Source organism: Novosphingobium sp. 9U (assembly GCF_902506425.1).
Lineage (GTDB): Bacteria > Pseudomonadota > Alphaproteobacteria > Sphingomonadales > Sphingomonadaceae > Novosphingobium.
In genome coordinates, this window is sequence record NZ_LR732537.1 from 1 (window position 1) to 85,982 (window position 85,982).

Annotated in this window: 75 protein-coding genes and 1 pseudogene; 36 read left to right on the top strand and 40 right to left on the bottom strand. The window is 66.4% G+C overall.

Annotation, left to right across the window (positions count from 1 at the left end; all coding sequences use genetic code 11):
* Positions 1 to 66: 66 nt before the first annotated feature.
* A complete protein-coding gene (gene ahpC, locus GV044_RS20790) occupies positions 67 to 633 on the bottom strand; it encodes an alkyl hydroperoxide reductase subunit C (RefSeq protein WP_159874376.1) in 567 nt (188 codons plus the stop codon).
* 369 nt (positions 634 to 1,002) lie between these two features.
* Between ahpC and GV044_RS20795 the strand changes: the two genes are divergently transcribed.
* Positions 1,003 to 3,528 carry a TonB-dependent receptor gene (locus tag GV044_RS20795; protein WP_159874377.1) on the top strand — a complete coding sequence of 842 codons (2,526 nt, stop codon included), beginning with the start codon at positions 1,003 to 1,005 and terminating at the stop codon, positions 3,526 to 3,528.
* Positions 3,529 to 4,071: 543 nt separating this feature from the next.
* Here the strand turns inward: GV044_RS20795 and recQ are convergent.
* From recQ to GV044_RS20830, 7 genes are all read right to left on the bottom strand, one after another.
* Positions 4,072 to 5,850 (bottom strand): DNA helicase RecQ, encoded by a 1,779-nt coding sequence (gene recQ / locus GV044_RS20800; RefSeq protein WP_159874378.1) that lies wholly within the window; start codon positions 5,848 to 5,850, stop codon positions 4,072 to 4,074.
* A gap of 113 nt (positions 5,851 to 5,963) precedes the next feature.
* Positions 5,964 to 6,542, bottom strand: a complete 579-nt coding sequence (locus GV044_RS20805) for an NUDIX hydrolase (protein WP_201299188.1) — start codon at positions 6,540 to 6,542, stop codon at positions 5,964 to 5,966.
* Complete coding sequence (metH, locus tag GV044_RS20810; RefSeq protein WP_159874379.1) at positions 6,542 to 9,157, bottom strand: methionine synthase; 2,616 nt, start codon at positions 9,155 to 9,157, stop codon at positions 6,542 to 6,544. The genes GV044_RS20805 and metH overlap by 1 nt, the downstream gene beginning before the upstream one ends.
* 27 nt (positions 9,158 to 9,184) lie before the next feature.
* Positions 9,185 to 9,703 (bottom strand): GNAT family N-acetyltransferase, encoded by a 519-nt coding sequence (locus tag GV044_RS20815; RefSeq protein WP_159874380.1) that lies wholly within the window; start codon positions 9,701 to 9,703, stop codon positions 9,185 to 9,187.
* Between the two features lies 1 nt (position 9,704).
* Positions 9,705 to 10,751, bottom strand: coding sequence for a homocysteine S-methyltransferase family protein (locus GV044_RS20820; RefSeq protein ID WP_159874381.1), 1,047 nt, complete (start codon positions 10,749 to 10,751; stop codon positions 9,705 to 9,707).
* Position 10,752: 1 nt separating this feature from the next.
* A complete protein-coding gene (metF, locus tag GV044_RS20825; protein ID WP_159874382.1) occupies positions 10,753 to 11,682 on the bottom strand; it encodes a methylenetetrahydrofolate reductase [NAD(P)H] in 930 nt (309 codons plus the stop codon).
* The gene (locus GV044_RS20830) at positions 11,682 to 12,677 is read right to left on the bottom strand and encodes a metalloregulator ArsR/SmtB family transcription factor (protein ID WP_159874383.1); all 996 of its coding nucleotides are present in this window, start codon (positions 12,675 to 12,677) and stop codon (positions 11,682 to 11,684) included. The genes metF and GV044_RS20830 overlap by 1 nt, the downstream gene beginning before the upstream one ends.
* A gap of 190 nt (positions 12,678 to 12,867) precedes the next feature.
* Between GV044_RS20830 and GV044_RS20835 the strand changes: the two genes are divergently transcribed.
* The 3 genes from GV044_RS20835 to gltX all read left to right on the top strand — a co-directional run bounded on the left by GV044_RS20835 (position 12,868) and on the right by gltX (position 17,182).
* A complete protein-coding gene (locus GV044_RS20835; protein ID WP_159874384.1) occupies positions 12,868 to 13,080 on the top strand; it encodes a hypothetical protein in 213 nt (70 codons plus the stop codon).
* 422 nt (positions 13,081 to 13,502) lie between these two features.
* On the top strand, positions 13,503 to 15,668 hold the full coding sequence (locus tag GV044_RS20840) for a catalase (protein WP_159874385.1): 2,166 nt from the start codon (positions 13,503 to 13,505) through the stop codon (positions 15,666 to 15,668).
* Between the two features lie 182 nt (positions 15,669 to 15,850).
* Positions 15,851 to 17,182 carry a glutamate--tRNA ligase gene (gltX, locus tag GV044_RS20845; RefSeq protein ID WP_159874386.1) on the top strand — a complete coding sequence of 444 codons (1,332 nt, stop codon included), beginning with the start codon at positions 15,851 to 15,853 and terminating at the stop codon, positions 17,180 to 17,182.
* A 17-nt stretch (positions 17,183 to 17,199) separates the two neighbouring features.
* Here the strand turns inward: gltX and GV044_RS20850 are convergent, their stop codons facing one another.
* The 4 genes from GV044_RS20850 to GV044_RS20865 form a co-directional block, all read right to left on the bottom strand.
* A complete protein-coding gene (locus GV044_RS20850; RefSeq protein ID WP_159874387.1) occupies positions 17,200 to 17,748 on the bottom strand; it encodes a pseudouridine synthase in 549 nt (182 codons plus the stop codon).
* Between the two features lie 111 nt (positions 17,749 to 17,859).
* Entirely contained in the window at positions 17,860 to 18,642 is a 783-nt protein-coding gene (locus tag GV044_RS20855; RefSeq protein WP_159874388.1) for a 3-hydroxybutyrate dehydrogenase, read from the bottom strand.
* Complete coding sequence (locus tag GV044_RS20860) at positions 18,639 to 19,802, bottom strand: patatin-like phospholipase family protein (protein ID WP_159874389.1); 1,164 nt, start codon at positions 19,800 to 19,802, stop codon at positions 18,639 to 18,641. Before GV044_RS20860 ends, GV044_RS20855 begins: the two co-directional genes overlap by 4 nt.
* A gap of 103 nt (positions 19,803 to 19,905) precedes the next feature.
* Entirely contained in the window at positions 19,906 to 22,656 is a 2,751-nt protein-coding gene (locus GV044_RS20865) for a [protein-PII] uridylyltransferase (protein WP_159874390.1), read from the bottom strand.
* A 112-nt stretch (positions 22,657 to 22,768) separates the two neighbouring features.
* Here GV044_RS20865 and lgt point away from each other — a divergent pair, with 112 nt between their 5' ends.
* Genes lgt through GV044_RS20880 form a run of 3 tightly spaced genes read left to right on the top strand, consistent with a single transcriptional unit; the run spans position 22,769 to position 25,286 of the window.
* Positions 22,769 to 23,713 carry a prolipoprotein diacylglyceryl transferase gene (gene lgt, locus GV044_RS20870; protein ID WP_159874391.1) on the top strand — a complete coding sequence of 315 codons (945 nt, stop codon included), beginning with the start codon at positions 22,769 to 22,771 and terminating at the stop codon, positions 23,711 to 23,713.
* Entirely contained in the window at positions 23,710 to 24,774 is a 1,065-nt protein-coding gene (locus GV044_RS20875) for a class I SAM-dependent methyltransferase (protein WP_159874392.1), read from the top strand. Before lgt ends, GV044_RS20875 begins: the two co-directional genes overlap by 4 nt.
* Complete coding sequence (locus GV044_RS20880; protein WP_159874393.1) at positions 24,774 to 25,286, top strand: hypothetical protein; 513 nt, start codon at positions 24,774 to 24,776, stop codon at positions 25,284 to 25,286. Before GV044_RS20875 ends, GV044_RS20880 begins: the two co-directional genes overlap by 1 nt.
* A gap of 41 nt (positions 25,287 to 25,327) precedes the next feature.
* Here the strand turns inward: GV044_RS20880 and GV044_RS20885 are convergent, their stop codons facing one another.
* The 3 genes from GV044_RS20885 to gyrB form a co-directional block, all read right to left on the bottom strand.
* Positions 25,328 to 27,091 carry a bifunctional UDP-sugar hydrolase/5'-nucleotidase gene (locus GV044_RS20885; RefSeq protein ID WP_159874394.1) on the bottom strand — a complete coding sequence of 588 codons (1,764 nt, stop codon included), beginning with the start codon at positions 27,089 to 27,091 and terminating at the stop codon, positions 25,328 to 25,330.
* A gap of 99 nt (positions 27,092 to 27,190) precedes the next feature.
* On the bottom strand, positions 27,191 to 27,577 hold the full coding sequence (locus GV044_RS20890; protein ID WP_159874395.1) for a metallopeptidase family protein: 387 nt from the start codon (positions 27,575 to 27,577) through the stop codon (positions 27,191 to 27,193).
* Complete coding sequence (gene gyrB / locus GV044_RS20895; RefSeq protein ID WP_159874396.1) at positions 27,577 to 30,102, bottom strand: DNA topoisomerase (ATP-hydrolyzing) subunit B; 2,526 nt, start codon at positions 30,100 to 30,102, stop codon at positions 27,577 to 27,579. Before gyrB ends, GV044_RS20890 begins: the two co-directional genes overlap by 1 nt.
* 141 nt (positions 30,103 to 30,243) lie before the next feature.
* Between gyrB and GV044_RS20900 the strand changes: the two genes are divergently transcribed.
* Both GV044_RS20900 and guaA read left to right on the top strand, forming a co-directional pair.
* Entirely contained in the window at positions 30,244 to 31,662 is a 1,419-nt protein-coding gene (locus GV044_RS20900; protein ID WP_236555158.1) for a M20/M25/M40 family metallo-hydrolase, read from the top strand.
* Between the two features lie 341 nt (positions 31,663 to 32,003).
* On the top strand, positions 32,004 to 33,563 hold the full coding sequence (guaA, locus tag GV044_RS20905) for a glutamine-hydrolyzing GMP synthase (RefSeq protein WP_159874397.1): 1,560 nt from the start codon (positions 32,004 to 32,006) through the stop codon (positions 33,561 to 33,563).
* 16 nt (positions 33,564 to 33,579) lie between these two features.
* On the opposite strand, the gene aroC is transcribed toward guaA, so the two are convergent.
* Positions 33,580 to 34,647, bottom strand: a complete 1,068-nt coding sequence (gene aroC / locus GV044_RS20910) for a chorismate synthase (protein WP_159874398.1) — start codon at positions 34,645 to 34,647, stop codon at positions 33,580 to 33,582.
* 59 nt (positions 34,648 to 34,706) lie between these two features.
* On the opposite strand from aroC, the gene GV044_RS20915 reads away from it, so the two are divergent.
* Both GV044_RS20915 and GV044_RS20920 read left to right on the top strand, forming a co-directional pair.
* Positions 34,707 to 35,015 carry an antibiotic biosynthesis monooxygenase gene (locus tag GV044_RS20915; RefSeq protein WP_159874399.1) on the top strand — a complete coding sequence of 103 codons (309 nt, stop codon included), beginning with the start codon at positions 34,707 to 34,709 and terminating at the stop codon, positions 35,013 to 35,015.
* Positions 35,016 to 35,117: 102 nt separating this feature from the next.
* On the top strand, positions 35,118 to 35,465 hold the full coding sequence (locus GV044_RS20920; RefSeq protein ID WP_159874400.1) for an ArsC family reductase: 348 nt from the start codon (positions 35,118 to 35,120) through the stop codon (positions 35,463 to 35,465).
* 4 nt (positions 35,466 to 35,469) lie between these two features.
* Here GV044_RS20920 and GV044_RS20925 read toward each other — a convergent pair whose 3' ends face one another.
* Together GV044_RS20925 and ubiG are read right to left on the bottom strand one after the other, a co-directional pair.
* Positions 35,470 to 36,498, bottom strand: coding sequence for a sensor histidine kinase (locus GV044_RS20925; protein WP_159874401.1), 1,029 nt, complete (start codon positions 36,496 to 36,498; stop codon positions 35,470 to 35,472).
* Between the two features lie 137 nt (positions 36,499 to 36,635).
* The gene (gene ubiG / locus GV044_RS20930) at positions 36,636 to 37,376 is read right to left on the bottom strand and encodes a bifunctional 2-polyprenyl-6-hydroxyphenol methylase/3-demethylubiquinol 3-O-methyltransferase UbiG (RefSeq protein WP_159874402.1); all 741 of its coding nucleotides are present in this window, start codon (positions 37,374 to 37,376) and stop codon (positions 36,636 to 36,638) included.
* 72 nt (positions 37,377 to 37,448) lie between these two features.
* On the opposite strand from ubiG, the gene GV044_RS20935 reads away from it, so the two are divergent.
* The 3 genes from GV044_RS20935 to purU all read left to right on the top strand — a co-directional run bounded on the left by GV044_RS20935 (position 37,449) and on the right by purU (position 40,760).
* A complete protein-coding gene (locus tag GV044_RS20935; protein ID WP_201299193.1) occupies positions 37,449 to 38,693 on the top strand; it encodes an aspartate kinase in 1,245 nt (414 codons plus the stop codon).
* A gap of 192 nt (positions 38,694 to 38,885) precedes the next feature.
* Complete coding sequence (locus GV044_RS20940) at positions 38,886 to 39,905, top strand: nitronate monooxygenase family protein (RefSeq protein ID WP_159874404.1); 1,020 nt, start codon at positions 38,886 to 38,888, stop codon at positions 39,903 to 39,905.
* Positions 39,906 to 40,760, top strand: a complete 855-nt coding sequence (gene purU, locus GV044_RS20945; RefSeq protein ID WP_159874405.1) for a formyltetrahydrofolate deformylase — start codon at positions 39,906 to 39,908, stop codon at positions 40,758 to 40,760.
* 151 nt (positions 40,761 to 40,911) lie between these two features.
* On the opposite strand, the gene GV044_RS20950 is transcribed toward purU, so the two are convergent.
* Both GV044_RS20950 and GV044_RS20955 read right to left on the bottom strand, forming a co-directional pair.
* Entirely contained in the window at positions 40,912 to 41,892 is a 981-nt protein-coding gene (locus tag GV044_RS20950) for a Gfo/Idh/MocA family protein (protein WP_159874406.1), read from the bottom strand.
* A complete protein-coding gene (locus tag GV044_RS20955; RefSeq protein ID WP_201299190.1) occupies positions 41,892 to 42,878 on the bottom strand; it encodes a zinc-binding dehydrogenase in 987 nt (328 codons plus the stop codon). The genes GV044_RS20950 and GV044_RS20955 overlap by 1 nt, the downstream gene beginning before the upstream one ends.
* A gap of 17 nt (positions 42,879 to 42,895) precedes the next feature.
* Between GV044_RS20955 and GV044_RS20960 the strand changes: the two genes are divergently transcribed.
* The gene (locus GV044_RS20960; protein ID WP_159874407.1) at positions 42,896 to 43,432 is read left to right on the top strand and encodes a DUF1003 domain-containing protein; all 537 of its coding nucleotides are present in this window, start codon (positions 42,896 to 42,898) and stop codon (positions 43,430 to 43,432) included.
* 214 nt (positions 43,433 to 43,646) lie between these two features.
* Here GV044_RS20960 and GV044_RS20965 read toward each other — a convergent pair whose 3' ends face one another.
* Genes GV044_RS20965 through GV044_RS20980 form a run of 4 tightly spaced genes read right to left on the bottom strand, consistent with a single transcriptional unit; the run spans position 43,647 to position 47,119 of the window.
* On the bottom strand, positions 43,647 to 44,750 hold the full coding sequence (locus GV044_RS20965) for an inositol-3-phosphate synthase (RefSeq protein WP_159874408.1): 1,104 nt from the start codon (positions 44,748 to 44,750) through the stop codon (positions 43,647 to 43,649).
* A gap of 10 nt (positions 44,751 to 44,760) precedes the next feature.
* Entirely contained in the window at positions 44,761 to 45,699 is a 939-nt protein-coding gene (locus GV044_RS20970) for a beta-xylosidase (protein ID WP_159874409.1), read from the bottom strand.
* On the bottom strand, positions 45,696 to 46,526 hold the full coding sequence (locus GV044_RS20975) for a TIGR04290 family methyltransferase (protein WP_159874410.1): 831 nt from the start codon (positions 46,524 to 46,526) through the stop codon (positions 45,696 to 45,698). The genes GV044_RS20970 and GV044_RS20975 overlap by 4 nt, the downstream gene beginning before the upstream one ends.
* Positions 46,523 to 47,119 (bottom strand): histidine phosphatase family protein, encoded by a 597-nt coding sequence (locus GV044_RS20980; protein ID WP_159874411.1) that lies wholly within the window; start codon positions 47,117 to 47,119, stop codon positions 46,523 to 46,525. The genes GV044_RS20975 and GV044_RS20980 overlap by 4 nt, the downstream gene beginning before the upstream one ends.
* 230 nt (positions 47,120 to 47,349) lie before the next feature.
* Between GV044_RS20980 and GV044_RS20985 the strand changes: the two genes are divergently transcribed.
* From GV044_RS20985 to GV044_RS21020, 8 genes are all read left to right on the top strand, one after another.
* Complete coding sequence (locus tag GV044_RS20985) at positions 47,350 to 48,474, top strand: NAD(P)-dependent oxidoreductase (RefSeq protein ID WP_159874412.1); 1,125 nt, start codon at positions 47,350 to 47,352, stop codon at positions 48,472 to 48,474.
* Entirely contained in the window at positions 48,471 to 49,541 is a 1,071-nt protein-coding gene (locus tag GV044_RS20990) for an SDR family NAD(P)-dependent oxidoreductase (protein WP_201299191.1), read from the top strand. Before GV044_RS20985 ends, GV044_RS20990 begins: the two co-directional genes overlap by 4 nt.
* Positions 49,541 to 50,638 (top strand): glycosyltransferase family 4 protein, encoded by a 1,098-nt coding sequence (locus GV044_RS20995; RefSeq protein ID WP_159874414.1) that lies wholly within the window; start codon positions 49,541 to 49,543, stop codon positions 50,636 to 50,638. The genes GV044_RS20990 and GV044_RS20995 overlap by 1 nt, the downstream gene beginning before the upstream one ends.
* On the top strand, positions 50,635 to 51,744 hold the full coding sequence (locus GV044_RS21000; RefSeq protein WP_159874415.1) for a glycosyltransferase: 1,110 nt from the start codon (positions 50,635 to 50,637) through the stop codon (positions 51,742 to 51,744). Before GV044_RS20995 ends, GV044_RS21000 begins: the two co-directional genes overlap by 4 nt.
* Complete coding sequence (locus tag GV044_RS21005; RefSeq protein ID WP_159874416.1) at positions 51,741 to 52,829, top strand: glycosyltransferase; 1,089 nt, start codon at positions 51,741 to 51,743, stop codon at positions 52,827 to 52,829. Before GV044_RS21000 ends, GV044_RS21005 begins: the two co-directional genes overlap by 4 nt.
* A complete protein-coding gene (locus tag GV044_RS21010; protein WP_159874417.1) occupies positions 52,826 to 53,920 on the top strand; it encodes a glycosyltransferase in 1,095 nt (364 codons plus the stop codon). The genes GV044_RS21005 and GV044_RS21010 overlap by 4 nt, the downstream gene beginning before the upstream one ends.
* On the top strand, positions 53,907 to 54,971 hold the full coding sequence (locus GV044_RS21015; protein ID WP_159874418.1) for a UDP-glucuronic acid decarboxylase family protein: 1,065 nt from the start codon (positions 53,907 to 53,909) through the stop codon (positions 54,969 to 54,971). Before GV044_RS21010 ends, GV044_RS21015 begins: the two co-directional genes overlap by 14 nt.
* A gap of 420 nt (positions 54,972 to 55,391) precedes the next feature.
* Positions 55,392 to 55,691: a VOC family protein gene (locus GV044_RS21020; RefSeq protein ID WP_371741663.1), complete on the top strand. Its 300-nt coding sequence runs from the start codon at positions 55,392 to 55,394 to the stop codon at positions 55,689 to 55,691.
* A gap of 46 nt (positions 55,692 to 55,737) precedes the next feature.
* Here GV044_RS21020 and GV044_RS21025 read toward each other — a convergent pair whose 3' ends face one another.
* From GV044_RS21025 to GV044_RS21035, 3 genes are read right to left on the bottom strand one after another with little or no spacing between them, the layout of a single operon-like run.
* Positions 55,738 to 56,172, bottom strand: coding sequence for a DUF6165 family protein (locus GV044_RS21025; RefSeq protein WP_159874419.1), 435 nt, complete (start codon positions 56,170 to 56,172; stop codon positions 55,738 to 55,740).
* Positions 56,169 to 57,062 (bottom strand): glycosyltransferase family 9 protein, encoded by an 894-nt coding sequence (locus GV044_RS21030; RefSeq protein ID WP_236555159.1) that lies wholly within the window; start codon positions 57,060 to 57,062, stop codon positions 56,169 to 56,171. Before GV044_RS21030 ends, GV044_RS21025 begins: the two co-directional genes overlap by 4 nt.
* Complete coding sequence (locus GV044_RS21035) at positions 57,062 to 57,250, bottom strand: DUF3008 family protein (protein WP_159874420.1); 189 nt, start codon at positions 57,248 to 57,250, stop codon at positions 57,062 to 57,064. The genes GV044_RS21030 and GV044_RS21035 overlap by 1 nt, the downstream gene beginning before the upstream one ends.
* Positions 57,251 to 57,394: 144 nt before the next feature.
* Between GV044_RS21035 and GV044_RS21040 the strand changes: the two genes are divergently transcribed.
* From GV044_RS21040 to GV044_RS21050, 3 genes are all read left to right on the top strand, one after another.
* On the top strand, positions 57,395 to 58,993 hold the full coding sequence (locus GV044_RS21040; RefSeq protein WP_159874421.1) for an alpha-amylase family glycosyl hydrolase: 1,599 nt from the start codon (positions 57,395 to 57,397) through the stop codon (positions 58,991 to 58,993).
* Positions 58,993 to 60,039 carry a glycosyltransferase family 4 protein gene (locus tag GV044_RS21045; RefSeq protein ID WP_159874422.1) on the top strand — a complete coding sequence of 349 codons (1,047 nt, stop codon included), beginning with the start codon at positions 58,993 to 58,995 and terminating at the stop codon, positions 60,037 to 60,039. The genes GV044_RS21040 and GV044_RS21045 overlap by 1 nt, the downstream gene beginning before the upstream one ends.
* An 84-nt stretch (positions 60,040 to 60,123) precedes the next feature.
* Positions 60,124 to 60,399, top strand: a complete 276-nt coding sequence (locus tag GV044_RS21050; protein ID WP_159874423.1) for a hypothetical protein — start codon at positions 60,124 to 60,126, stop codon at positions 60,397 to 60,399.
* Positions 60,400 to 60,541: 142 nt separating this feature from the next.
* Here GV044_RS21050 and GV044_RS21055 read toward each other — a convergent pair whose 3' ends face one another.
* From GV044_RS21055 to GV044_RS21065, 3 genes are read right to left on the bottom strand one after another with little or no spacing between them, the layout of a single operon-like run.
* Positions 60,542 to 61,363, bottom strand: coding sequence for an SDR family oxidoreductase (locus tag GV044_RS21055; protein WP_159874424.1), 822 nt, complete (start codon positions 61,361 to 61,363; stop codon positions 60,542 to 60,544).
* A 1-nt stretch (position 61,364) separates the two neighbouring features.
* Positions 61,365 to 62,546 (bottom strand): zinc-dependent alcohol dehydrogenase, encoded by a 1,182-nt coding sequence (locus GV044_RS21060; RefSeq protein WP_159874425.1) that lies wholly within the window; start codon positions 62,544 to 62,546, stop codon positions 61,365 to 61,367.
* Positions 62,546 to 63,223 carry an SRPBCC family protein gene (locus tag GV044_RS21065; protein WP_159874426.1) on the bottom strand — a complete coding sequence of 226 codons (678 nt, stop codon included), beginning with the start codon at positions 63,221 to 63,223 and terminating at the stop codon, positions 62,546 to 62,548. Before GV044_RS21065 ends, GV044_RS21060 begins: the two co-directional genes overlap by 1 nt.
* Before the next feature lie 316 nt (positions 63,224 to 63,539).
* On the opposite strand from GV044_RS21065, the gene GV044_RS21070 reads away from it, so the two are divergent.
* Positions 63,540 to 63,794 (top strand): hypothetical protein, encoded by a 255-nt coding sequence (locus tag GV044_RS21070; protein WP_159874427.1) that lies wholly within the window; start codon positions 63,540 to 63,542, stop codon positions 63,792 to 63,794.
* A gap of 182 nt (positions 63,795 to 63,976) precedes the next feature.
* On the opposite strand, the gene GV044_RS21075 is transcribed toward GV044_RS21070, so the two are convergent.
* The 3 genes from GV044_RS21075 to GV044_RS21085 form a co-directional block, all read right to left on the bottom strand.
* Positions 63,977 to 64,486: a CinA family protein gene (locus GV044_RS21075; protein ID WP_236555160.1), complete on the bottom strand. Its 510-nt coding sequence runs from the start codon at positions 64,484 to 64,486 to the stop codon at positions 63,977 to 63,979.
* Between the two features lie 67 nt (positions 64,487 to 64,553).
* Positions 64,554 to 65,243: a molybdate ABC transporter permease subunit gene (gene modB, locus GV044_RS21080; RefSeq protein WP_159874429.1), complete on the bottom strand. Its 690-nt coding sequence runs from the start codon at positions 65,241 to 65,243 to the stop codon at positions 64,554 to 64,556.
* A gap of 61 nt (positions 65,244 to 65,304) precedes the next feature.
* Complete coding sequence (locus GV044_RS21085) at positions 65,305 to 65,763, bottom strand: Lrp/AsnC family transcriptional regulator (RefSeq protein ID WP_159874430.1); 459 nt, start codon at positions 65,761 to 65,763, stop codon at positions 65,305 to 65,307.
* 107 nt (positions 65,764 to 65,870) lie between these two features.
* Between GV044_RS21085 and putA the strand changes: the two genes are divergently transcribed.
* Positions 65,871 to 69,470 (top strand): trifunctional transcriptional regulator/proline dehydrogenase/L-glutamate gamma-semialdehyde dehydrogenase, encoded by a 3,600-nt coding sequence (gene putA / locus GV044_RS21090; protein ID WP_159874431.1) that lies wholly within the window; start codon positions 65,871 to 65,873, stop codon positions 69,468 to 69,470.
* A gap of 127 nt (positions 69,471 to 69,597) precedes the next feature.
* Here putA and GV044_RS21095 read toward each other — a convergent pair whose 3' ends face one another.
* The 3 genes from GV044_RS21095 to GV044_RS21105 form a co-directional block, all read right to left on the bottom strand.
* Entirely contained in the window at positions 69,598 to 70,068 is a 471-nt protein-coding gene (locus GV044_RS21095) for a VOC family protein (protein WP_159874432.1), read from the bottom strand.
* Positions 70,069 to 70,181: 113 nt separating this feature from the next.
* Positions 70,182 to 71,345 carry a sulfotransferase gene (locus tag GV044_RS21100; protein WP_159874433.1) on the bottom strand — a complete coding sequence of 388 codons (1,164 nt, stop codon included), beginning with the start codon at positions 71,343 to 71,345 and terminating at the stop codon, positions 70,182 to 70,184.
* Between the two features lie 162 nt (positions 71,346 to 71,507).
* Positions 71,508 to 72,428: an AraC family transcriptional regulator gene (locus GV044_RS21105; RefSeq protein ID WP_236555161.1), complete on the bottom strand. Its 921-nt coding sequence runs from the start codon at positions 72,426 to 72,428 to the stop codon at positions 71,508 to 71,510.
* Between the two features lie 117 nt (positions 72,429 to 72,545).
* On the opposite strand from GV044_RS21105, the gene GV044_RS21110 reads away from it, so the two are divergent.
* The 4 genes from GV044_RS21110 (at position 72,546) to GV044_RS21125 (ending at position 77,295) form a co-directional block, all read left to right on the top strand.
* A complete protein-coding gene (locus GV044_RS21110) occupies positions 72,546 to 73,337 on the top strand; it encodes an SDR family NAD(P)-dependent oxidoreductase (RefSeq protein WP_159874434.1) in 792 nt (263 codons plus the stop codon).
* Between the two features lie 52 nt (positions 73,338 to 73,389).
* Positions 73,390 to 74,397 (top strand): zinc-binding dehydrogenase, encoded by a 1,008-nt coding sequence (locus GV044_RS21115; protein WP_159874435.1) that lies wholly within the window; start codon positions 73,390 to 73,392, stop codon positions 74,395 to 74,397.
* A 2-nt stretch (positions 74,398 to 74,399) separates the two neighbouring features.
* Positions 74,400 to 75,656: an MBL fold metallo-hydrolase gene (locus GV044_RS21120; RefSeq protein ID WP_159874436.1), complete on the top strand. Its 1,257-nt coding sequence runs from the start codon at positions 74,400 to 74,402 to the stop codon at positions 75,654 to 75,656.
* Between the two features lie 187 nt (positions 75,657 to 75,843).
* Positions 75,844 to 77,295, top strand: a complete 1,452-nt coding sequence (locus tag GV044_RS21125) for a M48 family metalloprotease (protein ID WP_159874437.1) — start codon at positions 75,844 to 75,846, stop codon at positions 77,293 to 77,295.
* Between the two features lie 78 nt (positions 77,296 to 77,373).
* Here GV044_RS21125 and GV044_RS21130 read toward each other — a convergent pair whose 3' ends face one another.
* Positions 77,374 to 77,676, bottom strand: a complete 303-nt coding sequence (locus GV044_RS21130; RefSeq protein WP_159874438.1) for a hypothetical protein — start codon at positions 77,674 to 77,676, stop codon at positions 77,374 to 77,376.
* Positions 77,677 to 77,795: 119 nt separating this feature from the next.
* Between GV044_RS21130 and GV044_RS21135 the strand changes: the two genes are divergently transcribed.
* Both GV044_RS21135 and GV044_RS21140 read left to right on the top strand, forming a co-directional pair.
* Positions 77,796 to 79,289 carry a YdiU family protein gene (locus tag GV044_RS21135; protein ID WP_201299192.1) on the top strand — a complete coding sequence of 498 codons (1,494 nt, stop codon included), beginning with the start codon at positions 77,796 to 77,798 and terminating at the stop codon, positions 79,287 to 79,289.
* Entirely contained in the window at positions 79,290 to 79,940 is a 651-nt protein-coding gene (locus tag GV044_RS21140; protein ID WP_159874439.1) for an alpha/beta hydrolase, read from the top strand.
* Between the two features lie 9 nt (positions 79,941 to 79,949).
* On the opposite strand, the gene GV044_RS21145 is transcribed toward GV044_RS21140, so the two are convergent.
* Both GV044_RS21145 and GV044_RS21150 read right to left on the bottom strand, forming a co-directional pair.
* Entirely contained in the window at positions 79,950 to 80,555 is a 606-nt protein-coding gene (locus tag GV044_RS21145) for a TetR/AcrR family transcriptional regulator (RefSeq protein WP_159874440.1), read from the bottom strand.
* 1 nt (position 80,556) lies between these two features.
* Complete coding sequence (locus GV044_RS21150; RefSeq protein ID WP_159874441.1) at positions 80,557 to 81,696, bottom strand: sterol desaturase family protein; 1,140 nt, start codon at positions 81,694 to 81,696, stop codon at positions 80,557 to 80,559.
* A 120-nt stretch (positions 81,697 to 81,816) separates the two neighbouring features.
* Here GV044_RS21150 and GV044_RS21155 point away from each other — a divergent pair, with 120 nt between their 5' ends.
* Positions 81,817 to 84,687, top strand: a complete 2,871-nt coding sequence (locus GV044_RS21155) for a DUF2339 domain-containing protein (RefSeq protein WP_236555162.1) — start codon at positions 81,817 to 81,819, stop codon at positions 84,685 to 84,687.
* Between the two features lie 21 nt (positions 84,688 to 84,708).
* Here the strand turns inward: GV044_RS21155 and GV044_RS21160 are convergent, their stop codons facing one another.
* Positions 84,709 to 85,803 carry a helix-turn-helix transcriptional regulator gene (locus GV044_RS21160; RefSeq protein ID WP_159874442.1) on the bottom strand — a complete coding sequence of 365 codons (1,095 nt, stop codon included), beginning with the start codon at positions 85,801 to 85,803 and terminating at the stop codon, positions 84,709 to 84,711.
* Positions 85,804 to 85,878: 75 nt separating this feature from the next.
* Here GV044_RS21160 and GV044_RS21165 point away from each other — a divergent pair.
* Positions 85,879 to 85,982, top strand: a pseudogene (locus GV044_RS21165) (sulfate adenylyltransferase small subunit); the annotation flags it as partial.

Sequence of the window (85,982 nt, forward strand, 5' to 3'; positions counted from 1 at the left end):
CCCCTCCACCATCCGCTGCGCGGACGGTCCCCCTCCCCCAGTGGGGGAGGAGCCTATCCGGCAGCGTTAGATCTTGCCGACGAGGTCGAGCGAAGGGGCGAGGGTTTCGCTGCCTTCTTCCCACTTGGCCGGGCAGACCTGGCCGGGGTGCTCGCGCCAGTACTTGGCGGCCTTGATCTTGCGGACGAGTTCGGTGGCATTGCGGCCCACGCCCTCGGGGGTGATTTCTACCAGCTGGATCACACCGTCCGGATCGACCACGAAGGTCGCACGGTCGGCCAGGCCAGCGCCTTCGCGCAGCACGCCGAAGTTGTTGGTCAGCGCGTGGTTCTGGTCGCCCAGGAACGCGTACTTGAGCTTGCCGATCGTCTCGGACGTGTCGTGCCAGGCCTTGTGGCTGAAGTGCGTGTCGGTCGAGACGCCGTACACTTCCACGCCGAGGCCCTGCAGGGTCTCATACTGCTCGCCGAGGTCTTCGAGCTCGGTAGGGCAGACGAAGGTGAAGTCAGCGGGGTAGAAGAAGAACACGGCCCACTTGCCTTCGATGTCCTTCTCGGTGACGTCGAAGAAGTCCTTGCCGGCCTGGAACGCGGTGTTCTTGAACGGCTTGATGGTGCTGCCGACGATACCCATGGAACATATTCTCCTGCTTGGTTGGACTGTCCGAGGCAGGAGATAGGATGCCGATGTGATGGTTGGTAGCCGGAAGGTTCGATTGGCTTGATCGGTCTGGGCGATCACCGGGCGGTGGGGTGAGTGGCTGGGGCGATCAGTTGAGAAGGCGCGGGATCTCCGGCCAGCAGCTGAGCGTATCCGGTGCTGGTACGCTGCCCGACCCCAGCGCACAGCCGATATCAACAGGCCTGTTCATTACCGATTGGACACTTGTTGATCTCGGCACACCTGTCCCGTAAAGAGACAGGTCAGGGGCAAGTGCATGAATGGCCGCAGAATGCCGTGCCTTCCCCGCAAGCCCGCACGGGCACGATGGTGGAGGAAGGCATGAGGATCCAAGGCAAATTGCTGTGCGCGTGCGCGCCGTTCGCGCTGCTGGCAGGCGCCGCGCCCGCGATGGCCCAGGACGCTCCGGGCGCTGCGCCCGCGCCGGCTCGCCCCCAGGCGCAAAACGAAAGTGCGATCGACGAAGGCGCGATCATCGTCACTGCCCGGCGCCGGGCCGAGACCGCGCAGGAAGCGCCGGTGGCGATCTCGGTGCTGTCGAGCGCCATGCTCGATCGCTATGCGGTCAAGAGCATCAACAACATCGCCTCGCTCACTCCCGGCCTGATCACCGGCGAAAGCTCGGGCTCGATCGGCGGCTCGATCTCCTTGCGCGGCGTCGGCTCGGGCGAGAGCCAGCCGTTCATCGACCAGGTCGTCTCGATCAACGTCGACGGTGTCCAGATCAGCACCGCGCAACTGCTGCGCGCGGCGCAGCTCGACCTGCGGCAGATTGAGGTGCTGCGCGGGCCGCAGGCGCTGTTCTTCGGCAAGAATTCACCGGGCGGCGTCATCTCGCTGACCAGTGAGGACCCGGGCGACCGGCTCGAGGTGATCGCCCGCGCCGGCTACGAATTCAAGGCCAACGAGAAATATGGCGAGCTGATCGTCTCCACCCCGCTGACCGACACGCTGGGCCTGCGCCTCGCGGGCCGCTACTCGGACATGGATGGCTACATCAAAATCGCGCAGCTGCCCGCCAGCGCCTATCCTGCCGGCGTCGATCCCTATGACCTGAAGGCGTTCCCCAAGCAGAAGGAGACGTTCCTCCGCGGTACCCTGGCGTTCGATCCGTCGGATCGCTTCTCCTTCAAGCTCAAGGGCACGTACACCCGCACGCACATCGTCGGCGGCGCGTCCTATTTCACCGACGTCACCTATTGCCCCTACGGCGTGCCGCAGGAGACGTTCCAGAGCCCCGACAACTGCCGTAATGATGGCACCATCGTCACCTCGCTGCTGCCCGCCGCCTACCCCGGCATCAGCCAGTTTAACCTCAAGGACCGCCACGGGGCGCGCTACAACAAGCAGGCGCTGATCGCCGGCACGGCCGAGTACAAGCTGACCGACGACCTGACGCTGACTTCGGTGACCGGATATTACTGGATCCGCGAGAGTCTGATGTCGAACGGCTCTTACCAGATCACCCCGAACTACGGTTTTTCGGTGAAGTTCAACTCCAAGCAGTTCACCGAGGAGCTGCGTTTGGCCTCCAGCTTCGACAGCCCACTGAACTTCCTGGTCGGCGGCTTCTACGAGAACCGCAAGCTGTTCACCGGCACCCAGCTGGGCGTGCCCAACCTGTTGCTGAATCTCTACGACATCGAGACCACGCACCAGAAGCAGATCAGCTACTCGGGCTTCGGTCAGGCGCTGTTCGACGTGACCCCGCAGCTTCAGGTCACCGCGGGCGGGCGCTACACGCACGAGATCAAGAAGCTGCTCGACTACAGCGCATACAACCCGGCGAGCGGCTACCCGAACAACCCCGTCGACGTGACGCAGCTGCCCACTTACCCCGGCGGGCCCGATCCCAAGCTGACGTTCAACAACTTCTCGCCCGAGGTCACGGTCAAGTACAAGTCAACGCCGGACCTGATGCTGTTCGCCTCGTTCAAGAAGGGCTTCAAGTCGGGTGGCTTCGATGCCGGCTACACTGCGGGCGCGATCCTCAGTCCGGCCCGCCAGACGCAAGGGCAGACGTTCCGGCCCGAGAAGGTCGACGGGTTCGAGGCGGGCTTGAAGTCCGAACTGCTGGACCGCCAGCTGATCTTCAACCTGACCGGGTATTGGTATGATTACAGCGACTTGCAGGTCGCGGTGTTCGACACTCAGATCCACGCCTTCAAGACCGAGAACGCCGCCAAGGCGCGGGTAAAGGGCATCGAACTGCAGACTGCCTACAACCCGCGCTCGCTGCCCGGGTTCAACCTGCACGCTTCCGCGGCGCTGAACGATGCCAAGTTCCGCGACTACATCGGCGATTGCTATGCCGGGCAGACGCGTGATCTTGGCTGCAATCTGATCCCCAACGATGTCGGCAGCGCCTCCTCGCTGGCGTTCAACCCGGCGACCGGCCGACTTGAGCCGCGCTTCACCTCTCAGGACCTATCGGGCGTCCGGCTGCGCAAGGCGCCCAAGTGGACGGTGAACGCCGGCGGCTACTACGAGTTCGGGATGACCGATGCGCTGATGTTCAGCCTTTCGGCCGACATGTCCTATTCGGACGGCTACATCGCCAGCACCAACTACAACCCCGACACGTACCAGAAGGCCTTCGCCAAGCTGGACGCGACCGCGCGCATCTTCTCGAGCGACAAGCGCTGGGAGCTGGCGCTGATCGGGCGCAACCTCACCAACAAGCGCAACCTGATCAACGCCAACGACCGCAACGGCACCGGCGGTGGCAAGGGCGGGTTCGTGCAGTGCTCCACGCTGAGCCAGACGCAATGCGATCGCCTGCCCGACATCACCGGCACACCGACGCAGCCGCGCACGGTGACGCTGCAGGCGACGTTCCACTATTGACAAGCTGAACCATATGGGTTAAATGCCGCAGCAGGTCGGATGCAGACGAGCGGCTTCAGGCCTGTCGCTCTTGCCCGCACCCACCGCGGCGGGCGCTAAGACGGGCGTCTGCAACCATGCGAAGCCTTGCTCTCGTTCACGCGAGAGGCCGGCGACTGCTCGCGAGCCCGTCTCGCCGGTGCTTCGTATATCAGGGCCGAGCCGGCGGCGCTTACGCCTTCCCACGCCGGACGTTCGCAACATTGGAAGTGCGAGCCAACCCTGTCGTGCCAGGGACAGCGCCGGCCGCAATCGTCCGGGTTTCATTAAGGCGTAATCCCGCGCTCGCCAGCGGGCGATGAGCCACGCCTTGATCCTCCCCTTTAAGGGGAGGTGGCAGACGCGGAGCGGCTGACGGAGGGTGTCACCCTCTCAGTCGTGCACTCCACTGGCGGTGACACCCCTCCGTCACGCACTCCGTGCGCGCCACCTCCCCTTAGAGGGGAGGATCTCAGCAAGAAGGAACGGCGCCTCCCGGAGAGATCACGTCGCCATGATCAGCCCCTAGTGCCGCCGGATCACATCCAGAAACGCGTCACCATAAGCATCCAGCTTGCGCCCGCCCACGCCGGAGATGCGGCCCAGCTCGCCGAGCGAGGAGGGTCGGTCCGACGCCATCTCGCGCAAGGTGGCGTCGTGGAAGATGACATAGGGCGGCACCCCTTGCGACTGCGCCAGTTCGCGGCGCAGGTCGCGCAAGGCGTCGAACAGCGGATCGCCAATCGGATTGGGGGCGCTACCCTCGCGCCCCTTGCGGCGGCGCTCGCGTTTCGGCGGGACGACGATCTCGACCGCGGCCTCGCCCTTCAGGATCTCGCGCGCGTTGCCGCCCAGCGCCAGGCCGCCATGCTCGGTTGCAACCAGCGAGCCACGGGCCTGGAGCGCGCGGGCGATGGGTTTCAGCAGCGGCGCTTCCTCCACGCCGACGATGCCGAAGACGGAGAGCTGGTCGTGGCCGCGCTGCGCGACGCGGTCGTCGCTCTGGCCGGTGAGGACCTTTTCCAGGTGGCCCAAGCCAAAGCTCTGGCCGGTGCGGAACACGGCGGAGAGCAGCTTGCGCGCCAGCGTGGTCAGGTCGGTGACCCCGGCGGGCTCCAGGCAGTTGTCGCAGTTGCCGCAAGTCTCGGGCGGGTGCTCGCCGAAGTGGCGCAGCAGGATCGCGCGGCGGCACTGCGCAGTCTCGACTAGGGCGGCGAGCGCATCGAGCCGCTGGCGCTCGGAGGCGCGGCGGTGCTCCTCCACTTCGGCGAGGCGCTGGCGGGCGCGGGCGAAATCGTCGGCGCCCCACAGCATGATCGCCACCGACGGGTCGCCATCGCGCCCCGCACGGCCCGTCTCCTGGTAGTAGGCCTCAATCGATTTGGGGATCCCGGCATGGGCGACGAAGCGCACATCGGGCTTGTCGATGCCCATGCCGAAGGCGACGGTGGCGACCATCACCATGTCCTCGGATGCGACGAACGCCGCTTGGTTGCGCTGGCGAACGGACGCGTCGAGCCCGGCATGGTACGGCAGCACCCGGCGGCCGCCGGCGCTCAACTGCTCGGCCAGCCGCTCCACGCTGGCGCGCGTCGGCGCGTAGATCACGCCGGGGCCGGGGTTCTCGTCGAGGATGGTCTTCAGCTGCCGCTGCAGGTTCTCGCGCGGGCGGATCGCATAGCGGATGTTGGGCCGGTCGAACCCCGCGACGATCAGACCGTCGTCCGGGATTCCGAGCTGCGCCAGGATGTCGGCGCGGGTATGCGCGTCCGCCGTGGCGGTCAGCGCCAGACGGGGTACGTGCGGGAAGCTGTCGAGCAGCGGGCGCAGCAAGCGGTAGTCGGGGCGGAAATCGTGTCCCCACTCCGACACGCAATGCGCCTCGTCGATGGCGAACAGCGAGACGCGTGCACGGCTGAGCAGCTCGCGAAAGTGCGGCTGGCTGGCGCGCTCCGGCGCGACGTAGAGCAAGTCGAGCTCGCCATTGCGGAAGCGCTCGATGGTGACTTCGCGATCGGTGTCGGCGCTGGTGAGCGTGGCGGCGCGAATGCCGTTGGCGGTGGCGCTGCGCAGCTGATCGTGCATCAGCGCGATCAGCGGAGAGACGACCACACAAGTGCCCTCCAGCATCACTGCCGGCAGCTGGTATGTGAGCGACTTGCCGGCGCCGGTGGGCATGACGGCCAGCGTCGAATCCGCATTCAGCACTCGCGCGACGACCCGCTCCTGCACGCCGCGGAAGGCGGGAAAGCCGAAGGTGTCTTGAAGTGCGGTGAAGGCTTGCGGCGGAGCGGTATCGAGCATTGCCGCGGCTTATGGCAGATCGGTGCCGGGCGGGGGAAGGGGCCTTGCCGGATTAGGTGGAGGTGGGGCCGATCGGGCTGAGCCTGTCGACGCCCGCAGCTAACGAGGCGGCCTTAAGCCGACCACAACTCGGGATGCCGCAGCAGCAGCGCTTGCGCCAGGATCAGCGTCTTGGCATCGGTCAGCTCGCCCGAGAAAACCAAGTCGCGCAAGTGGTCGAGGCCGATCTCGTGCACGGCGATGTTCTCGTGCTCGTGCGCGTTGCCGCCGCCTTGGCCGACGCGATCCTCGGCGCGATACTCGGCGAGGTAGAGCTGCACCCGCTCGGTCGAGACGGGGATCATCGACCACATGTTCGTGATGGGCTCCACCTGCGATAGTCGCAGCCCGCCTTCTTCCATCGCCTCTTCGATCACCCGCGCAGCGGCGTCCAGGCCGTCGAGGCTGCCGGCGATGACTTCGTATGGGCTGGGCACGCCGTGGAACAGCGCGCCGGGGCGTGGCTGGGTGATCAGCATGGCGACCCGGCGTACGGGATCGTAGGGCAGCACTGCGCATGCCATACCGCGGTGGAGCAGCTCGCGGTCGGCGACCTCGCCATCGGGCATTTCGACCAGCAGCCGGAAGAAGGTGTACCAGCCCTGGAACACCACCTCGCGGCTGACGATCCTGGCGCTTTGGTTCTCCGACATCAGTCGAGGTTCGGCCGCAGCCAGCGCTCGGCGGTGCGCAGGTCCACCCCCCGGCGCTGCGCATAGTCTTCAACCTGATCGCGGCCGATCCTCGCAACACCGAAATACTGGCTCTCCGGGTGCGCGAAGTAGAAGCCCGAGACCGCGGCCGTGGGCAGCATCGCCTGGCTCTCGGTCAGGACGATGCCGGCGTTGTCCTGCGCCTTCAGCATGTCGAACAGGATGGGTTTGAGCGAATGGTCCGGGCACGCCGGATAGCCTGGAGCCGGGCGGATGCCGCGGTACTCCTCGCGGATGAGCGCGTGGTTGGTCAGCTGCTCGCCCGGCGCATAGCCCCACAGCGTGGTGCGCACATGCTGGTGCAGGCGCTCGGCAAAGGCTTCGGCGAAGCGGTCGGCCAAGGCCTTGAGCAGGATGTCGGAGTAGTCGTCGTGCGCGGCCTGGAAGCGCTTGAGGTGCGGCTCGATGCCGTGAATGCCGACCGCGAAACCGCCCAGCCAGTCGCCCGCCGGGTCGATGAAGTCGGCCAGGCAGAAGTTGGCCCGTCCTCGCGATTTCTTGAATTGCTGGCGCAGGAAGGGGAGGCGTTCCCCGTCAGCGAGGATCACATCGTCGCCCTCGCGTCGGCATTCCCAGGAGCCACACACGCCCTTAGCCGTAAGCCACTTCTCGGCGACGATTGTCTCCAGCATCGCCTGGGCATCGGCAAAGAGGCTGGTGGCGCTTTCGCCGACCACGTCGTCAGTCAGGATCGCGGGATACGTGCCGGCGAGTTCCCAGGCGCGAAAGAACGGCGTCCAATCGAACGTCTCGATGAGATCGGAGAGGTCCCAATCCTCGAACACGTGTAGCCCGGGCTGGGCGGGAGCGGCCGGTTTGTCGGCGAAGTCGGGCTGGAAGGCATTGGCCCGTGCATCCGCCAGCGAGAGCAGATCGCTCTGCCCCTTGCCCTCGCGCGCCTCACGCACTTTGGCGTAGTCGATCGAGACCGAGGAGACGTAAGAATCGCGCTGCGTGTCCGACAACAGCTGCGACGCCACGCCCACCGCCCGGCTGGCGTCGAGGACATGGATCACCGGACCCTTGTAGGCCGGGTCGATCCGCAGCGCGGTATGCACCTTGCTGGTGGTCGCGCCGCCGATCAGCAGCGGGATCGTCATCTCGGAGCGCTGCATCTCCTCGGCCACCGTCACCATCTCGTCGAGCGAGGGGGTGATCAGACCGGACAGGCCGATGATGTCAGCGTCGTTCTCGTTCGCGGCCTGCAGGATCGTCGACCAGGGGACCATGACGCCCAGGTCGATCACCTCGTAGCCGTTGCACTGCAGGACCACGCCGACGATGTTCTTGCCGATGTCGTGGACGTCGCCCTTGACCGTCGCCATGATGATCCGGCCCTTTGCCTTGGCGCCGGGCTGCTTTTCCGCCTCGATGAAGGGGATCAGGTGAGCGACCGCCTTCTTCATCACGCGGGCGGACTTGACCACCTGCGGCAGGAACATCTTGCCGGATCCGAACAAGTCGCCGACCACATTCATGCCACCCATCAACGGGCCTTCGATGACCTCGATCGGACGACCCCCGGCGGCCGAGATCGCAGCGCGCGCTTCCTCGGTATCCTCGACCACATAGGCGTCGATGCCGCGCACCAGCGCATGTTCGATGCGCTTGGTAACGTCCCAACCGCGCCATTCCTCGGCCTGCTTTTCGGCGACAGCATCGGTGCCGCGGAACTTCTCGGCCAGGGTAACGAGACGCTCGGTCGGGGTCTCGTCGGGTGATCGCGCCGGGCGGTTGAGGATCACGTCCTCGCAGGCCTCACGCAGCTCGGGGTCGATCTGGTCATAGACGTCGAGCTGGCCGGCGTTGACGATCGCCATGTCGAGCCCGGCGGGGATCGCGTGGTAGAGGAAGATCGAGTGCATCGCCCGGCGCACCGGCTCGTTGCCGCGGAACGAGAACGAGAGGTTGGACAGGCCGCCCGAGAAGTGGACGTGCGGGCAGCGCTCGCGGATCACCTTCACCGCCTCGATGAAGTCGACGCCGTAGTTGTTGTGCTCTTCGATCCCGGTGGCGACCGCGAAGACGTTCGGGTCGAAGATGATGTCCTCAGGGGGAAAGCCGATGCCGGTGAGCAACTTGTAGGCGCGCTCGCAGATCTCGATCTTGCGCTCCTTGGTATCGGCCTGACCGACCTCGTCGAAGGCCATCACGACCACCGCCGCGCCGTAGTCCATGCACAGCCTCGCCGCTTTCAGGAACGGCGCCTCGCCTTCCTTCATGCTGATGGAGTTGACGATCGGCTTGCCCGAGACGCACTTGAGGCCCGCCTCGATCACCTCCCACTTGGAACTGTCGACCATCACTGGCACCCGCGCGATGTCGGGCTCGGCGGCGATCAGCTTAAGGAACGTAGTCATCGCGTGGACGGCGTCGAGCAGGCCCTCGTCCATGTTGACGTCAATCACCTGCGCGCCGTTCTCGACCTGCTGGCGCGCGATCTCGACTGCGGCGGGATAGTCGCCTGCCATGATCAGCTTCTTGAACTTCGCCGAGCCGGTGACGTTGGTGCGCTCGCCGATGTTGACGAAACGGGCGGATGTGGGCGTAGTCATGGGAGTTCCGGTCTGGTCAGATGCTGGTCAGGCGAGGGGGCGGGCAAGCACGAGGTCGTCGAAGAGCTTGCCGCCGACGTTGAACTGGCGGGTGGCGATGGGATCGAATCCCTGCTTGCGATAGAACGCGATGGCGCGATGGTTGTCGGCCTTGACGCCGAGCAGCAGGCGATCTTGGCCAGCCGCACCCGCGACTGCAGCATCCATCAGCGCGCTGCCGAGGCCGCTGCCGTGAAAGCGCGAGAGCGAATAGATGCGCTTGAGTTCGATGTCGCCTGGCCGCGCCGCCTCCAGCTCCGGCCTGGCAATCAGCGCATAGCCGATAGGGGCGCCGCCGTCTGCTTCGCCAATCCAAGCCTGTGCACTCTTGGCGAACAGGGAGTGGTAAGCCTCAGCCGAGTGGTTGGCGGCGCAGTGGCCGAGGATGGCTGTACCCTCGATCGCTCCGGCAAAAGTCTCCAGGAACGTCGCTGCGCCCACGAGCGCGAGCGCGCTCGCGTCGTCGGGTCCGGCGGGCCGGACGGTCCAGGCAGGCGCTTGGCTCAAGTCAGGCGGCCATGATGAACGGTTCGAGCCCGGCAAGGCGCGTCACCGGCTCCAGCTGTGGCAGCGGTCGGGCAGGGAGCCCGGCCACGGCCTTGGCCATCGCCGCGATGTGAGCAGGGGTCGAGCCGCAGCAGCCGCCCAGCACGTTGACCTGACCAGCGATCGCCCACTCGGCAACGAAGCCCGCGGTGGTGTCGGGCATCTCGTCGTAGGCGCCCAGTTCGTTGGGCAGGCCGGCGTTGGGGTAGATCATGATCAGCGTGTCGGCGGTCTCGGCCAAGGTCTTCACGTGCGGGCGCAGCTGCGTCGCGCCGAACGAACAATTGAGACCGATGGTCAGCGGCTTGGCATGGCGCACTGCGTGCCAGAAAGCCTCGACGGTATGGCCCGACAGGTTGCGGCCGGACAAGTCGGTCAGCGTCATCGAGAGCATGATCGGAACTTCGCGGCCGAGTTCCTGCTCCAGCTTGCGCACGGCCATGATCCCGGCCTTGGCGTTGAGCGTGTCGAACACCGTCTCGATGAGGATGAAGTCGGCGCCGCCTTCGACCAGGGCGCGGGCCTGCTCCAGGTAGACGTCGACCAGCGTGTCCCAGTCGATCTCGCGATAGCCGGGATCGTTGACGTCGGGGCTGAGCGAGAGCGTCTTGTTCGTCGGCCCGATCGCGCCCGCGACGAACCGAGGCCTGCCATCCTTGGCGGCATACTCGTCGGCCAGGCGGCGGGCGAGCTTGGCGCTCTCGACGTTGATCTCTCGAACCAGGTGCTCGGCGCCGTAGTCGGCCTGGCTGATGCGGTTGGCGGAAAAGGTGTTGGTCTCGGCGATGTCGGCGCCGGCTTCGAAGTAGGCGCGGTGGATCGATTCCGGCACCTCGGGCTTGGTCAGCGCCAGAATGTCGTTGTTGCCCTTCTGGTCGTGGCTGAGGCCCAGCGTGCCGGCATAGTCCTCTTCGGCGAGCTTCCAGTTCTGGATCTCGGTGCCGAACGCGCCGTCGGTGATGAGGATGCGCTTGGCTGCCTCGGCCAGGAATTGTTCGCGGGGCGTCATGTCAGGCTTCCTTGGGCCGCACGCCGAGCAATTGGCAGACCGCATAAGCCTGCTCCGCCCGGTTGAGCGTGTAGAAATGAAAGTCGCGCACGCCGCCTTCGTAGAGGCGCCGGCAGATGTCGGCTGCGGCCACCGCCGCCACCAGCGCGCGCGGGCCGGGGCGATCGTCGAGGCCTTCGAACATCGTCTCGAGCCACTCGGGGATTTCGGTGTTGCCCGACATGCGGCGGATCGCGGCGAAGTTGGTCACCGGCATGATGCCGGGCAGGATTGGCGCCTCGATCCCGGCGGCCAGCACCTTGTCGAGGAATCGGAAATACGCGTCGGTCGAATAGAAGAACTGCGTGATCGCCCGCGTGGCCCCGGCATCGAGCTTGCGCTTGAGGTTATCCAGATCGTGCTGGTCGCTCAGCGCTTCGGGGTGGACTTCGGGGTAGGCGGCGACCGAAACCTCGAAGTCATGCTGCGCCTTCAGTCCCGCAACCAACTCGGCGGCGCTGGCATAGCCCTCTGGATGGGCGACGAACTTGCCGCCGTCCGCCGGCGGCGGATCGCCGCGCAAGGCGACGATGTGGCGCACGCCGGCCTGCCAATATTGCTCCGCAATCTCGGCGATCTCGGCCTTGCTGGCGGCGACGCAGGTGAGGTGGGCAGCGGGCTTCAGACTGGTTTCGCGCACGATCCGCGCCACCGTGGCATGGGTACGCTCGCGCGTGGAGCCGCCCGCGCCGTAGGTCACGGAAACGAAGCTGGGCGAGAGCGGCGCCAGTTCGCTGATCGCATCCCAAAGCTGCGCGTCCATCTTCTCGGTCTTGGGCGGGAAGAACTCGAACGACACGGCGATGTCGCCCGGCAACCGCGCGAAGGGCGAGACGCCGGCTGCAGGGCTGGAGGCAGGCGCGCTGCGCTGCACTTCGATCACGTCGCTCATCATCCCTCTTCCCGTTCCAGCAGGCGTGCGTCCGCGCCGTGCGCCGCCGCGGTCTTGCGCGCCGTCCAGATCTTCACCGTCAGCGACTGTCCCGGAAGCGCGCGGACAGCCTCCCCGGCAAAGCCGGCGTCGGCGAAGAAGCCCATCATCTGCTCATCGGTGAAACCCAGGCGCGCGTGGGCGTGTCGTTCGCGCAAATCCTCGCGATCGTGCGCGGCGAAGTCGACCACGGCCAGCTGACCTCCCGGCCGCGCGACCCGCGCCGCTTCGGCCAGGACCTGCTCGGGCTCCTGCGCATAGTGCAGGACCTGGTGGAACAGCACAGTGTCGAACTGGCCGGCAGCGAAGGGCAGGGCGGTGAAGTCGCCCTGCACGAGGTCGACCGTGCCTGACGGCAGCTTGTCGAGCCGCGCACGGGCGGCACGCAGCATCTCGGGGCTCTTGTCCAGCGCGGCGACCCGCTCGGCGCGCGGTGCAAACAGTTCGGCCATGCGCCCGGTGCCGGTGCCGACATCGAGCAGCGCGCCGAGCGAGGCCTCCCCCAGCATCGCCGCCAGCGCCTGCTCGACGGGCAGGTCGGGGCTGTGCAGCAAGCGCAGCGTGTCCCAGTCACCGGCGTGGCGTGCGAAGTAGGCTTCGGCGCTGGCTTGGCGGCTCGCACGGATAGCCGCGAGGTGGCGACGATCCTCAGCGCAGCGCGCGGCGAACGCCGCATCGTCGCTCTCGGACACCGCGAGCAGGCGTGCGGTTGCAGCTCCCAGGGGCGGGGCGCTGCCTTCGCCGATTGCGGCGCGCAGGAACACCCAGCTGCCTTCTTTGCGCCGCTCAGCGAGAGATGCATCGCACAGGATGCGCACATGGCGCGAGACACGCGGCTGGCTCTGGCCCAGCACTTGCGCCAGTTCCCCGACCGCCAGCTCCATATGCGCGAGCAGGCGCATGATGCGCAGACGCGTCGGATCGGCCAGGGCCTTGAGGAGCGGTTCCAGTCGCATTGCGAACGCATATAAAGATATCTTTATATGCCGGCAAGGGCGCTGCTGAGGCATGGTGTGGCGCGGGAGCAACTCGCCCTAAGGTGCGGATACTTCCCGTTTGCGTTGCACCATGCAGTCGTCTACACAGTGCGCCGCAGGCTTGCCTGCAAGCGTTGGCGCCTGCGCCAAACAATGCAAGGGGATTCGCATGAAGAAGATCGCTTACGCCGCATTCGCGTCGGCTGCTGCTCTGGCTCTCGCCGCTTGCGGCAGCTCGGAAACGCCGACTGAAGCCACCGCCACCGACAGCGTCGAGACCATGCCCGAGGAAACTCTGGCTGCCGACCCGATGGCGACCGACGAAGCTGCCACCGCCGAAGAAGGCGCGGCGACCAGCGCTGCTTCCGACGCGGCGATGTAATCCGGCCGGGGGCCGTTGCGCGCTCGTCGCGCGGCCGGCCCCCGATCGTTTCTCCGGCCTCGTAGAGGTGCGGACTGCTGCATGATGCAGCGTGAGGCCCTTCCGGTGTTCCGGTGGGGTTTTTTGTTGTGCTTTGTTCGGATGTTCGCTGCGGGCTTCGGCAAGCGCAGCGTGGGCGCGCGAGAGTGAGGGTGCTAGCGGACAGGTCTTGCTTGGCGTGCATATCGCATCACCGCCTACGCTGAGCTTGTCATAGCCCGCCCGCAACGATGCATCGGGCCACTCCGCTTAACTTAGATCAGCATCCAAGTGCCTGTATTTTAACCGTCATCCGGGAACATCGCGTGCCTTGGATCAGTTGCTTGCGAGAATGCGCCCCCAACCGCCGTTGGCGGCGGCGCTTCTCAGCGAGGACCGCGACCATGACCAAGATCGGCGAAGACACCGGCGCCAAGAGCGCTGCTGCGACATACGAGACCCAAGTCGGCAACGGTGGCGAGACCCACCAGATCGCCGGACCGGACGACACCGTCCTGACCACCCAGCAGGGCGTGCCGGTCGCCGATGACCAGAACACGCTCAAGGTGGGTGAGCGCGGGGCCGCGCTGCTCGAGGATTTTCACTTCCGCGAGAAGATCTTCCACTTCGATCACGAGCGCATCCCCGAGCGCGTCGTTCACGCCCGCGGCTTCGGTGTCCACGGCAAGTTTACGCTGACCGAGAGCCTGGAGGACGTGACTGTCGCCAAGGTACTGACCGAAGTGGGCGAGACGACGCCGATGTTCGTCCGCTTCTCGACCGTCGCGGGCAACAAGGGCTCGTTCGACCTGGCGCGCGACGTGCGCGGATTTGCGGTGAAATTCTACACCAAGGAAGGCAACTGGGACATCGTTGCCAACAACATCCCGGTGTTCTTCATCCAGGACGCGATCAAGTTCCCCGACATGGTGCACGCCGCCAAGCAGGAGCCAGACCGCGGCTTCCCGCAGGCGCAGACCGCGCATGACAACTTCTGGGACTTCATCAGCTTGACCCCGGAATCCATGCACATGGTCATGTGGATCATGTCCGACCGCACGATCCCGCGCTCGTTCCGCTTCATGGAAGGCTTTGGCGTCCACTCGTTCCGGCTGATCAACGCCGAGGGCAAGAGCACTTACGTCAAGTTCCACTTCAAGCCCAAGCAGGGCATGCAGTCGGTGCTGTGGAACGAGGCGGTCAAAATCAACGGCGCTGATCCGGACTTCCACCGCCGCGATTTGTGGGACGCGATCGACCTCGACAACCCGCCCGAGTGGGACCTGGGTGTCCAGCTGTTCGACGACGAGTTCGCTGACCAGTTCGAGTTCGACGTGCTCGATGCGACCAAGATCATCCCCGAGGAGCAGGTCCCCGTCCGCAAGATCGGCACGTTCGTGCTCGACCAGCGGGTCGACAACTTCTTCGCCGAGACCGAGCAGGTCGCGTTCTGCACGCAGAACGTGGTGCCCGGCATCGGCTTCACCAACGATCCGCTGCTGCAGGGCCGCAACTTCTCGTACCTCGATACGCAGCTGAAGCGCCTCGGCTCGCCCAACTTCACGCACATCCCGATCAATCAGCCGCGCGGTTGCCCCGTCCACAACTTCCAGCAGGACGGGCACATGAACATGCGCAACCCCAAGGGGCGCGTGAACTACGAACCGAACAGCTGGGAGCGGGGCGAGAACAACCCTCGCGAGTCCCCCACCACCGGCTACAAGCACTTCGCTGCCGAGGAGAACGGCCGCAAGGCGCAGGTTCGTTCCTCGACATTCGCGGATCACTACAGCCAGGCGCGTCAGTTCTTCATCAGCCAGACCCCGATCGAGCAGAAGCACATCGGTGACGCGCTAGTGTTCGAGCTGTCCAAGTGCGAGCGCATCGACATCCGCCAGAAGATGGTCGGCCACTTGCGCAATATCGACGAGACGCTGGCCAAGGTCGTCGCGGACGGGCTCGGCCTTCTTGAGCTGCCGCCCAAGGAGAAGGCGAAGGTCGAGCCGCGCACCGATCTGCCGCCGAGCCCCGCGCTCAGCATCGTCGCGCGCGGGCCCGACAGCTTCTCCGGCCGCAAGCTCGGCATCCTCGTGACGGACGGCGCTTCGGCGACGCTCGTCAAGGCGCTGACCGACACGGTGAAGTCGCTGGGAGCGGTCTACGAGATCATCGCACCCAAGATCGCCGGCGCCACGCTGGACGATGGCACCATCGCCGAGGGCAAGCAGAAGATCGATGGTGGCCCATCGGTACTCTACGATGCTGTGGCGCTGGTGGTCTCGGCCGACGGCGCGGCGCTGCTGGCCGAGGACAAGACGGCCAAGGACTTCGTCTCGGATGCCTTCGCGCACTGCAAGTACATCGGCTACACCGAGGAGGCACTGCCCTTCATCCAGCGCGCGGGCGTGCAGGACAAGGACATGGACGAGGGCTTCATCGGGCTGAGCGACAAGGGCTCTGCCAAGAGCTTCCTGGACGAAGCCGCCAAGCTGCGCGTCTGGGAGCGCGAGTTCAAGGTCGACCTCGACGCGGCCGGCTTCCTCGCGGCGCAGGCTGAGAAGCGGGGTTAAGAGTGATATGAGATCCTCCCCTGTAAGGGGAGGGGGGCCGCCGTCGAAGGCGGTGGTGGAGGGATGTCACCGCCAGCGTGGACACCCCTCTGTCAGTCCTGTGGACTGCCACCTCCCCTTGCAGGGGAGGATCTCGGCACGGCCAAATTGACCTGACTTGTGAGCACGCCTAATCCGCGCGCATGACCGTCGTCACCCGCTTCGCCCCATCGCCCACCGGCCACCTCCACGTCGGCAACGTGCGCGCGGCGCTGCACAACTTCCTGCTCGCCAAGCACCACGGCGGCCGCTTCTTGCTGCGCATCGACGACACCGACGCCGAGCGCAGCCGCGAGGAATACGTCGAGGCGATCCGGGCCGATCTCGCCTGGCTCGGCATCGTGCCGGAAGCCGAGGAACGCCAGTCCCAGCGGTTCGAGATCTACGAGGAGGCTTTCGCCCGCCTCGCCGATGCCGGTCGTGTCTACCCCTGCTGGGAGACGCCGCAGGAGCTGGACCTCAAGCGCAAGGTCCTGCTTGGGCGCGGGCTGCCGCCGGTCTACGATCGCGCCGCGCTGCAGATCCCGGAGATCGAGCGCATGCGCCGCATCGCCGACGGTGACATGCCGCACTGGCGCTTCCTGCTGGACCGCGATGCAGCGATCACCTGGGATGACGGGATCCGCGGACCCCAGAAGTTCGATCCTGCGCAGATGTCGGACCCCGTCGTGCGCCGCGCGGATCGCTCGTGGCTCTACATGCTGCCATCGGTGATCGATGACGTCGCCATGGGCGTGACCGACGTGCTGCGCGGCGAGGACCACGTCTCCAACACCGCGTCACAGGTGCAGATGTTCGAAGCGCTCGGTGCCCCGCTCCCCCGCTTCGCGCACGAGGCGCTGCTGACCGGAGCCGAAGGCAAGCTGTCGAAGCGGCTGGGATCGCTGGGCATCGCGCACTTCCGCGAGATCGGCATCGAGCCGGCGGCGCTTGTGGCGCTGCTTGCGCGGCTGGGCACGAGCGATTCGATCGACCCGGCGCTCGATGTCGAGGCGCTCGCGGCATCGTTCGACCTATCGCGCTTCGGCCGCGCACCCGCGCGGTTCGACGAGGCGGAGCTGGAGCGGGTGAACGCCGCGGTAGTCCACGCGCTGCCGTTCGAAGCCGTTGCCGCCCGCCTGCCCGAGGGCATGGATGCGAGCGCCTGGGAGGTGGTGCGGCCCAACCTTTCGCACGTGCACGAGGCGGCGGATTGGTGGCAGGTGGTGACCGGGCCGATTGCGTCACCGGAGGTCTCGGACGAGGACCGCGCCTATCTTTCGCAAGCGGCGCAGGCGTTGGAAGAGAACTGGGGCGAGGATCCCTGGCATGCGCTCACCGGCGCGCTGAAGGCGAGTACGGGGCGCAAGGGCAAGGCGCTTTTCCTGCCGTTGCGGCAGGCCTTGACGGGCATGGACCACGGGCCGGACATGGGGGCGCTGCTGCCGCTGATCGGGCGCGATCGGGCTTTGGAGCGGTTGCGTTCGGGCGCTTGAGCCAACCTATCCCCCGCTCAGACCGAAACCTCCTGCCACTCTCCCGGCATCAGTCCGTCGAGCGCCCAGTTCCCAATGCGCACCCGCACCAAGCGCAGCGTGGGATGGCCCACCGCAGCGGTCATGCGCCTCACCTGACGATTGCGTCCCTCGCGAATGGTCAGCGCGAGCCAGCAGTCCGGCACCGACTTGCGGAACCGCACCGGCGGATCGCGCGGCCAGAGTTCGGGGCTGGCGATCCGCTCCGCTTCGGCCGGGCGAGTCAGGCCATCGTTCAGTGTGACACCGCGGCGTAGCGCGGATAGCGCGGTATCATCAGGCTCGCCTTCGACTTGCACCCAGTAGGTCTTGGCCAGCTTGTACTTCGGGTCTGCGATGCGGGCCTGCAGTCGCCCGTCGTCCGTCAGCAGCAGCAGCCCCTCGCTGTCCCGGTCGAGGCGCCCGGCGGGGTAGACGCCGGGCAGGTCGATGTAGTCCGACAGCGTCGCGCGGCCACCATCGGTGCCGCGGTCGGTGAATTGGCTGAGCACGCCGTATGGCTTGTTGAACAGGATCAGGCGGGACATTGCCCTTTTCCTAAGCCCCACCCGCCGTTCGTGTCGAGCGAAGTCGAGACACGCTGGTACTGTGCTTCCGTGTTTCGACTTCGCTCAAAACGAACGGAGGGGGAGGGGGCGTTACTCCATGAACCACCCGTGGCTCGCCACCAGCGACTGGCCGTTCAGCGCATTGGTCTCGAACCCTGCGAAGAACAGCGCGACTTCGGCGATGTCCTCGACAGTGGTGAATTCGCCGTCCACGGTCTGGCCCAGCATGACCTTCTTGACCACCTCGTCCTCCGAGATGCCCAGTTCCTTGGCCTGCTCCGGGATCTGCTTGTCCACCAACGGCGTGCGCACGAAGCCGGGGCAGATCACGTTGGTGCGCACGCCCTTCTTGCCGCCTTCCTTGGCGATCACGCGCGCGAGGCCCAGCAGCCCGTGCTTGGCGGTGACGTAGGCGCTCTTGAGCGGGCTGGCCTCCTTGGAGTGGACCGAGCCCATGAACAGGATCGAGCCCGATCCCTTGGCATACATGTGCGGCAGCACCGCCTTGGAGGTGAGGAACGCGCCGTCCAAGTGGATCGCCAGCATCTTCTTCCAATCCGAGAACGCATAGTTCTCGACCGGGTTGACGATCTGGATGCCAGCGTTGCTGACCAGCACATCGACGCCGCCCCATGTCGAGGCCACCTGCGCAACGCCGGCATTCACCTGCTCCTCGCTGGTGACGTCCATGGCGATCGCCAGCGCATCGGTGCCGTACTTTGCCTTGATGTCGTCCGCGGCCTTCTGTGAGGCCTCCAGGTTCAAGTCGGCAATGGCGACCTTGCCGCCCTCGGACGCGAAGCGATGCGCGATAGCGTTGCCGATGCCGCTCGCCGCGCCGGTGACGATGCAGGCTTTATCGTGAAGCTTCATGCGCATTCTCCTAGGTTAGCGCCGGCCGTACCGGTCTGGCGCGGGCGGTCGCCGGCAAGGTCGAAGGTGGTGATGGTGTCGTCGGCATGGCCGCGGTTTACCCAGTCGGGATGGGCGAGCGAGTAGGCTGCGTCCTCGTGCCCGTCGGCCCAGTGCTCCTCCACCGTCATGCGCGAGAACTCGTAGTCCTTGGACGCGCTCTCATAAGAAGCGCAGCGGTTAATGAGGTGCATGATTGCGACCGAGCCTTCGGGATCGTGGTTCAGCAGCAGCCGCAGGTCGGCATCGTCCCGCAGCTCTTGCGGCAAGCGCTTGGCGAGGCGCCGCGCTGCGGCGTGGAGCTTCTGCAGCTTCTTGGATTGGTCGGTGTTGAGGCGCGTGCGGCTGGAAAAGCGGATGTCCTTTTCGCGCTGGGCGATGTCGGCCATTGTCCGCGGCACCACCCCGCGCGAGCTGAACAGGTCGACCTGGAACACGGTCAGCTCGCAGGGCGGGCGGGCGTCGAGCACGTATTGCAGCGGGGTGTTGGAGACGAGGCCACCATCCCAGAACCACTCGTCGCCGATCTTTACCGGCGGGAACCCCGGCGGTAGTGCGCCAGACGCCATGACGTGCTCTGGCCCGATCGTCTGCTCCCGATTGTCGAAGTAGGCGAAGTTGCCGTCGAGCACGTTCACCGCGCCAACGCTGAAGCGGATCGGACCGCGGTTCAGCAGGTCGAAGTCGACAAGCTCCAGCAGGGTCGTCCGCAAGGGCGCGGTGTCGTAGTAGCTCAGCTGGCCCAGCTCGGCCGGCCACTCGGGCGGCAGCGGCACGAAGCGAGGCGTGAAGAAGCCGGGCGCGCCGAAGCTGGCAGCGTACATCGCCGAGGCCTCGTTGAAGGCGCGGCGGGCGAAGCCGTGCGGGCTGTCGAGACGAAACTGCAGCTCGCCGGAGATCCGGCGCCAGAAGGTGCGGAGGCGCTCGACGCGTCGCTCGGGGGGATTGCCGGCAATGATCGCGGCATTGATGGCGCCAATCGAGATGCCGGCGATCCAATCGGGCTGGAGTTCGGTGCCGGCGAGCGCTTCGTAGACTCCGGCCTGGTAGGCGCCCAACGCGCCGCCCCCTTGCAGCACGAGCGCGGTCTGGGGCGGGTGCTGGTCATGGGCGTGAGGCATGCGGAGGGGAGTGCTCCGGAAATGGTGCGGCGCAGCATAGATGGCGTACTGGGGGTGGAGTGCAAGGGGCTAAACCTAGAAGCCCGTTAGTCGCCCGCGCGAACTAAGCCGCCACGGCCACGCCGGCGGCCTCGCTCGCCGCCTCCAGCAATCGCGTTTCCAGCGTTTTGATGCGCGCTGCCGACTCCAGCTTTTCGCCAAGGAGGTCGGTCACGTAAAAGGTATCCGCCGCGCGCTCACCATACGTCGCAATGTGCGCCGAATGCACCATCAGCCGCGCATCGAACAAGGTATAGGCCAGGCGGTTGAGCAGCGCGGGCCGGTCGCGCGCGTTGACTTCGACTACGGTGAACCGGTTCGAGGCCTTGTTGTCCACCAGCACGCGCGGGCGCACCTCGAAGGCGTCGGCACGGGGCCGCGCATCGGGTCGCGCGTGCAGCTGGGGGAGCAATTGAACGCGATTGGCCAAGGCATTCTCGATAGAGGTTCGCAGCCGCTCCAGCTGCCCCTCCTCGCGGAACGGTCGCCCAATCGGATCCTGCACCAGGAAGTTGTCGACCGCGCGTCCGGTGCGCGTGGTGTGGATGCGCGCGTCGATGATGTTGCCGCCGGCCAGGTGGATGCCGCCGGCAATGCGATAGAACAGGCCGGGGTGGTCGGCGGCGATCACGGTCACCAAGGTAGCGCCGCGCGCCGGATAGAACTCGGTCTGGATCGAGAGCGGTTCCTCGCCGGAGGCCTGGTACTGCGCGAGGTTCTTGGCGATCACATCGTCGGCCTCGGCGATCCAGTAGGCATCGCCGAAGTGCTTGCCGATCGCCTCGATCAGCTCGCTCTCGGCGCCTAGCCTCGCGTCGACCGCGGCGCGCTTGGCGGCGATGCGCTTCTCGCGGCCGTATTCGGCATGGCCCAGGCGCAGGCGTTCCTCGGCAGCCCCGTAGAGGTCGCCGATCAGCTGGCGCTTCCAGCTGTTCCAGGTGCCAGGCCCAACCGCGCGAATGTCGACGACGGTCAGCAGCATGAGCTGGCGCAGGCGATCGAGCGACTGCACCAGCGCCACGAAGTCGGCGATGGTCTTGCCGTCGGACAAGTCGCGCTTGAACGCGGTGGCGCTCATGATCAGGTGCTGGCGCACCAACCAGGCGACCAGCTCGGTTTCCTCCTCGTCGAGGCCGAAGCGCGGGCACAGCCGACAAGCGATCTCGGCGCCGAGTACGGAGTGGTCGCCGCCGCGCCCCTTGGCGATGTCATGCAGCAGCACCGCGACATAGAGCGCGCGCCGGCTGCGGACCTTGCCGATGATCTCATGCGCAAGCGGATGATCGTCCTTCAGCTCGCCGCGCTCGAAGCGGGCGAGCAGGCCGATGGCGCGGATGGTGTGCTCGTCCACCGTGTAGTGGTGGTACATGTCGAACTGCATCTGCGCATTGACGCGGCCGAACTCGGTAACGAAGCGGCCGAACACGCCGGCCTCGTTGAACGCACGAAGCGCCTTCTCCGGATCGCGGCGGCTGGTCAGCAGCTCCAGGAACAGCGCGTTGGCGCGCGGGTCGCGGCGCAGATCGTCGCGGATGAAGACGATGTCGTGTCCGATCTGGCGCAGCGTTTCCGGATGGATTTCCAGGCCCTCCCGGTCGGCTATGACGAAGATCTCGAGGAGCCGCAGCGGGTCCTCGGCAAACCAGCTGTCGGACGGCGCGCGCAGGCGGCCGCCGAAGACTTTGTAGCCCTTCACCGTGCGGGTCCGCGCGCGGAAGTTGGCGAGCAGGCCGCGAGCCGGCCGCTGCGCGAACTGCTCGTCCAGCTGCGCCAGGAACACGCCGGTCAAGTTGCCGACCACTTTGGCCTGCAGGAAGAAGTACTGCATGAACCGCTCGACGGCGCTCTTGCCGGGGCGGTCGGCGTAGTTCATCCGCGCCGCCACCTCGCGCTGGAGGTCGAAGGTCAGGCGATCTTCGGCGCGCTTGGTGATGGCGTGCAAGTGGCAGCGCACCGCCCAGAAGAAGTTCTCGGCGCGTCGGAAGGCACGGTATTCCTTCTGGCTCAGCAGCCCGACGTCGACCAGCTCGGCAGTGGAACGCACCTTGTGGATGTACTTGCCGATCCAGTAGAGCGTGTGGAGGTCGCGCAAGGAGCCCTTGCCCTCCTTAACATTGGGCTCGACCACATAGCGGCTGTCGCCCATGCGCTTGTGCCGCGCCTCGCGCTCGGCCAGCTTCTCGGTCACGAACTGGCGCTCGGTGCCGCCGACCACGTCCTTCCAGAAGCGTTGGCGTGCCTCCTCGAACAAGTCCTGGTCGCCCCAGACGTAGCGGGCTTCCAACATGGCGGTGCGGATCGTCAGGTCCGATTTGCACATGCGCACCATCTCGTCGATCGAGCGGCTGGACTGGCCGATCTTGAGGCCGAGATCCCACAGGAAATAGAGCATCGCCTCGATCACCTGCTCGCACCAGGCTGTCGAGCGGATCGGGGTGAGGAAGGCGATATCGACGTCCGAGTGCGGCGCCATCTCGCCGCGGCCATAGCCGCCGACGGCTGCGATCGTGAGCCGCTCACCCTTGGAGCGGTTGCCGGCCGGGTAGACGTGGGTGGTGACGTGATCGTGAATCACACGCAGGATCTGGTCGACCAGGAAGGCCTGCGCCTCGGCGACTTCGTGGCCGGCGCTCGGCTTCTCGACTAGGCGGCGCGCGATCTCCTCGCGGCCTTGAGCCAGAGCATCGCGCAGGATCGGCACGATCTCCTTGCGGGCCTTGGCCGCCCCGAGCTCCTCCACCAGCGTGGCTATGCGGGTGGTGAGACCGCGGCGGTCGATCACCGCGCGTGGCGAGGGGATGCGGATCACGTGCATGGGATGTATCTAGGCGGTGCTGCGACCAAGTGGAAGGCGCAAGGCAGATCCTCCGCTTCCAGCGGAGGATCTTGGTGGCAGCCAAAACCCGCCTTTCTTCCGGCACCGCGCTATGCCAGAAGGCGCGCCGGTGCCGCCAAGGGTGCCGCGCCTATCGAAAGTGACCGCCCGCTTGCTGATCCTGTCCGCCGCCGCCGCTACGGCCCATGAGCCGATCTACTGGGTCAACTTGGGGCTTAAGAACGGCATCGACCTGGGTTTTTTCACGCTTCGGTTCTACTCGCTGGCGTACCTGGCGGGCATCGTGCTGGGCTACTGGCACCTGGGCCGCATGATCAAGGCGCCAGGCGCACCGATGGCGCAGCGCCATGCCGACGACCTGTTCTTCTACTGCACGCTGGGCATCATCCTGGGCGGGCGCCTGGGCTATGCGACGTTCTACACCGGCGGCGACACCGGCATCCCCAGCTTGTGGCTGCATCCGGGCGAACTGCTGTCGCTGTGGCACGGCGGCATGAGCTTCCACGGCGGGCTGATCGGCGTCATTCTGGCGATCGCCTGGGTCTCGTGGCGCGGGCAGCTGAACTTCATCCGCGTGGCCGACTACATCGCCGTCTGCGTACCTTTCGGCATGATGTTCGGGCGCCTCGCCAACTTCGTCAATGGCGAGCTGTGGGGCCGCGTTGCCGGACCCGATGTGCCTTGGGCCATGGTCTTCCCCGATGCCGGTCCGCTGCCGCGGCACCCCAGCCAGCTCTACGAGGCGGCGCTGGAAGGCGCGCTGCTGATCGTGGTCATGCTGCTGCTGTTCTGGAAGACGCGCGCGCGCTACCGTCCAGGCCTGATGGTCGGCGTGTTTGCGACCGGCATCGCGCTGGCCCGCTTCAGCGTCGAGTTCTTCCGTGAGCCCGATGCCCAGCTGCAGAGCTTCGCCATGCGCACCGGCCTGTCGATGGGCCAGTGGCTGACGATCCCGCTGATGATCCTGGGCCTGGCGATGGTGGCGCGCGCCCTGGTCAAGCCGGCGCTCGGCAGAGGACGCCCGGTCATCACATGAGCCGCCTCGCCGATGATGCGGGCGAGCCGCTGACGGCGATCTTCCAGCGCCTGATCGCCAACACCGGCCCGATCAGCGTCCAGTACTTCATGGGCGAGTCCAACGCCCGCTACTACGCCTCGCGCGATCCGCTGGGTGATGCGGGCGACTTCATCACCGCGCCAGAGATCAGCCAGATGTTCGGAGAGCTGGTCGGCCTGTGGCTGGCCGACATCTGGCTGCGTGCCGGCAGTCCCGAGCCCGTGCACTACGTCGAGTTGGGCCCGGGCCGCGGCACCCTGGCGCGCGACGCCCTGCGATCGGCGGCCAAGTTCGGGCTGGTACCGCAAGTTCAGTTCGTCGAAGGTTCTGCAGCGCTCAAGGCGCTGCAGGTGGAGGCGGTGCCGCAGGCGGTATGGCACGCCGACCTCTCGACCCTGCCCACCAGCGGGCCCATCCTGCTGGTCGCCAACGAGTTCTTGGACGCGCTGCCGATCCGCCAGCTGGTCAAGGCGACCGGAGGCTGGCGCGAGCGAATGGTGGCGGTGCACGAAGGCGCATTCGTCGGCCTCGCTGGAGAGCGCCCGATGGATGTCGCGGTTCCGGAAACTCTGCGTGAGGCCGAGTCGGGCACCTTGATCGAGACATGTCCTGGCGCCGCCGCCGCCGTCTACGAAGTGGCCGGCCGACTGGTCGAGCAGGGCGGCGCCGCGCTGTTCATCGACTATGGCCATGACGCGGTGCGCACCGGATCGACGCTGCAGGCCTTGCGCGCGCACCGGAAGGTCGACGCCTTTGCGCACCCAGGCGAGGCGGACCTCACCGCCCACGTCGACTTCGCCACGCTCGCCAACGTGGCTCTATCCCGCGGCTGCCGCTGGCTCGGCACGGTGCAGCAGGGCGATTGGCTGCGCGCGCTGGGGATCGAGGCACGCGCCCAGAGCCTCGCGCAGTTCGCGCCCGAGCACGCCGATGCTATAGCGGCCGCTAGGGACCGGTTGATTGGGGAAGACGAGATGGGGGCGCTGTTCAAGGTGATGGGGCTGGCTTCGCCCGCCTGGCCCGATGGAGCGGGCTTCTGATGGCCACGCTTGCCTCTGCCGTCCCAGTGCGGCGCGAGCCGGTGACGATCGCGCCCGACCGTGTGGAGCGGGTGCTGGGCGTGCTTACGATCTTGCTGCTCGGCTTCGTACTGGCGGCGCTGCTGCGCGGCTCTGCACACTGGAGCCGGTTGCCCCTCATCCTGTGGGTACACCTCGCGACCATGATCACGACGCTGGCGCTGACGCCGGCGATCCTGTGGATGCGGCGGGGTACCCGGCTGCATCGGCGGCTGGGCTATGCCTGGGTCTCGGCGCTGGCCTTGACGGCGATCGACAGCTTCGCGATCCGCACCAGCGGGCACCTGAGCCTGATCCACATCCTCTCCGTGGTGACCCTCTGCGCCTTGCCGATGCTGGTGATCTCGGCGCGCCGGCACGACCACAAGCGCCACCGCCGTGTCGTGCGCGGGCTGGTCATCGGCGCTCTGCTGACGGCAGGGTTCTTCACCTTCCCGTTCCACCGCATGCTGGGCAGCTGGCTGTTCGGTTAGCCTTAAGGGCAAGCCCGCCAGCCGACGTTGCGCCGTTCGCGCTACTTGATCTCCGTCACCCGACCATCATTGGGAACCTGGCGCATAGGCACCGCAGTCAGCCAGGCCTCCATTGCATCCACGTCGATCCCAGCGCGCACCTTGTCGGTGGCCTGCGTGAACTGCACGAAGAAGTCACCGCCCTCCGAGAGGAAGCTGTTGCTGGCCACGCGATACTTGGCAGCTGGCACCAGCGGCTTGCCGTCCAGTGTCAACGATACCACGCGGTGTCCGGAGGGGCGGCGCATATCGTAGCTGTAGCGCATGTTGGCAGAGGGCGCGATCACCTGCTGAGTGTTCTGGTCGTCCAGGCCGTTCTCGATCAGAGCCAGGATCTGCGCGCCGGTCATCGTTTGCACCACCAGCTCGTTGTTGAACGGCTGCACCGCGTAGAGCTGGCCGAAGGTCACCGTGCCATCGGCCGCGGGCGTCAGCGAAGTGCGCACGCCGAACGGGTTGGTGAACGCCACTTGCGCACCCAGCTTGCGCGTGGCGCCCAGCTGGCTGTCGGCGATCAGGTAGCCGAGCGGACCGCCGCGCCAGCTGCCGTCGCCCTCGGTCTTGATCGCCGGGCCCGACAAGTGGCCGGCGAGGCGCGAAGTTTCCTTCACCACGTCATCGACGTAGCGCTTCACGTAAGTGGCGACCTCCGGCTTGGGTGCGAAGCGGGGCACGCGGTCGGTGTTGGGGATTGCCCCGCGCGAGCCGGTGTAAGGCTGCGACTGCACGATCACGTTGCGCGCTTTCTTGGCGATCAGCGCGTGGGTCTTGGGATCGAAATTCAGCGTGATGTCGGTGACGAGCTCGCCGTAGACGCCGGCGCTGGTCAGCAGGATCGGGTGCGAGGGATCAGGCCCTGCCCGCTCGCAGACATAGGGCCAATGCGTGTGGCCGGAGACGACCACGTCCACGCCAGGCTTCAGCCGATCGAGGATCGGGTTGATGTCACCGGTGAACTGGTTGCAGCCGCTGACGTCGTTGAAGTCCGGCGTCTTGCCGCCCTGATGGATCAGCACCACGACCGCATCGGCGCCCTGGGCCTTCAGCTTGGGCACCAGCGCATTGATGGTGTCCGCCTCGTCCTCGAAGCGCAGGCCCTTCAACGCGTCCGGCGAAACCAGCGCCGGTACCGTGCGCAGCGACAGGCCGATGAAGCCCAGCGTGATCTTGCCGGCCGGCGTGTCGAAGGTCTTCAGCCCTGTGCCGGGGAACAGCGTCTGCCCGTCGTCCTTAATGGTGCTGGCCGAGAGGTACTTGTAGCTGGCGCCCTTGAATTGCTCGAGGCGGCAGGGCTCGTGCCGGGTGTTCTTCGCGCAGCCGCCGTTCTGCAGGCGCAGCAGTTCGGCCGAGCCACGGTCGAACTCGTGATTGCCGACGGCGTTGAACTCCAGCCCGATGCGGTTCATCACGCCGACCGCCGGCTCGTCAAGGTAGAGCGAGGAGGCGAGCTGCGAGGCGCTGGTGAGATCGCCCGCGGCGACGACGACATGATTGGGATGCTCGGCCTTGATCGCGTCCACGGCCGAAGCCAGCCAGGCTGCGCCACCCGCCGGCACGCCGGTCACGGTGCCGTCGGGATCGATCAGGTTTACCGACTGCTTGGGCGGCTCCAGCGCGCCGTGGAAGTCGTTGATCGCGACGACGCCGATCTCGATCGGAGCTTGCGCCGTAGCGGCCGGTGTTTGGCGAGGTGCCTGCGGGGTCGCACAGGCGGCGAGCATCGAGGCGAGAAGCAGCGGTGCGCTGCGCTTGCTAAGGGAATTCATGGGGTGCTTCTATCGGACGGTGGTGTGACAAGCCAATGGCGTTTGTTGCGAGCCGTTGATCATTCGCATCTGCAGCAACGATGGCCATAAGGCCGACCCCTAAGCTCCTGCCTCCAGCGCATGCATCTGCTCGTCGGTGAGGCCGAAGTGGTGCCCGACCTCATGCACCACCACATGCGTGACCAGATCGCCCAGCGCCACGCCCGTCTCGCACCACTCGGCCAGCAGGGGCTGACGGAACAACCGGATCACCGGCGGCATGTGCCCCGACGACCAGACCGACTCTTTGTCCATCGCATAGCCCTGGTAGACGCCCGATAGCTCCCACGGATCGTTGAGCCCGACGGCAGCCAGCGTCTCGTCATCGGCAAACTCCTCGACCAGCACGCGGATGCCCTCGAGGTGCCGGGCGAACGGCTCGGGAATGCGCGCGAAGGCCTCGTGCGCCAGGGCCTCCAGCGCGGCCGCGTCGGGCGCCTTGGCCATCACACGTCCAGGTTGGCGACGTTGAGCGCGTTCTCCTGGATGAAGTCGCGGCGCGGCTCGACGATGTCGCCCATCAGGCGGGTGAAGATCTCGTCGGTGACGTCCGCATCCTCGACCTTGACCTGCAGCAGAATGCGGTTGTCCGGATCGAGCGTGGTCTCCCACAGCTGCTCCGCGTTCATTTCGCCCAGTCCCTTGTAACGCGAGATCGACAGGCCCTTGCGTCCGCCGGCGAGAACGGCGTCGAGCAGCTGCGTGGGACGGGTGATGATACCGTCGCTTGATGTCGGGCGAGTGGCGGCCGCTTCGGGTGCGTCGTCTTCGCTCGACTCCGGCGCGGGCTCGGCGGTTTCCGCCGCTGCGCTCGCGCGCGTGAGGCGCGCGGGCATGGCGTAGACGGACGCCTGCTCGGCCGCGATCTTGGCCAGCTTGCGCGCTTCGGCGCTGGCCAGGAAGCTTGCCTCGATGATGTGGTGGTCGGTTACCCCGCGCCACAGCCGTTGCACGATGTAGGTGCCTTCCTCGCCGCGCAGCGCCGTCCAGCGCCCTTCCGGATCACCGCGCTCCAGCCACTCGGCCGAGGCGGTGAGCGCCGCGACCTTCTGCGCGTCGCTGAGATCGGGCGCGAGCGCGCCGGCAAGCGCCAGCGCTTCGATGATGCCGGCATCGTACTTGCGCGGCACGTAGCCCATGATGTTGCGCATCGCCATCGCGTGGTCGATCAGCTCGCGCAGTTCGGCCCCGCCCCGTGCGCCGCCGGTGGTTTCGAGAATACGGCCCTGCAAGCCCGCATCGACCAGGTAGCGGTCCAGCTGGCGGTCGTCCTTGAGGTAGACCTCGGAGCGGCCCTTGCTCACCTTGTAGAGCGGCGGTTGGGCGATGAAGAGGTGCCCGGCCTTGATGATCTCGGGCATCTGGCGGTGGAAGAACGTAAGCAGCAGCGTGCGGATGTGCGCGCCGTCGACGTCGGCGTCGGTCATGATGACGATCTTGTGGTAGCGCAGCTTCTCAAGGTTGAAGTCGTCGCGGATGCCCGTGCCCATCGCCTGGATCAGCGTGCCGACTTCCTTGGACGAGATGATCCGGTCGAACCGCGCGCGCTCGACGTTGAGGATCTTGCCCTTGAGCGGCAGGATCGCCTGGATCTTGCGATCTCGCCCGGACTTGGCGGAGCCGCCGGCCGAGTCACCCTCGACCAGGAAGAGCTCGCACTTGCTGGGATCGCGCTCCTGGCAGTCGGCGAGCTTGCCGGGCAGGCTGGCGATGTCCATCGCGCCCTTGCGGCGTGTGAGCTCGCGCGCACGCTTGGCGGCCTCGCGCGCGGCGGCAGCGTCGATCACCTTCTGGATGATGGCCTTGGCGGTGGCGGGGTTCTCCTCCAGCCATTCGCTCATCTTGTCGCCCATGAGCGACTCCAGCGGCTGGCGCACTTCGGAGCTGACCAGCTTGTCCTTGGTCTGGGACGAGAACTTGGGATCGGGCAGCTTCACCGAGACGATCGCGGTCAGGCCTTCGCGCATGTCGTCGCCCGAGAGCGTGACCTTCTCCTTCTTGAGCAGGCCCGAACGCTCGGCATAGTTGTTGAGCGTGCGCGTCAGCGCGGCGCGGAAGGCGGCGAGGTGCGTGCCACCGTCGCGCTGCGGGATGTTGTTGGTGAAGGTGAGGACGTTCTCGTAATACGAATCGTTCCACTCCAGCGCGACCTCGATGCCGATGCCGTCCTTGTCCGCCGAGATGGCGATCGGATCTGGCATCAGCGCCTGTTTGTTGCGGTCGAGGTACTTCACGAACGCAGCGATTCCGCCTTCGTAGTACAAGTCGTGCTCCAGCACTTCCTCGTGTCGCTTGTCGCGCAGCAGGATGTGCACGCCCGAGTTCAGGAACGCGAGCTCGCGATAGCGGTGCTCGAGCTTGTCGAAATCGTATTCGGTGACGTTCTTGAACGTCTCGGTCGAGGCCTGGAAGGTGACTTTGGTGCCCTTCTGCCCTTCGGCTGCCTTGCCGACGACGCGCAGCGGCGCGGCGGTGTCGCCGTTCTCGAAGCGCATCCAGTGCTCTTCGCCATCGCGCCAGATGGTCAGCTCCAGCCACTCGGAAAGCGCATTCACCACCGAGACGCCGACGCCATGCAAGCCGCCCGAGACCTTGTACGCGTTGTCGTCACTGGTGTTCTCGAATTTGCCGCCCGCGTGCAGCTGGGTCATGATGACTTCGGCGGCCGAGACGCCTTCCTCGGCATGGATGCCCGTCGGGATGCCGCGGCCATTGTCCGTGACCGAAACCGAGTTGTCCGGGTTCAGCTCGATGGTGACCAGGTCGCAATGACCCGCCAGCGCCTCGTCGATGGCGTTGTCCGAAACCTCGAACACCATGTGGTGCAGGCCGGAGCCGTCGTCGGTATCGCCGATGTACATGCCCGGCCGCTTGCGGACCGCGTCGAGACCCTTGAGGACCTTGATCGAGTCCGCGCCATAGGTGTTGGTGTTCTTGACGGTTTCGGGGCGGGTTTCAGGGGTGCTTGCCATGCCGATTATATAGGGACGGCAGGGGCGAAACTAAAGCGAAATGGGCGCGGGTATCCACAGGGGGCGGGCGTTCCGGAAATGAGGCTTGGCGCTTGGCGCTCGCTGCGCCAGTGTAGTGGCACAAGAACAAGGGGCCCGCTTATGACGACGATGCCGATGAAGACGATCCTGACCGCACTCCTCGCAACCGCGCTGGTGGCGCCATCGCTCGCAGCTGCGCAGACCACGTTGCGTCCCGATCAGCAGGAGTTCTTCGGCCTCTACAAGGAGCTGATCGAAACCAACACCACCGTCACGCAAGGGAGCTGCACGGACGCTGCGGCAAAGATGGCCGCGCGGCTGAAGGCGGCTGGGTTCAAGGACGACCAGCTGATCCCGTTCAGCACGCCAGAGCATCCCAAAGACGGTGGCCTGGTGGCGATCTATCCGGGCACGACCAAGCAGAAGCCGATGCTCCTGCTCGCCCACATCGACGTGGTCGAGGCCAAGCGCGAGGATTGGGAGCGCGATCCGTTCAAGCTGGTCGAGGAGAACGGCTATTACTACGCCCGCGGCGCGGTGGACGACAAGGCGCAGGCGGCGATCTGGACCGACACGCTGGTCCGCTTCGCCAAGGCCGGAGTGAAGCCCAAGCGCACGATCAAGCTGGCGCTGACCTGTGGCGAAGAGACTAGCGGGGCCTTCAACGGCGCCGAGTGGCTGGCGAAGAACAAGCGCGACCTGATCGACGCGGAGTTCGCGCTGAACGAAGGCGGCGGTGGGCGGACGGATGGAAACGGCAAGGTGCTGGTCCAGACGTTGCAGGTGGGCGAAAAGGCCTACCAGGACTTCACGCTGACCACCACGAACCCCGGCGGCCACAGCTCGCAGCCAGTCCCGGACAACGCGATCTACAAGCTCTCGGCCGCCTTGCTGAAGGTCGGCGCATACGAGTTCCCCGCCGAGCTCAACGATGTGACTCGCGCCTACTTCACGCGCTCGGCAAAGCTGCGCGGAGGCGAGGTGGGGCAAGCGATGACCGCCATCGCCGCCAATGTGAACGACAAGGCGGCGCTGGCCGTGCTGGACAAGGACAAGCAGTTCCATTCGATGCTGCGCACCACGTGCGTCGCGACGATGGTCGATGCTGGCCATGCGCAGAATGCGTTGCCGCAGCGCGCGACCGCGAACGTCAATTGCCGCATGTTCCCTGGCCGCACTTCGGACGAAACTCAGGCCGCACTGGCTGCCGCGATCGGTGATCCGGGCGTGAAGATCGAGCAGAAGGTCAAAGGCAAGCCGATCGCGAAGTCGCCCCCGCTCGATCCGGCGATCGTCAAGCCGGTCGAGACGCTGGCGGCCAAGTACTTCCCAGGGGTGCCGGTGGTGCCATCGATGTCGACCGGCGCGACCGATGGCGTGTACATGGGCTCAGTGGGTATCCCGACTTACGGTGTGCCGAGCGTCTGGACCGATCCGGACGGCAACGGCACGCACGGGCTGAACGAGCGGGTGGAAGCCAAGTCGCTCTATACGGCGCGCGACTACCTCTACGATCTGGTGAAGACGCTGGCCGGCTAAGCGCACACATGAAAAAGGCGGCCCCTTGCAGGGCCGCCTCTTCGGTCTCAGCTACTCAATTCCTCAGGCGAGGGTGAGAGCGAACGCAAGGGCGCTAGCGCCCAGGGCCGCGGCGAGACCGAACGTGCGTTGCACGATGGTCATGGCACTTTCCTCCTGTTGGGTCCGGGTCAGCGCTTGTAGCCGCCAATCCCTTCGCAAATGCAACATAGGAGGGTTAGTAATTTTCGCAATGCCGAAGGTAACAATCGCACTTGCACAATCTGCAAGTGAGCAGACGCATGCTCCGGGTTGACTGTGCCTCTCTGGACACGCCGGGCACTCGCGACTAACCCGCCGCCATGACCATCCAGCCTTCTGAGACCGTCCTGATCGTCGACTTCGGTAGCCAGGTGACGCAGCTGATCGCGCGCCGCGTGCGCGAAGCAGGCGTCTATTCCGAGATCGCGCCGTTCTCCGCCGCGGAGGAGGCCTATGCCCGACTCGACCCGGTGGGCGTGATCCTTTCCGGTTCACCCGCGTCCGTGCTGGACGAGAATGGCCCGCGTATTCCCAACACGATCCTCGAGAGCGGGCGCCCAATGCTCGGCATCTGCTACGGCCAGCAGGCGCTGACGCATCAGCTCGGTGGCGAAGTGCTCCTGGGAGACAGCGGCGAGTTCGGCCGCGCCTTCATCGAGATCGACGACACCTGCGCGTTGTTCGATGGCCTCTGGCAGGTCGGCGAGCGCCACCAGGTGTGGATGAGCCATGGCGACAAGGTGACCAGCCTCGCTCCCGGCTTCCGCCCCGTCGCTGCTAGCCCGGGGGCGCCGTTCGCGGTCATCGCCGATGACGCGAAGCGCATCTACGCCATGCAGTTCCACCCCGAGGTGGTGCACACGCCCGACGGCGGCAAGCTGCTCAAGAACTTCGTGCGCCATGTTTGCGGCATGTCCGGCGACTGGACGATGGCCGAGTTCCGCAAGACCAAGATCGAGGAGATCCGTCAGCAAGTCGGCTCCGGCCGGGTGATCTGCGGGCTTTCGGGTGGTGTCGACAGCGCAGTCGCCGCACTGCTGATCCACGAGGCGATCGGCGACCAGCTGACCTGCGTGTTCGTCGATGGCGGCATCCTGCGCCAGGGCGAGGCCGAGCAGGTCGTCTCGCTGTTCCGCGGGCACTACAACATCCCACTGGTTCACGTGGATGCCTCGACGCTGTTCCTCAACGGCCTCAAGGGCGTCACCGACCCTGAGGCCAAGCGCAAGTTCATCGGCAAGACCTTCATCGACGTGTTCGAGGACGAGGCGAAGAAGATCGGCGGCGCCGAGTTCCTGGCGCAAGGCACGCTCTATCCCGATGTGATCGAGAGCGTCAGCTTCACCGGTGGTCCCTCGGTGACGATCAAGAGCCATCACAACGTCGGCGGCCTGCCCGAGCGCATGAACATGAAGCTCGTCGAGCCCTTGCGCGAGCTGTTCAAGGACGAAGTGCGCGAGCTCGGCCGCGAGCTCGGTCTTCCTGAGATCTTCGTTGGCCGCCATCCGTTCCCAGGGCCGGGCCTCGCCATCCGCATCCCCGGCGAAGTGACGCGTGAGCGCTGCGACATCCTGCGCAAGGCCGACGCGATCTACCTGGAAGAGATCCGCAACGCCGGGCTCTACGACGCGATCTGGCAGGCCTTTGCGGTGCTACTGCCGGTGAAGACCGTCGGCGTCATGGGTGACGGGCGCACTTACGATAACGTCTGCGCGCTGCGCGCCGTCACCTCCACCGACGGCATGACCGCCGACATCTATCCGTTCGACGCGCAGTTCCTCAGCCGCGTGTCGACACGCATCATCAACGAGGTGCGCGGCATTAACCGCGTCGTCTACGACTACACCAGCAAGCCGCCCGGCACGATCGAGTGGGAGTGAGCGGCGCGCCTACTCGCTAGCCGCATTGCCCGCGGTGCAGCAGCTTGTGGTCTGCCAGCACCAGCGCCATCATCGCCTCAACCACTGGTGCGCCGCGGATGCCGACGCACGGATCGTGGCGGCCCTTGGTGAACAGTTCCGTCGCCTCGCCTTCGCGAGTCACGGTAGGCTGAGGGGTCAGGATCGAGCTTGTCGGCTTGAAGGCCACGCGCACGACCACCGGCTGTCCGGTGGAGATGCCGCCAGCGATGCCGCCTGCGTGGTTGGCCTCGAAGCGCGGGCCTGAGTTACCGGGCCGCATCGGATCGGCGTTCTGCTCGCCGGTGAGCCGCGCGGCGGCGAAGCCGTCGCCGATCTCGACGCCCTTGACGGCGTTGATGCCCATCATCGCCGCAGCGAGATCCGCGTCGAGCTTGGCGTAAAGCGGCGCTCCCCAGCCGGCCGGGACGCCCGTTGCCACGCATTCGACTACGGCGCCCACCGAGGAGCCGGACTTGCGCACCGCTTCCATCTGCGTGGCCCACCGCGCGGCGGCCTGCGCGTCGGGGCAGAAGAAGGGATTGCGCGCGATCTCGGACGGGTCGAAGTTCGCCACGTCGATCGCGTCGCCGCCGATCTCGGTAACGTAGGCGAGGATCGCGACCTCAGGGATGACCAGCCGCGCAACACCGCCCGCCGCCACACGCGCCGCCGTCTCGCGCGCGGAGCTGCGCCCGCCGCCACGATAGTCGCGAAAGCCGTACTTGGCGTCGTAGGCGTAGTCGGCGTGGCCGGGGCGATAGGCCTTGGCGACTTCGGAGTAGTCCTTCGAACGCTGGTCGACGTTCTCGATCATCAGCGAGATTGGGGTGCCGGTCGTGCGCCCTTCGAACACGCCCGAAAGGATACGAACCTGATCCGGCTCCTGGCGCTGGGTGGTGTACTTCGACTGGCCGGGGCGGCGTGCGTCGAGAAACGGCTGAAGCGCCGCCTCGTCGATGGCGAGCCCCGGCGGGCACCCGTCCACCACTGCGCCAAGCGCCGGCCCATGGCTCTCGCCCCATGTGGTGAAACGCAATAGGCGGCCGAAAGTGTTGACGCTCATACCCTGCGCGCTTTGTCGCGACGCTGGCGATTTGTCCAGCAGACGCTAGGGTGCGGCTTATGTTCCTGGTGGTCTTCCGCAACCGCAAGCGTGCCGAAATGGACGCAGCCGCCTACGCCGCGGACGCGGCGCACATGGCCGCGCTGGCGGCGGTCCAGCCCGGCTACAGCGCCTTCAAGAGCTACACCGCCGAGGATGGCGAGGTGGTGGCGATCTCCGAGTGGGAAGACGAGGCGAGCGCACGGGCCTGGGGGCGGCACGCCGAGCACGCGGTCGTGCAGGGCAGGGGCAGAGCGGACTACTACGAGAGCTACACGGTGTTCGCCTGCCCGGAACCGCGAGTGCATGGGTTCTCGCACGAGGGGTGAGGGGGCGCGTCGTGAGCGCGGTGACCGCGGAGCAAGATGATCGTCGCGGGCGACATGGATGCAGCCTTGCAACGGTCCCGATCACCACCCTATCACGCGCGCATGCAACCGATCCTCTACGGCATCCCCAACTGCGACACCGTCAAGAAGGCCCGCGTGTGGCTCGATCAGCACGCGATCGCCTACACCTTCCACGACTACAAGAAGCAGGGCGCCGATCCCGAGCATCTCGCCCGCTGGGTGGAGGAAGCCGGGTGGGAGCAAGTGCTCAACCGCAGGGGAACGACGTTTCGCGCGCTTCCCGCTGCGGACAAGCAGGATATCGACGCGGCCAAGGCCGTGGCGCTGATGGCGGCGCATCCCAGTTGTATCAAGCGGCCGGTGGTCGAGCATGCCGGCGGGTTGCTCGTTGGCTTCGATGCAGAGCGCTGGAGCCAGGCGCTGGCCTGACGCGCTAGGCTTCGTGGCGCTCGCAGGTCAGCGAAACTTCGCATCCCTCTGCGCTGAAGCGCGTCGACTGGACGGCGCGGGCTTGGTGGGCGAAGGCTTCGAGCAACTGGGTTCCGATGCCGCCGCTACCGCCAGTGGTAGGCGCTGCGTGGCCGACTCCATCGTCGCGCACGGAGAGCTGCCAGCCCGCGCCGACGATGACGAAGTCGATCTCGATGGTGCCGCCGCGACCTTGCGGGAAGGCGTACTTGGCGCAGTTGGTCAGTGCCTCGTTGGCGAACAAGCCGATCGCAACGGCGACTTCACGCGGCAGGCTGACGTCGGCGACATGCGCCTTGATCAGGACCTGCGGCGGTAGCATGGCGCTGCTCGCGCGGGCGACCAGGCGTTCGAGGTACGGGCGCATCTCCACCACCACGCCTTCGCCCTGTTCGCCCACCAAATGGGTATAGGCTTCGGCGAAAGTGCGCACGCGGCCAATGGCGTCGTTAAAGGCGCGCGCGACTTGCTCTGAGTCCTCGCGCCGCTTCTGCAATTCGAGCAGGCTGGCAACGAGCGCGAAGTTGTTCTTGGTGCGGTGCTCCAGCTCGGCAAGCAGGACTGCGCGGCGCTCGATCTCTGCCTCGCGCTGCGCGCGCTCGTGCGCCACCGCGCCGCGGAAGGTCTCCGCAAAGAGCAGCACCACCAGCGCGGCAAGGGCGTGCAGGCCGACTCGTGCCAGCGCTTGCTCGCTGGCAATAGGCGCGTCCGGCGCAAGCGGGAGGACCTGCAGCAAGGCCCAGCCGAAGCTGACGAGATAGGCCAGCAGCCCGGCCTTCCAGTGGCCGTAGAGCGTGGCGAGGAGAACCGCCGGGTACACCAGCGCAAAGGCGCCTGCGCCCGGCGCCCACAAATCAATCGCCATGCACAGCGCGATCATGCCGAGCCCGCACGTCACACCGAATAGCAGCCGCGCGAAGGTGCGTGCCTGCGGGCTCTGCAGCCCCTCGCCGGCATCGAAGTAAGCCAGAGACCAGGCGACCCGGCGGCTCACATGGCAGCTCCTTGCCCCGGAGGAGAGCCGCGGCACGCGACCCGGCGGTGCCGCCACAAGGCTCCGCCGGTTCAGAGATTAAGCGTGTTGATCTTCATCGTCGAGTCTTCGCTCGCCTGTCTCTTTGGGCAGGAGGATCAGGCCGGTGTGGCAGTGACGATGTAGTTGAGCGCCAGGTCGTCAGAGAGGTGCAGGCCCTTCGTAGGAGTCCAGCCGATCCCGCGCGGCGCGCTCATGGTGAGGCTGGCTGCGGCCAGGAGCTCGCGCAGTTCATCGGGCGTGACGAAGTCATCCCAGTGATGCGTGCCGCGCGGCACGTGACCCAGGCGCTCGGCGGCTTCGACCAGCAGCAGCCGCGAGCGGGCGGTTCGGTTCGGAGTGGAAAGGACGAGCAGCCCGTCGGGCTTCAGCGCTGCGCCCAGCGCGGCGACGAACGCACCCTTGTGCGCGACATGCTCGATCACCTCCATTGCGCAGACCAAATCCTGCTCACGCGGCGCAATCGCGCTTAGTTCGCCGGCCTGGTAGTCGATCGACAGTCCTACCGCCTGGGCATGGCTGCGCGCAGCTACGATGTTCTCCGCCGCGGCGTCGACCCCTGTGACCTGCGCACCCAGGCGCGCGAGCGGTTCGGCGAGCAGGCCCGCGCCGCAGCCGACATCGAGCGCGTGGCGGCCGGCGAGCGGCTTGAGCGCGCGTGGATCGGTGCCGAAGTGCGTGTCGATGGCGGCGCGCACGAAGGCCAGTCGTACCGGGTTCAAGCGGTGGAGCATCGCCGAGGAGCCCTTGGGATCCCACCAGTCCGCCGCCAGGGCGCCGAAGTGGGCGGCTTCCGCCGGTCGGATGGTCTCGTGTGTCGCCGTGGTTGCATTGTTCATGGGCTACCCCTAACAGCGCGCCCGACTATTATCCACCGGCACAGGAGTGCGCTCGCTTTGGCCCGCATCGTGATGAAATTCGGCGGCACCTCGATGGCCGGCACCGAGCGCATCCGGCGCGTGGCTGGGATCGTCAAACGCCAGCAGGAAGCGGGCCACGAAGTCGCGGTGGTGGTCTCTGCCATGGCGGGCGAGACCGACCGCCTGGTGAACTTCTGCCGCGAGGCGAGCGCGCTCTACGATCCGGCCGAATACGACGCGGTGGTCGCCAGTGGCGAGCAAGTCACCTCGGGCCTGCTGGCGCTGACGCTGCAGTCGATCGGCTGCAAGGCGCGTTCGTGGCTGGGCTGGCAAGTGCCAATCAAGACCGACGACGCGCATGCCAAGGCGCGCATCGAGGAGATCGACGCCGACGCACTGCTCGCCTCGATGGCGGCGGGCGAAATCGCAGTGATCCCCGGCTTCCAGGGCGTTTCGCCCGAAGGCCGCGTGACGACGCTGGGCCGTGGCGGCTCGGACACCTCGGCGGTGGCGGTGGCGGCGGCGCTCAAGGCCGATCGCTGCGACATCTACACCGACGTCGACGGCGTCTACACCACCGATCCGCGCATCGTCGCCAAGGCGCGCAAGCTGCCGTTGGTGACCTACGAGGAAATGCTCGAGCTCGCCTCCGTCGGCTCCAAGGTGCTGCAGACCCGCTCGGTCAGCTTGGCGATGAAGGAGCGGGTGCGCGTGCAGGTGCTCTCCTCGTTCATCGACGAGACCGCGCCTGCCGCCGATACCCTGCCGGGCACGATGATCGTCAGCGATGAAGAGTTAGAAGGAACCGACATGGAACGCCAGCTCATCACCGGCATCGCCGCCGACAAGAACGAAGCCAAGATCACCCTGACCGCGGTCGCCGACCGGCCGGGCGCGGTGGCGGCGATCTTCGGTCCACTGGCCGACGCCAACATCAACGTCGACATGATCATCCAGAACGTCGCCAAGGAGAAGGGCGAGACCGACGTCACCTTCACTGTGCCTAAGTCCGACCTGGTGCGCGCGCAGGCGATGCTGGAGGAGCGCCAGGAGACGATCGGCTACCGTCGCCTGATCGCCGATGACCAGGTCGCCAAGATCAGCGTCGTGGGTGTCGGCATGCGCAGCCACGCCGGCGTCGCGGCAACCATGTTCAGCACCCTGGCCGAGCGTGGCATCAACATCGAGGCGATCTCGACAAGCGAGATCAAGGTCTCGGTGCTGATTGATTCCGATGAGACCGAACTGGCAGTACGCGTGCTGCACACGGCGTACGGAATGGACGCTGCGGCCTGAGCTGCCAATTAGCGGCGTCATCCTTCTCCGTTCGTGTCGAGCGTAGTCGAGACACGCTGACTCAAAGCTGCCGTGTCTCGACTACGCTCGACACGAACGGGAGGTTGGGTGCCATAGCCCTATGACGCCAAGTCTTGTGCACGAAGAGCCGGGGCCGTAAGGCGCGCTGCTCTCGAATTGCCAGGACCTGCCATGACCGCTTACTCCAAGACCTCGGCTCTGATGGCCCGCGGTGCGCAGTTCTTCGGCAGCGAGCACGCGATCCTGTGCGGCGCGATGTCCTGGGTGTCCGAGCGCAACCTGGTCTCGGCCATCAGCAACGCCGGCGGCTTCGGCGTGATCGCCTGCGGGGCGATGACGCCCGAGCTGCTCGACAAGGAGATCGCCGCGACCAAGACGCTGACGGGCAACCCTTTCGGCGTCAACTTGATCACCATGCACCCGCAGCTGTTCGATCTGATCGAAGTCTGCGGCCGGCATCAGGTCGGCCATGTGGTGCTAGCCGGCGGCATCCCGCCCAAGGGATCGGTCGAGGCAATCAAAGCGCATGGCGCGAAGGTTATCTGCTTCGCGCCGACCTTGGCGCTGGGCAAGAAGCTGCTGCGCTCCGGCGCCGATGCGCTTGTGATCGAGGGCATGGAAGCGGGCGGCCACATCGGTCCGGTCTCGACCTCGGTGCTGGCGCAGGAGATCCTGCCCAGCCTCGCCGCCGACCACCTCGTCTTCGTCGCCGGGGGCATCGGGCGGGGCGAGGCGATCGCCGGCTACCTGGAGATGGGCGCGGCCGGTGTGCAGCTGGGCACCCGCTTCGCTTGCGCCACCGAGTCCATTGCACATCCCGCTTTCAAGAAGGCCTTCTTCCGCGCTTCGGCCCGCGACGCCGTGGCTTCGGTGCAGGTCGACGCCCGCCTGCCGGTCATTCCCGTGCGCGCACTCAAGAACAAGGGCACGGACGCGTTCACCACCAAGCAGATCGAAGTCGCCAAGCTGCTCGACGATGACAAGGTCGCGATGATGGAAGCGCAGCTGCAGATCGAGCACTACTGGGCCGGCGCGCTGCGCCGCGCGGTGATCGACGGCGATGTCGAGAACGGCTCGCTGATGGCAGGCCAATCGGTCGGCATGGTGACCAAGGAAGAGCCGGTCGCAGAGATCATCGGCTCGCTGATGAGTGAGTGCGAGGCGGCGTTGAATACCCGCAAGGCCGCGTAAGTGGCCGAACAGCTGATCCTCGCGCTGTCGTGCACCGACCGGCCGGGCGTGGTCGCGCGGGTCACCGGCTACCTGGCGCAGGCGGGCGGCAACATCATCGAGGCGCAGCAGTTCAACGATCTTGCGCAGAACAAGTTCTTCATGCGCGTGGCCTTCGATCCGGGTGCGGCTGATCGCGAGGACATCCGAGAGGGCTTTGGCGCCATTGCGCACGAATACGGCATGGCCTGGTCGATGCTGCGCCGCGACCGCCCGCGCCGGGTGCTGCTGATGGTCAGTAAGTTCGACCACTGCCTGGCAGACCTGCTTTACCGCCACCGCATCGGCGAGATCGCGATGGACGTGGTGGGCATCGTCTCAAACCATCCGCGCGAGGCGATCGCTACGCACCTGATCGGCGAACTGCCGTTTTATCACCTGCCGGTCACGCGCGAGACCAAGCCGCAGCAGGAGGCCCAGGTCCGCGCGCTGGTGGAGGAGACCCGCGCCGAGCTGGTGGTGCTGGCGCGCTACATGCAGATCCTGTCGGACGAGATGGCGGTGTTCCTTTCGGGCAGATGCATCAACATCCACCACTCGTTCCTGCCCGGCTTCAAGGGCGCCAAGCCCTACCACCAGGCGCACGCGCGCGGGGTGAAGATGATCGGCGCGACCGCGCACTACGTGACGGCGGACCTGGATGAAGGCCCGATCATCCACCAGGATGTCGAGCCGGTGACGCATGCCGACACGCCCGATGACATGGTGCGCAAGGGTCGCGACATCGAGCGCCGGGTTCTGGCAGAGGCTGTGCGGCTGCACCTGGAAGATCGAGTGCTGCTGAACGGCTCGCGCACGGTGGTGTTTCGCAGCTAGGTAGACCGTGAGCACGGCTGGCGGGCTTCGATAAGCTCAGCCAGCGGCGTGGGTGTAAGCCGCTTGCTCGCGAGACCGTTCAATTTTTTCGGTATTCCGAACAGCGCGAAGCTGAGCCGATCGTAGCCCTTCGGCCGGCAGTGCGGCACCACTAACCCTCGTAGATTCGATCCAGCACCCGAGCGACATCCACCAGCCGCTCCGCCGAAGGATCGAACCGGTAATCCCGTGCCAGTTGCTCGGCCCAGGCCGCGGCGGCACGCCCGCCCCATGCATCGGGCGGGCTGATCAGAAGTTCGCTGGTTGTACCGGCGAAGCGCTTGCCTTCGAAATCGTAAAAGCTGCCCCCCAGGTTGTGCAACGAAGCGCCGCCGCCGGTGCCATAAAGGCTTGTCTCGATCACTGCTTCTTGCCCCGCCTGCAGTCGCCACGAGCATGCCAGCCGGGCGACCACTCCATTCGCCAGGGTGAGCTGCGCGACGGCATAGTCCTCCACCGCCTCTCCAGCCAGGGGCTTCCCGCCTGCCAACAGCGTCGAGGACACGTCGCGCACTTCGGGAAAGTCGAGCAGCCAAAGCAGCAAGTCGACCAGGTGCACCCCCAGGTCCATCACGCAGCCGCCGCCGGACTGCGCGCGGTCGTAGAACCACGGCTTGTCGGGGCCATAGGCGTTGTGGAACACGAGGTCGGCGGCGAACAGCTGGCCCAGGTTGCCGCTGCGGATCTGTTCGGCCAAGGCCTGCGCCGCCGCGGTGTAGCGGTACGAGAAGTCGACTGATAGCAGACGGTCGGCGCGGCGGGCGGCGTCCACCACCGCTTGTGCTTCGGCAGCGTTGCGGCCGAGCGGCTTCTGACAGAACACCGCCATGCCGCGCTCCAGCGCAGCGATCGATTGCTCGGCATGCAAGGCACTGGGCGTAGCGATGACGAGGCCGTCGAGGTCCTGGTCCAGCAGCGCCTCGGAAGAGGGCAGGATCGCGGCATCCGGCGCGAGCTGCGCCGCTTCGGCGATGCATTCCGGCGAGGGATCGCAGATCGCGGCGGCTTCGATCGCTCCGGTGGCGAGCGCCGCTTCCATGCGGTGGCGGCCGATCCAGCCGGTGCCGAGAAATCCCACCTTGGGTTTGGCCATCATAACTTCACCAGCGCTTTCACGAAACCATCCGGCTTGTCGCGGGTGGCGTCCAGCGCCTCGTCCAGCCGCTCCAGCGGATAGGTGTGGGTGTAAAGCGGCGCGGGATCGAAGCGTCCGCTGGCGACCGCGTCCACCGCCTCTTGCAGGCCACGCAAGTTGACCGCCGGATCACGCTCGTGTGCGTTGATCACGTCGATGCCCTTCCAGTTCCACATCTGCATGTTGACTTGGCGCGGGCCATCCTGGTGGTAGCCGGCGACGACCAGCTTGCCCCCGAAGCCTACCAGCTCTCCGGCCAAGTCGAGCGGCCATTGATAGCCGACGCACTCGATCACGCGCTCGCACAAGGCTTCGCCAGTCACCGCCTTGACGCTCTCGATGATGCGCCAGTGGTCGTCCATCGGGATCGTCTCGGCCGCGCCGTAGTGACGGGCTAGGTCCAGCGATGAGGCGCGGCGCGATATCGCGATCACCTTGGCGCCGGCGTCGGTGGCAAGCCGGGTCAGCACCGCGCCTAGGAAGCCGATGCCGACGATGGCAACGGTTTGGCCAGCCTGGATGTCGGCGCGGCGGAAGATGTTGAACGCGCAGCCGAGCGGCTCGCCCGGAAACGGCTTGTCGGCGAGCTGCGGCGGCAGCTTCACCACACCCGTGGCGGGCGCGACATCGTACTCGGCAAAACTGTGGCCGGCGAGGAAGACCACTCGGTCGCCCTGCGCCAACTCGCTCACACCATCGCCGACCGCATCGACGACGCCCCAGCCTTCATGGCCGAGACCTCCGGCGTCACCGGGGTACGTGCTCCAGGGCTGACCATGCCAGGGCTCGACGTTGGAGGCGCACACGCCGCAGCCTTCCAGCTTCACGCGGACTTCGCCGGCATCCGGCTGCGGCAGGGGCGCCTCGACAATCTCCAGCGCCTTGGGACCGGTGAGCACCGCCGCGCGCATTGTCTTGGACAGGAAACCTTGGTCGGCGTTCATGCGCTGTGCCTCTTGCAATGGATGATACCGATCCCCCCGAGCCCCTGCCGCTGAGCATGAGCGGCGCGCTGCGCGAGAACATCGAAACTTTGAGTGCCCGCTCGCGTGCGGAAGCGGCGAACGCGCCGGTGTCGCACAAGATCGCCGACAGGATCACGCGCTTTACCGGTTCGATGACCTTCGTTCTGATCCACCTGGCGCTTTTCGGCTTCTGGATCACCGCCAACACCATCGGCATCCCGGGTGTGCCCAAGTTCGACGAAAGCCTTGTGGTCCTGGCGATGGAAGCATCGGTGGAAGCCATCTTCCTCTCGACGTTCGTGTTGATCAGCCAGAACCGCATGGCCGAGCGGCAGAACCGCAGCGCCGACCTCGACCTGCATATCAACCTCCTCGCCGAGCACGAGCTGACGCGCTTGGCGATGCTGCTGGAGCGCGTGGCGCGCAAGCTGGAGGTGAAGGTCGATGATCTGGAACTCGCTGAAATCGAGGCGGATGTGGAGCCCGAGGTGGTGCTGGATGCCTTGGAGGGGCGAGGGACCGGATCCTCTTGAGATTATAATACCATTGCCATGCCCGCGGAGGCGGAAATCCGTCTCCGGTACTTCTCTGCCCCGGCGCCTCGTTGATGCACAGTTCTTGAGGTACGCGCCGCTTTGGCTCTCGCCGCAATGCGCATCCCGAGGTCAGGCGATGGATCCCCGCTTTCGCAAGGATAACGAGTAGAGGGTTCATAGGTCGGCTTGCGGTGGATGATGGTGCTTGCCATCACCCAGCGATAAACGCCTCAAGCCGGTTGAACGCCTCGTCGTCGGTCATCTGCTCGGGCGGGTGCTTGCAGAAGTAGGCCGCTGCCGGATCGATCGGTCCAGCCAGCCCGCGCTCGGCGGCGATCTTGGCGCAGCGGATCATGTCGATCGCGACGCCGGCCGAGTTGGGGCTGTCCTCCACCGAAAGGCGCAGTTCCAGGTTCATCGGCACGCCGCCGAACATGCGGCCTTCCATGCGCAGGAAGCAGACCTTGTTGTCGTTCTGCCAAGCGACGTAGTCGGAGGGGCCGACGTGGATGTTCTCGTCCTCGATGCGGGTGGCAGCGACCGACTGCACCGCCTCCGTCTTCGACTCCTTCTTGGACGCCAGGCGCTTCCTCTCAAGCATGTTGAGGAAGTCGGTGTTGCCGCCAGTGTTGAGCTGATAGGTGCGGTCCACCGTCACCCCACGCTTCTTGAACAAGTCGGTCAGCACCCGGTGCGTGATCGTGGCGCCCAGCTGGGCCTTGATGTCGTCACCGATGATCGGCACGCCCGCCTCGGCGAAGCGGCGGGCCCAGTCGGGATCGCTGGCGATGAACACAGGGATGTTGTTCACGAAGGCAACGCCGGCCTTCAGGGCGCATTCGGCGTAGAACTCGGTCGCCTTTTGGGAGCCGACGGGCAGATAGTTCATCAGCACGTCGGTCTTGGTTTCGCGCAAGGTCGCGATGACCTCTTCCTCGGTGGCCTCGGGCGCGTCGGCGACGACGAAGGTGCGGTCGTCGGGGTAATCGGCCATGTGCTCGGCGACGCCATCCAGGAGCCGGCCCATCTGAACTTTCGCGCCCGTGGGCGTGATCGTCTCGCAGAACACGGTGGTGCAATTGGGCTTGGCGAAGACGGCATCGGCAATGTCCTGGCCGACCTTGCGCTTGTCGATGTCCCAACCGGCGACCAGGTGTATGTCGCTCGGCACGTAGCCGCCGAGTTCGTAGTGCATCAAGCCGATCGTCTCGTTGGCGCCAGCGCGATAGTGCTCGATCCCTTGGGCGAGCGAGCTGGCGCAATTGCCGATGCCGACGACGGCAACGTTGATCCCGTGCGGATGAGGCGAAAGCATAGGGATCTCCTTAGACGGCAGCGGGCTGGAGGAGAGGCGAGGGGGCGACGGTGGCGGACTTGGGCGCGTAGCGCTCGATCATCTGCCCGCAGAAGTCGGCGAACCCTTGCGTGTCATGCGGCGGGCTGGTGTGATGCGCGCCGGGGCCCAGATGCTCGGGCGTGAAGCAGAAAGTGACGGTGACGTCGAAGTCCTGCAGCGCCTCCATCTGGCGGTCAAACCAGTCGAGCGCGTTGGGGCGGAAGCTGTCGGCCCACGACAGGCCGGTCCGCAAGTGCTTGGTGCCCAGCCGCTTCATCCAGGCGACGGCATCGTCGAGCCGCGGGTCATGGTAGTGGAACCACTGCATCAGGCCCATCTCGCCTGCAACCTGTGCATAGTGGTCCAGGCTGGGCTTGGGCGTGCCGTCCTCGCGGATCAGGCCCATGTAGAAGTGGCGGTAGTAGCTGGAGCCTTCCGCCTCGCGGTGGCGGGTGGTGGCGCCCCATTCCTGCGGCAGGTCGTACAGAGAGTACCAGAAGATGCGCGGCACGCGGCCGACCAGCAGCTCGGCGGTGCGCTTGACGCCGAACTCCTGCACTTCCTCGGCACCGAATGAGCCGACCCCGACTTCGGTGACCCACACCGGCTTGTCGGGGCAGACCGCCTCGATCTCGGCGACCTTCTCGGGCCAGGCGTGGATCGGCCACAGGTTCCAGTCGAGCGGGAAACCATGCACCGCGACAACGTCAACCGCGTCGAGCGCGCCATGCCCGCGCATGCGGTTCACCCAGGAAGGATCGATCGGCGACATGCCGCCCAGCACACGCAGCACGTCCGGATTGGCGGCGTGGATGGCAGCGCCCGCGCGCTTCACCAGGTCGCCGAAGATGGACCAGTCGGGATCGAGTTCCGGATCCCAGTGGGACTTGTTGTTCGGCTCGTTCCAGATCATCGCGGCTTCGATCACGGCGTTTCATTCCCCCTGCTTGGATACACGGCGGCTGGCCCGTACTTCTCGTAGGGCACTGGCGCTGTGCGGCACATGTAGACTTCGGGCTCCGGCTGAGCCTCGATCGTGAACCCGGCTGCGCGTAGCATCCCGGCGCTGCAGGCCGCGTTAGGCGCCCACCAGTTGGTCCAGTCGTTGGCGAACGACTTCTCGATGAAGTGCATCTTCGGATAAGCCGGATCGTCGAAAATCGGCGAAGGCTTCCAAGTGCCCTCGACAAAGAAGGGGTGCTCCTCTGGCACGTCGATCGTGTCGCGCGAACCCTGCTGCATCGTCTGGAACAGCATCATGTCGCCGGCCACGTGCTCGCGGATCAGGTCGAGCGCCAGCAACGGATGCCGCAAGTGATAGAGCACGCCCATGAAGATCACGAGGTCGAACTTCTCACCCAGTGCGCCGACATCGTAAACCGAGTGGTTGCGGTACTCGATGTCGCCGAAGCCCAGAGCATCGGATGCGAAGCGGGCCTGCGCCAGGTAGCGGTCGTCACTGTCGATACCAAGCACGCGAGCAGCGCCGCGACGCTTCATCTCGACCGAATAGAAGCCGGCGTTGCAGCCGATGTCGAGCACGCTCTTGCCGGTGAGATCGGCCGGGATGACGTGGGCGAACCCTTCGTACTTGAAGCGGGGATAGTCGCCGAGGAAGTGATTGGGCGCGGTCGTAATGCCGTGTCCCAGGTCGATGTTCTGGAACCAGGGTCCGAGCGCTTCGACTTGCGCGCGGATGGCGGACGTGTCGTTGGCGCGGGCCCGATCGGACCGGGTAAGCGGCAGGCTACTCATGCATATGTCTCGTTCAAGCTCAGCACCTTGGCACCCCATGGGCCCACAGCCAGGCGCGTGACGGAGGCAGGGTCGATGTCGAAGCGGCCATAGTGGTCCAGGCTGAGGCCGAGCACGTGCGCGACGACGGCGCGGATGATGTCGCAATGGCTGACCATGGCCACCGTCTGGCCGGACGAGTTGAGAGCGACGCTCTCGATATACCGCCACGCGCGCGCCTGTGCGTCGGCCATGCTCTCACCATTAGGAGCGACCGCGGTAGATCGCGCCTCGTTCCAGGTCGACCACTGTGGGTCGCCCTCAAGTTCCACGAAGGCACGGCCCGACCAGTCGCCGAAGTCGAGTTCGTTGAGCGGCGCCGCCACTTCGGCCGCGATGCCGTGCCGCTCGGCCACCGTGCGCGCAGTCTCCTGCGCACGCTGGACAGGGCTCGTGTGGATGGCGGCGATCGGCTCGCCGGCCAATCTGTCGGCCAGCGCGCTTGCCTGCCAGATGCCGTCGTGGCTGAGGGCGATGTCGGGTGTGCGCCCCGAAAGGATGCGGCCGAGGTGCGAATGCGCTGCGTGACGGATCAGCAGGATCGTTGCAGTCACATCTCCTCCTTCCGCCAGAAAGCACCCCCGCAGATACGGTCCATGCATCAACAAGGCGTGCCAAGCTTTGTTCCTGCATGAACTGCCTGTGCGCCAAATTGTTGCTGTGCATCGACCAACGGAAAAGTGCCGAATAACAATTGTTAGTTCAAGATAGTTCCCGCGATATCTGGGAACAAAGAGGATGAAGAAGCTTTGTGGCTTCCGGACGCTACTTAGCGAGGGGACTCATGGGCGAAACAGTGCTGATCACGGGCGGGGCGGGCTTCATCGGCTGCCACGTCGGACGCGAACTTCTGCGGCGCGGTCATCGCGTCATAGCGCTGGATAGCCTGATCGAGCAAGTGCACGGCGCCGATGCCAGCGGCACGCGTCCACCGTTCCTGGAGCCCGAGATCGAGCTGATCGAAGGCGATGTGCGCGATGGGGAGGCTGTCGCCAAGGCGCTCAAGGGTGTGGACAGCGTCATCCACCTCGCCGCCGAAGTCGGCGTCGGCCAGTCGATGTATGAGGTGGAGCGCTACACCTCCACTAACGACGTCGGCACCGCCGTGCTGTTCGAGCAACTGATCGATAACCCGGTTCGCCGCGTTGTCACTGCTTCGTCGATGAGCATCTATGGCGAGGGTCTCTATCGCGACGCCGATGGCGAGCTGGTGCAGGATGCCGCGCGTGCGACCTTGCGTGATGGCCAAGCCAACTGGGAGCCGGTCGACAAGCAAGGCCGTCCGCTGACGCCGGTCGCCACGCCGGAGTGGAAGCAGCCCAATCTCTCCTCGATCTACGCGCTGAACAAGTACGTGCAGGAGCGCACCACCCACATCATGGCGCCGCCCTACGGCATCGAAGGCGTGTGCTTGCGTCTGTTCAACGTCTATGGCGCTGGCCAGGCGCTCTCCAACCCTTACACCGGTGTGCTGGCGATCTTCGCGTCGCGCTTCCTTAACGGCCAATCGCCGATGATCTTCGAAGACGGCGAGCAGCGCCGCGACTTCGTGCACGTGCGCGACGTGGCGCGCGCTTTCGCGACCGCGCTGGAAAGCCCCGCAGCGCCCGGCGGCACCTACAACGTCGGTTCGGGCCGCGACATCTCGGTCAAGCAGGTCGCCGAGGAACTCGCCAAGGCGATGGGCCGCAACGACCTCACTGCCGAGATCGTCGGCAAGGCGCGCATCGGCGACATCCGCCACTGCTTCTGCGACACCACCAACGCGCGTGAGCAGTTGGGCATTGAGGCGACCGAGGACTTCACCGAGGGCTTGGTCGAGCTCGCCGAATGGGTCGGCCAGCAAACCGCAACCGACCACGTCGAAAAGGCGCGCAAGGAGCTCGAAGCACGCGGATTGGTCGCATGACGCAGACCGTCCTCGTCACCGGCGGTGCCGGGTTCATCGGCTCTAACCTTGCCGACCGGCTTGCGTCCGAAGGTCACCGTGTGCGCATCTACGACGCGCTGATGCGGCCGGGCGTCGACCGCAACCTCGAGTGGCTGATCGAGCGGCATGGCGACAAGATCGAACCGGTGCTGGCCGATGTGCGAGAGCCGGAGAAGCTGGCGGCGGCGGTCGAGGGCGTGGACGCGGCGTTCCATTTTGCCGCGCAAGTCGCGGTGACCACCAGCATGGTCGATCCTGCGTCCGATCTGGCTATCAACATCAACGGGACCTTCAACCTGCTCGAAGCTGCGCGCGCGCAGCCAAAGCCGGTGCCGGTCATCTTCGCCTCGACCAACAAGGTCTATGGCGATCTCGTGCAGTTCGGCTCGCATCTCACTGCACAGGGCCACTACCCCGAAGACGCGGAACTGGCAAAGCAGGGCGTCTCCGAAGCCCAGCCGCTCGACTTCCACACGCCGTACGGTGTGTCGAAGGGTGCGGCCGACCAGTATGTGCTCGACTACGCGCGCAGCTACGATCTGCCCACCGCGGTCGTGCGCATGAGCTGCGTCTATGGCGAACGGCAGATGGGCACCGAGGACCAGGGCTGGGTCGCGCACTTCCTGATCCAGGCGCTGCAAGGCAATCCCATCACCCTCTACGGCGACGGCCACCAGGTCCGCGACGTGCTTTACGTCGGCGATGCGGTGGAGGCGTACCTCGCCGCGTGGCGCCAGATCGACAAGGTCAAGGGGCAGGTCTTCAACCTGGGCGGCGGGCCGGCCAATGCGGTCAGCCTGCGCAATCTGCTCGACACCATGGCCGAGACGCTGGGTTGCCGGCTCGATGTGCGCTCGTCCGACTGGCGTCCGGGCGACCAGCGCTGGTTCGTCGCCGATACGCGCAAGATCGACGCCACGCTCGGCCTGCCCGAGAAGCTCGGCTGGCGCAGCGGCGTCGCGCGGTTGGCCGAATGGCTCGCGGCGGAGCGCGGGATCGATCTTCCCGCGCAGCCCGCTCCGCTCGCCACGGCAGGGGCACACTGATGAGCCGACGCATCACGCGCCTGCTGATGACGGTCGATGCGGTCGGCGGTGTCTGGCAATATGCAACCGAGCTCGCCTGCGCGCTCCGCCCGCTCGGCTTCGAGACGGTGCTCGCCGTGCTCGGCCCGCCGCCCGCGCCCGAACAGCGAGACGCGATCAAGCGCTGCAAGGGCGTCAAGCTGGTCGAAACCGGGCTGCCGCTCGACTGGACGAGCGAGGCGACCTCGACCCGCCGCGCTGCTGCGGAACTCGCAGCGCTCGCCCGGCGCGAGAAGGTCGATCTGATCCACCTGAACTCGCCCGCGCTGGCAGCCGGGCAGGCCTGGTCCGCGCCGGTCGTGGCGGTGGCGCACGGGTGCCTGGCAAGCTGGTGGGACGCCGCGCGCACTGAGCCGCTCGATCCCGTTTTCGTCTGGCATCGCGAGATGATGGCGCAAGCCTTTCGCACCTGCGACCGCGTGATCGCGCCATCGGCCAGCTTCGCCGAGACGCTGCGCCGCATTTACGCTCTCCCGACCGCGCCGCAGGTGGTGTACAACGGACGTGCGCTACCGGCCCGCGTGCGTGCGACTGCCGGCACCAACAGTGCACTCACCGCCGGACGGATGTGGGACGAGGTCAAGAACCTTGCCACGCTGGACCAAGCGGCCGCCCTGATATCATACCCGTTCTGCGCTGCCGGCTCCTTGACCGCGCCGCACGGCGAAACCGCCAGCGCCAGCCACTTGCGCCTGCTCGGCCAACTCGATGCCGCTGCGTTCGCTGCCAAGCTGGAGCAACGTCCCGTGTTCGTCTCCGCCGCCACGTTCGAGCCCTTCGGCCTGGCCGTGCTGGAAGCGGCCGGTGCCCGTTGCCCGCTGGTGCTCTCCGACATCCCGACCTTCCGCGAACTATGGGACGGCGCCGCCGTCTTCGTGGATCCTCTCGATGCGCCGGGTTTCGCAAGTGCTGTCGAGGCCATCGTTCGTGATCCCGGCCGGCGTGATGCCCTGGGAGAAGCGGCGCATTCCCGTGCCCAGCGCTATGCGCCCGAGCGCATGGCAGGGCTAATGGCCGAGCACTACCGTGACCTCCTGGCGGCGAGGCTTGCGGCATGAAGATCGTCTACTTCACGCACTCGCTGGACTCCTGCTGGAACCATGGCAACGCGCACTTCCTACGCGGCGTGCTCGACGAACTGCTCGAGCGCGGCCACGAAGTCGCAGTCTTCGAGCCCGAGGACTCCTGGAGCCGCGCCAACCTGGTTGCCGACCATGGCACCGAAGGGCTCGGCGCCTATCGCATGGCTTATCCGCGGCTGAACTCAACCCGTTACGCTGCCGATGCCGATCCTGCGGAGCTCGCCGACGGCGCCGACCTCGTGATCGTCCACGAGTGGAACGCACACGACCTCGTCGCCAGGCTCGGCAAGGCGCGGGCAGGAGGCGCCAGCTACACCCTGCTGTTTCATGACACCCACCATCGCGCCGTCAGCGCACCGCAGGAGATGGAAGCCTACGACCTCTCCGCCTACGATGGCGTGCTCGCCTTTGGTGAGACGCTAAGCGAAGTTTATCGCGAGCGTGGCTGGGGCAACCGGGTCTGGACCTGGCACGAAGCCGCCGACACCCGCCGCTTCCACCCTCCGGCCGAGGAAGGCACGCGCTCAGGCCTCGTGTGGATCGGCAACTGGGGCGATGGCGAGCGTACGCAAGAGCTGCAGGACTTTCTGTTCGGTCCTGCCCAGGCCGCCGGCCTGCCGCTCGACGTCTATGGCGTGCGCTACCCGGACGAGGCCAAGGCAATCCTCGCGAAGTTCGGCGTGCGCTATCACGGGTGGGCGGCGAACGCCGCGGCGCCGGAGATCTTCGCACGTCACCTGGCGACAGCGCACGTCCCGCGTCGGTTCTACTCGACGATCCTGCCCGGCATTCCGACCATCCGCGTGTTCGAGGCGCTCGCCAGCGGCATCCCGCTCGTCAGCGCGCCCTGGGACGATGCCGAGGGTCTGTTCCGCCCCGGTTGGGACTACCTCGTCGCCAGCACGGGCGAGGAAATGATCGGCCACCTGAACGACCTGAAGAACGACCCAGCCTTGCGCCAAGCGCTCGTCGCCAGTGGGCTCGAGACGATCCTGGCGCGTCACACGTGCGCGCACCGGGTGGACGAATTGCTCGCGATCGTCGGCTCGCTCACGCCCTCTTTTGCCGGAGAACCCGCTTGAAGATCGCTTTCTACGGCTCCAGCCTGCTCTCGTCGTACTGGAATGGCGCGGCGACCTACTACCGCGGCATCCTCTCGGCGATGGCCAAGCGCGGGTACGAGATCACCTTCTATGAGCCCGATGCCTTCGGCCGCCAGCAGAACCGTGACATCGATCCTCCCGAATGGGTGCGCTCCGTGGTCTACGATGCCGACGAAACCTCGCTGCGCCGCGTGCTGGCCGAGGCGAAGGACGCCGACATCGTCGTAAAGGCTAACGGCGTCGGCGTGTTCGACAAGGAACTGCTCGAAGGCGTGATCGCACAGGCGCGGCCGGATGCGATCAAGATCTACTGGGATGTCGATGCCGCCGCCACGCTCGACGAGATGCGCGCCGATGCCGATCATCCGGTGCGCGCGGCCTTGCCTCACCTCGACATGGTGCTGACTTATGGCGGCGGCCCGCCGGTGATCGAGGATTACCAGGGCTTCGGCGCCAAGCAGTGCGTGCCGATCTACAATGCGCTTGATCCCGCCACTCACCACCCAGTCCCGGCGGAGCCTGCCTTCGCTTGCGACCTGGCGTTCCTCGCCAATCGCCTGCCCGACCGCGAGGCGCGGGTGGAGGAGTTCTTCCTCAAGCCTGCCGCGGCGCTGCCGGACGCCAAGTTCCTGATCGGCGGCAACGGCTGGCACGACAAGGGCATGCCCGCCAATGTGCGCGACATCGGTCATGTCGGCACCGGCCAGCACAACGCTTTCAACTGCACGCCGCGCGCAGTGCTGAACGTGGCGCGCGAGTCCATGGCACGCATCGGCTTCTCGCCCGCGACCCGCGTGTTCGAGGCATCCGGCGCTGCCGCCTGCCTGATCACCGACGCTTGGGAAGGCATCGAGCTGTTCCTCAAGCCGGACGAGGAAGTGCTGGTCGCCCGCGACGGTCAGGACGTGGCCGAACATGTCGCCAGCCTCACAGAAGAACGCGCGCGCGCCATCGGCCAGGCCGCACTTGCCCGCGTGCTCGCCGAGCATACGTATGACCTGCGCGGTGTCGAAGTGGACGAGGTGCTGCGCGCAGCTCGGACCAAGATGCAGGTGAGCGCGTGAAGCTGGTCGTCCTTGGCCTCACGCTGTCCTCCTCGTGGGGCAACGGCCACGCCACCACCTTCCGCGCGCTGCTCTCCGCCTTTGCGCGGCGCGGGCACGAGGTGCTGTTCCTGGAGCGCGACAAGCCCTGGTACGGGGACCATCGCGACTTGCCCAATCCGGACTTCTGCAGATTGCGCTACTACGATAGCGTCGAAGAGCTGGGAGAGTGGCGCGAGACGATCGCCTCTGCCGATGCGGTGATGGTCGGCTCCTACGTGCCTGAAGGAGTCGAGGTCGGCGCCTTCGTGCAAGAACATGCCCGCGGCATCGCCTGCTTCTACGACATCGACACGCCCGTGACCCTGGCCAAGCTTGCCCGTGGCGATTTCGAATACCTCTCGCCCGAACTGATTCCCGGCTACGACGTGTACTTTTCCTTCACCGGCGGACCGACACTGGACCGTCTGATGAAAGACTTTGGCTCGCCAAGTGCGAAGGCTTTGTACTGTTCGGTCGACGACACGCGCTACCAGCCGCTGCCGGTCGAGAAGCGCTGGGACCTGACGTATCTTGGCACCTACAGCGACGATCGCCAGCCCACGCTAGAGAAGCTACTGGTCGAGACTGCGCGCCGCTGCCCGGACAAGCGCTTCGCCGTGGCCGGACCGCAATACCCCGCATCGATCGTCTGGCCCGCTAATGTCGAGCGTATCGAGCACTTGCCGCCGGCCGAGCACGCCGAATTCTACTCCGCGTCGCGCTTCACGCTGAACGTCACGCGCGCCGACATGATCGCGGCGGGCTGGTCACCCTCGGTGCGCCTGTTCGAGGCGGGTGCCTGTGGAACTCCTATCATTTCCGACCGTTGGGCCGGGATCGAAGATGTTCTTGAACCTGGCAGCGCGATCATCCTGGCCGATACCACCGAAGATGTAATCGCCGCGCTCGACGCCGATGCGGCCCGCTTCGGCGAGGGTGCGCGCCGAGCGGTGCTGGGCGCCCACACTGCCGACTGCCGTGCTGCGCAACTCGAACGAGACTTGGAACAGGCAACCGTTACGCGCTCCGTGCCGAACACCCCGAGAGGAGACCTTTGTGAGCAAGTCTGACCGATTGACACTGGTGGCGGGCGGCGCGGGCTTCATCGGCTCGCACTTGTGCCGCATGCTGCTGGAAGCCGGCGAGCGCGTCGTCTGCGTAGACAACCTGCAGACATCGCGCCCGTCGAACTTGGCCATGCTGAAGGCCTACGACAATTTTGAGTTCATCCAGGCCGATATCACTGCGCCTTGGCCGACCTCGCTCATCACGCGCGCCAAGCACTTCCACCGCATCTACAACCTGGCCTGCGCCGCCTCGCCCCCGGCGTACCAGGCGGACCCGGAGCACACGATGCTGACCAGCGTTGTCGGCACGTCGCAGCTGCTGCGGCTGGCCGAAGCATCGGGCGCACGCTTCCTGCTGACCTCCACCAGCGAGGTCTACGGTGACCCCGAGGCGCATCCGCAGCGCGAGGAATACCGGGGCAACGTCAGCTGCATCGGCCCGCGCGCCTGCTATGACGAGGGCAAGCGCGCGGCCGAGGCGCTGACCTTCGACTATGCCCGCGGTGGCCGCGCAGACGTGCGCGTGGCGCGCATCTTCAACACCTATGGTCCCAACATGGACCCTTGTGACGGCCGCGTCGTCTCCAACGTGATCTGCCAGGCACTTTCGGGCGAGGCGATCACGATCTACGGCGACGGCAGCCAGACGCGCAGCTTCTGTTTCGTCACCGACACTGCCGAGGCTCTGCGCCGGCTGATGGAATCCGATGACATTGGTCTGGAGCCGGTCAACATCGGCAATCCGCGCGAGATGACCGTGCGTGAACTAGTGGACCTGGTCGTCGACATGATGGGCCGCCCCGCCGAAGTGCGCAACGCGCCGCTGCCGGAGGACGATCCGCGCCGCCGCAAGCCTAACATCGACCGCGCCAAGGCGCTGCTCGGGTGGGAGCCCACGACGAAGCTGGAAGATGGCATCCGCTCGACGATGGATTGGTTTGCCAAGGAACTGGGCGATGAGGTGCGGGTCACGGCCAAGATCGACACGCTCGACCGTCACCGGCGTCCGCGTCGCGCTGTGACCGAAACGATTCGTGAGGTGGCGGCAGGGTAAGCCGCCGGCTCTGGAGGGCGGCTTTGACAAGCTAAGTCCCGGCGGTGTTGGTGTAAGACGAGCTCCGGCGGGGTAGTCCTGCCATGGGCTCGTTCCCAAACTGCCAAGCGTCAGCGGAATTGGTTCACAACAGGCAGCGCGAGCAGGGTAGCGTTTAGCCCCCACACCGCCCAGGCTGAGCTTGCCGAAGCCCACCTTCTAAAATCGCGTCATCCAAGCGCCGACGCACGCTCCGTGCGGCGTATTTGCCAGCCTGGGCGCTAAACCGCATCGCCCGATCGCATCATCGGCCGACAGCGAACCGAACGAGCCGTAGAGCCGCCACGATCACCGTGCTAGCCTCGTCCCGGATACCAGGAGGGCAGGCATGGGCGTGACAGGCATCGGCGGTTTCTTCTTCGCGCGCGCGATCCCGAGGCCTTGCGCGCGTGGTATGCCGAGCACCTCGGCGTGGGTTCGGTCCCCTATGGCATGTGGGACACGCAAGCCGGCGCCATGGTGTTCTCGCCCTTCGCAGCGGACACCGACTACTTCGCGGCCGATCGGCCATGGATGCTGAACTTGTGCGTCGACGGCCTGGACGACCTTCTCGGCGCGCTGCACACCGCCGGCATCGAAGTCACCACCAATCCCGACTGGGACGCCCCAGGTGTCGGCCGCTTCGCGCGCATCCATGATCCCGAGGGCAATCCAATCGAGCTGTGGGAGTCAGATGCATGAAGCAACCTCGTCCCGGACTCGAACCGGGTCGAGCCATGACCGCGAGCTACACCGCCGGACTGTGCGCCACGCTCGCAGCACCGACGGCAGCCCAGTTGGTGTAGCTCTTCTCCTCCACCAGCTCCGATCCGAGCGCCGTGTTGATCCGGCGCTTGATCGCCGCGCGCAAGTCGTTCTTCTTGTAGACGGCGCGGGCGAGCTGGACGAAGCGTTGGCCGAAATCGCCTTCAGCTTCGCGCTCGCGGATCTTGTCCTCGATCTCCCACAGTTCCTCGTTCACCGCGCGAAGCTGGTCGATCAAAGGAGTGACCTCGCAGATCGCCTCACCCGCGACGCGGCTGAGCGAGATGAGTTCGCGCGCGACGTTGGCGCGGGCAGTCCGGTCGGCAATGCGTTCGGACTTAATCTGCAAGATGGTGATCTTGTCGACGAGTTCGCCCCAGGACACGGGCACGCGGGGGCAGCATTCGGTCTGGCTCATCGGGCAAACTCCGGTTGCGGGGAAGCAAGAAGGTCAAGGTCATGCGCGAGGGCGGCGATGGCGCCGGCCCAGTCGCCAGGGCTCGGTTGCGCATAGAGGCGAGCGCTGGGGTACCATTCGCTGCGCCCGGTCTCGGGTGCCCAGCGCCAATCGGGCGCGTGCTTGAGCAACAGCCACACCGGCTTGCCGAGTGCACCCGCAAGGTGTGCAATCATGGTGTCCACGGTGATCACGAGCGCGCAGCCCGCGACCAGCGCGGCGGTCTCTGCCATGTCGAACGGGCAGCCCTGCGGATTGCGCACCGGCAGGGCAGAGGGTTGCGCATCGAGGGTAACGCACTCACGGCCAGCCAGCAGCGGGGCGAGCAGTTCGGGCGGGAACGAGCGCTCTGCGTCCCAATCGCCCGATGAGCAGCATAGGCCAATGGTGCCTTCCGGCAGATCCGCGGGCGCAACCTGAAGATAGGGCGGCGGGCATTCGGCCGGTGCCACCCGAAGAGCGAACGACAGCTCCATGATCTCGATGTCACGCTCAGCCGGCTTGAGCGGGTGCGCGGGATCGAAAGGGACCACGCGGTCGGCGATGCCGGTGGGCAGCAGCGGGATGAGCCGCGGCTGTATCTCCAGCGTGACCGAAGCTGCACGGCGGTGCAATTCGGGCAGGAAGCGCAGGAACTGGATGGTGTCGCCCAACCCGTGGTAGCAGCGCACCAGCACGTCGCAGCCGTCGAGCGGGGCCAAGTCCCATACCCAGCGCAAGTGGTAGGGCAGGGCCGGATTGTCGCGTTCGCCCGGAGGACGTAGCGCCGCCTCGCGCGCGTTCAGCTCCCAGGCGCGCGCGTGATCGCCTGCGCGGATCGACGTCATCCAATCCTGATGGAGGGTGGACATCACGTCTTGGCGTCGTGCTCGGGCTTGCCCTTGCGCTTGGTGTGCGCGAGCTCTTCCAGCTGCTTCTCGCTCATCGTTGCCGCCATCAACTTGGAGGCGCCCTTCAGCTTGCTCTTGGGCGTGTCGCCGCGCTTGGCGGAGAGCGCCGCACCTGCGGCCTTCTGCTGGGCAGCGGATTTTGCCGGCATGTCCTCGCACCTCGTGTCGATGATGCTGAAGCAACGCGCGGAAAACGCGACGGTTCTATGGGCCGAGGGAAAAAGCATGGGCGGGGCTTGGGAGCGCCTAACCATCAAGGAACCATCCTGCCGCCCAAGCCTTTCGTGTGCGTGATGGCACAGGCACGCAGCACGCCCTGGTGGGAGCGGGGGGTGGTCTACCAGATCTACCCGCGATCGTTTCAGGACTCGAATGGCGACGGCATCGGCGATCTCGCCGGAATGGCCTCGCGCCTGGACTACGTGGCAGCGCTGGGCATCGATGCCATCTGGCTTTCGCCGATCTTTCCCTCGCCGATGGCGGACTTCGGCTACGACGTGGCCGACTATTGCGGGATCGAGCCGATCTTCGGCGACCTTGCCGCCTTCGATGCGCTGCTGGACGAGGTGCACGCACGCGGGCTGAAGCTGCTGCTGGACTTCGTGCCGAACCACAGTTCCGATCAGCACGCCTGGTTCCGGGAAAGCCGCTCCTCGCGCGACAACCCGAAGCGCGACTGGTACATCTGGCGCGACCCGGCGCCGGGTGGCGGCCCGCCCAACAACTGGGTCAGCGACTTCGGCGGCTCATCGTGGGAGTGGGACGAGGCGACCGGGCAGTACTATCTGCACGCCTTCCTCAAGGAACAGCCCGACCTGAATTGGCGCAATCCGGAACTACGCGCGGCGATGATGGAGGTGATGCGTTTCTGGTTTGAGCGCGGGGTCGATGGCTTCCGCATCGATGTGCTGTGGCACATCGTCAAGCACGAGGACCTGCCGGACAACCCGCAGAACCCTGATTGGACGCCTGAGATCCGCGAGCGTGACCAACTGCTGCAGCACCACTCCACCGACCAGCCCGAAGCGCACGCTTTCTCGGCCGAGATGCGTGACTTGGCCGACAGCTATGGCGAGCGGGTGCTGATCGGCGAGATCTTCCTGCCTAACGACGCGCACGCACGCTGGTACGGTACGCCCGAGCGGCCGCAGGTGCACTTGCCCTTCAATTTTCAGCTGGTCGAGAACGAGTGGAACGCGGCCTCGCTGCGGCGGATCATCGCCGACTACGAGGCGTCGTTGCCTGCGCACGGCTGGCCCAATTGGGTGCTGGGCAGCCACGATGCGCCGCGCATTGCTGCCCGCATCGGCGAGGCGCAAGCGCGCGTGGCCGCCATGCTGCTGCTCACCTTGCGCGGCACGCCGACGCTGTACCAGGGCGACGAACTGGGCGTCGGCGAGGTGACGATCCCGCCCGAGCGCATGCGCGATCCTCAGCACTTGCGCGAGCCCGAGCGCGGGATCGGCCGCGACAGATCGCGCACGCCGATGCCGTGGAGCGATGCGCCGTTCGCCGGGTTCAGCACGGTCGAGCCCTGGCTGCCGCTCAACGATGACTGGCGCACCCGCAACGTCGCCGCGCAGGAGGTGGACGCGGGCTCGCTGCTACACTTCTACCGCCGCTTGCTGCAGCTTCGGCGGGCACATCCGGCGCTCGCAATCGGCAGCTTTGCGCTGACCGATGCGGACGACCAGGTGCTGTCCTACGTGCGCCGCGAGGGGGAGGAGACACTGCTGGTGGTCCTCAACCTGGGCATCCACCCGCGCGGCTATGTCGTCCCCGCGCGCTATGCCGTGCGCGGGACCTTGGCCTCGACCGGGCCGGAGCGTGCGGTCGACGGCACCGTGTTGCCCGATGAGGGCCTGATCCTGCGACTTGAGGGGGAACACTGATGCGCATCGCCATGCTGGCGCCAATCGCCTGGCGCACGCCGCCGCGGCACTACGGCCCCTGGGAACTGGTCACCAGCCTGCTCACCGAGGCGCTGGTGCGCAAGGGCGTGGACGTGACGCTGTTCGCCACGCAGGATAGCCTCACCGCGGGTACTCTCGATGGCGTCGTGCCGGCGCCCTACAGCGAGGACGCTTCAGTCGACGCCAAGGTGTGGGAGCATCGGCACTTGGCGCACGTGTTCGAGCAGGCGGACCGCTTCGACTTGATCCACAACCAGGCCGACTTCCCCGCACACGCCTTTAGCAACCTGGTCTCGACGCCCATGGTGACGACGATCCACGGCTTCTCATCCGACCGGATCCTTCCGATGTACGAGCCCTATCAGGATCGCGTACACTACGTGGCGATCAGCGAGGCCGACCGACACCCGCGCCTGCGTTATGCCGCAACTATCCATCATGGCATCGACGTCGGGAGCTTCCCCTTCGATCCGGTCGGCAGCGAGGACCTGCTGTTCTTCGGCCGCATGCACCCTGACAAGGGCGCACACCACGCTCTCGCGGTCGCGCGAGAGGCGCGGCGGTCGCTCCACCTGTACGGCATCGTGCAGGACCAGGGCTATTTCGACCGCGAGGTCACGCCGCGCCTGGGTGATCGGGCGCGCTATCATGGACCGGTGGGCGGCGCGGAGCGGCTACAGGCGCTTGGCAGTGCGCGGGCATTGTTGCACCTGATCGACTTCGATGAGCCGTTCGGATTGTCCGTGGTGGAGGCCATGGCCTGCGGCACGCCGGTGATCGCAACGCGACGCGGGTCAATGCCCGAGATCATCGAGCATGGCGTGAATGGGTTCCTCGTCGAAAGCCAGGATGAGGCGGTCGTGGCTATTGCCGCCGCCGCGGAACTCGATCGCGTCAAGGTGCGCGAAAGCGTTGCCAAGCGCTTCCATGTCGACCGCATGGCGGACGAGTATATCGCACTCTATCGGCGCATCCTGGCCGGTGAACAGGACGGCTTGCCGTCAGCCTCTGCGCAATTCGCCTGATCTGGCAGGCATTTGCGGGAACGATGCGGTGCGGCGAATGGTTCTCGTGGCGAAGTTCGCAGGAGGATGTGCATGCGCCGCTCGATGACCCAAGTTACTCGTCTCGCCTTCGCCGGATGCGCCGTGTTGAGCCTCGCGGCATGTGGCTCGCAATCGCAGGAGAAATCCAGCGAGCAGGCGGCGAACCAGCTGGATCAGGCGGCCGATCAGAGCGATCCCGCTGCGGCGAAGGTGATGAAGGAACGGGCGGAGCAGATCCGCGGTTCGGGGACCGGTGCCGCGCTCGACGATCCCAATGCGGCGGTTCAGGACACCATGCGTGAGGCTGGCGCTGCGCAGACCGGGGCTGCGGGCAAGTAGATCTTGGCGATGCGCCCGGTGTAGCGTCGCGCCTTATTCGTGTGGGCCGGAATTGATCAGGACTTACCTTGATCACCCAGGTGGGGAGCATTCGGAGGCGGAAAGCAGGAGCGGAAGCCCGAAAGCTCCCGCTCTCTCACCATCAGCTGCTCGCGTGCGGTGACTGCGTCGAGCTCGACTTAGGCTCGGCCATGCGGCGGTGCATCTGCGCCACTACGGCATCGGGTAGAATGTCCGAGAAGAGCGACTGCACCTTGTTCATGAAGCCGCTGGTGATCTGCAGATCGCCGGAGAGCAGTGCCTTGTAGCCATCGCTCGCGACCTTGGCTGGATCGGACTTGCTGCCCTGGCCGGCGCTGGTGTCCATCATTCCGGCGCGCTTGAAGAACTCGGTTTCGACCGGGCCCGGCTCCAGGCAGGTGATGACGACATTGGTGTCCTTCAACTCGTTCGACAGGCCGTTGCAGAAGTCGTCGATGAAGGCCTTGGTCGAGTTGTAGACCAGCTGGAACGTGCCGGGAATGTGCCCAGCGATCGATCCAGTCACCAGGATGCGACCCTCGTTGCGCGCGCGCATCTGGCGGCCCACGGCGTGGATCAGGTGCACGGTGCCGACCACGTTGGTGTCGATCACATGCCGCGCCTCGTCCCATTCCTGGTCAAGGAAGCCCTTGCCTAGACCGTGCCCGGCATTGGCGAACAGCGCCGCCACCGGTCGACCACCGATCTTCGCGATGACCTGCTCGACACCTTCGTCCTTGGCGAGGTCGACCTGCAGAGTCTCCACTTCAGGCGCGCCGGCGGCTCGCGCTGCCGCCGCGCCCTCGGTCAGATCACGGTCCGCGACGAGGAGCAGCGAGGCGCCGTCCTGTGCCGCCAGTTTGGCGAGCTCCAGGCCGATGCCGCTGGAGGCGCCGGTGACGACGACGAAGCCCGACAGGGCGTCCACGGAGTGCTTGCCCATATCAGTTCTCCATTCCGGGTTTCAGGACGACCTTGGTCCAGGTGTCCTGCTGCTGCTTGAAGTTCTTGTAGCCCTCGGCCGCCTGTTCGAGCGGCAGGCGGTGGCTGATGAGGAAGGTGGTATCGAGCGTGCCGTCCTCGATCTTGGACAGCAGTTCCTTGAGGTACTTCTGCACGTGCGTCTGGCCGGTGCGGACCTGCAGGCCCTTTTCCATGACCGCACCGAGCGGAAACTTGTCGGTCATGCCGCCATAGACGCCGGGGATCGACACGCGCCCGCCCTTGCGCACGGCGAGGATCGCCTGCTTCAAGGCACTGGCACGGTCCGCGCCGATGCCGATCTTCTGCTTGGCGATGTCGAGCATGTTGTCGATCGCAAAGCCGTGGGCCTCCATGCCGACCGCGTCGATCACCGCGTCGACGCCGATGCCGCCCGACATCTCCATCAAGGCTTCCTGGACGTTGGTCTCATGGAAGTTGATAACCTGCGCGCCGAGGCTCCGGGCGAGCTCCAGCCGATGCGGATAGTGATCGATGGCGATCACTTGCGAGGCGCCCATGACCAGCGCCGACTGGATCGCAAACAGGCCGACCGGGCCGCAGCCCCAGACCGCAACGGTGTCATCGGGCTGGATGTCCGCATTCTCCGCCGCCATCCAGCCGGTCGGCAGGATGTCGGAGAGGAACAGCACCTTGTCGTCCTCCAGGTGGTCGGGGATCACGATCGGACCGACGTCGGAGTAGGGCACGCGCACATATTCGGCCTGGCCGCCCGAGTAGCCGCCGGTCAGGTGCGAATAGCCGAACAACCCGGACATCGAGTGGCCGTAGAGTCCCGCGCCCATGTCCTGCTTCTCGACGGGATTGGAATTGTCGCAGCAGGAATACTGCTGGATGTTGCAGTGGAAGCACTGGCCGCAGCTGATGGTGAAAGGCACCACCACGCGCTGGCCCTTTTTAAGGCTGCTCTTGGGCCCGGTCTCGACCACTTCGCCCATGAACTCGTGGCCCAGCACGTCACCGGGCAGCACGCCGGGGATCACGCCATCGTAGAGGTGGAGGTCCGAGCCGCAGATTGCGGTCGAGGTGATCTTGATGATCGCGTCGCGCGGGTTGATGATCTCGGGATCGTCGACGGTGTCGACCTGCACGTTCTGCGTGCCCTGCCAGGTTAGCGCGCGCATCAGGCGGTCTCCTCGTGTCTGTAGGCTGGTGTTTGTTCCTGCTTTGCCGCGCGGGTCTGGTCCTTGCGGCGTGCGGAGGTGGCGATCTCGCCAGCCTCCATCAGCATCTTGAAACGCTTGAGATCATGGCGGGCCTGAATCTCCGGCTCGCGCATAAACAGCTTGGCGACCACGCGTCCCAACTCGCCTGCGGGTGGCTTGTAGGCCACGCGCACGCCGACGCGGGTGCCGCGCTCGCCCGGAGCATCGGCGAAGGTCACGCGTCCTTCGGTGTCGATCTGCGATCCGGGGACCGAACGCCAGGCGATCAGTTCGCCAGGCTGCTCGCTCACGATCTCTGTCTCGACTTCGACGGTGCGGCCTGCGGGGGCGAGGATGGTCCAGACCGCGCGGCCGTTGTCACCGGTGGGCTTCACCGAGACAATGTTCTCCATGAACGTCGCCAGGTTAGAAAAATCGCGCCAGAAGGCGAAGAGCTCTTCGCGCGGGCGAGCGATCGTCACGGTGCGGCCGACAACGTCGTAGGCACCGAAGCCGCGGCGCGCCGTGTGCCCGGGGGCGTCGTCGGGTGAGGTGTGGCGCTTATCCTTGCGCGTGGAGAGATACGCTCCCGCGCCGGCGGCGAGCATCAGGCCGGCCAGCCCCGCTACGCCTAGGCCTTTCTTGGCGTCTTCCATCGATTGCTCCTGCTGGGGTGCGGACCGCCATGCGGGCGATCCTTGATCCGGGCAGCGCCACACGCCTCGCGAGGAGGCATGCGCCGCTGTTGGTGGAGTAACCGGGGGCAGGGCTGCGGAGTTGCCCCGTGCTAGGTGTCAGGTCGCAGCCACGGAACGTCTCGTCGGCAGTTACTCAAGCTACAAAGTAGCTGGCTTAACAAGGGTTTGTGTCAGCGTGGGTGCCGTCGGATGGCGCGCTCGCCCTGCCGCTTCACCGCAACTTTCGCTGTTCGCGCGCGCTTGATGATTACGATAGCAGCCAGAGGAGCATGTCATGTCAGGTGGCGGAGAATACGAACCCAAGGACTCGCGCCGCGTAGTCGGCACCAAAGGCGATCCCGACAAGTCGTGGCGTGAGGAAGAAACCTCGACCAAGAACGAGGACGGCGGTGAATACGAGCCGGTCGACAGCCGCAACGTAACCGGGCAGGCGGCCAATGACGTCGACCGCTGGAAGAACAGCGACAAGCGCCCGCCGCTTGCCAATGGCGATACGTCGGAGGAGGGCGGGCCGGAGGGTTCGCGTTAGGGCTTCTCACCTTTCCCCGGACGGGGAGAGGGTACGCAGGCTTGGTTCGCAGAGCCTAGCCGGAGTTGGAGAAGGATTTGTGCCCTCTTGGCGTCGGAAGCCCCTTTCCAAGCTCCGCTAGCCGCTGGCGCGGCAAGCTTCACTATCCTCTCCCCTCAAGGGGAGAGGGCAAAGTGGTGTCCTTACAACTCCACCGCGCGTTCAAGCATGTCGAGCGCCACGTCGATCGTCGCGCGGCGGATGCCCGCGCGTCCGATCGGGCCGAAGTGGTTCTCGCGATGGTCGATGTTCATGCCCCGCCGCGCACAGGCGAGGTGCACCAGGCCTTCCTCGTCGCCCGGCGCTCCGGGGCCGGCAAAGCCGGTCACCGACAGCGCGATATCCGCGTGCGAGGCCCTCAAGGTGCCTTGCGCCATGTCCTCGGCGATCTCGCGACTAACCACGCCGAACCTTTCGATCCGCGCGAGCGGGATCGAGAGCAGCTCGCTCTTCGCCTCTGGCGTGTAGACCACGAAGCCGCGCTCGAAGGCGTGGCTGCAATCGGGGATGTCGGTGAGCAGTGCCGCCAGCAAGCCGCCGGTGCAGCTCTCCGCCGTGGCGATCGACAAGTCACGCTTGCAGGCGAGGGCGAGGAGGTGCTCGGCCTTGCCAAGTGCTTCATCCCGGAAGGATTTTTCGAGTGTTTCGGCCATGCATCCGCTCATCGTTATGGCGGGTCAATGGACGGCGCTGTCCTTCGGTTCCGCGATGCAACCTGGGTTAAGCGCTATGCCGATACGATCGGCGCACCAGCAGCTCCGACGCGGCAAGCGCCAGCAGCGACAAGATAACGCTGATCACGGCGAGACGCGTGACTGCGGTCTCTCCGCCCGGCAGCTGTAGCGCGGTGTAGATCGCGAGCGGCAGCGTGCGCGTTTCGCCGGGAATGTTCGACACGAAGGTGATCGTCGCGCCGAACTCGCCGATAGAGCGCGCGAAGCCGAGGACGGTGCCGGCTAACAGCCCAGGCATCGCGAGCGGAAGGGTGACGCTCGTGAACGTGCGCGCACGAGAGGCGCCGAGCGTGCGCGCGGCGCTCTCCAGCCGCCGGTCGACGTTCTCGATCGAGATGCGCATCGCGCGCACCATCAGCGGCAGCGCCATGATCGCAGCCGCCATCGCCGCCCCGGTCCAGCGGAACATCAGGCTCACTCCCAACCAGCGCGCCAGCGGGCCGCCGATGGGTCCATTGGCGCCGAAGGCGAGCAGCAGCAGCCAGCCCGTTACCACTGGGGGCAGCACCAGCGGCAAGTGGATCAGCGCGTCGAGCAGCAGCTTGCCCGGTACCCGCGTACGCGCCAGAACCCAGGCGAGCCCGAACGCGACCGGCAGCATAAGGGCGATCGCGACAGCACTGACCTTGAGCGAAAGGCCGATCACCTGCCATTCCGCGGGGCTGAGTAGGGTCATGTATAGCGCCGTATATGGGACGGTGCCGTCGGGCAATCGGCTGCGATCTTTCGGGCGGCCGCTACCCCCGCTCTTTCACCGTCTCCATCGCCACGAAAGTCGAGGTGCTGGCGACGTGCGGCAAGGCCGAGATCTTCTCGCCCAGGACGACACGATAACGGCGGATATCGGAGGTGCGCACCTTAAGTAGATAGTCGAACCGGCTGGCGAGCATGTGGCATTCCTCCACCTCGGGAATGCGCTGCACGGCCTCGTTGAACTCGCGCAGCGCAGCCTCGCGCGTATCCGACAGCTTCACTTCCGCGAATGCCACGTGATCAAGCCCCAACTTGGCCGGATCGATTAGCGCGGTAAACCCACGGATCACACCGGACTCGATCAGCCGACGCAGCCGCACCTGACAGGGGGTCTTCGAGAGTCCGATCCGCTGCGCCAGATCGGTCACCGATATCCGGCCATCGTCACGCAAGACAGCGATGATCTTGCGGTCGAAATCATCCAGATTGACTGTTTGAGCCATAGCTGCAGTCTAATCGAACTGTACGGGGCGCTGCAATAAGCCAGATTGATGGACTGAGCGCGCACGAAAAGTCGGAACGTCGGACGCTGATACTCTATATAACAAACATGGATCAAACCGCGCCGTTCGCCCGCTTCGCCACTCCGGTCTCCGAGCCGACGCCGCTACGCAGCGCCGTCACTGCCGCGTACCGTTTGCCGGAAGTCGCCGCCATGCAGCCGCTGCTGGAGGCGGCGACGCTCGACGCAGCAACCCGAGCTGCCGTGCGCCAGACAGCCGGCGATCTTGTCACCGGCTTGCGCGCAAATCGGAAGAGTTCGCCGGTAGAGGGCCTGGTGCAGGAATACTCGCTGTCGAGCGAGGAGGGCGTCGCGCTGATGTGTCTGGCCGAAGCCCTGCTGCGCATCCCCGATAACGATACCCGCGACGCGCTGATCCGCGACAAGATTGCCGACGGCGACTGGGCCGCGCACTTGGGTGGCGGCAAGTCGATGTTCGTCAATGCCGCGACCTGGGGTCTGGTAGTCACCGGCAAGCTGGTGAGCAGCGTCGATGATCGCGGGCTCGGCTCGGCGCTGACGAGATTGGTGGCGCGCGCGGGCGAGCCGGTGATCCGCCGCGGCGTCGATCTGGCGATGCGGATGATGGGCGAGCAGTTCGTCACGGGTGAGACGATTGCGGAGGCCTTGAAGCGCGCGAAGACCATGGAGGCGAAAGGCTTCCAGTACAGCTACGACATGCTGGGTGAGGCGGCGATGACCGCGGCCGATGCCGAGCGCTACTATCGCGACTACGAGCAAGCGATCCACGCCATCGGCCGCGCCTCGAACGGGCGCGGGGTCTACGGCGGACCGGGTATTTCGATCAAGCTGTCCGCGCTGCACCCGCGTTACGTGCGCGGGCAGGCGGGGCGGGTGATGACCGAGCTCCTGCCCCAGGTGCGTGCGCTGGCTCTACTCGCCAAGTCCTACGACATCGGCTTCAACATCGACGCGGAAGAGCAGGACCGGCTGGAGCTGTCACTTGACCTGCTGGAGAGCCTGGCGCTCGACTTCGAGCTCGCGGGCTGGAACGGCCTGGGCTTCGTGGTGCAGGCTTACGGCAAGCGTTGCCCGGCGACGATCGACTGGATCATCGACTTGGCGCGGCGCGGCAAGCGGCGGATTATGGTGCGGCTGGTGAAGGGCGCCTATTGGGACGCCGAGATCAAGCGCGCGCAAGTCGATGGCCTCGCCGACTTCCCGGTCTACACGCGCAAGGTGCACACCGACGTCGCCTATGTCGCATGTGCCCGCAAGCTGCTGGTGGCGGGCGACGCGGTATTCCCGCAGTTCGCCACGCACAACGCGCAGACCTTGGCGACGATCTATCACCTGGCGGGGTCGAAGTTCACGCAGGGCCAATATGAGTTCCAGTGCCTGCACGGCATGGGCGAGGCGCTGTACGAGCAAGTGGTCGGGCCGGAGAAGCTCGACCGCCCGTGCCGCATCTACGCGCCGGTCGGCACGCATGAGACGTTGCTTGCCTACCTGGTGCGCCGCTTGCTGGAGAACGGGGCGAACTCCTCTTTCGTGAACCGCATCGCCGATCCCAAGGTCCCGGTGGACGAGATGATCGCCGACCCCGTCGAAGTCGTGCGCGCGATGCCGCAGCCTGGCGCCAGGCACGACCTCATCGCACTGCCGCGCGACCTCTATCCCGAGCGGACGAACTCGGCCGGCATCGACCTGAGCAATGAAGCGGCATTGGCGCAGCTGTCGCGCGCTCTGCAGGAGAGCGCGCGCGTGCCGTGGGCTGCCGCTCCCACGAACCCATCGCGAGGCGAGCGCGCGGTGCGCAATCCTGCGGATCACCGCGACGTGGTCGGCCATGTAATCGAAGCAACGCCGGAGCAGGCGCGCGAGGCGGCACGGATCGCCGCCGGTTCGACCTGGAGCAAGGTCCGTGTGGTGGAGCGCGCGGGCGTGCTGGAGCGCGCTGCCGACGCGATGCAAGCACACATGCCCGAGTTGATGGGCCTCGCCATGCGCGAGGCGGGCAAGTCCGCCGCAAACGCGATCTCCGAGGTGCGCGAGGCAACCGACTTCCTTCGCTACTACGCAGCGCAGGCGCGCTCTACCATGGGGCCGGAGCAGGCGCCGCTCGGCCCGGTGACGTGCATCAGCCCATGGAACTTCCCGCTGGCGATCTTCATCGGTCAGGTCGCGGCCGCCTTGGTCGCGGGCAATCCGGTACTTGCGAAGCCGGCGGAGGAAACGCCGCTGATCGCGGCGGCCGCCGTGCGCCTGCTGCACGAGGCCGGCGTGCCTGGCGACGCGCTGCAGTTCCTGCCGGGCAATGGTGAGATCGGAGCAGCGCTAGTCGCAGCGCCCGAGACCATGGCGGTCATGTTCACCGGATCGACCGACGTCGCGCGGCTGATCCAGCGCGAGCTGTCGAGCCGCCTGACCGTGGACGGCAAGCCGATCCCGCTGGTCGCCGAGACCGGTGGCCAGAACGCAATGATCGTCGACAGCTCCGCGCTGGCCGAGCAAGTCGTGGCGGACGTGATCGCCTCGGCGTTCGACAGCGCCGGCCAGCGCTGCTCGGCGCTACGTATCCTTTGCCTGCAGGAGGACTGCGCCGACCGCACGCTGGCGATGCTCAAGGGCGCGCTGGCCGAACTGCGCGTGGGCAACACCGACCGGCTCGCCGTCGACATCGGCCCGGTGATCACCGCCGAGGCACGCGACAACATCGAGCGCCACGTGGAGAGCATGCGCGCGCGCGGTCACCGGATCGAGCGCCTGCCGCTCGGGCTTGACGCGGACTTGGGTACTTTCGTGGCACCGACGATCATTGAGATCGACCGGATTGCGGACGTCGAGCGCGAGGTGTTCGGGCCGGTGCTGCACATTCTGCGTTGGAAGCGCGAGGAGCTCGGTGCCCTGATCGACGCCATCAATGCCACCGGCTTCGGGCTGACCTTCGGGCTGCACACCCGCCTCGACGAGACGGTTGCGCGGGTGACGCAGCGGGTGAAGGCCGGCAATCTCTACGTGAACCGCAACGTGATCGGCGCGATTGTCGGCGTCCAGCCTTTCGGCGGGCGTGGGCTATCGGGCACCGGACCGAAGGCCGGCGGCCCGCTGTACCTGGGACGGCTGGTGAGCAAGCCAGCCGGCCTGCCGGGCGCGGTCGGCCAAGCCGTTACCCCGTTGCACGCCTTTGTCGACTGGCTCGAAGCGAACGGCGAGACGGAGGCTGCCGCTGAGGCGCGGCGCTATGGCGCGTGTTCGGCACTGGGCGCCGAGGCCGAGCTGCCCGGGCCTGTCGGCGAGCGCAATCTCTATGCCTTGCACCCGAGGGGGCGCATCCTGCTCAAGCCTGAGACGCAAGGCGGGCTCTACGCGCAGATCGCGGCCGTGCTGGCGACGGGCAATCGCGGTGCGATAGAAGGCATGGCTCTGCCCATGGGGCTGCCGGCAAGCGTCGTGGCTGCATTTGCGCCGCGTGACGAGCCGTTCGCGGGCATGCTGGTGGAAGGTGGTCCTGAGCAGGTCGCCCAAGCGACGCGCGAAGCTGCCGAACTGCCGGGCGCGATCGTGCCGGTTCACGCCATCGGCGCGGATGGCCAATGGACCTGCGACTGGTTGCTGGAGGAAGTGTCCACCTCGATCAACACCACCGCCGCTGGCGGCAACGCCAGCCTGATGATGATCGGGTGACCTGTCCTCCCCGCAACGGGGAGGTGGCGCGTGCGAAGCGGGACTCTCAACAAAGCTCAGCTTTGGCCCCGAGTCCCCTCCACCACCGCCTGCGGCGGCGGTTCCCCTCCCCGTATCGGGGAGGGCATCACATTCCCTTGATGTGCTGCCACATGGGTTCAGGCATCCAGGTGTATTCAAGGTAGTGCCCGAACACCTTGCGCGCGTCGAGGTACAGGAATTTTAGGTCGTTCTCACCCGCGCCTGCGCGCTCCATGGCGATGGGGAACTTTTGGCTGTCCACGCGAGCGCGGAAGTCGGCCCAATCGTCGATGCGGAAGCAGATGTGGTGGAAGCGCAAGGGGCCGCCGTTCGACAGGCAATTGGCATAGAGGCCCACTTCGTCGACTTCGTTCTCGATCAGCTCGTACTGAAGGTCGCCGATCCAGATGAAGCAGATGCGGCTCTTCTGGCGCTTGAGGCCCTGCGGGGTCATGACCTCCTGGTCGACCGGGATGATCATCGGGTCCTTGGTCAAGCCCCGCCCGCGGAACAGGTCGATCGCGGCCTCGAGATCGTCACAGACGTAGGCGTTCTGGTAGTGCAGGCCTTCGAGCATGGACCTCTCCTCGTCGTTTCGTATTCTTGATGCTCACTCCCCCATGCGTTCGTGTCGAGCGTAGTTGAGACACGTACGCACGGGCCGGGGCTTACGTTTTAGAAGGAGTGGCCTCAGCCTTCGCGCGCGACGTCGTAGCGCGACAGGTAGCGCTCGAACAACGGATCGAGCTGCTCCTTGCTAAGACCATACTGCGCCAGCTTGTATTCGTGCTTGCCGAACTTGTCCTGCGCGTTGTCGGCCAGCCAGCCCGAGATGCCCTGCTCGGCCTCGGAGGTCCACTCGTCTCCCAGCGTCTTGTAGAGAGTCTTCATGGTGCCGAGCGGATCGTCCAGCATCGCGTCGTAGTGGACGTCGATGATCTTGTCTTCGCCGTGCTTGTCACGGAAGTCCATGATCCGGTTGGCGTGCTCGGCGGCCTGCCAGGGATAGTCCTGCGCCAGCCACTCGGTGTCCGGCTTGCCCATGTGGCGCCTGTGCGACAGCGAGATGATCGAGCACAGCGAGCCGGTCGCGGCATAAGGATCGCGGTGGGTCCAGATCACACGCGCGTCGGGGTAGGCGGCGAAGAGGTACTCCAGGAACAGCGCGTGGCTGGGCTTCTTGAGGTTCCACACGCCCGGCGCGTGGTGCTGCAGCACCTGAAGGAACTTCTTGTGATACGCGTACGAGCTGGTCATGTCGCACGAGAAGATGAAGTCCTTGTAGCCCGGAAGCCGGCCCTTGGACTCGATCATCAGCGTCTTGAAGTCACCCGCCATGATGAAGACGTCTTCGTTGGGATAGATCGCCGATGAGCGATAGTACTTCCCCATCTCCGGCATGGCTTCGAGCATCTTGCGCTCCTGCTCGAGCCGGGCGAGCGCACGCGGGTCGGTGGTCAGCGTTTCGCTGGTGGCGGGCGGGACCGGATCGTCGATCTCCCACGTCAATGGCGATCGGCGTGCCGGGTCGGCGGCCAGCAGGTTCGACAGCAAGGTGGTGCCGGTGCGCGGCACGCCCATGACGAACACGGGACGCTCGATCTTGCGGCTCTCCAGCTCGGGGTTCTGGCGCAGGTAGTTCGCGATCTTCAGGCGTGTGGTGAGATAGAGCAGGCAGTCCTTCTCGATCGCCCCAACCCCGGTGTCGATGAACCAGCCTTTGTCGATGCCCGCGTTGACGTCATCCACCAGGACATCCAGGCCCTCGCGGTAGGTCTCGGCGTCGAACTGGTCGAGCCCGGTCGACTTCATGGCGCTTTCGACAAGCGCATCGGCGTTGAGGTGTTGGGCCATCGTGGGCTGCTCCTATCCCTAAGGTTGCGGTCCGGGCCAAAGGCCGGCTTCTCACCCGCGAATTGACTGGGCTCGGCGCGGGAGAGCAACGCGCTTGCGTGTTGAGGATGGGACGCTGTGTCGAATGTGGGACGTTACTTCTCTCCCCGGCCGGGAGAGGATTCAGCTGACCGCGCGCCCTTGTCGTTGGCGAAAGGTACTGGGGCTTGCTCCCACCGCACGGCGGAAGGCGAAAGTGAAGCTGGACGGTGAAGCGAAGCCCATGGCGAAGGCGATGCTCTTCACGCTTTCGCCCGCCATCAACAGGCGCTTGGCGCTCTCCATGCGGCGCTGCTCGATGTAGTCGCCGATCGAGCAGGCGCGGCTGACGCGAAAGCCTCGGGTGAGTTGCCGGACTGACAGGTTGCACAAGGCCGCGAGTTCCTGGAGCGTGGGAGCGCGGCCGTCATGGCCCGAATGCTCGTCGGAGAGGCGCTCGTCGATCAGCCGCAGCCGCCAGCCGGAAAGGCCCCCGGTGATGGGGCGTTCGGCCGCTTCCAGGCAGTGGCGGGCCAGTTCCAGCGCCAGTTCTCCCGCCAGGAACTCGAGCATGCGCTCCCATCCAAGACCCGGGTGTCGCACCTCCTCGGTCACGCGGAACAGGATCGCCCGGATACGCGCGCTGCCGATGTCGAGCGTGGTGGCAAGGTGCTGGTCGTCCCACTCCAGTACCTGACCCGCCAGCCCATGCACCAGGTCGGGATCGAGGTGGCAGATGAGCGAGGCCTGCCGCCCGCTGCCGCCTTTCACGAACAGCGACTCGCCGGGCGGCAGCAGGAAGATATCGCCCAGCCGCTCCAGCCGATGCGGTCCCCACCGCTTGGCATAGCCGCCGCGGCTGGAAAGCGGCCGGGGCGTCAGGCACATGTTGAGATGATAGCGATCCTCGATCGCGTGCATCGTCGAGGTTGGCTGGGGTATGTCGAACCGGACGATCTGCGCCATCAGCGAAGGCACGCCGAGTTCGGCATCCACCACCACGGTGGCGTTGCTCTCGGCTGCCGCGACCGGGTTCGTCTGTTCCACCATTGTGTCCGCGACCATACACTCCGTCCCGATCTCTACGAGCGGCAGGCTTGCCGGGCAAGCGTCCTCCGCGCGAAATCCGCGCCAACGAAGCACGCTCATACGCGTGCACTCACGGGACTGGAGGAGAGCACCATGGCGTCAGGCCTTTTCGACTGCACAGGCAAAGTCACGGTCGTCACCGGCGGCAATGGCGGCATCGGCCTGGGCTTCGCGATGGGCGTCGCCAAGATGGGCGGCGACATCGCGATCTGGGCCCGCAATGCCGAGAAGAGCGCCGCGGCCAAGGCCGAACTGGAAGCCGCGGGTGCGGGCAAGGTGATCGCCTACCAGGTCGACGTCTCGGAAGAGCAGAACATCGTCGAAGGCTTCGAGACGGTCATGGCAGACTTCGGCCGGGTCGACTGCGTGTTCGCCAATTCGGGCGCCAGCCCGCGGTACAATTCGGTCTTCGAGATGCCGACCGAGCATTGGTACGAATTCCAGAAGACGGCACTGCACGGCGCCTTCTTCACCCTGCGGGAAGCAGCGCGCCACATGAAGGCACGCGTCGAGGCGGGAGACGAGAGCGGTGGCAGCCTGGTCGCCTGCGGCTCGCTCTCGCTGTTCCAGGGCCTGCCGGGCAAGATGGAGTACGCCAGTTCGAAAGCCGCGATCGCTGCGGCCGTGCGTTGCCTGGCGATCGAGCTGGCACCGCTCGGAATCCGCGCCAACGTGGTCGCACCCGGGCTGATCATCACGCCGATGATGGGCGCGGGCGAGCAGGCCAAGCAGGTCGAAGCATACTTCGCGCCGACCATCCCGATGAAGCGCACCGGATTTCCGGCCGACTTCGAGGGTATCGGCGCTTACCTGTGCTCGGACGCGTCGTCGTTCATGACGGGCGAGACGATCACTATCGATGGCGGGTACATGGTGCGGCCGTAATCGCTGCGCTCGCACCGACGACAAGATAACGCGGGCTTTGGGAGACAAGAACATGGAACTGCTGAAGATCCACGGTGCCGGCGACGTGCGCGTCGACGAGTACGAGCGTCTCACCGCCGGTCCCAAGGACGTGGTGGTCAAGATGAAGTCGGTCGGCATCTGCGGCTCCGACCTGTCGTACATCAAGATGGGCGGCATCCCGCCGGGCGTGGAAACCGCGCTCGGCCATGAGGGCGCCGGGGACGTGATCGAAGTCGGCAGTGAGGTCCACGGCATCACAGTCGGAACGCCGGTGATCGTCAACCCGATGATGACGCCCAGCAACATCGGCTCGGGCGGCCCGGAAGGTGCGTTCACCCAGGAACTGCTGGTTCGCGAGGCGCGGCTGGGCGACTCGATCCTGCCGATCCCCGAAGGCATCTCCTACGACGTGGCGGCGATGTGCGAGCCGTTGGCGGTCGCCATGCACGGCGTCAATCGCGCCAACGTGAAACCGGGCGACAAGGTCGTGGTGTTCGGCTGCGGCCCGATCGGGCTCGGCATGCTGCTGTGGCTGGTCGATCGCGGAGTGACCGACGTGGTCGCCTTCGATCTGGCCGAGGAGCGGCTGGAACGTGCCCGCGCCCTTGGCGTTCAGGCGGCCCTGAACCCGGCGCAAGTCGATGTGCGGGCCGAGCTTGCGCGGCTGCACGGCGAAGTGCCGAGCTATGGGCGGGTCGGCGTTGGCACCGACGCTTACATCGATGCCGCGGGTGCGCCCTCGATCCTCACTGACGTGATCATGATGGCGAAGCTCCATGCCAAGCTGGTCATCACTGCGGCCTACATGAAGCCGATCGAGTTCCCGGTCGGCCGCATGCTGACCAGCGAGATGACGATCACCACCGCCGTCGGCTACCCCACGGAGATGCCCGAGGTGATCGCTGCCATGCCGCGCCTGCAGGACAAGATCGCGGCGATGATCAGCCACAAGCTGCCGTTCCGCAACGTGCTCGAAGGCCTGGAGATCGCGGCGACCCCGCAGTCGGCCAAGGTCATGATCGGCTTCGAGGAGGAATGACCATGAGCGAGACCGCCACCGCGTCCGGCGACGCGCCCAAGCTCGCCAATCTCGTCCGGTCGGGCGACGCGCAGGCTGAGGCGATCGCGATCACGCCGTTCGTGTTCCAGGCTAACGACATCTCCAATGCCTATCTGGTCACCACGTCGGCGGGCGACGTGATGATCAACACCGGCTTCATGGACAATGTCGAGCGCAACAAGGCGCTGCTGCAGCCCCACCGCACCGGGCCGCTCGCCTTCATCGTGCTCACGCAGAGCCATGCCGACCACTTCGGCGGCGTGCCCGAGTTCCTGGAAGAGGGTACCCAGGTGATCGGCGGCCCCGGCTTCGTCGAGGCCAATGCCGACATGATGGGGATGCAGAGCTACTTCGGCCCGCGCAGCGGAAAGCTCTGGGGTTCGACCCTGAAGCGCGGTGGCACGCCCAAGGCCCCGCCGATGATCACGCCCGACATTCTCGTCGATCGCAAGCTTACGCTGGAGCTGGGCGAACGGACCTTCGAGATCATCCATACGCCCGAAGGCGAGACGGTGGACGGGCTGACGGTCTGGCTCCCGCGCGAGAGGATCGCCTTCACCGGCAACTTGTTCGGGCCGGTGTGGCTCTCGATGCCGTTCCTGTGCACGCTGCGCGGCGACAAGCCGCGCTCGGTGCGCCAGTACCTGAAGTCGCTGGAGAAAGTCCGCGATCTCGGCGCCGAGATCGTGGTGACCGGCCATGGCGATGCCATCTACGGCGCCGACAAGATCCGCGCCGACCTCGACCGGATGCATGCCGCCGTCAGCTACGTGCGCGATTACACGATCGAGGGCATGAAGGCGGGCAAGGACGTGCACCAGCTGATGCGCGAGTTCGCCTGGCCCGAAGGCGTGGCGATCGGTGAATTCCACGGCAAGGCGAGCTGGGCGGTCAAGACCATCTGGGAGGAATACTCCGGCTGGTTCCACTACGAAGACGGGACCACCGAGCTCTATGGCGTGCCGCGCTCGAGCGTGGATGCAGACCTGGTCGAGCTCGCCGGCGGCGCGGACAAGCTGGCGCAGCGCGCGCAAGCCAAGCTCGATGGCGGTCAGCCGCTCGAGGCCCTGCACCTGGTTGCCATCGCGCTGGGCGCGGAGCCCGGCAACCAGGCATCGCTGCGGGTGAAGAAAACCGCGAGCGAAGCGCTGCTGGCAGCATCGGGCGGAAGCAACTTGTCCGAGACGATGTGGCTGCGTTCCGAGATCGCCGAAGTGGAGGCGAAGCTCGCCGGTTGAGCGGCGGGCTGCTCGGGGCGCACGAAATTGCGGTCTGAGTCCAGAACCGTGGCAGGCTTCGGGTGTTGCGCTTTGCAACGCCAGGAGTCCGCATGTTCTTTCTGTTTTCCAATAAGCTGGGCTGCCTGGGATCGGCGGCGATCTCCATCGGCCTGAGCCTGGTGTTGCTCTATCTGCTGGGCTGGTTGTGAAGGCACGCATCCGCACGCTGGCGCTTGCGTTGCCGCTGTGCCTGGCATCCTGCTCGGGCGAGCCGACCGGCGATCCGGCAGCCGCGATCAGCGACGAGGACCGGGCATACGGCGCTCAGCAGCACCCTCAGTTGCTGGCGGAGTTCGGAGGCGCTTACCCGGGCGGACAGGCCGGCTACCTGAAGGCGGTCGGCGAGCGCGTCGCCACGGCCGCGGGGCTGGACGGGCAGTGCACGTTCACGATGGTCAACAGCGACGTCGTCAACGCCTTTGCCGTGCCGGGCTGCTACATCTACGTGACGCGCGGGCTGTTCGCCGTGGTCACCAGCGAGGCCGAACTCGCATCGGTGCTGGGCCATGAGGTCGGCCATGTCGTCGCCCAGCACTCGCAGCGGCAGGAGCGGCGTTCGGTGTGGCGGACCTTGGGGGTCATCGCCGTCAGCCTCACCGGCTCGGACCGCCTGACCCGGCTCGCCAGCCAGGCCGCGCAATACTTCGGTCTGCGCTACTCGCGCACGCAGGAGTACCAGGCCGACGACCTTGGCGTCGGCTATCTGGAGAAGGCGGGCTACGACGTCTACGCCGCAGCGGAGATGCTGGCCGATCTGCAGCGGCAAGAGGCGTTCGTGCAGGCGACCGGCGCACGCGATGCTGCGCGCAGCATTCCGGAATGGGCGCTCAGCCACCCACTGACTCAGAACCGCATCGAGCGGGCGCGCAAGCGGGCCGAAGCTACCGGGCTGCAGGACGATGCCTTGCCGGAGAACGCCGCCGCTTACTACGCCCGTGTCGACGGCCTGCTCTACGGCGACGATCCGCAGCAGGGCTTCGTGATTGACCGCCGTTTTGCGCATCCTGTGATGCGCATTACCTTCGAGGCGCCTCCGGGCTTCTCGCTCACCAACAGCCCGCAGGCGGTGGGATTGAATGGACCGGACGGGGTGCGCGGCGAGTTCGGCGGTGGACCCATGCCGGCCGGCGGACTGCCGCGCTATGCCGAGGCGCTGGTCGCGCAAGTGGTCGGCGACGCGCCGGCGCAAGTGCGCAGCTCACAAGCGGCGGAGATCAACGGCTTGCCCGCGGTGATCGTGCAAGTGGCCTTGCAGGTGCGGCAAGGCACAGTGCCGCTGGCGATCGCCGCCTACGATGGCGGCGGCGGAGAGGCGTACCACTTCATCATGATCTCGCCTCCGTCCGATGCACATGCCGCGGCACTGGCGGCACTGTTCGGCTCGTTCCGCAGGCTATCGCCACAGGAGGCCGCGTCGCTGCGGCCGCGGGTCATCCGGACGGTCCGGGCGCGCGCCGGAGATACGGCCGACGCCTTGAGCCGGCAAACCGTCGACCGCAATCCGCGCGCCTTGTTCGCGCTGCTGAACGGGGATGCGAAGGGAGCGCTCGCGCCTGGCGCGATGGTGAAGATCGTGACTTACGCGGGAGTGCGTTGATCTCGGCTTTGTGGGGTGAGGCGAGCGCTTCTGGTGCCGGACGCACCTTTGTCGAAGCCCGCCCGTCGTCCGCTGTCCTCAGCCGGCATCATCCTCTGGAGCAGCCTCATCGCCGCCCGGAAGATGCTCTGCCAATTGCCGGATGCCGTCGCCGTTGAACGAGGTGTGGCTCGCACCGTCGATGATGACGGGATGTTCCATCGTGAGCACTGCCGCGTCCTGATGCGCGGCATCCAGGCTGAGCCAGGCGCGCACTGCGCCTTCGAGGCTGGTGACTTCCGCCACGTCTTCCTCGCCGCGGGGCACGTTCTCCAGCGCCACGCTCATGCGCCAGTCGATGGCCGGCGAGGTGGTGTTCCTATCCCAGGTGGCTTCGGTCATGCGCGTGCTCCTTCGCTTCATCGGCTGTTCGTGTCTGTAACGCGGCGCGAGCGATTAGGTCACGCGAGGCAGGCGCAAGCCTTGCGCACGAACGAGCCCCGCCTACTTGGGTTGCAACCTTGAAGGGAATTGCAGTGCCGCCTGGTCCGACGTTCGACAACAGCTATGCCCGCCTGCCGGACCGCTTCTTCGCCCGCGTTGCGCCGGCACCCTTCGCTGCGCCGGCACTGATCAAGCTCAACACCGGGCTGGCCGATGCGCTGCAGCTCGATGCCGACTGGTTGGCGGACGCAAAGGGGCTCGCCTTCCTCTCCGGCCAGACGATCGCACCGGGCTCCGAGCCGCTTGCCATGGCTTATGCGGGGCACCAGTTCGGCAACTTCGTGCCCCAGCTGGGCGACGGCCGCGCCGTGATGCTGGGCGAAGTGCTGGACCGCGAAGGTCGTCGCTTCGACATGCAGCTAAAGGGCGGCGGCCGCACGCCGTTCTCGCGCGGAGGCGACGGGCGCGCGGCGCTGGGGCCGGTGCTGCGCGAGTACATTGTCAGCGAGTTCATGGCAGCGATCGGCGTGCCGACCACCCGCGCGCTGGCGGCCGTGGCCACCGGAGAACCGATCTATCGCGAGACCATGCTGCCCGGCGCGCTGCTGGTCCGGGTGGCCTCGAGCCACATCCGCGTCGGCACGTTCCAGTTCTTCGCGGCGCGCCAGGACACGGACGGTGTGCGCACGCTCGCCGATCACGTGATCGCACGCCACTATCCGAAGGCGCGCGAGGCGGAGCAGCCCTACCGCGCCTTGCTCGAAGCGGTAATCGGCGCGCAGGCGCAGCTGGTCGCGCGCTGGCTGCTGGTCGGCTTCATCCACGGCGTGATGAACACCGACAACATGGCGGTGTCCGGTGAGACGATCGACTACGGCCCGTGCGCCTTCATGGACACTTACGATCCCGCTACGGTCTATAGCTCGATCGACCGGATGGGCCGATACGCTTACGCCAATCAGCCCAACATCGCCTTGTGGAACCTCACGCGTCTGGCCGAGACGCTGCTGCCGCTGATCGACACGGAGGAGGACAAGGCGATCGCCATCGCCCAGGACGCGCTTGGTACGTTCGAGCCGCAGTTCACGCAGGCGCACCGTTCCGGCGTGATCGCGAAGCTGGGCCTGACGGCGGTGAGGGAGGGCGATGCCGAGCTCGCCCAGGAGATCTTCGCCGAACTGGCGCGCAACCAGGTCGATTTCACCCTGTTCTTCCGCCGCCTCTCCGCCGCCATCGAGTCAGGCGCGGCCGACGAGCCGGTCCGCTCGCTGTTCGTCGATCCGACGGCCGCCGACGCACTGCTGGCGCGCTGGCGTGAGCGGCTGGCGCAGGAGCCCGAGGACATCCAGATCCGCCGCGCCCGCATGGACCGCACCAATCCTGCGTTCATTCCGCGCAACCACCGCATCGAGGCGGTGATCGCCGCAGCCACCGAAAACGAGGACTTCGCGCCCTTCGAGGAACTGCTGGGCGTTCTCTCGCGGCCGTTCGACGATCAGCCCGAACATGCCAACTATGCACAACCCCCGCTGGAGCACGAACGCGTGCTCGCGACTTTTTGTGGAACCTGAATGACCAAGATCGTCAACGGCGCCAGCCTGCAACCGCTCTCTGGCGGCGCGCCCAAGCATATCGTGCTGCTGCTCCACGGCTTTGGCTCCAGCGGCAGCGACATGATCGCACTCGCGCCGGCCTGGCAGCAAAGCTTGCCCGACGCGCTGTTCCTGGCGCCGCATGCGCCCGAGCGGACCGGCGGCGGCGGATACCAGTGGTGGGGTCTTGCAAACCTGACGCCGCAGGCGCTGGCTGCCGGCGCGCACGGAGCGGCTCCGGCGATCGACGCCTTCATCGACCGCAAGCTCGCGCAATATGGGCTGAGCGAGGCGGATCTGGCGATCGTCGGCTTCAGCCAGGGCACGATGATGGCGCTGCAAGTCGGCCTGCGCCGGCCGCGCACCGTCGCCGGCATCGTCGGCTATTCGGGCATGCTCACCGGGACCGCCGACTTGAAGCACAACGGCGAGCCCAAGCCACCGGTGCTGCTGGTGCATGGCTCGGCCGATCCCGTCGTCCCGGTCGCGGCGCTCCATGCTGGCGAGAGCGAGCTGAAACGCCTGGGTGTCGAGGTGACGTCGCATGTCTCGCCCGGCATCGGCCACAGCGTCGACCCGGTGGGACTGCGGCTCGGCCTGGAGTTCGTCAGCAAGGTGCTGGGTATCTAGAGCCCCGACTTAACCAAGCGTTGCGCCGTTCGCTGCCAGGATCTCCAGCACCCGCGCCTCCGCCAAGCCGATCGTGCCCTCGACGCCGATCAGCGCGAAAGTGCCGCCCAGCAGGAAGGCACAGTGCCCGTGAACGGTCGCGATCAATGAGCCTGTCAGGGCCACGATCGTCTCCTCCCCAGCGTGAGGCAGCACTGCCGCAACCTCACGCGCGATCACGCCGGTCAGTGCTCGGCGATGGGTGACGAGCGCTTCGGTGAAGCCGACTTCGTCGGGAACGCGGTGCTCGTAGATGGCGGACCACAGGTTGCGGTGCTGTGCCGCAAAGGCGAAGTAGCCGTCGACCAGAACCAGGATGCGCTCGCGTCCTTGCGCGTCGGCCAGCCGTTCCTCCAGCCACAGCGTCCAGGCGGCAAACGTGCGCGCGTTGATTGCCATGACGAGCCGATCGACGTTGCCGAAGACGTGCATGACCGTGCCCACCGAGTAGCCGATCCGCTTGGCCACTTCGCGCGCGGAGAAGCGGGCATAGCCGCCCTCGGCCATGACTTCGCGCCCCGCATCCAGGATCAAGGCTTCCAGTTCCTCGCGGCCGTGGTCGGAGCGTCGCCCCATCTCAGCCCGCCTTGCGCACGAACGGATAGCGCATTTGCGCCAGGTATCCGCTCGGCACTGCCTCGGGCACGCCATAGCCCTGCGGCCACTTGCCCTTGGGGAAGTAGTAAGTGCCGAACAGGCGATCGAGCCAGGGGAAGTGGATGGCGAAGTTCTTGTCCACGCCCTCGGCCTCCAGCGCGTGGTGCCAATGGTGGAAGCGCGGCACCACGATCCAGCGGCCGAGCCGGTCGAAGTCGCCCCGCAAGTTGGCATGCACCAGCGAGGAGTAGACGTAGACCATGCCGATGTAGGCCTGCATGACCGAGGGCAGGAAGCCCAGCGTCAGCAGCGGCAGCGAGGTGACGCCGCGCAGCAGCACGATCTCGATGAAGTGCATGCGCCCGCCCGCCAGCCAGTCCATCGACTTGGCCGAGTGGTGCACCGCGTGGAAACCCCAGAGGAACGGCACGCGGTGGAAGGTGCGGTGGAACCAGTACTGCGTCAGGTCGGTCAGCAGCATGGCCAGCGCGAACTGCACGATCCACGGCAGTCCGCCGACTGCAGCGCGCACGCCTGCGAGCGTGGTGCCGTGCGCATTCAGGTAGCTCGAGGGGGCGAGCGCCAGGAAGGTGATCAGCTGCACCAGCATCGAGCTCACCAGGAAGTAGAATAAGTCCTCGCGCCATTCGGTGCGGAACAGGCGCTGCTCGCCACGATGGCCGAAGATCCGCTCCAGCGGCGCGAACATCAGCCCCGTGGCGATCAGGTTCACGGCGAAGAAGTCCACGCCGAAGAAGATACCCCAGTCGTGCATCTCGCGCGGCTGCACCGAGGCGCCGCCCAGGATCGTGCCGGTGAGGGCGAACAGCAGCGCGGTGAGGCCCAGCGCCTTGCGCGGCCGCAGCAGCAAGCTGAGCAGGGCGAGCGCATAGGCGCTCAGCAGCGTGGCGTGGACCACCAGGCGGAAACTGGAGGTCGCCAGCACGCGGGCCAGTTCGGGCGTGGCCATCCAGTCGGGCCAGCGCAGCGCGGCGACGAAGCACAGGCCCACACTGGCGAGCAGCAGGGCGAAGAACCCCGCGAACCATCCAGTGCCAAAGCCGCGCGCCTCGATCGGCGCTTCCAGGTCCTTGACGAGCTTGCTTAGAAATCCGGTCATCGGGGTGCCCCCTAGTTGATGGAGCTTACATAGCGGTAAAATCGAACGCTGTCTAATTCTTTATTGCACAGTGTTCGATTTGTGCGTAGCTCATGGGGTGACACAAGCGAGAGGCGAGTCATGAGCGGTATCCTGATGCTGGCGACCTTGGTGCTGGGCGTGCTGCTCTTCGACACGCGGCGCAGGCTGACGGCGCTGGAGGGCTGGGCACGTGCGGTGCGCGAGAGCGTGACGCCTCCTGTGGTCGAGGCGGTCGCGGCCCCGGTGCAACCTGTGCCGGCCGCGCCTCCGCGAGAGTTTGTTGCGCGCGAGCCCGAGGCGCCCCGGGCATCCAGCTTGCCGCGTGAGCCTGTCGCGGCAAAGCCCGCCCCACCTAGAACGCCCTTGTCCCAACGCTTGGCTCATGTCGGCTTCGAGGACCTGTTCGGCCGCAAGCTTCCGATCTGGGCCGGCGGACTGACCCTGATCGTCGCGGCCGTGCTGCTGGTGAAGTACTCGATCGACAGTGGGCTGCTCTCACCAGGCGTGCGCGTGGTGCTCGGCCTGCTGTTCGGCGGCGCAATGGTCGCCCTCGCCGAAGTCGCCCGTCGGCGCGAGGATGCCGTGCGCGACCCGCGCGTGGCGCAGGCGCTGGCAGGAGCAGGCGTTGGCGCGCTCTATGCCTCGGTGCTGGCGGCGGCGAACCTCTATGCCCTGGTGGGGGCAGGCACCGCCTTCGTCGGACTGGCGGTCGTCACCGCCCTGGCCTTGGCGCTGGCTGTGCGCTTCGGCGCGCCGTGCGCCGTGCTGGGCTTGGTCGGCGGCCTTGCCGCGCCGGCGCTGGTCCAGTCCGAGACCCCGAGCGTGCCCCTGCTGGCGGGCTACCTGGCGCTGGTGATCGGCGCCATCACCATGCTGTCACGCCGCCAGCGCTGGATCTGGCTGGGCCTCAGCGCGCTTGTCGGTGGAGCAGGCTGGAGCCTCTTCACCATCGTCATGGGCGGCCTCGACTCCGGAGCGACGGTGTCGATGGGCTTGCTTGTGCTGCTGCTCGCATTGGGCCTGCCCGCGTTCACGCTCGATGGTCGCGCGGCCCCGCTGCTGCGCGCCGGAGCAGCGGTCGTCGGCGCGCTGCAGTTGGCGGTGCTGGTGGCGAACGGTCACTTCGCGCCGCTGACCTGGGGGCTCTATGGCCTGCTCTCGCTCGCTTATGTCTGGCTGGCCGATCGCACTCCTATTCTTCAGCGCACGGTTGCAGTGCCGCTGCTGACCGCGCTCGGCCTTGCCGCCGGTTGGCCTCAGCCTGACCTCGGCCTGTTCACGGCGGTGATCGCAGGGATCACGCTGATCTATGGCAGCTATGCCTTGCACCATCTGTGGCGGGGCGCCGGGCGGTTCGACGAGGTCGGCCTGCTCTGCGCCATCGCGCTGGGTGGATACCTGGCATCGCTGCTCCAGTTCTATGAGGGCACGCACGCGCAGGAGACGCCCTTCGCCTTGCTGGGCCTGCTCTTCGCGTTGGTTCCGGCAAGCGGTCTGGCGCTCGGCTGGAACAAGGCGACCCGTCACGACGATGCCCGCTTTGCGCTGCTCGCAAGCTGCGCGGGTGTGCTGGTCGCAGCGGCGGGGGCGATCGCGCTCCCGGGCTGGAGCATGGCGATCGCGATCGGGGGCGTCGCCTCCGGTCTGCTGGCGCTGGCAATCCTCGCCCGCGATCCGCGTGTAACCTTGGCAAGCCTCAGCTTCCTCGCAGCGAGCGTCTTAGCGCTGGTGGTCACCGCCGATGGTGAGCTCGACCGCCTGATCGAGGTCGCATCCGCTGCGCATCCTGGCCGCGCTGTCCTGCGATGGGGCGCGCTCGCGCTCGTCGCCGCGGCCTTCGCCTGGCGCACCAACGAGGGTCGGCTGCGGTTCGTGGTGCAGCCGCTCGCGGTGTTGCTCGGCTATGGTCTGGTGGCGCAAATCGTGCCCGCCCCCTGGCTAGCGGTGGCGAGTGCGGCCGGGCTGCTGGTGCTTGCCGAAGCCTGGCTGCGCAAGCCGGAGCTGCGGCTTGGCCCGGCGCTGGCGACCGCGGCAAGCCTGCTGGTGCTCTGGGCGCTCGAGCCGCTCGCACGTTGGAGCGGTGCGGCTTTGGCTTCGCTGATAGCAGAGCCGGTGTTGGTGACGGAACTGCCCGCGCCCGGCATGACCATGCGCCAGCTGCTGGTGCCCAGTCTGGCGGCGCTGCTGGTGGTCTGGCGCCAGCGCGCGAGACTGCCGGCATTCGCCACCCGCGGCAGCGCGGCCCTCGCCGGAGCGATCGGCCTGGTGAGCGCGCATGTCCTCTACAAGCAGGTGTTCGCCATCGCCGACATGACGGCATTCGTCGACCATGGCCTCGCTGAGCGCTGCTTGTGGGAGTGGGCGCTGCTCGGCGCTGGGTTTGGCGTGTGGCGCGTGCTGAACCTGCGTCGCGCGGCACTCGCGCTGGTCGCCGCCGCGCTGGTGCATGCGACGCTCTACACGCTCGTCCTGCACGATCCGCTCTGGGCAGAGCAGGCAGTGGGGTACTGGCCGTTGGTCAATGGGCTGCTTCCGGCTTTTGGCGTCGTGCTTGCCGGCTTGGCACTGGCGGAGCGGATCGCGCCCGAAGCGATGACCCGGCTGCGGCGTCCGGCGGAGGGTCTGCGCATGGTGACGATCCTGCTGTTCGCCTTTGCCACACTACGCCAGCTGTTCGCCGGCTCCATCCTCGTGCACGGCTCAATCGGAGAGGCGGAGAGCATTCTGTGGTCGGTCCTGGCAATCGCGTTGGCCGTGGGCTTCCTGGTGCGCGGTATTCGCCAGGGCAGTCGCGACTGGCGCATCGTGTCGCTCGGGCTGATGCTGGTGGCCGTGGCCAAGGTGTTCCTGTTCGACGCCTCGGGCCTGGAAGGCCTGCTGCGCATAGCCTCGTTCCTGGCGCTGGGCTTCAGCCTCATCGGAGTGGGGTGGCTCTACAGTCGCTATCTCAAGCCGATGGCGAAAGGGTGAGGGGTGCACGCGCGCACCTGCTCACCCCAGCACGGCGCAGCTTTCGTAAACCAGCCGCACGGCCTCGGCCTGGCCCCGTACGCCCAGCTTCGCGAACAGCCGTTTGGAGTAGTTGCGGGTCGTCTCGATCGTCAGCCCCATGGCGTCGCCGGCTTCCGCAAGGGACAGCCCGGAGGCTAGGAGCACTGCCAATTCGGCCTCGCGCCGGGGCAGGTCGTAGAGCGTCGCCAGGTGCTCTGCGCGCGCCGGCGAGGACGCTCGCGGCTGCCGGCAGTGGGCGATGAGCGCTGCGTTCCCGAGCAGGCTGCCAGTCTCTCGCGCCGGGGAGAGCAGGGCTTCGATCCTGGGTTCAGGCGAGAGCAGCATGGCCCTTTCGGCCGCCAGCGGTGTTTCGGCATAAGCGGCGGCAGCCTCGACTAGGGCGCGCTCCACCCCCGGTCCAAATTCGCGCAGCCGTTGGCCCAGGCGCGGTGCATGGCCGAACGCGTGCGCAAGCATGTGTTCGGTTGCAGGGGCGAGCGCCAGCAGTCGTCCGGTCTGGTCCAGCATGAACCAGCCTCCGCCGGCTCGCTCCAGCGCGGCACTGCCGGCCGCATCGGCGAGCGTATGCTGTGCAGCGGCCACAAACGTGCGCAGCGCCAATGCCGCATAAGGCGCGAGGGCCGATAGCAAGGCGCTGTCCGCCGCCGTGCAGGGACGCTCGCTCGCGAGCACCAGCCAGGCGCTTGCCGCCGGATCGTCGAGCAGGCGCACGGCGCGCTCATCGGCCAGTCCCAGCTTGCGCATGTCCTGGCGACGGCGTGCCTGGCGGACGGGATCGTGGTCGTCGAACTCGTCGCCGCTGTAGACGCGGCCGGGACGCAGGCGATCGTACTGGATGCGATCCGTCAGGTTCAGTTCGTTGAGGCCGAGTTCACGGGCACGGCGCGGAATGTCCGGGCCGACGAAGAACTGCGAGACGTCGCCACCATGCTTTGGCTGGATCAGGATGGCCACGAAGGTGGCGCGCGCGCGCCTTCGCAGCCGCTCCAGAAAGGTGGAGAACGGTGAAGCTTCGGTGCTGCCGGCGAACAGGGGCAGGAGCAGATCGGTCTCGTCTCTACTCGTAAGGGCCATGGCCTCCCATATGGGAGGTTTGCGCCCGTGTCACCTCTGCAAAGAGAATGGCAACCCGGCAAACGGAGAGGGACTTTGACCACACTCACGCACCTGGAACGGCTCGAAGCCGAATCGATCCACATCATCCGCGAGGTCGTTGCCGAGGCTGAAAAGCCGGTGATGCTGTACTCCGTGGG

Excerpts from the sequence above, each read along its gene's own strand:
- GV044_RS21050 (WP_159874423.1), top strand. The coding sequence starts at position 60,124 with ATGACCCAAGTTACTCGTCTCGCCTTCGCCGGATGCGCCGTGTTGAGC.
- GV044_RS20885 (WP_159874394.1), bottom strand. The coding sequence starts at position 27,091 with ATGAATTCCCTTAGCAAGCGCAGCGCACCGCTGCTTCTCGCCTCGATG.
- GV044_RS20850 (WP_159874387.1), bottom strand. The coding sequence starts at position 17,748 with ATGTCCCGCCTGATCCTGTTCAACAAGCCATACGGCGTGCTCAGCCAA.
- ubiG (WP_159874402.1), bottom strand. The coding sequence starts at position 37,376 with ATGAACAATGCAACCACGGCGACACACGAGACCATCCGACCGGCGGAA.
- GV044_RS21040 (WP_159874421.1), top strand. The coding sequence starts at position 57,395 with ATGGCACAGGCACGCAGCACGCCCTGGTGGGAGCGGGGGGTGGTCTAC.
- GV044_RS20935 (WP_201299193.1), top strand. The coding sequence starts at position 37,449 with ATGAAATTCGGCGGCACCTCGATGGCCGGCACCGAGCGCATCCGGCGC.
- GV044_RS20820 (WP_159874381.1), bottom strand. The coding sequence starts at position 10,751 with ATGACGCCCCGCGAACAATTCCTGGCCGAGGCAGCCAAGCGCATCCTC.
- GV044_RS21130 (WP_159874438.1), bottom strand. The coding sequence starts at position 77,676 with ATGACCGAAGCCACCTGGGATAGGAACACCACCTCGCCGGCCATCGAC.
- GV044_RS21155 (WP_236555162.1), top strand. The coding sequence starts at position 81,817 with ATGAGCGGTATCCTGATGCTGGCGACCTTGGTGCTGGGCGTGCTGCTC.
- ahpC (WP_159874376.1), bottom strand. The coding sequence starts at position 633 with ATGGGTATCGTCGGCAGCACCATCAAGCCGTTCAAGAACACCGCGTTC.
- GV044_RS20855 (WP_159874388.1), bottom strand. The coding sequence starts at position 18,642 with ATGAAGCTTCACGATAAAGCCTGCATCGTCACCGGCGCGGCGAGCGGC.
- GV044_RS20835 (WP_159874384.1), top strand. The coding sequence starts at position 12,868 with ATGAAGAAGATCGCTTACGCCGCATTCGCGTCGGCTGCTGCTCTGGCT.
- GV044_RS21025 (WP_159874419.1), bottom strand. The coding sequence starts at position 56,172 with ATGAGCCAGACCGAATGCTGCCCCCGCGTGCCCGTGTCCTGGGGCGAA.
- GV044_RS20805 (WP_201299188.1), bottom strand. The coding sequence starts at position 6,542 with ATGTCGGAGAACCAAAGCGCCAGGATCGTCAGCCGCGAGGTGGTGTTC.
- GV044_RS20830 (WP_159874383.1), bottom strand. The coding sequence starts at position 12,677 with ATGCGACTGGAACCGCTCCTCAAGGCCCTGGCCGATCCGACGCGTCTG.
- GV044_RS21030 (WP_236555159.1), bottom strand. The coding sequence starts at position 57,062 with ATGTCCACCCTCCATCAGGATTGGATGACGTCGATCCGCGCAGGCGAT.
- GV044_RS20955 (WP_201299190.1), bottom strand. The coding sequence starts at position 42,878 with ATGAACGCCGACCAAGGTTTCCTGTCCAAGACAATGCGCGCGGCGGTG.
- GV044_RS21085 (WP_159874430.1), bottom strand. The coding sequence starts at position 65,763 with ATGGCTCAAACAGTCAATCTGGATGATTTCGACCGCAAGATCATCGCT.
- GV044_RS20880 (WP_159874393.1), top strand. The coding sequence starts at position 24,774 with ATGGCCACGCTTGCCTCTGCCGTCCCAGTGCGGCGCGAGCCGGTGACG.
- GV044_RS20950 (WP_159874406.1), bottom strand. The coding sequence starts at position 41,892 with ATGGCCAAACCCAAGGTGGGATTTCTCGGCACCGGCTGGATCGGCCGC.
- lgt (WP_159874391.1), top strand. The coding sequence starts at position 22,769 with ATGCCAGAAGGCGCGCCGGTGCCGCCAAGGGTGCCGCGCCTATCGAAA.
- gltX (WP_159874386.1), top strand. The coding sequence starts at position 15,851 with ATGACCGTCGTCACCCGCTTCGCCCCATCGCCCACCGGCCACCTCCAC.
- GV044_RS21065 (WP_159874426.1), bottom strand. The coding sequence starts at position 63,223 with ATGGAAGACGCCAAGAAAGGCCTAGGCGTAGCGGGGCTGGCCGGCCTG.
- GV044_RS21160 (WP_159874442.1), bottom strand. The coding sequence starts at position 85,803 with ATGGCCCTTACGAGTAGAGACGAGACCGATCTGCTCCTGCCCCTGTTC.
- GV044_RS21140 (WP_159874439.1), top strand. The coding sequence starts at position 79,290 with ATGACCAAGATCGTCAACGGCGCCAGCCTGCAACCGCTCTCTGGCGGC.
- GV044_RS21035 (WP_159874420.1), bottom strand. The coding sequence starts at position 57,250 with ATGCCGGCAAAATCCGCTGCCCAGCAGAAGGCCGCAGGTGCGGCGCTC.
- putA (WP_159874431.1), top strand. The coding sequence starts at position 65,871 with ATGGATCAAACCGCGCCGTTCGCCCGCTTCGCCACTCCGGTCTCCGAG.
- GV044_RS20965 (WP_159874408.1), bottom strand. The coding sequence starts at position 44,750 with ATGCTTTCGCCTCATCCGCACGGGATCAACGTTGCCGTCGTCGGCATC.
- GV044_RS21095 (WP_159874432.1), bottom strand. The coding sequence starts at position 70,068 with ATGCTCGAAGGCCTGCACTACCAGAACGCCTACGTCTGTGACGATCTC.
- GV044_RS21075 (WP_236555160.1), bottom strand. The coding sequence starts at position 64,486 with ATGGCCGAAACACTCGAAAAATCCTTCCGGGATGAAGCACTTGGCAAG.
- GV044_RS20985 (WP_159874412.1), top strand. The coding sequence starts at position 47,350 with ATGGGCGAAACAGTGCTGATCACGGGCGGGGCGGGCTTCATCGGCTGC.
- recQ (WP_159874378.1), bottom strand. The coding sequence starts at position 5,850 with ATGCTCGATACCGCTCCGCCGCAAGCCTTCACCGCACTTCAAGACACC.
- GV044_RS20940 (WP_159874404.1), top strand. The coding sequence starts at position 38,886 with ATGACCGCTTACTCCAAGACCTCGGCTCTGATGGCCCGCGGTGCGCAG.
- GV044_RS21105 (WP_236555161.1), bottom strand. The coding sequence starts at position 72,428 with ATGGTCGCGGACACAATGGTGGAACAGACGAACCCGGTCGCGGCAGCC.
- GV044_RS20795 (WP_159874377.1), top strand. The coding sequence starts at position 1,003 with ATGAGGATCCAAGGCAAATTGCTGTGCGCGTGCGCGCCGTTCGCGCTG.
- aroC (WP_159874398.1), bottom strand. The coding sequence starts at position 34,647 with ATGAGCGTCAACACTTTCGGCCGCCTATTGCGTTTCACCACATGGGGC.
- metH (WP_159874379.1), bottom strand. The coding sequence starts at position 9,157 with ATGACTACGCCCACATCCGCCCGTTTCGTCAACATCGGCGAGCGCACC.
- gyrB (WP_159874396.1), bottom strand. The coding sequence starts at position 30,102 with ATGGCAAGCACCCCTGAAACCCGCCCCGAAACCGTCAAGAACACCAAC.
- GV044_RS20990 (WP_201299191.1), top strand. The coding sequence starts at position 48,471 with ATGACGCAGACCGTCCTCGTCACCGGCGGTGCCGGGTTCATCGGCTCT.
- GV044_RS20900 (WP_236555158.1), top strand. The coding sequence starts at position 30,244 with ATGACGACGATGCCGATGAAGACGATCCTGACCGCACTCCTCGCAACC.
- GV044_RS21120 (WP_159874436.1), top strand. The coding sequence starts at position 74,400 with ATGAGCGAGACCGCCACCGCGTCCGGCGACGCGCCCAAGCTCGCCAAT.
- GV044_RS21055 (WP_159874424.1), bottom strand. The coding sequence starts at position 61,363 with ATGGGCAAGCACTCCGTGGACGCCCTGTCGGGCTTCGTCGTCGTCACC.
- GV044_RS21150 (WP_159874441.1), bottom strand. The coding sequence starts at position 81,696 with ATGACCGGATTTCTAAGCAAGCTCGTCAAGGACCTGGAAGCGCCGATC.
- modB (WP_159874429.1), bottom strand. The coding sequence starts at position 65,243 with ATGACCCTACTCAGCCCCGCGGAATGGCAGGTGATCGGCCTTTCGCTC.
- GV044_RS20960 (WP_159874407.1), top strand. The coding sequence starts at position 42,896 with ATGGATGATACCGATCCCCCCGAGCCCCTGCCGCTGAGCATGAGCGGC.
- GV044_RS20860 (WP_159874389.1), bottom strand. The coding sequence starts at position 19,802 with ATGCCTCACGCCCATGACCAGCACCCGCCCCAGACCGCGCTCGTGCTG.
- GV044_RS21045 (WP_159874422.1), top strand. The coding sequence starts at position 58,993 with ATGCGCATCGCCATGCTGGCGCCAATCGCCTGGCGCACGCCGCCGCGG.
- GV044_RS20995 (WP_159874414.1), top strand. The coding sequence starts at position 49,541 with ATGAGCCGACGCATCACGCGCCTGCTGATGACGGTCGATGCGGTCGGC.
- GV044_RS21110 (WP_159874434.1), top strand. The coding sequence starts at position 72,546 with ATGGCGTCAGGCCTTTTCGACTGCACAGGCAAAGTCACGGTCGTCACC.
- GV044_RS20915 (WP_159874399.1), top strand. The coding sequence starts at position 34,707 with ATGTTCCTGGTGGTCTTCCGCAACCGCAAGCGTGCCGAAATGGACGCA.
- GV044_RS21100 (WP_159874433.1), bottom strand. The coding sequence starts at position 71,345 with ATGGCCCAACACCTCAACGCCGATGCGCTTGTCGAAAGCGCCATGAAG.
- GV044_RS20975 (WP_159874410.1), bottom strand. The coding sequence starts at position 46,526 with ATGAGTAGCCTGCCGCTTACCCGGTCCGATCGGGCCCGCGCCAACGAC.
- metF (WP_159874382.1), bottom strand. The coding sequence starts at position 11,682 with ATGAGCGACGTGATCGAAGTGCAGCGCAGCGCGCCTGCCTCCAGCCCT.
- GV044_RS21000 (WP_159874415.1), top strand. The coding sequence starts at position 50,635 with ATGAAGATCGTCTACTTCACGCACTCGCTGGACTCCTGCTGGAACCAT.
- GV044_RS20865 (WP_159874390.1), bottom strand. The coding sequence starts at position 22,656 with ATGCACGTGATCCGCATCCCCTCGCCACGCGCGGTGATCGACCGCCGC.
- guaA (WP_159874397.1), top strand. The coding sequence starts at position 32,004 with ATGACCATCCAGCCTTCTGAGACCGTCCTGATCGTCGACTTCGGTAGC.
- GV044_RS21060 (WP_159874425.1), bottom strand. The coding sequence starts at position 62,546 with ATGCGCGCGCTAACCTGGCAGGGCACGCAGAACGTGCAGGTCGACACC.
- GV044_RS21115 (WP_159874435.1), top strand. The coding sequence starts at position 73,390 with ATGGAACTGCTGAAGATCCACGGTGCCGGCGACGTGCGCGTCGACGAG.
- GV044_RS20890 (WP_159874395.1), bottom strand. The coding sequence starts at position 27,577 with ATGGCCAAGGCGCCCGACGCGGCCGCGCTGGAGGCCCTGGCGCACGAG.
- GV044_RS21070 (WP_159874427.1), top strand. The coding sequence starts at position 63,540 with ATGTCAGGTGGCGGAGAATACGAACCCAAGGACTCGCGCCGCGTAGTC.
- GV044_RS20920 (WP_159874400.1), top strand. The coding sequence starts at position 35,118 with ATGCAACCGATCCTCTACGGCATCCCCAACTGCGACACCGTCAAGAAG.
- GV044_RS21145 (WP_159874440.1), bottom strand. The coding sequence starts at position 80,555 with ATGGGGCGACGCTCCGACCACGGCCGCGAGGAACTGGAAGCCTTGATC.
- GV044_RS20875 (WP_159874392.1), top strand. The coding sequence starts at position 23,710 with ATGAGCCGCCTCGCCGATGATGCGGGCGAGCCGCTGACGGCGATCTTC.
- GV044_RS20840 (WP_159874385.1), top strand. The coding sequence starts at position 13,503 with ATGACCAAGATCGGCGAAGACACCGGCGCCAAGAGCGCTGCTGCGACA.